Consider the following 112822-nt stretch of genomic DNA (forward strand, 5'->3'; position numbering starts at 1 on the left):
ACGCATCTGCCCAAAGCGGCCTTGCCATCCAAGATGCCGTTCACCAAGGAACAACTGCTCGATCCCGACTACCTGCCATAAAGCCGCCATCCAATAGTAAAAGCCGCTGACCCCTGTAAAAGGATCAACGGCTTTCGAATTTGGTTGCGGGGACAGGATTTGAACCTGTGACCTTCGGGTTATGAGCCCGACGAGCTGCCAGACTGCTCCACCCCGCGTCTGTGCAATCATTATAGGGCAGTTCGGCAACTTAGGCAATGTTAATCCTGAAATCGCGTGCGATAGTCCGAATAAATGCATTCCCCAGCCGCCGTAGCCAATGCCGTGCGCGGCGCAATCGGTGTAAAGTAACCAATATGAACAAAAATATCCTCCCCTGAGCACCTTCCCCTATGAAATTCTGTTCCGAATGCGCCTCCCCCGTCAGCCTGCTGATCCCAGCCGGCGACAACCGTCCCCGCTACGTTTGCGAAAGCTGCTCCACCATCCATTATCAAAACCCGAAAATGGTACTGGGCACGATCCCCGTGTGGGAACGCGATGGCGAGTTGAAACTCCTGCTGTGCAAGCGCGCGATCGAACCGCGCTACGGCTACTGGACCCTGCCCGCCGGCTTCATGGAAAACGATGAAACCACGGCCGAGGCGGCGATGCGCGAGACGCAGGAGGAAGCCGGCGCCAATGTCGAACTGGGTAAACTGTTTTCACTGTTGAACGTCTCGCGCGTGCACCAGGTCCATATGTTCTACCTGGCCACGCTGCTCGACCTCGACTTCGCGCCCGGCGAGGAAAGCCTGGACGTGCAAATGTTCAGCGAGGCGGAGATTCCGTGGGACGACCTGGCCTTCCCCACCATCCGCACGACGCTGGAACTGTTCTTCGCCGACCGCGCGCGCATGCGCAAAGACGGCAGCGCCGGCTACGGCTTCCACGCCCAGGACATCACCCGCGCGATGCGCTCGGACGCGGAACCGACGTGATCCCCTGGCTCGAACGCGACACGCCGTTCCCCGACGTCTCGCAGGCGCTGACGTCGGAGGCGCCGGGCTTGCTGGCCGCCGGCGCCGACCTGTCGCCGCAACGCTTGCTGATGGCTTACCGCCACGGCATCTTCCCGTGGTTCTCGGAAGGCCAGCCCATTCTTTGGTGGAGCACCGATCCACGGATGGTGCTGATGACCGAGCGCTTCCGCATCTCCGACAGCCTGAAGAAGACGCTGCGCAAGGTCGAACGCGAGATGGCGGCCGGCGGCCGCTGGCAGGTGCGCTTCGACAGCGCGTTCGAGGATGTCATGCGGGCCTGCGCCGCGCCGCGCCGCGACGGCCCCGGCACGTGGATTTCGGAGGACATCATCGACGGCTACACCGGCCTGCACAAGCTCGGCTACGCGCATTCGGCCGAAGTGTGGCTGGACGGCGAGCTGGTCGGTGGCGCCTACGGCGTCTCGATCGGCCGCATGTTCTACGGCGAATCGATGTTCGCCCGCGTGACCGACGGTTCCAAGATCGCGCTCGCCTATCTGGTGGGCTTCCTGCGCCGGCACGGCGTCAAGATGATCGATTGCCAACAAGAGACCGGGCACCTGGCATCGCTGGGCGCGGCGCCGATCCCGCGTGCGCAATTCCTGGCGCATCTGCGCAACAATATTGAATTGCCGCAAATCACCGTGTGGGAACCCATTGCACCGCTGGCTACGGCCAGTTAAGCTAAAGGTGACAAGCGCCATACACAACTAAGCGCTATCATAAGGAATAGAACCTCGCCATCGATAGGACGTGCATGACGCACCTGAACGATCTGCCTTTCGCGACGCTGCAGTTTTACACCACGGCGCCCTACCCTTGCAGCTATCTGGACGCGCGCCAGGCGCGCTCGCAGGTGGCTACGCCTTCCCACCTGATCAACGCCGACGTCTACTCGGAACTCGTCAAAAACGGTTTCCGGCGCAGCGGCATCTTTACATACCGGCCATATTGCGACGGCTGCCAGGCTTGCATCCCGGTGCGCGTAGTGGTCGACCAGTTCGCTCCCAACCGGGGCCAGCGCCGCGCCTGGGCCCGGCACAGCGACCTGCGCGCCGGCGTCGCCACCCTGCAATTCTCCGACGAGCACTACGAACTGTACCTGCGCTACCAGAGCAGGCGCCACGCCGGCGGCGGCATGGACCAGGACAGCCGCGACCAGTACGCGCAATTCCTGCTGCAAAGCCGCGTCAACACGCGGCTGGTCGAGTTCCGCGAGCCCGGCGGCACCTTGCGCATGGTCAGCATCATCGACGTCCTGTCGGACGGCCTGTCGTCGGTGTACACCTTCTTCGATCCGGATGTCGAGGGCGCCTCCTACGGCACCTTCAACGTGCTGTGGCAGATCGCCCAGGCGCGCGAGCTGAGCCTGCCCTACATCTACCTGGGCTACTGGATCAGGGAAAGCCCGAAAATGTCCTATAAAACCAACTTCAAACCGCTGGAAGCGCGCATCAAGGGCGTGTGGAGCGTGTTGGAGGCCTGATAAACGCTGATAAAATACCGGGGCCAACAACCAGAGCCCCCTCATGTCCGAAAAATTCCTGTATTCCCTGGCCCGTCCGATGCTGTTCTCGATGGACGCCGAAGCCGCGCACCACTTCACCCTTCCCGCGCTTAAACGCGCCGCCGCGCTGGGCTTGACCAAGCTGGTCAAGCAACCGGCGGCGGACCCGCGCACCGTGATGGGTGTCACGTTCAAGAATCCGGTCGGCCTCGCCGCCGGGCTGGACAAGGACGGCGCCTTCATCGACGCGCTGGCGGACCTGGGCTTCGGCTCGATCGAGGTGGGCACAGTGACCCCGCGCGGCCAGGCCGGCAATCCCAAGCCGCGCATGTTCCGCCTGCCGGCCGCGCACGCCATCATCAACCGCATGGGCTTTAACAACGGCGGCGTCGACGCCTTCGTCGCCAATGTGCAAGCGTCGCGCTTCTACCAGGACAAGGCCGGCGTGCTGGGCCTGAACATCGGCAAAAACGCCGACACGCCGATCGAGCGCGCGGCCGACGACTACCTGCACTGCCTGGAAAAAGTCTATCCCTACGCCAGCTATGTGACGGTCAATATTTCCTCGCCCAACACCAAGAACCTGCGCCAATTGCAAGGCGGCTCCGAGCTCGACGGCCTGCTGGCGCAGTTGAAGGACGCGCAGGCGCGTCTGGCCGACCAGCACAAGCGCTACGTGCCGCTGGCCCTGAAAATCGCGCCGGACATGGACGGCGACCAGGTCAAGAATATCGCCGACGCGCTGCTGCGCCACAAGATCGACGGCGTCATCGCCACCAACACCACCCTGAGCCGCGACGCCGTGGCCGGCATGCGCCACGGCGCCGAGGCGGGCGGACTATCGGGCGCGCCGGTGTTCGAGCTGTCCAACACCGTCATCCGCCTGCTCAAGGCCGAACTGGGCGACGCCCTGCCGATTATCGGCGTTGGCGGTATCATGCGCGGTGCGGACGCCAAGGTCAAAATGGACTGCGGCGCGCAACTGGTGCAGTTGTACAGCGGCCTGATCTACGCTGGCCCGGCACTGGTCAACGATTGCGCGCAGGCAGTGCGCGGACATTAAGGAGCGGGCATGCAAAAGGTACAACTTGGTTCCAGCGATCTGAAGGTGACGAAGATTTGCCTGGGGACGATGACGTTCGGCGAGCAAAACACCGAGGCCGACGCCCACAGCCAGCTCGACTACGCGGTCGAGCGCGGCATCAACTTCATCGACACCGCCGAGATGTATCCAGTCATGCCGCGCGCCGAAACGCAGGGCGCCACCGAGCGCTTCATCGGCACCTGGCTGAAGAAATCGGGCATGCGCGACAAGGTGGTGCTGGCGACCAAGGCCGCCGGTCCGAATCCGAACATCCACTGGGTACGCGACGGCAAGCTCAACTTCGACGCCGCCAACCTGCGCGCGGCGGTCGACACCAGCCTGCAACGCCTGCAGACCGAGCATATCGATTTATATCAATTGCACTGGCCCAGCCGCAACGTGCCGATCTTCGGCGCCAGCGTCTTCAATCCACAGCTGGAGCGCGAGTGCGTGGCCGTCGAGGAAACCTTGGCCGCGCTGGCCGAGCTGATCAAGGAAGGCAAGATCGGCGCGATCGGCGTCTCCAACGAATCGTGCTGGGGCGTGAGCGAGTTCATCAAGCAATCGGAGATGAAGGGCCTGCCGCGCATCGCCTCCATCCAGAACCTGTACAACCTGACGGCGCGCCACTACGAGACCAGTTTCCTCGACGAGACCTGCTTCCGCGAAAACGTCGGCCTGCTGGCGTACAGCCCGTTGGCCTTCGGCCAATTGACGGGCAAGTACCACGACGACCCGAACGCGCACGGCCGGCTGACGATCTTCCCGCCGACGTGGAGCCCGCGCTACCTGCGGCCGACGGTGCTGGCGGCTGTCGCGCAATACACCGAGCTCGCGCGCGACAACGGCCTGACGCCGACGCAACTGGCGCTGGCCTGGTGCTATGGCCGCTGGAACGTCGCCTCGACCATCATCGGCGCTACCAGCCTGGCGCAGCTGAAGGAAAACATCGACGCCTACGACGTCGAGCTCACGCCGGAAATCATCGCGCAAATCGACGCCATCCACGCCAGCCTGCCCAATCCCGGCCAATAACCGGGGTCAAGTCTGTCATTCGGACACGAGCTGAACCAGCAGGATGCCGTACGCCGGCACTTACCGATCGGTCCGTGTCCGAATGTCAGACTTGACCCCGGGGGATGGATATATGGTTAGACGCAATGGTTCGTTGGTGTTCAATTGTGCGGCTGCTATCCTGTGCCACTACCTTCGCACACGAGACCGCCACATGACTTCACGCCACATCGCCACACCGCTTTTGCTGAGCACGCTGATCGCCACCATCGTCATCCCCGCCTTCGCGCAGGACGCGCCCGCCGACGGCGAGTTGCAGTCGGTGGTCGTCACCGGCACCTACGCCAAGAACCGCCGCACCATCGATTCCGAATCGCCCGTCGACATCATCAGCGCGCGCGAGCTGCAGGCCAGCGGCTCGACCGAACTGGCCACCGTGCTCGGCCGTCTGGTGCCGTCGATGAACTTCCCGCGCCCGTCCGGCGCCGACACCAGCGATGCTGTGCGCCCGGCCCAGTTGCGCGGCCTGTCGCCCGACCAGACCCTGGTGCTGGTCAACGGCAAGCGCCGCTACACCTCGGCCGTGGTCAACGTCAACGGCACGCAAGGGCGCGGCTCGGCGCCGGTCGACCTGAACGCGATCCCGCTGGCGGCCATCGAACGCATCGAGGTGCTGCGCGACGGCGCGGCGGCCCAGTACGGCTCCGACGCGATCGCCGGCGTCATCAACATCATCCTCAAAAAAGGCGCGGCCGGCGGCGATGTCGAAGTCGGCTACGGCGAGTACAAGGAAGGCGACGGCAAACAGAAAACCGTGCGCGGTTCGGCCGGCTTCAGCCTCGGCGACCAAGGCTGGGTGCGCGTGGCGATCGAGGCGGCCGACCGCGATCCGACCAACCGGGCCGGCGTCGATACGCGCCCGGTCGCCGGTTCCCAGATCGGCAAGGTCAACCAGCGTTACGGCGACCCCGACAGCAAGCCGCGGACGATCTTCGCCAATAGCCAGTACCGCGTGACCGACGATATCGATTGGTACGCCTTCGCCAGCTACGGCGAGCGCAAGACGTCGGCGGCGGCCACTTGGCGCGCGCCGTCCTCGTCGCGCAAGCTCTATCCGGACGGCTTTTTGCCGCTGCAGGACAGCACCTCGACCGACCAGTCGCTGGTGACCGGCCTGCGCGGTGAACTGTCCGGCTGGCGTTGGGACGCCAGCCTGAACTACGGCAGGAACAAGTTTGAGCTCGACCTCGACAACACCATCAACTTCGACCTGCTCGACGACAGCCCGACGCATTTCTACGCCGGCAAGCTGCAGAACACGCAAGGGCTGTTCAACTTCGACATCGCCAAGGAATTCCCGGTGGCCGCCTTCAGCGGTCCGCTGACGGTCGCCTTGGGCGTCGAGGCCCGCCACGAACAATACGAGATCGGCGCCGGCGATGCGGCCTCCTACTACCGCAGCGGCGCGCAGGGATTCTCCGGCTTCCGCCCGGTCAACGCCGGCAAGAACAGCCGCAACAACAAGTCGATCTACGCCAACTTCGAGGCCGACATCACCAGGCAGTTCTCGGCGTCGGCGGCCGTGCGCCACGAGCGCTACAGCGACTTCGGCAACACCACCTCGGTCAAAGGCTCGACCCGCTACGCGTTCAATCCGCAGGTGTCGCTGCGCGCGACGGCTTCGTCGGGCTTCCGCGCGCCGTCGCTGGCGCAGCAGTTCTACACCATCACGACGACTAATTTCTCGATCATCAACAACGTCAACACCCCGATCGAGACCGGCACCTTCGCGGTCGGCAGCGCCGCCGCCGATGCGCTCGGCGCGCAGCAGCTGAAGGCTGAGAAAGCCCGCAACTACAGCGTCGGCCTGCAAGTGCAGCCGACCCGCAACTGGAGCGCCAGCGTCGATGCCTACCGCATCGATATCGACGACCGCATCGCGCTGTCGACCAGCATGACCTTGTCGCCGGCCTTGCGCAACACCCTGGCCAACCAGGGACTGCTGGTCGGCGCGGCGCGCTACTTCACCAACGCCATCGATACCCGCACCACCGGCGTCGACGTGGTCAGCACCTACCGTTGGGATCTGGCCAGCGCCGGCCGCTACGACTTCACGTTGGCGTACAACCGCAACAAGAACTCGGTACAGCACGTCAACGACAACCCGGCCATCCTGACCGCCAACGGCCTGACCCTGATCGACCGCCAGACCGTCAACCGCCTGACGGTCGGCTCGCCGAAGGACAAGTTCAGCCTGGCGACCGACTACACCTTGGGCGCCTGGAACGCGCGCGGCGTGGTGACGCGCTACGGCAGCTTCACCGTGCCGCAAAACAATCCGGCGCAGGATCAGGTATACGATCCGCAATGGGTGCTGGACCTGTCGGCCAGCGTCAAGCTGAGCAAGAACTGGCGCCTGAGCCTGGGCGTCGACAACGTGACCGACAAGTATCCGGACACCATCACGTCGGTGGCCAACCTCAACCTCAACGGCATCAACCTGTACAGCGGCTGGGCGCCGAACGGGTTCAACGGCCGCTACTACTACGCCAAGGCAGGTTACAGCTGGTGATCGCGCCCTAAGCCGATGATATCCACGGAGACACGTAGGGGGGATTAGGCGGAACGCCGTAATCCACCATCGATGAGCTGCCGTCGGAGCACGCATTGGCGGATTACGCTGCGCTAATCCGCCCTACGTGATTCAGGATTTTTCAAATGGGATTTGACCAGACAAAAAAATGGCCGCTTTTCAGCGGCCATTTTTACGTCAGGCGATGTCGCCGCCGTTTAGCGCCGCGTCGATTTCCTCGCGCGTCAGATCCGGCGCGAATTGCTGGATGAAGTGGTAGGCGTACGAGCGCAGATAAGCGCCCTTGCGCACCGCCAGCCGCGTCGTGTTCGGCGCGAACAGATGCGACGCCTCGACCGCGCGCATGCCCTTGTCGCGGCCGTGGTCGAACGCCATCGAGGCGACGATGCCCACGCCCAGGCCGAGCGCGACATATTGCTTGATGACGTCCGAATCCATCGCCGTCAAGACGATGTCGGGCTTGACGCCGGCCTGCGAAAACGCCGCGTCGATATGCCCGCGTCCGGTGAAGCCGACGTCGTAGGTGATCAACGGGAACTCAGCCAGATCCTCCAGCTTGATCGGCGAGCGGCCCAGCAACGGATGGCCGTCCGGCACGACGATCAAGTGGCTCCAGCGGTAGCAAGGGAAGGACACCAGGTCCGGGAACTGCGACAAGCCCTCGGTGGCGATGCCGATATCGGTCTTGCCCGACAAAATCCACTCGGCGATGTGCTCCGGCGCGCTCTGCTGCAAGGCGATGCGCACGTCCGGATAGGCGGTGCGGAAACTCTGCACCACTTTCGGCAGCGCATAGCGCGCCTGCGTGTGCGTGGCGGCGACGCTGAGCGTGCCGCTTTGCTGGCCGGTGTATTCCAGGCTGGCCTGCTGCAAGTTCTCCGCCTCGATCAGCAGGCGGTCGATGATCTTGAGGATGCCCTTGCCCGGCTCCGTCATGCCGGTCAGGCGCTTGCCGTTACGTTCGAAAATCACCACGCCCAGTTCGTCTTCCAGCTCGCGGATCTGGCGGCTCACGCCGGGCTGCGAGGTGAACAAGGCATTCGCCACTTCGGTCAGGTTGTAGCCGCGCCGGGCGGCTTCGCGGATCGACCGCAGTTGTTGAAAATTCATATGGAAGCTCCAGCGTCGACAAACACATGCAGGCGCTTGGGACGCACCACCAACGTCTCGCCCTCTTTCAATTGCAGGTGGCTGAAACGCTCGTTCGACATCACCGCCTCGATCAGCTCGGACGTATCGTCGCGCTCCAGGTCCAGTTGCGCCAGCGGGCCGATCGCGTGCGCGCGGCGCAGCTTGACGACGATGCCTTCGGCCCCCGGCGTGTAGCGTTCGATGTCCAGGTCGTGCGGACGAACATAGGCCGTGCCCTTGCCGTCGGCGTCCGGTTGGCCCGGCACCTGGAAGGTCGCGCCGCCACTGGCCAGCACGCCATCCTGCACGCGGCCGTGGAACATGTTGACGTTGCCCAGGAAGCCATACACGAACGGCGAGGCCGGATGGTTGTAGACTTGGTCCGGCGCGCCGATCTGCTCGACATTACCCTTGTTCATCAGCACCACCTGGTCGGCCACTTCCAGCGCCTCCTCCTGGTCGTGGGTGACGAAGATCGACGTCACATGCAGGTCGTCGTGCAGGCGACGCAGCCAGCGGCGCAATTCCTTACGGACCTTGGCGTCGAGCGCGCCGAACGGCTCGTCCAGCAGCAGCACGCGCGGCTCGACCGCCAGCGCGCGCGCCAGCGCGATACGCTGGCGCTGTCCGCCCGACAGTTGCGGCGGATAGCGGTCGGCCAGCCAATCGAGCTGCACCAGTTCCAGCAATTCCTTGACCTTGCGGCGGATCTGGTCTTCGGAAGGCCGCTCGGCGCGCGGTTTCACGCGCAGGCCGAAGGCGACGTTCTCGAACACGGTCATATGCTTGAACAGCGCGTAGTGCTGGAACACGAAGCCGACCTGGCGCTCGCGCACGTGGCGGTGCGAGGCGTCGTTGGAATCGAGCAGCACCTGGCCGGAGTCCGGATGCTCGAGGCCGGCGATGATGCGCAGCAGGGTCGTCTTGCCGCAGCCGGACGGTCCCAGCAGCGCGGTCAGCTCGCCCGCAGGGAAGTCCAGCGAGACATTGTTGAGGGCGACGAAATCGCCGAACCGCTTGTTGATGTTTTTAACTTCGATCGTCATGTCAGTGCTCCTTGGAACGTGCGTCATCGGCGATCGATTCGTTCAAGCGCCAAGAGATAAAGGATTTCAGGGCCAGCGTCACCAGCGCCAGCAAGGCCAGCAGGGACGCCACGGCGAAGGCGGCGGCGAAGTTGTATTCGTTGTACAGAATCTCGACCTGCAGCGGCACGGTGTTGGTTTCGCCACGGATGTGGCCGGACACCACCGACACCGCGCCGAACTCGCCCATCGCGCGGGCGTTGCACAGGATCACGCCGTACAGCAGGCCCCACTTAATGTTCGGCAAGGTCACGCGGCGGAAGGTGTCCCATCCCGAAGCGCCGAGCACGATGGCGGCCTCTTCTTCTTCGCTGCCCTGCGCCTGCATCAGCGGGATCAGCTCGCGCGCCACGAACGGGAAGGTGACGAAAATCGTCGCCAGCACGATGCCGGGCACCGCGAACAGGATCTTGATGTCATGCTCCTGCAGCCACGGTCCCATCCAGCCCTGCGCGCCGAACAGCAGCACGTAGATCAGGCCGGAGATCACCGGCGACACCGAGAACGGCAGGTCGATCAGGGTCAGCAAAAAGCTTTTCCCCCGGAACTCGAACTTGGCGATACACCACGACGCGGCCACGCCAAACACCAGGTTCAGCGGCACGGCGATGACGGCCGTGATCAGGGTCAGCTTGATGGCGGAGATCGCGTCTTCCTCGATGATGGCCGCCACGTAGGCTTCCCAGCCCTTGCGGAAGGCTTCGGCGAACACGGCCACCAGCGGCACGAACAGGAACACGGTCAGGAAAGTCAGCGCGATGGCGATCAGCACGCCGCGCACCCACAAAGGTTCGAGGGTTTTCGGTGCCGACGGCAGTTCGCCGCGACGCACCGGGACGGTAGGCAGTCCGCTCATATTATTTACCCGACTTTCCGCGAGCCCAGGCTTGCAACAGGTTGATAGTCAACAGCATGATGAACGACACCACCAGCATGACCACCGCGATCGCGGTGGCGCCGGCATAGTCGTACTGCTCAAGTTTGGTGATGATGAACAGCGGCGTGATCTCGGAAATCATCGGCATGTTGCCGGCGATGAAAATCACCGAGCCGAATTCGCCGGTGGCGCGGGCGAAGGCCAGCGCGAAGCCCGTCATCAAGGATGGCATGATGGTCGGGAACACCACGCGGGTGAAGGTCTGGAAGGCGTTGGCGCCCAGGCTGGCGGCAGCCTCTTCCAGCTCGCGTTCGGCGTCCTCCAGCACCGGCTGCACCGTGCGCACCACGAACGGCAGCCCGATGAAGGTCAGCGCAACGACCACGCCGAGCGGCGTGAACGCTACTTTAATGCCGAGCACGCCCTCGATGAACTGGCCGAACCAGCCGTTGGCCGAATACAGCGCCGTCAGGGTGATGCCGGCGACGGCCGTCGGCAGCGCGAACGGCAGGTCGACCAGCGCGTCGATGATGCGCTTGCCGGGAAACTCGTAGCGTACCAGCACCCAGGCAACGATGCCGCCGAAAATCACATTAATAAATGCGCCGATCAGCGAAGCGCCAAAGGTCAGCCGGTACGAGGCCATCACGCGGTCGGAGGTGACGGCGGCCCAAAAGCCTTCCCATGTCATCGTGAAGGTCTTGAGGAAGACCGCCGACAATGGAATCAGCACGATCAGCGTGAGATAGAAAATCGTGAATCCCAGCGATAGCCGGAAACCCGGCATCACGCGGAATGGCGCGCCCCTGGCGGCCACGGGGGCCGTGGCGGGCGCTGCAAGAACTGCTGACATGAATGCTCCCTTATTACAAATTCTTCTATAAGGGCTGCATAATCTCATCTGTGCTTCATATTACAAACGAAGCATTTTTCATTAAGTTAGACGAATAGGCTATATAGCTACTCACATTATGAGTTTGGCGGCGACCGCTACCAGAATGAAAGCCAGCAGGCCGCGCAGCAGCCGCTCCGGCACCGATTTGGCGAAGTAGGAACCGATGGTGATGCCCGGCACCGACCCCACCAGCAGAGTCAGCAACAGCATCCAGTTGATCGAGCCCAGCCACCAGTGGCCGACGGCGGCGATGGCCGTCAGCGGCACCGCATAGGCGATGTCGGTGCCGGCCACTTCGGCCGGGGTCAGCTTGGGATACAGCATCACCAGCACGGTCGCGCCGACGGCGCCGGCGCCGATCGACGAGATGGTGACCAGAGTGCCGAGCACGGCGCCGGCAAAAATGGTGGCGGCGGTCAACCTGCCCCCCTGCAACTGGCGGTGCGGATGCGCGTTGATCCATGCCAGCATTTTGCGGCGGAACAGCAGCGCGCAGACGGTCAGCATGACGGAGCCGGCGATGGAATAACGGATGATCTGGCCCAATTCCGGGCTGAGGGTGCCGAAGTATTTAAGGCCGACGCTGGCGAGCACGGCAGCCGGCAAGGCGCCGACGCACAGGCGCCGCACGATGTCCCAGTGGACGGTGCCGCGCAAACGGTGGGTGAAGGTGCCGACGCTCTTGGTCAGCGAGGCGAAGGCCAGGTCTGTGCCGACGGCGACCGCCGGCGAAACGCCGAACAGCAAAGTCAGCAGCGGCGTCATCAGCGAGCCGCCGCCGACACCGGTCATGCCCACCAACAGCCCCACCGCGAAACCTGAAATGACAAACGATACATCCATACAATTCCCCAAGAGTAGGCCGCAGGGTACCTACTCTAGGGAAATATCCAAACAACGCAATCCTTATTTGCTTATGCGCTTTTTGTTTCGATCACTTGTTCGGCTGTGGCGTGACGCGCAGGTAAGGTTTAGCGGCGGTGAAGCCTTTCGGATACTTTTGCTTCAGCACTTCCGGGTCCTGCACGGTCAGCGGGATGATGACGTCGTCGCCATCTTTCCAGTTGCCGGGAGTGGCCACGGTGTAGGCGTCGGTCAGTTGCAGGGCGTCGATGACGCGCAGCACTTCGTCGAAGTTGCGGCCGGTGCTCATCGGATAGGTCAGGCTCAGGCGGACTTTTTTGCTCGGATCGATGACGAACAGGGTGCGCACGGTGGCCGTGGTCGAGGCGTTCGGGTGGATCATGTCGTACAGGGTGGCGACCTTGCGGTCCTCGTCGGCGATGATCGGGAAACCGACCACGGTGTCCTGGGTCGATTCGATGTCGGCGATCCAGCCCTTGTGCGATTCGGCCGGGTCGACCGACAGCGCGATCGCCTTGACGTTGCGCTTGTCGAACTCCGGCTTCAGCTTGGCGGTCAGGCCCAGCTCGGTGGTGCAGACGGGCGTGAAGTCGGCCGGGTGCGAGAACAACACCACCCACGAATCGCCCGCCCACTCGTGGAACTTCAGCTTGCCGATGGAGGAGTCTTGTTCAAAATCGGGGGCGGTATCGCCGAGTCGTAATGTCATGGTGGTCTCCAGGAGTTGTTACAGGTTGAGTTGGCACCGGCGATCAATGCGCCGCGAGGGCCCTATTCTGCACCTGATCTATTAAAAAATACAAGATTTCCAGTCCTTCGGGCCAATCGCCCAAGCCGGACTCGGCGTTGATATGTCCCAGCGCCCCGCCGTTGATGAATTGGCTGTGCCAGCGTTCGGCCCACGAGGCCGCGCGCGGCGCCGCCATCCACGGATCGTCGGTGCTGCCGATCACGATCGATGGCACCGGCAACGCCTGCTTCGGCAACTGGTCGGCGACGTTGAACTTGTCCGGATCGGCCGGCGCCACCAGCAGCAGGCCGGCCACGCCGGACGGGTCGCGCGCCACGCTGTGCACGCTCGCCAAGCTGCCGAAACTGTGCGCGACGATCAGCAGCGGACGCGCATCGCCCTTGCCCGCCTGGCGCACCCGGTCGACCCGAGCCGACCAGCGCGCCAGATCAGGCGCCTCCCAATCGTCCTGCTCGACCCGCTCGAAGTGGGGAAACACGCGCTGCCAGCGGCTTTGCCAGTGATCCGGTCCGCTGTTATGCAAGCCCGGCGCAACCAGGACACGAAAATCCGCGATGGCAAGGCCGGACATGTCGCTTACTTCGGCTGGTAGATCTGGTCGAACACGCCGCCGTCGGCGAAGTGCGTCTTCTGCGCCTTGGCCCAGTCGCCGGAAATGTCGGCGATCGTGAACAGTTTGACGGCCGGGAACTGCGCGGCGTACTTCTTCGCCTCTTTCTCGACAGCCGGACGGTAGTAGTTCTTGGCGATGATTTCCTGCGCGGCGTCGGTGTAGAGGAAGTTCAGGTAAGCCTCGGCCACCTTGCGGGTGCCGCGCTTGTCGACCACCTTGTCGACCACGGCCACCGGCGGCTCGGCCAGGATCGACACCGATGGCGCGACGATGTCGAACTTGCTCGGTCCCAGTTCCTTGATGGCCAGCAGCGCTTCGTTTTCCCAGGCGATCAGCACGTCGCCGATGCCGCGCTCGACGAAGGTGGTGGTGGCGCCGCGCGCGCCGGAATCGAGCACCGGCACGTTCTTGTACAGTTTGCCGAGGAATTCCTTGGCGCTCGCTTCGGTGCCGCCCGGCTGGCGCAGCGCGTAGCCGTAAGCGGCCAGGTGGTTCCAGCGGGCGCCGCCGGAGGTTTTCGGATTCGGGGTGATGACGGCCACGCCAGGCTTGACCAGATCGTTCCAGTCCTTGATGCCTTTTGGGTTGCCCTTGCGGACCAGGAACACGATGGTCGAGGTGTACGGGGTGCTGTTGTGCGGCAGTTTCTTCTGCCAGTCCGGCGCCAGGATCTTGCGCTCGGCGATGGCGTCGATGTCATAGGCCAGGGCCAGCGAGACCACGTCCGCTTCCAGGCCGTCGATGACGGCGCGGCCCTGCTTGCCGGAACCGCCGTGCGATTGCTTGATCTTGACGGTATCGCCGGTCTTGGCTTTCCAGTCCTTGGCGAAGGCGGCATTGACGTCCTGGTACAGCTCGCGCGTCGGGTCGTACGACACGTTGAGCAGGGAAATTTCAGCGGCGAGGGCAAACGACGCGGAGGTAGCGGCCGTAGCGGCAAAAATGGCTGCGGCGATGATTTTTTTGGACAGCATTTGATTCCCCTAGTTATGTTAGACCAAAGAGTAATGCCGTCCCTTATAAATGAGAACTAAGCTTTTATCAGTTCCATATACCAAAATCGCATAAAGAAATCGTAGGGCGGATTAGGCGCAGCCGTAATCCGCCGTGGAGCCGCCGATAACGCATGCATGGCGGACTAGTAAAAGCGATTGAACAGTACCACGGCCCACGTCGCCGCAGCCAGCAGGCAGGCCAGCAGCACGGCCGCGCTGCCGAAGTCCTTGGCGTTTTTCGACAGCGGGTGGCGTTCCAGCGAAATCCGGTCAACCACCGCCTCGATCGCCGAGTTAATCAATTCGACGATCAGCACCAGCACCAGCACCGCGATCAGCACCAGCTTCTCGAACGCCGACACCTTGAGCACCAGCGCGACCAGGGTGCCGGCAACAAACAAGCCCAGTTCCTGGCGGAACGCATGCTCATGCTTCCAGGCGGCCTTCAAGCCGTCGATCGAGTAGAAAAAGGCGGAGAAGATCCGTTTCAGGCCGCTTTTGCTTTTGAATTCGCTGACAGGTTCCATGAACGATAAGACGAGATAAAGATGACGCATTATGCATCAATTCCCATTTTTTTCACATTATGGTATAACGTAGTTACCGAATACTGCACCGCACCAACCACATCATGAAAATCGAAACCGTTCCTGAGCAAAAGACCACTATCCAGGTGATCGAACGCATGGTGGCGTTATTAGACGCTCTTGCCAAGTACCCCGATCCTGTCAGCCTGAAGGAATTGTCCAAGGTTTCCGGGCTCCACCCTTCCACGGCGCACCGCATCCTCAACGACATGGTGCTCACGCGCTTTGTCGACCGCATCGAACCGGGCACCTATCGCCTCGGCATGCGCCTGCTCGAACTGGGCAACGTGGTCAAGAGCCGGCTGTCGGTGCGCGAGGCGGCGCTCGATTTCATGCGTGCATTGCACAAGAAGACCCAGCAGACCATCAACCTGTCGGTGCGCCAGGGCGACGAGATCGTCTACATCGACCGCGCCTTCTCGGAACGCTCGGGCATGCAGGTGGTGCGCGCAATCGGCGGACGAGGTCCGCTGCACCTGACCTCCACCGGCAAGCTGTTCCTGTCGGTGGACGAGCCCAAAGCCATCCGCGCCTACGCCACGCGCACCGGACTGGCCGGGCACAACAAGAATTCGATCACGGATTTATCCAAGCTCGAGCGCGAACTCGGCCTGGTGAAGTCGCGCGGCTACGCGCGCGATAACGAGGAATTGGAACTGGGGGTGCGTTGCATGGCTGCCGGGATCCACGACGACAGCGGCAAGCTGATTGCCGGGCTGTCGATCTCGGCGCCGGCCGACCGTCTGCAGGAAGACTGGCTGGAAGATCTGGTCACAACCGCCAACCAGATCTCCGCCACACTCGGTTACATGCCGGTCGAATAAACCGGCGAGCTGCTGTTGGTGGTCAGCGCGGCAGGCTTGAGCGCCTGCAGCCAGGTGCGCATGCGGCCGGCATCGGCGGTACGCGACTGCTTGCCCTTGGAATCCAGGAACACCATGATCACCGAACGGCCTTCGATGACCGCTTGCATCAGCAGGCAGCGGCCGGCTTCGTTGATGAAACCGGTCTTTTGCAGACCGATCGCCCAGTCGGGGCTGGCCACCAGGTGATTGGTGGTGCCGAACTGCATCGGACGGCCGTTGGCTTCGACGATGGCTTTGGAATCGGTGGAGAACTGGCGCAGCATCGGGTGCTGGTAAGCCGCCATCGCCAGCTTGGCCAGGTCGCGCGCGCTGGCCACATTCATTTTCGACAGGCCACTGGAATCGACATAATGGGTGTCGGTCATGCCCAGTTCGCGGGCCTTGGCGTTCATCGCCTCGACAAACGCCGGCTTGCCACCCGGGTAGTTGCGGCCGAGTGCCGACGCGGCGCGGTTTTCCGAGCTCATCAGGGCGATGTGCAGCATATTCGCGCGCGTCAGCTGGGCGCCGACGCGCAGGCGCGAGCTGCTGAATTTTTCGCGGTCGACGTCCTCGTCGGTCACGGTCAGCACCTCGTCCATGTCCTGGTTGGCTTCCACCACCACCAGGCCGGTCATCATCTTGGTGATCGAGGCGATCGGCAAGGCGACGTTGGAATTCTTTTCAAACAGTACTTCCGAGTTCGCCTGGTCCAACACCAGCGCGACGTTGGACTTGAGGTCCAGCGGATCGTGCGTGGAACTCAAACCGGCCAGGTCGCCCATGGTCGGCATGGCCGGCGCGGCCGTGATGAGGCGCTGGTAGACCACCTTGCGGCGGCCGTTGACCTTGGTCACACGCTTGACCATGCGGTCGCCGGAATCGACCGCGGCGAGGCGCATGGTCTGGCGGGCCTTGGCTTTTTTGACCACGGCTTTTTTCGGCGCGGCGGTGTTGGCGGTCGCAGCCTGGGCGGCAGTCATGCCGGCGGATGCAAACATCAGCGAAATGAGCGCACTTAACGCTAGTTTATACATTCGTATCCCCAAAAGAAGAAAAGCCGGATTTCACAATCGACTGTTGCAGTGTAGCAAAATGGTGAGGGAGCGCAAGCTAAATTATCCCTCGCAGCATCTTTGGTTGCGGATCTGCAATACGTATTTGGCTACCCTTTTATGCAAGCTAGTCCTTAACGACAAATTTAACAAATTCTTCGAGGCGCATGCGCTCGGTAATCAAAGAATTTTCAATTTTTGTCGTATCGGCGTAACCGAGCGCCATGCCGCACACCACGGTTTCGTTTTCGGGGATGTTCAGGACAGAACCGATCACCCGATGATACTGCGTAAAGGCGGCTTGCGGACAAGTATCTAGTCCCCGGCCGCGCGCCGCGATCATAATGCTTTGCAAGAACATCCCGTAGTCGAGCCAGGACCCCTGTTCCATGATGCGGTCGATCGTAAAGATCAGCCCGACCGGCGCGCCGAAAAATTCATAGTTGCGTCCATGCTGGGCCGCCATGCCGGCCTTGTTCTCCCGGGTGAGCCCGAGCAACGCATATAAGTCCCAGCCGACCTTGCGGCGGCGGTCGATATAGGGCGAGACCCATTCCCTCGGGTAATATGCGTACTCCTCCGTGTGCAGCTTGGCTTGCTCCGGATCGTTATGTATGGCCAGAATCGCCGAAGACAACTCCTGCTTGCGCTCGCCTTCCAGCACATACACCTTCCACGGCTGGGTATTGGTGCCGGACGGCGCCCTGCCCGCCACCTGCAGGATCTGCAAAATATCCTCGCGCGCCACGGGTTGCGGCGTATAGGCGCGGGTCGAGCGGCGCGACGTGATCGCGGCATCCACCGCTTGCTGTTCCGGAGTAGTAATCATGTGTCCTCGCTATGTGGGTTTGCGCTTGCTGACCACGAAAAACACCCCGGTGACCGCCAGCGCCATGCCCGCCACGCCGAGGAGATTGAACACTTCGCCGAACATCAGCCACGCCATGACGGCGGTGGTGGGCGGCGTCAGATACATCAGGCTGGTGACCTGGGTGGCGTCGCTGCGCCGTATCAGCGCGAACAACAGGAAGATGGCGCCGATCGACAGACCCAAAACCGACCACAACAACGCTCCGATGAACTGCGGCGTCCACTGCACCGCAGCAAACTCCGCCGTCCAGCCTTCGAATATGATAGCCAGCGGCAACACCACCACAGTGGACGCGGCGAACTGGATGACGGTGCCCGTGCGCAAGTCGAACTGTGGGCAATGGCGTTTCTGGTACATGGTGCCCACCGTGATGGACACCAGCGCCAGCACGCACAGCGCGATCGCCTCGACCGACAGGCCGGTCAACTTGATCTTGGCGGCCACCACCAGGGCGACGCCGCCGATACCGAACAGCAACCCCAGCCATTGGCGCGGCAACACCTTTTCGCCGATCAACGGCGCGGCAAAGGCGGTCAGGATCGGTTGCATGCCGACGATCAGCGCCGACAAGCCGGCCGGCATGCCCAGTTTGATGGCGCACCAAACGCCGATCAGATAACCGGCCTGGACCAACACCCCGGCCAGCGCGACCTGCCAGATCTTGCCGCGCGGCCAAGGCGCCCGCAACAGCAGGACCAACGGCACCAGCACCACCAGCACGCCGACAAAACGCATCAACAGGAAGGTCAGCGGCGGCGCATACGGCAATCCGAACTTCGCCACGATGAAGCCGCTGCTCCATAAGAGTACAAAAAACAACGGCATGGGCGACAGGAAGGTCGCGTGCGCGGCGGGTGGTTTTGCAGCGGAAAAAGCGGTCGGCGTATCGGGCATGAAAACTGACTAGCTGGCTGAAAGGAAACCGGCGACCAGAAAACGGCACCGGCACGATGCCCGCCGAGTCTATCACGGCGGGCGCTCCGGCATTGGCGTGGGCTCCGGAGCAAGCAATCACGCCATGTTTTTCAGTGCACCGCAATAAGTTTTAGCTGGGAAATGCTTCCTCAAACCGATGTTTCATGCCTTGATGCAACGCACAAAAAATCGCTTGACTTAATTTCGCAACGCCGTAAAATCGTCTTTGTTGCGTTGCACAATTTGATCGGTTCGAAACGTGCATTCTGTTTCTCGCCGACGTAGAACGGCAGTATCCAATTAATGACTATTTTTCTGGAGAGTTAAATGTTTTCAATCCCTGAGCAATTTTCCAATGCGACCAAAGCCAACTTTGAAGCACAGTTCGCTATCTTCTCGGCCCTGACCAACAAGGCGTTTGAAGGCGTGGAGAAGTTTGTCGACCTGAACCTGACCGCCGCCAAGGCATCGCTGGAAGAGTCGTCGATCACCACCAAGCAGCTGCTGTCGGCCAAAGATCCGCAAGAATTCTTCTCGCTGGCATCCGCTCAGGCCCAGCCGACCGCTGAAAAAACCATCGCTTACGGTCGTCACCTGGCGAACATCGCCCAGAGCACCAGCGCCGAGTTCAGCAAAGCCGCTGAAACCCAAATCGCCGAAACCAACCGCAAAGTCATCTCGCTGGTGGAAGAAGTGACCAAGAACGCCCCCGCCGGCAGCGAGAACGCCGTCGCCATGTTCAAATCGGCCATCGGCAACGCCAACGCCGGCTACGAGCAGTTCAGCAAGACCGCCAAGCAAGCTGCCGAGTCGATCGAAAGCAACGTTGCCCAAGCCGTGAACCAGTTCTCCGCAGCCGCCGCCAAGGTCGCTCCGGCACGCAAGTAATCAGGAATAGTGGCCGGCGCCAAGGCGCCGGTGCCCGTTCTGCGGTCTCCTCGGCATCCGTGGTGTCCTCCTGACGGATGTCCTTAAAAGCCTCGGCCTTTGCCGGGGCTTTTTTTTGGCCGCCGCTGGTCTGGCGGCTTATGGGAATACTTACTCGCCCAGATAGGCCGCCTTGACGCGCGGATCGTCCAGCATGTCGCGGGCGTTGCCGGTCATCGTGATATTTCCCGAATCCATGACATAGCCGCGGTGCGCCGCTTGCAGCGCCAGCTTGGCGTTCTGTTCGACCAGCAGGATGGTGATTCCCTCTTTCGAGACATTGCGGATCACTTCGAAAATCTTCTCGACCATGATCGGCGACAGCCCCATCGACGGCTCGTCCAGCAACAACAAATTCGGATGCGACATCAGCGCGCGCGCCATCGCCAGCATCTGCTGCTCGCCGCCCGACAAGGTGCCGGCCATCTGCGCCGCCCGCTCCTTCAGGCGCGGGAACACGTCGAACCACTTGGCGATGTCGGCCTCGATGCCGGCCTTGTCGTTGCGGGTGAAGGCGCCCATCATCAGGTTTTCCTGGATCGACATGCGGGTGAACACGCCGCGTCCTTCCGGCACCATCGCCAGCTTCTTCTGCACCAGATGGTAGGACTTGCTGCCTTTCAGCGATTCACCTTCATAGCTGATCGTGCCTTCCACCTTGCAGGCCGGCAGGGTGCCGGTGATGGCTTTCAGGGTCGTGGTCTTGCCGGCGCCGTTGGCGCCGATCAGCGCCACCAGCTCGCCCTTGTTCACTTCCAGGTCGATACCCTTGACGGCCTTGATGCCGCCGTACGCGACTTTCAGTCCCGATACTTTTAGAACGTTTGCGCTTACGTTACCGCTCATTAGTGCGATCCTCCCAGATAGGCTTCGATGACCGCCTGATTGCTCTGTATTTCCGCCGGCAGACCCTCGGCGATCGGCTTGCCGTATTCCAGCACCATCAGCCGGTCGCACAGGCCCATCATCATTTTGACGTCGTGCTCGATCAGCAACACGGTCTTGCCCTCGTTCTTGATCTTGACCAGCAACTCGCGCAGCGCCAGTTTCTCGGTCGCGTTCATGCCGGCTGCCGGTTCATCCAGCGCCAGCAACTGCGGATCGGTGGCCAGCGCGCGGGCGATTTCCAGGCGGCGCTGGTCGCCGTACGACAGGAAGCGCGACGTGCGGTTGGCGAACTGGCCGATGCCGACGAAGTCCAGCAGTTCCTGCGCGCGTTTGCGGATGCTCGCCTCCTCCTCGCGCGCCGCCTTGTGGCGGAACACGGCGCCGAACACGCCCTGGTGCGAGCGCACGTGGCGCCCGACCATGACGTTTTCCAGCGCGGTCATCTCGCCGAACAGGCGGATGTTCTGGAAGGTGCGGGCGATGCCGGCCTTGGCCACCTCATGCGGCGCGGACGGCGAATACGGCTTGCCGGCCAGCTCGAAGGTGCCCGTGTCCGGCTGATACAGCCCGGTGATGACGTTGAAGAACGTGGTTTTGCCGGCGCCGTTGGGACCGATCAGGCCGTAGATCTGGCCCTTCAGTATCTTGATGCCGACATCGGTCAGCGCCTGCAGGCCGCCGAAGCGCTTGTTGACGCCGGCGATGTTGAGAATGACTTGTTCGCTCATAGTTGTTTCCTCAAGCCGCCACGGTGCCGGACGATTGATCTTTGGTATCCGAATCGCTGTCGGGACGGTCTTCATGCTTGGGCGCGGGCCACAGGCCGGCCGGACGGTTGAGCATGATCAGCACCATGGCCAGGCCGTACAGCAACTGGCGCAGCACTTCGGCTTCGATCAGGATGTGGCCGAACAGCTTTTGCTGCAGCGGTTCGACGACGTGGCGCAATACTTCCGGCAACGCCGCCAGCAGCGCGCCGCCCATGATCACGCCGGGAATATGGCCGATACCGCCGAGCACCACCATCGCCAGCACGGCAATCGACTCGGTCAGGGAGAACGATTCCGGCGACACGAAGCCCTGGAACGAGGCGAACAGCGCGCCGGCGACGCCGCCGAACGAGGCGCCCATCGAGAACGCCAGCAGCTTGACGTTGCGGGTGTTGATGCCCATCGCCTTGGCGGCGATCTCGTCCTCGCGGATCGCGACCCAGGCGCGGCCCAGGCGCGAGTGCTGCAAGCGCGACGTGACGAACACAATGGCGATGCACAAGAACAGGAACAGGAAATAGTAGGCGTTCACGGAAGGCATCGAGAAGCCGCCGATGACGACGTTGGCGCGCGAACCGGCCTCCCCCGCCAGATTGACGCCGAACACGCGGATCGGGTCGATCAGGTTGATGCCCTGCGGACCGTTGGTGAAGTTGATCGGCTCGTTCAGGTTGTTCATGAAGATACGGATGATCTCGCCGAAGCCCAGGGTCACGATGGCCAGGTAATCGCCGCGCAACTTCAGGGTGGGAGCGCCCAGCAGCGCGCCGAACAGGCCGGCCGTGGCGGCCGCCAGCGGCACGATCACCCATACCGACAGGTGGATGCCGTTTTGCTGGATTTCAGGTCCGAAGATGGACACCAGCGACTCGCCCAGCACCGGGTACTGGTTGATGACCGATTCGAGCAGCGCCGCGAATTGCGGCGAGGCCAGCAGGCCGGTCATATAGGCGCCCACCGCGTAGAACGCGATGTAGCCCAGATCGAGCAGGCCGGCGAAGCCGACCACGATGTTCAGGCCCAGCGCCAGCATGATGTACAGCAGCGCCATGTCGATGATGCGGACCCACGAGTTGCCGAACTGCGCGGCAAAGAACGGGAAGATCAGCAAGCCGATGAAGATTACGGCCATGCTGCCGTAGGCCTTGCGCGGATTGCGGGAAACGTCGAAATTGAGAATAGCCATGAGCTCCCCCTGTTACGCGCGGTCGGCGACGCGCTCGCCCATGATGCCGGACGGACGCACCGTCAGCACAAGGATCAGCACGACGAAGGCGAAAATGTCTTGGTAGTGGCTGCCGAGGAAGCCGCCGGTCAGGTCGCCGATGTAGCCGGCGCCCAGGCTCTCGATAATGCCGAGCACGATACCGCCAATCATCGCGCCGTAGATGTTGCCGATGCCGCCCAACACCGCCGCCGAGAAAGCCTTTAGGCCCGGCACGAAGCCCATCGCGAACTGGATCGAGGCGTAGTTGGCGCCCCACATCACGCCGGCCACGGCGGCCAGCGCCGCGCCGAGCGCGAACGTGGCGACGATGACCTTGTTCGAGTCGACGCCCATCAGGCCGGCGACCCGGGGATTTTCCGCCGTGGCGCGCATGGCGCGGCCCATCTTGGTTTTTTCCACCAGCAAGACCAGGCCGGTCATCGACAGGGCGGCCAGCACCAGCAGCAGGATCTGCGTCTGCGAAATCAGCGCGCCGCCGATCACCACCGGCTCGGACGACAGCAACTGCGGGAACGGCAGCGGGTTGCGGGTCCAGATCATCATGGCAAAGGTTTGCAGCAGGATCGACACGCCGATCGCCGTGATCAGGGGCGCCAGACGCGGCGCGTTACGCAGGCGGCGATAGGCGACACGTTCGATGATGACGTTGACGATGATACAAACCGGAATGGCGCCGCCGATGGCGATGGCCAGCTTGACATAGCCGGGCAGGTCCGGCGCGTACTCGTTGAGGTATTTCAGGATGGTCAGGCCGGTCATGGCGCCGACCATCAGCACGTCGCCGTGGGCGAAGTTAATCAGGTTCAGCACGCCGTACACCATGGTGTACCCAAGTGCGACCAGTGCGTACATGCTGCCCAGCACCAGTCCATTTATGATTTGTTGGATAAAAGTATCCATTAAGAGCCTTTACTTTTGTATTGCACAGACGGTCCAAGTAACAAAAACGGCACCCGGGGTGAGGTGTCCCCGTAGTGCCGCGGTTGACTACACGATAATCATGCAAGTTTCATGCCTGAGCGGCATCAAACCCTGCGAACTGGCTGGGTGTCGATTGATCCACTTAAGGGCCTAATCGACAAGTTTTTGCGAGCGAGGCAATGATAGCGAGATTCCCGAAAAACTAACTGCGGAATAACGCCGAAAGTACTGAATTAAGTTTTGCGCGACTGTTTGGGGGCTCAGGCTGCGCCGCCGATCGCCGCCGCTTTTTGTCCGTCCAGGCCCTTCGGCAGCGGGAACGTCACCGCCTCCTGCACGCCGTCTAGCGGGCGCACGCTGCGCACGCCGCACTCTTTCAGACGATCGATGACGGCCTGCACCAGCACCTCGGGGGCAGACGCGCCGGCGGTCACGCCCACCCGCAGCTTGCCCTCCAGCCATTCCGGGTTGATCTGCGTGGCGTTGTCGACCATGTAGGCGGGCGTGCCCATCTTCTCGGCCACTTCGCGCAGGCGGTTGGAGTTGGAGCTGTTCGGGCTGCCGACCACGATCACCAGTTCCACCTGCGGCGCCATGAACTTCACGGCTTCCTGGCGGTTGGTGGTGGCGTAACAGATGTCGCCTTTTTTCGGCTCGATAATGGCCGGGAACTTGCGTTTGAGCGCCTCGATGATCTCGGCGGTGTCGTCAACCGACAACGTTGTCTGTGAGACATAGGCCAGGTGCTCCGGCTTCTTCACTTCCAGACGCTCGACGTCGGCCACGGTTTCCACCAGATACATGCCCTCTTCGGTCTGGCCCATCGTGCCTTCGACCTCGGGATGGCCGTCGTGGCCGATCATGATGATCTCGCAGCCCTGCTTGCGCATCTTGGCCACTTCCACGTGCACCTTGGTCACCAGCGGACAAGTCGCGTCGAAGATGCTCAGGCCGCGCGACTCCGCCTCGGCGCGCACCGCCTTCGAGACGCCGTGGGCCGAGAACACCAGCGTGTTGCCGGCCGGGACATCGTCCAGGTCCTCGATGAAGATCGCGCCCTTGTTGCGCAAGTCTTCCACCACATAGGCGTTGTGGACGATTTCGTGGCGCACATAGATCGGCGCGCCGAACTGCAGCAGCGCGCGTTCGACGATCTCGATTGCGCGGTCGACGCCGGCGCAAAAGCCGCGCGGCTGGGCCAACAGGAGTTCTTTATCGCTCATCAGTGCCTCACAGAACGGAAATTAAATTGACTTCGAACTTCAGCGGCTGGCCGGCCAGCGGATGGTTGAAGTCGAACAGACAGGTTTCATCGCCCAGCTCGCGCAGGATGCCGGCGAAGCGCCCGCCGCCCGGCGCGGCGAAGTCGACCAGGTCGCCGACTTTGTAGTCGGCGCCGGGCACCGAGTTCTCGTCCAAGGTGGCGCGGGTGACTTCGCGCACCAGTTCCGGGTTGCGCGGGCCGAAGCCGACGCCGGGTTCGAGCTCGAACGTCTTGTGCGTGCCTTCGGGCAAGCCGATCAGCAATTCCTCCAACACCGGCGCCAGCTGGCCCTGGCCCAGCATCAGGGTCGCGGGATTTCCACTGAAGGTAGTGACGATATCAGTACCGTCCAGGGAGGCCAGACGATAATGCAGGGTGAGATAGGCCGATTGGGTGACGACAGGTTGCGCGTTAGACATGACTGGGTTCGGTGAGCTGGCAAAGGCTATATTGTAAGCCACCTTGCCCCTCGCGCCCGCCGGCTGTGATGATTTGCGGAGGATATCGATGACGATCAATGATTGGCCGGCCGAACGCCGTCCGCGCGAGCGACTGATCCGCGAAGGCGCGAGCGCCCTGTCGGATGCGGAATTGCTGGCGGTGTTCCTGCGCATCGGCGTGCCCGGGCAGGACGCGGTACAACTGGCCCAGCACATGGTGCACCATTTTGGATCACTGCAGCGACTGTTCGGCGCCAGCCTGAAGGAGTTCTCGGCGATCCACGGCCTGGGACCGGCCAAGTTCGCCCAGCTGCAAGCGGTGATGGAACTGGCGCGCCGGGCCATGCTGGAGGAAGTGCGATGCGGCACCGCACTCGGATCGCCGCGCGCGGTGAAGGAATATCTGCTGCTTCTATTTAGCGGCAAACCCTTCGAATCGTTCCACGTGCTGTTCCTGGATGTCAAAAACCGCCTGATCGACAGCAAGGAATTGTTTCGCGGCACCTTGACCCACACCAGCGTCTATCCGCGCGAGGTGGTGAAGGAGGCGCTGGCGCGCAATGCCGCCAGCGTTATGCTCGCGCACAACCACCCTTCCGGCACGCCGGATCCTAGCGAGTCCGATCTGCTGCTGACGCGGGCGCTGGTGCAGGCGCTAGGGTTGGTGGACATCCGCATTCTCGACCACTTTGTTGTCGCTGGCCATCAGGTGCATTCGTTTGCCGAGCATGGGCAGATGTGAATTTCGCACCGGCGCCACGAGGTTTTCATAGGAGAAGTGCCCAAATGCCCCAGGAAGTCACAATTGTTAAATTTATTGAGATTATCAAGACACAATTGTTTTTCACAAGTCATTGAAAAAGCTGAGTTTTTTGGATATACTCTCGTTTTTCCAATTGTGGAATGTCTTTTAAGGAGTGCGTTATGGCACGTGTTTGCCAAGTTACTGGGAAGAAGCCGATGGTCGGCAACAATGTTTCCCACGCAAACAACAAAACCAAACGTCGTTTCCTGCCTAACCTGCAGAACCGTCGTATTTTTGTTGAATCTGAAAACCGCTGGGTTTCCCTGCGTCTGTCCAACGCTGGTCTGCGCGTCATCGACAAGGTCGGCATCGACGCCGTCCTGACCGACATGCGCGCCCGTGGCGAAAAAGTCTAATTAGGAGCTACCATGGCAAAAACTGGCCGCGACAAAATCAAACTGGAATCGACCGCAGGCACGGGTTTCTTCTACACCACCACCAAGAACAAGCGCACCACGCCTGCTAAAATGGAGATCATGAAGTTCGATCCTAAAGCACGCAAGCACGTCATGTTCAAAGAAACCAAGATCAAGTAATCGATCTTCGCTTCCGAAAAAACCGCCCCGCGCAAGCCCGGCGGTTTTTTTACGTCCCCACTCCGGGGGTCAAGTCTGACATTTGGACACGTTGTCAACCGTAGGACACGGCCCGGCGCCATTTTGTGGGTAAAACGTACATCCAACACTCCGGGGGTCAAGTCTGACATTTGGACACGTTGTCAACCGTAGGACACGGCCCGGCGCCATTTTGTGGGTAAAACGTACATCCAATGTTGGGCCCGTGTCCGAATGCCAGACTTGACCCCGAATGTTAGACTTGACCCCGAATGTTGAGTCTAGATGTAAAAAAGCCCCGGAGTTTGACGTCCGGGGCTTTGTCGCTTCTGCAGAGCTTGCTTATGCGTAGCTGCGCAGGCGGAACGAAAATTCTTGCAGCGACTTGATGCCCGACGCTTCGGCACGGTTGCACCAGTCTTGCAGCTTGTGCAGCAGCTGGTCGCGCGTGAAGTGCGAACGCTCCCAGATAACGCCCAGTTCCACGCGCATGTTGTGCATGGTTTCGAGCGCTTTGCTGTGCTGGAACAGTTCCACCAGCTGCTGCTGCTGCGGCGCTTCCAGCTTGCCCGGCTCGCGCTGCAACAGCTTGCGCGACGACTTCAGGAAACGCGATTCCAGCTCGGCCTTGGTTTTCAGGTGCTCGACCTCTTCGTGCCAGGCAGCCTTGATCGATTTGGCATATTTCGCCATCACGTCGTAACGGTTGGCGATGACCGACTGCAAGGTGTCGAAGTCGGCTTCCACTTTGCCTTTGGCAAACTTCGGCTCCGGGGCAAGTTTCTTGACCTTGGCCAGACCCATGATTTCCAGCGCGCGGATGTACGCCCAGCCGATGTCGAACTCGTACCATTTCGACGACAGCTTGGCCGACGTCGCGAACGTGTGGTGATTGTTGTGCAATTCCTCGCCGCCGATCAGGATGCCGAACGGGATGATGTTGGTGGCCGCGTCGGAGCAGTCGTAGTTGCGGTAGCCCCAGTAGTGGCCGATGCCGTTGATGATGCCGGCGGCGGTCACGGGGATCCACATCATTTGCACGGCCCACACGGAAATACCGATGACGCCGAACAGTGCGAAGTTGATGAACAGCAGCGCCACCACACCCGCCCAGCTGTAGCGGGTGTACACGTTGCGCTCCATCCAGTCGGTCGGCGTGCCATGGCCATACTTTTCCATGGTTTCCATGTTCTTCGATTCGGCGCGATACAGTTCGGCGCCTTCCCAGAACACTTTCTTGATGCCACGGGTAACCGGGCTGTGCGGATCTTCCTCGGTGTCGCATTTGGCGTGGTGCTTGCGGTGGATCGCCGCCCATTCCTTGGTGACCTGGCCGGTGGTCAGCCACAGCCAGAAACGGAAGAAGTGGCTTGGGATCGCGTGCAACTCGAGCGCGCGGTGCGCCTGGTGGCGGTGCAGATAGATGGTAACGCTGGCAATGGTGATGTGTGTAACGGCCAGGGTGTAGAAAAACACTTCCCAGGCGCTAAATCGGGTGACCCCGTTAGACAGAAAATCCAGTACCGCATTTAAACTAAAGCTCATTAATACTCCAAAGTGGGCGTGTCACGCATCGCGGTGGCTCCGCAAATATTGCGTTTTCGACAGGCGCAGGAAGTCCATTAGTCGTGCTAACAACCTGTAATTGTACGCTGAATCAAAGGTGATTTGAGGAAGGATTTCCAGCGGTCACAGGGTTTTCCTTTGGCACGGTCGTGCTTTCTTCGCCGGCCAATGCCGGTGGCAACGCGCCCAAGATGCGCATTTCCCTCTGCGGGAACGGTACCGATATGCCGTGCTCCTTTAACGCGCGCCAGATCGCACGGTTGACGTCGGAGGTGACGCCGCCGCGTCCGTTTTCGGGGTCGTCGATCCAGAAGCCGACTTGCAAATCGAGACCATCTGCACCGAAATTCAGCAGGGTGGCCGACGGCAGGCGCTCCTTGTTGACGCGCTCGACGCTCAGCGCCGCTTCTTCAAGCAATTTGAGCACCATGTCGACATCGGTGTCGTAAGCCACGGAAACCTTGGTGGAAATATTGACCAGGCTGCTGGAAAGCGACGAGTTCTGCACCGCGCCCGACACCAACATCTCGTTCGGGATGATCGACTCCATGCCATCGAGCGCCTGCAACACGGTGTAGCGCGTGTTGATTTGCGTAACCTTGCCGCTGTACTTGTCGACCGTGATCATGTCGCCGATGGTCAGACTGCGGTCGAGCAGGATGATGAAGCCGGACACATAGTTGCTGGCGATCTTCTGCAAGCCCAGACCCAGGCCGACGCCGAGCGCGCCGCCGAACACCGACAGCACCGTCAGGTCGATGCCGACCAGCGACAAGCTCACCAGCACGGCCGCCAGGATCAGCACGGCCCGGACCGTACGCGACAGCACGACGCGCAGGCTGGTGTGCATGCCCTGCAGGCGCATCAGCCATTCCTCCAGCGCGGTGCCGGCCCACAGCGCCAGCATCAGCATCACCACCACCGACACGATCGCTTGCAGCACGTCCGCGATCGACACCTTGTATTTGCCCATCGGCAGGATGGTGTTATCCATATAAAGGAAGACGTCGTCCCACAGGCCGGTGATGTAGAGCACGAACGCCAGCCACACCAGCAACTGGAAGATTTTCTCGAACGCCAGCATCGTCGGGCTGATCTCGCCGCGGCGGGCAAATACGCGCCGCAGCAGGTAGACGGTGAAGCGGATCACCGCCAGCGAGCCGAAGATCGGTATCGCCACCTTCAGCAGGTTGTTGGGATGCTTGTAGAACTCCAGCAACGCGATGCGCGACAAAGTCAGCAGGCCGACCACCAGCATCGGCGGCACCACCCGGCCGACGCTCTCCACGCCGAAGCGCATGATGTCGTTGCGGGTTTCATCGCGTCCCGTGTACTTGCGCAACAGCCGCGCCAATGTCCATCCCAGCGCCACCGACACGACGATCGCGGCGATCTGCCATAGCAGCGCCGGATCGCGCAGGTCGCCGGAAAGGTCTTCGATCAGATTGAAAAGCGGCTGTTGTTTGGGCATGTCTATTGCTGAGTGTGGCTAGAGGCCGTAGCGTAGCGTAAACGCGCGGCCCGGCCGTATGAATGTTAAAAAAGACCGGGCAAGGTCGATCTCCCGGTCTTTCACTTATTGCGTACGGCGAAGATTACTCCTCGTCGGCAGCTTCCTCTTCTTCCTTCACCGGCGCCGGTTTTTTCGGCATCGGCTTGCGTTCGAACACGGCGGCGAAAAAGCCGTCGGTCTGGTGTTTGTGTGGCAGCAGTTTGAGGTAGTCGCCCATCTCCAGGTCGATCTTTTGCTCGGCGAGCACTTTGCTCATCGGCACCAGCTCGAAATCGGCATGCGTTTCCAGGAATTGCTTGGCGATGAAGTCGTTCTCGTCTTCCAGGAAGCTGCAGGTGGCATACACCAGGCGGCCGCCGCCCTTGAGCAGGCGCGCCGCGCCGTCCAGAATCGCCGCCTGCTTGACCTGCAGTTCGCCGATCGCGCTCGGCTGCTGGCGCCATTTGACGTCCGGATTGCGGCGCAAGGTGCCCAGGCCCGAGCACGGCGCGTCGACCAGCACGCGGTCGATCTTGCCGGCCAGACGCTTGATCTTGGCGTCGCGCTCGTGTGCGATCTGCACCGGATGCACGTTCGACAGGCCGCTGCGCGCCAGGCGCGGCTTCAGCTTGGCCAAACGTTTTTCGGACACGTCGAACGCGTACAGGCGGCCGGTGTTGCGCATCGTCGCGCCCAGCGCCAAGGTCTTGCCGCCGGCGCCGGCGCAGAAGTCCACCACCATTTCGCCGCGCTTGGCGCCGACGATGGCCGACAGGATCTGGCTGCCCTCGTCCTGCACTTCGATATGGCCGCTCTTGAACAGCGGCAGGTTTTGCAGCGCCGGCTTTTGCAGCACGCGCAGGCCCTGCGGCGAATACGGCGTCGGCGTGCTGCGGATCGGCGCTTCGGCCAGCCCGGCGGCGACTTCCTCGCGCGTGCCCTTCATGGCGTTGACGCGCAGGTCCAGCGGCGCCGGCTGGTTCATGCCGTCGGCCAGCGCCAGCGTTTCCTCTTCGCCCATCTGCTCGACCAGCTTGTCGAACAGCCACTTCGGCATGTTCGAGCGGCTCGACTTGTGCATCACCTTGCGGTCGATCAGCAGGATGCGCTCGACCCACGCGATCTCGTCTTCGGTCAGCCCGCCCATCGAATCGAGGCCGACGGCGTCGGCCATGCCCAGCAAGGTCAGGCGGCGCATCGTGGCGCCACCGCCCGCTTCGGAGAAATCGGTATAGAACGATTTGTTGCGCAGCACGTTGTAGATGCACTCGGCGATGCCGCCGCGTTCGCGGCCGCCCAGGCGCGGGTGGTCTTTAAAATAGCGCGACAACGTGGTGTCGGCGGGCGCGGCAAAGCGCAAAATCTCGCGCAACACTTCTTCGGCGTTGGCGAGTATCGCTGGTGGCAATCTCATGGAATTCCTTGGTTAAATTATTTTGTGGTGGTCACATGCTCGTCCACATGGACCTGCACCGTTTCCTGCGCTATCGTCAACCCGCCCTCGACAAACCAGCGCACCGCGCGCGGGTAAATCACATGCTCCTGTTCCAGCACGCGCGCCGACAGGGTTTCCACCGTGTCGCCGGGCAGCACCGGCACTGCAGCTTGCGCCACCATCGGCCCGTGATCGAGTTCGGCCGTCACGAAATGCACCGTCGCGCCATGCTCGGCCACGCCGGCGGCCAGCGCCTGCGCATGCGTCGCCAGGCCGGGAAACAGCGGCAGCAGCGATGGATGGATATTGAGCATGCGGCCGGCGTAATGCGCGACAAAAGGCTCCGTCAAAATCCGCATGAAACCGGCCAGCACCACCAGATCGGGCGAAAAGCCGTCGATCACGGTCTGCAAAGCGGCGTCGAACTCGGCGCGGCTGGCGTAGTCTTTGTTGGCAACAACAGCCGTCTTGATTCCGTATTCAACAGCAAACGCCAGCCCGGAGGCGTCGGCGCGGTTGCTGATCACGGCGGCAATACGGGCGGGCCAGCGCTCGGCTTGCGCCGCGCGGACTATCGCTTCCATGTTGCTGCCGCGACCCGAAATAAGGATGACGATGTTTTTCATAGGCCGACATTGTACCTTGTCCACACGGGCCGGACCAGAAAATGCCGAGAATTGCTGCGGCGCAGCAGGCATCCGCCCCATGGTCGAAGCGGGATGCGGAGGGGGATTCCGGCCTACTCGAAGGAGTAAAACACCCGGAATGGAACTTTCTTTTCGGCCCAATAATCGGCAGCGTCGCGGAAGACGTCCAATAAGGTTTCCCGCGCTTCCTTGTCAAATTTCTGGGTATTGGGCAATTGCTCCAGCACCACCAGGAAACCCTCCTGGGTGCCGGCATTGAACATGGTTGCGGTCAGCGTCTCGCGCAGCCCGTCAAAATTCTTGCCTATACCTTTGGGAAACAGAAACGATTCCGCGATGATGCCCAGCACTTGCTGCTTGGTCGCGCCGGCATTGCAGTGCGCGTACAGGAAGTGGTGGCCCAGGCGGGCCGCTTCCTCCTGCAACTCGACCACGCGGAAGGCGCGGATCGACTGCACGAGGTTGGGCGGCACGGTCATCAGCAGCGTCTCGTTTTCCCCCATTTGACCTGGTATGTACGGTGTGTCCACTTTGCTGTCGTGAGTGCCTAACTTGTTGATTAATGAGTAAATAATTTGAGCACCTGTCCACTTTACACGGCCCGCTGGTCTAAGCTTGCCGTGGCTGATTCAACATCTTTCTCGAATCCCATACGCATATTAGGGTAACGTGTTGTTCCTTCCAGATCAACACGAATGTGATTGCCCACGCAATATTTGTCAGAAACAGAACAATTTTGGACTGTTTTGGCCCGAATCCGCACAATTTCATCGCGGAATGACTATGGCCCCGCTCCCGGCACGCCGGCGGGAAGCCTTGGCCGCTGTTACAATTTGTTGCCACAGATACCGATTGGCCACTGGTTCCGGGGCGCTAACGGGAATACCATAGGAAGCATGCAATATCAGAATCCCTGATAAGACACCCCTGACAGACAACGAGGTACCAAATGAACTTGCAAGCCAAATTGATCGCATCCGTACTTTGCGTGAGCGCACTGCCTTTCGCCCAGGCTGCCGATTTCGAGGATTTCGGCCGGGTCGTGCGCGTCACCCCGCAAGTGGAGCAAATCAACCGTCCGCGCCAGGAATGCCGCACCGAATACGTGCAAGTCCAACAGCCGGCGCCGCAGCGCGGCGTGGGCGGCGCCATCATCGGCGGCCTGATCGGCGGTCTGGCCGGTAACCAGGTCGGCGGCGGCAGCGGCCGCTCGGTGGCCACCGCCGCCGGCGCCATCGCCGGCGCCGTGGTCGGCGACCGCGTCGACAACCAGAATCTGCCCAACAGCGGCGGCGTACAGGAACAGCAAGTCAAGCAGTGCCGCACCGTCGACCATTGGGAATCGCGCACCTCGGGCTACGAGGTCACCTACGACTATCGCGGCCGCAACTACACCAGCGTCATGTCGTACGACCCGGGCGAGCGCGTGCGCCTGCGCGTGGTGGTCGAGCCGATGCAGCGTTGATCGCCCGAATTCCGCGCAATCCCGTTCAATGCCGGTCCATCGACCGGCATTGCCGTTTTTGGCTTGCCTAGAGGTAAGGCATCGCGGGATAATGCGCACTGACCTCCCGCTCCCCTCCCCCAAGCCCGCCCCATGCTGATCAAACGTAAATCCATCGAAAAGAAGAATCCTCCCGTCCGGCGCGCAAGGCAAAATATGCGCCGGTAACCTTGTCGGAACAGGATGGCGTGCGCTATCTGCACTTCGGCACGGAGTGGGTGCAGGGCGCGATGCGCATCCGCAAGCCCAACTGGCCGGAGCTCGAGTACGCGCAGCAGATGATGGCGTGGATGCTGTGGCTCAAGGAGCCGGCGGCCATCGCCCAGTTGGGCCTGGGCACGGCCACCTTGACCAAGTGTTGTTACGCGACCTTCCCGTCGGCGTCGGTCACGGCGGTGGAGCTGAATCCGTCGGTGATCGCCATCTGCGACTCGATGTTCAAGCTGCCGCCGAACGACGCCCGGCTGCGCGTGGTGGAAATGGATGCGCTCGATTACGTCAACGACGAAGCCAACGCCGGCGCGCTCGACGTGTTGCAGGTCGACCTGTACGACGCCACCGCGCGCGGCCCGGTGCTCGACAGCGCCGAGTTCTACCAGTCCTGCAACGCCTGCTTGAAAGACGACGGCATCATGACGGTCAACCTGTTCGGCGACCACCCGAGCTACGCGCGCAACATCAAGGCGATCAAGTTCGCGTTCGAGCAGGTGGTGTGCCTGCCGGAAGTCCATGACGGCAACGTCGTCGCCATCGCCTTCAAACGAAAGCGCGCGATCGATGTCGTGGCGCTGGCCGAGCGCGCCGCGCAAATCGTCGCCGAGACCAAACTTCCGGCGAAGTCATGGGTCAAAGGATTAGCGCAAAGCCTGGCCACAGTGTGAGAATTGTCTAAAACACGTAGGGCGGATTAGCGCAGCGTAATCCGCCAGGCGCCGCCAACATCCTCACCATTGCCGTCGAAGTTGCATCACCGTTCCGCCCAACTTTGAAAGTGACCGCAACGATGCCTTCCGCCCAGCCAGCAACCAAGCCAGCCCCGCTCGATCTGCAGCAAATCTACACCTGGCTGCTGGCCGACGGCATGATCCGCAAGACCGAGGTCAAGGAACTGTACGCGCAAAGCCAGGCCATCCTCAAGAACACGGTCGGCCCGATGCACCCTCTCTGCGCGGTGGCCCACGCCAAGCTGCTGTCGGCGCAACCGCCGCACAAGATGCTCACCCTCGATGCCTTATGCGAATGGCTGGCCCAGCGCGCCGGCCTGCAATTCATCCGCATCGACCCGCTCAAGATCGACTTCACCAAAGTGGCCGACGTCATGTCGGCCAGCTACGCGGCGCGCTTCAACATCCTGCCGGTCGAGCTCACGCACGACACGCTGGTGGTGGCCACCGCCGATCCCAGCTCGATCGAATGGGAGGCGGAAATATCCAAGGTGTCGCGCCGCGCGATCCGCCGCGTGATGGCCAACCCGCTCGACATCGCCCAGTACACCGCCCAATTCTTCAGCCTGGCCAAATCGATCAAGAAGGCCAACAAATCCAACGGCAACGACCTCTCGCTGCGCAACAACTTCGAGCAACTGGTCGAGCTGGGCAAGATCAACAAACAGGTCGACGCCAACGACCAGCACGTCATCAACATCGTCGACTGGCTGTGGCAATACGCGTTCGAGCAACGGGCCTCCGACATCCACCTGGAACCGAAACGCGAGATGGCGGCGATCCGCTTCCGCATCGACGGCGTGCTGCACCAGGTGTATCAGGTGCCGGCGGTGGTGATGATCGCCATGACCGCGCGCATCAAGCTGCTCGGGCGCATGGACGTGATCGAAAAGCGCCGCCCGCAGGACGGCCGCATCAAGACCCGCACCGCCGGCGGCCAGGAGGTCGAGCTGCGCCTGTCGACCCTGCCCACCGCCTTCGGCGAAAAGCTGGTCATGCGCATCTTCGATCCGGACGTGGTGGTCAAGACGCTGCCGGAACTGGGCTTTCCGCTCGACGACGCCGAGCGCTGGGACGCGCTGACCAAGCGTCCGCACGGCATCATCCTGGTGACGGGGCCGACCGGCTCGGGCAAGACCACCACCTTGTACACCACCTTGAAAGCGCTGGCGACGTCGGAGGTCAACGTCTGCACGGTGGAAGACCCGATCGAGATGGTCGAGGCGGCCTTCAACCAGATGCAGGTGCAGCCGGGCATCGACCTGTCGTTTGCCGACGGCGTGCGCGCGCTGATGCGGCAGGATCCGGACATCATCATGGTCGGCGAGATCCGCGACCTGGCCACGGCCGAGATGGCGATCCAGGCCGCGCTGACCGGCCACCTGGTGCTGTCGACCCTGCACACCAACGACGCGCCGTCGGCCGTGATGCGGCTGCTGGAGCTGGGCGTGCCCTACTACCTGCTGGAGGCGACCCTGATCGGCATCATGGCGCAGCGCCTGGTGCGCACCTTGTGCGCCGACTGCAAGGCCGCCGATGGCGAGCTGGGCGACGAGATCTGGCACAGCATCGTCGGCGACTGGGACTTGCCGAAGCCGGCGACGGTCTACCGCCCGGTCGGCTGCCCGGAATGCCGCCAGACCGGCTACCGGGGCCGCACCGGCCTCTACGAGTTGCTGACGGTGACGCAGGCGTTCAGCGAGCAGGTGCGCGAGGAGACCGACATCCACGCGCTGCGGCGCCAGAGCGTGGCCGACGGCATGAAGCCGCTGCGCATCGCCGGCGCGCTGAAAATCCAGGAAGGCGCGACCACCGCCGACGAGGTGCTCAAGGTCACGGCCGCGCTGGGAATGAAGGAAACAATAAAATGATTTCAGAAAACCCTTTGCACTTCGCCCAGGGCTGTATATAATACGGCCTCTTTCGGGGGTCGTTAGCTCAGCTGGTAGAGCAGCGGACTTTTAATCCGTTGGTCGCAGGTTCGAATCCCGCACGGCCTACCACCGAATTCGCAGTATCAGATGAAGCAGCTACGAGCAATCGCAGCTGCTTTTTTTGTTTGGGCGATCCGGCTATCGGGAGCGGGAGCGGGAGCGGCCACGCTATACTGGCCCCATGAGCGCCAAGGCAGAACATCTCTTCGTCAAAACCCGCCACGCCAAGCCGATGGCCCGCGCCGACAGCCTGACGCTGGTCGAAGGACTCGGCATCCAGGACGACATCAACGCCCACCGACTCAGTCCGCGCCACATCCTGGTGACCAGTGCGTCCGAGCTTGAGGCCTTGTCGCTGCCTGCCGGCGCGCTGCGCGAGAACCTGGTGATCTCCACCGACAGGCCCGGGGACTTCCAGCCCGGCAGCGCGCTCACCAGCGCCAGCGGTATCGAGATCCGCCTGACGATGCACTGCGAACCCTGCAAGCAACTGCTGCCGCTGGTCGACGATCTGGCCGGCATGATCGGCCGGCGCGGCATCCTCGGCGTGGTCGTCGCCGGCGGTCAACTCCAGCGCGGCGACACGCTCGAGCTGATCCCCGGCCGCTATCCCGCGCTGCCCGAATCGGTCTACCAAAGATTCCTCGACTTCGTGCCGACGATCCCGCGCGGAAGGGTCGTGCGTTACAGCGATGTCGCGCTGGCGATCGGCGCCGACCCTGGTTTTGTCCGCGCCATTCCGGGTTACATCAAACGCAGCCTCGCCACCGGCGTGCCGCTGCATCGCATCGTCAACGCGCGCGGCCACTTGCCCGCCACCATCCCCGACCACGCGCAGAGGCTGATGGCGGAAGGCGTGCTGGCAACCGGCGCCATCGAGCTCGATACCTTTCTTTGGCAAGGCGAACCAGTCTAGCCAACCATATGCGCGGCAGGCACACTGTTATACTTTCCGATAGTTAAAAAATTAAGTCCTTCAGCAATATCGGAATGGCAATAAATATGCGTGCAATTCATCGAGAGAAGACATGAGACGGCTGAAAGTGCCGCTGATGGCGTGCTGGCTGCTGCTCGCGGCCGCCCCGGCCATGCATGCGGCGGCCGCCGCACCGGTCGTCGCCTTGCGGGTGGCGGCGCAGGCCGGCACCGACCCCAAGTTCATCGACGCCGGCGATGGCCGCGTGATCGGCGTGTGCATCGACATTTTCCGCACCATCGAGCGCATCGATCCGGGCCTGGTCTTCATCGGCGACCAGCAGTGGCTGCCGCTGGTGCGGGCCCACGCCGAAGTGGCCAACCACCAGCACGACGCGCTGTGCGCGATCCAGCGCACGCCCGAACGCGAAGTGCAATACAACTATATCGACCTGCCGCTGCTGCCGCTGCGCTTCCAGTTGCTCGCCCGCGCCGACGACCCCGTCGTCATCCACAGCTGGGATGACGTGCGCAAACTGGGGGCCGACGGCGTGATCCTGACCAATCGCGGTTTCGGCACCACCGAGGCGCTGGAGCGCATCGGCAACCTGCAATTCAGCGCCAGCGCGGCCGACCCGATGAACAATCTGCAAAAGCTGGTGGCGCGCCGGGGCCGTTTCTTCCTGCACCGGGGGCCGGGGCTGAAAGGTTTCGTGCAGCGTTCCGGCTACGGCGCCAAGGTCAGGATTCTGCCCCAGGTGATGTACCAGACCGAAACCTACATGGCGCTGGGCACGCACGTCGATCCGGCGGTGACGGCGCGCGTGCGGCGCGCCGTCGAACAGATGGAACGAACCGGCGAGCTGGCGCGCCTGCTGAAGAAATGGGATTGACGGATCGCCCGCCAGCGCAGCCGGCAGAAACTTGATTGACAGCAACCGCAGTTTTGGCGACTATCGTCGTTTTGTCTTTTTAACGACCACGCCATGAAACCACCGCGCCTTTCCCTGCTCGCCCTGCTCCTTTCCGCCGCGCTCGGCGGCCACGCCCTGGCGGCCGACGCGCCCGCCAAACGCGCGATCACCCATGAGGACGTTTGGCTGATGAAACGGGTCGGCGCCCCGACCGCCAGCCCGGACGGCAAGTGGGCCGTGTTCGCCGTCACCGACCCCGCCTACGACAGCAAGGAGCAATGGTCGGACCTGTGGATCAAATCGCTAACCGACGACACCCCGGCGCGCCGCCTGACCTTCAGCAAGGGCGGCGAAGGCGCGCTGAACTGGTCGCCGGACAGCCGCCAGCTGGTCTTCGTGGCCAAGCGCGACGGCGACGACGCCGGCCAAATCTACCGCATCGACGTCGCCGGCGGCGGCGAAGCCCAGCGCCTGACCACCCTCACCCTGGGCGCGCGCCAGCCGAAATTCAGTCCGGACGGCAAGCAGCTGCTGTTCGTCAGCGAAACCTTCCCGGGCGCGGCCGGCGAGGACGACATCAAGAAAATCGCCAAGGAACGCAAGGACCGCAAATACAACGTGCGCGCCTACGAGAGCTTCCCGCCGCGCTTCTTCGACAAGTGGCTCGACGACAAGCAGGTGCGCCTGTTCGTGATGGAGGCGGCGGTCGGCGCCAAGCCGCGCGACCTGCTGTCGGGCACCAAACTGGCGGCGCTGCCGGGCTTTGGCGGCGGCCAGGGCGACGAGGGCCAGTCGCTCGACGCGATCTGGTCGCAGGACGGCAAAGAGGTCGTGTTCCCGGCGTCGACCAACCGCGACGAGGCGGCGCGCGCGGCCGGCTACACGCAAATCTTCTCGGTGCCGGCCGCCGGCGGCGAGACGCAGCAGCTGACGCGCGACAAGCACAGCTACCGCGCGCTCAAGTTCAGCAAGGACGGCAAGACCTTGTTCAGCCTGACCGACGCGGAGGAGCCGGGCAAGGTCTACGACGTCAGCCGCATTGCCAGCTTCGCCTGGCCGATCGCCGATCCGGCGCCGAAGATACTCACGGCGTCGCTTGACCGTTCGGTCTCGCGCTTCGTGCTGCCGGATGGCAGCAACCGCGTGGTGTTCAGTTTCGAGCACGCCGGCCTTGAGCAGCTGCATTCGATCAACTACGCGGGCCGCGACTTGCGCGCCGAGCCATCGCTGCCGACCGGTGCCATCGGTTCGCTCAGCGCCGGCGGCAAGGCCATGGTCGGCGTGTGGGAATCGGCGATCAACCCGCCCGAGGTGTACGCCTTCGGCAACGGCGCGCCCAAGCGCCTGACCTCGTTCAACACCGAGCGCGCGGCGGCCATCGACTGGCAGGCGCCGGAACACTTCTGGTTCAAGGCCAGCGACGGACGCATGATCCACAACATGATCGTCAAGCCGGCCGGCTTCGATCCGGCGAAAAAATATCCGCTGTTCGCCGTCATCCACGGCGGCGCGGCCAATATGTGGCGCGACCAGTTCGTGCTGCGCTGGAACTACCACCTGCTGGCGCAGCCCGGCTACGTGGTGCTGCTGACCGACTACAAGGGCTCGACCGGCTACGGCGAGGAATTCGCCCGCGCGATCCAGGGCGATCCGCTCAAGGGTCCGGGCGACGAGGTCAACGAGGCGGTCGACGAGGCGGTGCGCAAGTACAGCTTCGTCGATGGCAGCAAGCTGGCGGCGGGCGGCGCCAGCTACGGCGGCCACTTGGCGAACTGGCTGCAGGCGACCACCACGCGCTACAAGGCGATCGTGTCGCACGCGGGCGAGATGGATTTGGTGATGCAGTGGGGCACCAGCGACAGCATCTTTGGGCGCGAGGTCAACAGTGGCGGACCGGTGTGGGGCAATCTGCCGGTGTGGCGCGAGCAAAGCCCGGTGATGCAGGCGGGGAACCATGAAAAGGGCACGGGATTCAAGACGCCGATTTTGATCTCGGTGGGCGAGCTGGATTATCGCGTGCCGGCCAACAATGCGTTGATGAATTTCGCGACGCAACAGCGCTTGAATGTGCCGAGCAAGCTGCTGGTGTTCCCGGACGAGAACCACTGGATTTTGAAGGGGGACAACAGCCGCTATTTCTACAGCGAAGTACACGGCTGGCTGGCGAAGTATCTGAAGTGACGGCCGCCGGCTGAGCCGGCATTGGCGGATTACGCTACGCTAATCCGCCCTACGTATTTCCTCGTCAATTCAAATCCCGTGGCCAGGGTCCTCGCCTGACCACGGAGGCACCTAGGGCGGATTAGGCGGCACGCCGTAATCCGCCACGAGCCGCCAACACCCCTCGTTCTAGTTGAAACTCAACCCCGTGGCACTGGTGTTGGTCAACGTCTTGGCCTTCAGGTCGATACGGAAGCTGTCGCTCGGCTTGCCCGAACCCAGCCCCTTCAGAATCCCGAACACCTGCTTGAACTGATACTGGAACAGCACGTTGACCGAGTTCTGATCCGACGGCAAATCGCCGATCTTCACGATGGCCGCCGGCGATGCCGGAAACGCCGCCATCAGCACCTTGTACTGCGCCACCCGTTGCGCGCCCATGTCGCGCAACGCCAGCTCGCCGGCATACACCGTCCGGTGGAAATCGCCATAAAACTCGTACGCGCTGATCTTGGCAAAATCATCCAGCTTCAAGTTCGCCGCCGACGCCAGTTGCTCCGCCTTGGCCGTCGCCGCCGCCCAGTCCGCCGTCAACTGGCTTGCCGCCACGCCACCCTCGGCGACGGTCCCCTTGGCGGCACACGCGGCCGTCAACGGCACCACAGACGGATTGTCCTTCAACTGCGCCAAGGTCACCCTGGTCTGCAACTGCGACAGGATCAGCATCTGGCGCGCGTCGAGCGAGATCGCCGCCTGCTTCATTTCGCACGGCCAGTACTCGTCCATGAAACGCAGGCGCGACAGCTCGCCGAAGTACGTGCGGGTGAATTCGCCATACGAGCGGGTATCGAGGATATTGCGGTTCCAGCGCTTGGCGACGTCGCCGGTCAGCACGCTGCCCTGCAGGTAGTCGTACTCGGTCTGATACAACGGGAACAGTTCGTTATAGCGCGCCACATTGTTGAGGCCAACCGTCTGCACATCGACCAGGTCCTTGCTCTGATAGCTGACGATCTTGTACGCCGCGCCGAACACGGCCAGCGACGGCGACTGCACGTTGACCAGGTAGTTGCCGGCGGCGTCCTGGTAATCGTTGGTGCCGTTGAAGTGCATGTGGCCGCCCATGTGCAGCGGCAGGCCGGTCGCGGCCAGCGCCTTGGTGGTGGCCGCCTCCGGCACGCGCGCCGTCTGGAAGGCGCCCGGCTTGAACACCGCCTTCATCGCGTCGGTCTGGTTGGCGTAGAAGTCCATCGTCGGATAGTGCGAGAACGCCATCAACTGCTTGCCCTGCGCCTTGGCGCGCGCGGCCACCGACTTGATCCATTCCATTTGATGGATCTTGTGCGTGGTCACCTTGTTCCAGCCGGCGTTGCCGGCGTTGTCGAAGCCGGCGAAGGCGGTCGGATTGGCCGGATCGAACTTGCCGTTGGGGACGTGGACGTTGGCGTCGACCGCCAGCAGCCACAGGCCCTTGACCGGTTCCACCAGGTAGCTGGCGTCGATGATGTTGGTGCAGCGCGTGTAGGATTTACCCAGCTTGGTTTCGCCGGCGGCCTTGTAGCTGCCGCCCTCGCCTTCCGCGCAGATCTCGAACTGGCGCTTGTTCAGCGCGGACGAGGCCGACGCGGCGTCGAAGCTGTATTTGCCGTCCGCGTACTTGGTGAACGGCGTCTCCCAATAAACGTCCGACTTGTTCGGCATGTAGCCGAAGTCGCCGAGCTTGGTGAGCAGGCGCTCGTAGCCCTGCTCGGTCAGCTGGGCGGTGCAGACCACGGTCGGATCCTTGGCCTTGCAGGCGGCGTTGTTGGGCGCGTAGATCTTTTGTTCCTTGCCGTCGCGCGTGAGGAAGTCGTTTTTGCCGGCCTCATCGTCGTCGTAAGGCTCGTTCGGGTCGTGGTTGCCCGGGGCGATGAAGAAGCGCATGCCTTTGGCCTGGTATTCGCGCAGGATGTCGGCCAGGCCGTCGATGTTGATCGGCTGGGCGTCGTCGGAAATGTCGCCGGGCAGCGCCACCAGGCGGATGTTCTTGCCGTAGGCATCGTCGAGCGCGGCGCGGAAGGCGAAATAGTTTTCGTTGAACAGACGGGTCGACGTCAGCTGCGCGTACATCGTGCGGATGGTGGCGTTCCTGCCGTCCTTGGTGGGGATGCCTGAGAACTGGCTGCTTTTGAAGTCGCCGTAGATGTTCTCGAAGTGCACGTCGCTCATGAAGGCGACCGGGGTGGACGTGTAGCCGTCGGCCGGAATCGGATCGGTGGTCGGGACGCTGTCGCTGCCGCATGCGGATAGCAGCGACATCATGGCGGCGGCCGCGATCAGCGGCCGCCGGGCGTTCAAGGCATTGCGCATGCAATCTGCATCTGTCTGTTTTCGGTGGTGCGCATTGTGGCACCCCGGTGTGACAGGCTGATTACATGGCAACCAGACGAAAACGGACAGCGGCAGTCGCCGCCGCCCGTGTGTCGTCAGGCCTGCGACGTCAACTTGCGGCGGCGCGCCACGCCCACCATCGCCAGGCCGGCCAGCAGCATGGCGTAGGTTTCCGGTTCCGGCACCGCCGTCACCGCCTTGATCCAGCCCACGTGCGAGTAGATGGCGGTGGAACCCGACAGGTCGCCATAGCTCGAGCCGTTTTTAGGCGCGTTGTCGCAGCCGCTCAGGCCGAGATCGCCGCAAGCGCTGTCGCCGCCCCAGCCCCACGAGTGCACGCCCGACAACAGCCATTCCGAGCCGTTCCAGACAAAATCTCCGCCGCCGGAATCGCCACCGGCGATCATCGACTCGATGGTGCCCAGGCCGGTGCCGCTGGTCCAGGCGCCGCCAATGGCATCGCCCATGCGACCGATGGTGTTCAGCGCGGCGGTGCCGTTGTCGAAATCGCTCATGTAGGTGGCGCCCGGTGCATAGTAGCTGGGATCGTCGGGGCCGTAGCCGGCGGCCGGGTAGTAGGCCGCGTTGAACTCCTGGCTGGTGACGTCGAAGGTGTTGTAACCGTAGTGGCCCCAGGCGGCATCGTTCCAGTTGGTGGGCGTGTTGACGTCGGCGCGGTTGGTCGTTCCGTAGCCAGCCATCAGGTAATCCTTGCCGACGTCGTTGGTGGTGCTCAGGTTGTAGCCCTTGATGCCGGTGACCACGCTGTCGAGCTTCAAGATGGCGATGTCGGCGCCGGTGTCGAGCGAGCCGTTCCACGCTTTGTGGACGGTGGCGTTGCCGACCGAAACATTGCGGGTGACGGCCGCGCTACCGTTGGCATAGCCGAACTGTACGGTCATCTTGCTGAAGTCGTCGGCGCAATGGGCGGCGGTGATCACGTACTGGCCGCCGGCCAGCAGCGATCCGGAGCAGGCGTAGTTGCCCTGCGGCGTGGTGAAGCTCAGTTTTGCAACGCCGTCCAGCGCGCCGGCCACGCCATTGAAGCTCATGCCGGGGGTGAAACGCCAATTGCTGGGATCCGAAGTATTACCGGTCTGCGGTGTTGGCGCGGCTTGGACGGCCCCTGCGGCCAACATGGCGGCGACGGCCACCAACTTGAAGTGTTTGGACTGAATGAAATTCATATTGTTCCTTGCGCAATAGGTATTTTAAAAGTGCCTCTCCCTGTATTCACCTTTCGGGAACCGCCTGGCGTACGGCGCGCCCCGGCAAACATGGCACAAATGACAATATCATGATGAACTATTGCGGCGCAACATAGTTATGAAAATATTTACGTTCCGGCTGGACGCGGCACCGCGCGCCGGATCAGCAAAATGACGCCGGCGGCCAGCAGGCAGGCTGCCCCCGCCGCGAACAGGGCCGGGTTATACGTCAGCATCATGGTGCGCACCCTGCCCGCGCCCCAGGCCGCCACCGCCGCACCCAGCTGGTGGCCGGCGAACACCCAGCCGAACACCATGCCCGCGCGCTCCTTGCCGAAGGTCGACGCCACCAGCCGCACCGTCGGCGGCACGGTGGCGATCCAGTCCAGGCCATAAAACATGGCGAACAACGACAGCCCGTAAAACGTGAATTCGGAATACGGCAACCAGAACAACGACAAGCCGCGCAGGCCGTAATACATGAACAGCAGCTTGCGGTTGTCGTAGCGGTCCGATAGCCAGCCCGAGCCGATGGTGCCGACCAGGTCGAAGGCCCCCATCATCGCCAGCACCGACGCGGCCGGCACGGCGGCCAATCCGGCGTCGCCGCACAGCGAAATGAAATGCGTCTGGATCAGACCATTGGTGCTGAGCCCGCAAATGAAGAAGGTGCCGAACAATATCCAGAACACCCGGTTGCCGGCGACGCTGGCAAGCACCTTGAACGGCGTGGCGAACGTGATGTGCATAGGCGGCACCGGCGGTGCGACTTCCGTTCCCGGGGCCGCGCCGTAGGGCGTCAGGCCAAGTTCGTTGGGCCGGTTGCGCATCAGCAGCAGCACCAGCACGGCGACCACGGCGCAGGCGGCGAACACGGGAATGACGGCCATGCGCCAGCCGAAGCGTTCGATCAGCCAGGCGCCGACCGGCAGGAACACCAACTGGCCGGTGGCAGAACTGGCGGTGAGCATGCCCACCACCAAGCCCCGGCGACTGTCGAACCAGCGGTTGGAGACGATGGCGCTGAGCACCAGCGCGGTCATGCCCGAGCCGATACCGAGCATGATTCCCCAGAACAGCACCAGATGCCAGAACTGCGTCATTTGCGTGGCCAGCGCCATGCCGGCCGCCACCAGCGTCAGCGCGGTGACGACCACATGGCGCAGGCCGAAACGCTCCATCAGGATGGCGGCGAACGGCCCCATCAAACCGAACAGCACGAAGCGCACCGCCAGCGCGGATGAAATCTGTTCGACGTCCCAGCCGAACTCGGTGGACAGCGGCTGCAACAGCGCCCCCGGCAGGCCGAGCGCCGCCGACGAGGTCAGGCCCGTCAGGAAGGTGACAGCGACGATCACCCAAGAATAGTGCAAGCCGCGCCGCCGCAGCCAGTTGGAAAGCGATAGTGCGAACATGATGCTCCTTGCAATGACGATGGCTGCGGCGATGTGCGGACGCGGGCGTGGACGAAGCCGCGCTGCCCGGCCATTTTAAATTATGATCATAATGAATGCAAGGAAAAGAAAGGGGCCTCGGCGGAGGCCCCGATCGGGGGAGTTACAGCCAACTACCGCTTATTTGATGCGCAGCGAGCTCTTCACGTCGGTGACGCCTTTGACATTGCGGGCAACGTCAACCGCTTTGTCAGCTTCGGCCTGCGACGGCACGAAGCCGCTCAGCACCACGCCGCCGTTGGTGGTTTCAACTTTAACATCCAGCGATTTGAGCGCTGGCTCAGCCATCAGTTCGGTTTTGACCTTGGTGGTGATCACGGTGTCGGCGACCGCATCCTTGGCCAGCTCGGTTTTCGATTTGGCTTCGCACGACGCCTTGTCGGTGCCGGTCAGGCCGCTGCAGTCGATGCCGGTCTGGGCGACGTCGGCGGCATCCTTGCCGGCCTTGGCGGCGTTGATGGCGGCGGTCTGCTGGGATTTCGCGGTGCTCAGGCAGCTATCCTTGGCGTTGCCGTCCAGGGTGTCGCACTTTTCCTTGGCCAGGCCGTACTGGGCATCGGCCAGTTCGGTGCGGGCTTTTTCGATCGATTTCTTATCGTTCTTGTACTGCATCGTGGCGTTGGCCTCGGCCGTCGCGCGGGCCACTTTGGCCTGCTCTTCGCACACGTCCTTGGCGTTGCCGGACTGCGCATCGCAGGCGGACTTGGCGGTCTTGTAATCGTTGGCAGCTTTGTTGGTGGCTGCCTTGTAGGCCACAGTGTCGTTGGCTGGGGTGGCGGCGAAACTGGCGCTGGCTGCACCGGCCAAAAGCAGGAAGAGGAGCTTGTTCATGATGTGTCCCTTTATTGTGGTGGTTGGTGGACACATTAAACGCCGACAGCAGAGAAACCTCTGTGCGCGAACGAACAGAGTTGGGGAATTGCATTTTCTGCGCTATGAGCGGCGACAGCCTGACTTCGATGTCGCTAGCGCTGCAGCGAGGCCTGGCGCAGGCCCTGGCGGGTATCCTCGCGCGCCTCCTGGTTCAGCAAGCCCTTTTGCCACAGGTCGCTCGCCTGCTCGAACAAGGGCAGCCCGGCGGCGAAGGCGTCGCCGGTCGGCGCCAGTTGCAGCCATTCCATGGTGGTGTGCGAACCGGCCACCGGGCCGGACGACGACGGTTGGCGCACCTGGCGCATCCACGCGGCGACGGCGCCGTATTGTTCGGGATGGCGCTGTTGTATCCATGCCAGCGCGGCCAGATCGGCAAAGCCTTCCTCGCGGCGGGTCTGCTCCAGTTCCTGCGCTTGCGCTTGGCTGTGTGCCGTGTCGTCGGTGTGGTCGTGTTCCTCGAAACCGGCCGGCATCTCGTGCCACTGGCCCTGCACGTAGCGCCAGCAGTGGCCCACTTCGTGTGCGAACATCGCCTCGATCATCAGCGCCCGCTGTTCCGCCGGCACGGTCGACAGGACGTCTTCGACGTTGGTCCGGTTGCGCATCGTCAGCACCAGCTTGCAACGTCCATCTTGAAAGCCCAGCGCCAGCGGCACGTCGGTCGGCTTGCCGGTGGGCTGTACGATGATGTCGATCGGCAGTTTGAGTTCTTTTTTAGCGTACTTCAGCATGGCCGATCCGGCGGTGAGCCAGCGGGTTTCCATGTCGGTCAACTCCGCTGCGGAAGCGAAGTTGGAGCACAACAGCAGCAGGGAGATAAGTAGGCGCGTGATCATGGTTTGGTTTCCTCAAACCAACTTTATCACGATCACGGAAACTTTTATTGCCGTAAGGAAGTATTTTTCTACGTAGGCAAAGTTGAACTATTTAGTCGAAAGGCTACTCTGTATGCGGAATGATAACGGGGACCTGACGGTCCCCGTTGGAGGAAGGTGAGGACTTACTTCGCCAGCAGGCTTTGCGCCGTCTTGAATTCCGGACGTATATCGTTCGGCACCGAGGCCATTTTATCCAGCGCCTTTTGCACGTCGGGACGGATGACGACATATTTGGCCATCATCTCCTTGGCGCGCGCATAGTCGCCGGTGGCCTCGATCGTCAGAAACTCGCGGTCGAGATCTGTGACAGCCGATTTAACCTTTTTAAAGTCGACCGAGAACGTTCCATCGCCGTGCGACACGAATCCACCCTTATCGAGAAGATAATTAACCTGGATCGCCATGCCGCGCGCGTGCGAATCGGTCAGACCGAAATGCAGCGTGCGGAACGCCGACGCCAGGAACGTCGTGTACAGCTTGCGCTCGGCCGCCTCGCCCTGCCCCAGGGTACCGGCCAGCTGGCCCTTGTCCATCATGTAGGCCAGCACGTACAGGCCAGTGATGTCGGCCTTGGCTTCCTCGATGGTCGAATAGGCTTCCTTCAGGTCCTGGCGCGGGGTCGATTCCTTGCCGTCCACCTTGGTCACGTGCGGTCCCAGGCCGTGGGTGATTTCATGCGCGAGGATGTGCGTGAAGAACGAGTCGAAATCGACATCCTTCTGGTCGGCCGGCTTGAGCACCAGCTTGGAGATCGGCGTCAACGTCGACTTGAACTTGGCTTGCTGCACGTTCTTGAGCATCACGCGCTTGGAGCCGCGCTGGCTGATGATGCGCTCGTCGTTGGGCAGGTTGTAGGCGGCCGTCTGCACGCCCATGTTGCCGTCGCCGGCCCCGTAGACCTGGTTGACCACCACCATCGGCGCGATGGCGCCGACCTTGGGATTGCGGTACTGCGCATCGAGCGGCAGGTTGTCTTCCAGCTCCTGCATGTGCTTGGCGAAGAAGTCGAGCTTTTGCGTCTCCTTCTGGTCGCGGATGTTGACGTACGCCTCGAACGCGGCCTTGTAGCCGAACAGCTCGTCGTTGTAGGTCTCGTACGGGCCGATGGTGACGTCGACCGGCGCGTCCAGATCCATCCAGGCGAAGTCGGAAGCCAGGTAGTCGTTGCTCAGGAAAGCGTCGGCGCGCAGCTCGAGGAACTTCTTCAGCGAAGCGTTGTCGGTCGCGGCTGCGGCTTGCTTGAGCAGCGCGGCCGCTTGCTGCAGTTCGGCCTTGTATTCGTCCGAATATTTGACGGTGGTGAACTGGCCGTCGGCGTTGCGGCGTACCGTCGTGAAGAACCACTGCGCCTGTTCCTTGTCGATGGCCGGCAAGGCGTTCATCCAGGTTTCCAGCTGCGCCTTGCTGGCGTCGGCCGGATAGAAGTTGCCGCCTTCAGGCTTCTTGGCGGGAATTTTGATGCCGTCGATCTCTGCCGGCAGGAACGATTCGTGGCTGTCGAGGATCGACCACGGCCCCTTGTTGAGCCAGAAGTAGCCCAGGCGCGCCTGGCCCAACGGCGTCTTGTCCTTCTTCAGCGCGGCCCACAGCGCCTCGTTGCCGGCCCAGCGCTGTCGCAGTTGCAGCACGTCGATGATCTTGGCCGCTTCGATCAGCTTGACGATGGCCTTCTTGTCGCCGGCGGAGAGTTTGCTGGTGTCGGCGGTCAGCGCGATCGGCGCATAGCGCTTGCTCATTTTGTTCAGGTCGGCAACGTCGGCCGGGGCAGCGTAAGCGGCGGCGCAGGCGAGCGCCATCGCCAATGGAAGCAGGATTTTTTTCATTCGAACCTCGGGTGGAGTCAGGCCCGTATTGTAATCCAGCCCGCTGCCGCACCGCGCTACTTCGAGGCCTTGTCGGCGCCGGCGGGTTGCGCGGCGGGCGTGGCCGCGCCAGCCACCCGCGTGGCGCGCATCGAGCGCCCGTCCTGATGCAGTACCAACGCCGCCGCTGCGCCGTCGGCGTCGGGCTCGAACTGCAATTCGGCCGCCACCACATCCCATGCGAAGCGGCCGGCCTTGCCCGGCACCGGAAACACCGGCAGCAGCGGCTGTTGGTCCAAACGGGCCCACAGCTGCCCGTCGATGGCGCGCACGTCGAAGTCGAGCTTGGGCGCACCATCACCGCCGGTCAGATAATGTCCCGTGTAGCGTTGCGGCGTGATGGCGGCGTCGGTGGCGACGGCCGGCGCAGGCTCGTCCGTGCGGCGCGCGGGGATCTCGCCGCCGCGCTGGCGCAGCAGCATGCTCGCCACTTTGCCGTTCTCGCGTCCGAAAGCGAACTCGGCGCCAAATTGCGGCAGCGTGAAAACGTCCGGCGCCGCCGCCGTCATCGCGGTGTAGGGCTGCCCGGTCATGCGGCCATACAGCTTGCCGTCCTGGACCACGAAGGTGAAGGCGATTTTGGCGTCCGCGCGGAACACGCCAACGTATTGCGGCAGCGCCGCCGCGTCCAGCGCGATACTGGTGTCGCCGACCTTGTAGCGTGCGGCCAGCACATCGGCGCCGAACGAATCGGCCTGCGCCTCGGCGTTGCTGACCATGACGATCGCCGCCTGTCCGACATCAGGCATCATCAGCAACTGGGTGCGAAAACCGCCGGTGCCGCCGCTGTGGAAATAAGTGCGCCGCTCCGGCGGGCCGCGCATGATCAGCGCGTAGCCGATCTGCGCGCCGTTCATCGACGCCAGCGGTTGCAGCACCCGCTCGGCGGCAGCGCCCAGCGGCCCGCCGCGCCCCGCCATCAACGCGCGGCCGAACGCCAGCATATCCGGCGCCGTGGAGCGCAGCGAGCCGGCGCCGGCGAAGGCGTCGAAGTCCCACAGCGAAGCGGCCTTGTCACCGCTGAACGGCGGCGCCATGCGTCCCAGCCCGTCCGCCTTCCGCTGCGGCAGATGCTGGAAGGTGCTGGCCATGCCCAACGGCGCGGTGATGCGATCGCCGACCAGCTTTTCCCATGTGCTGCCATAGCGCAGCGACAGCACTTCGCCCAGCACGGCGAAACCGAAATTGCTGTACTCGGCCTCGCACGGCGCCGGCTTCGGCTTGAGCGCCGACAGCTCCGCCAGCATCATCTGGCGGGTGTAGCCGGGATAGGGATTGGCCGCGTTCAGGTCGGGGAAATTGGCGGGCATCCTCGGCAGGCAGGAAGTATGCGTGACGAGCTGGCGCAGCGTGATCGCCGCCACTTCCGGCTTCAGCTTGAGCGCGCGGGCCTTCGCCGCGTCCAGCGACGCCGGCAGCAGCTTGCCGAGCGTATCCGCGAGTGCCAGGTCGCCGCGTTCGACCGCCTGCGCCAGCAGCAGGCCGGTGAACACCTTGGAGATCGACCCTATTTCAAACAGTTGGGACACGCCTTCCGGCTGGCGCTCGGCGGCCCCGCCGACGGCCGTGCGGCGCACCTCGGCGTAGAACCCCTTGTCATCGTGCCACAGCCCCACGGCGGCGGCGCCGGGACGTTCGCCCAGCACCGAGCGGGCGACGGCCTCGGGCTGGCTCTCCATGCTCAAGGGCGCCGAAGCGGCAAGTGCGTGCACCGGTACGCAGAAAACCAGCAGACCAAGCAAGGTTTTGAACACGGAGGCTTCTCCTATCAGTGAAGCCGCAGCATACGCTTTTTACAATGTCCGAATACTCACGGATTGTCACTACCAGGCCCGGTACACCTGCCCCGTTTGCGCGCCGTCGACGCTGCGCGCGTAGGCCAGCGCGGCGCGCTTGCCCGGCGCCGGCTCGAAGCCGATGAAGAACGGACCGTAGCTGTCCATCGATTCCTCCAGCACCGTGGGGCTGACGGCGTTGATGCGCAAGCCGCGCGGCAGCTCGATGGCGGCGGCGCGCACGAAGCCTTCCACCGCCGCGTTGACCATGGTCGCGCTGGCGCCGTTGCGGATCGGCTGCTCGGCCACGATGCCGCTGGTAAGCGTGATCGAACCGCCGTCGTTCAGATACTCGCGCGCCACCAGCGCCACGTTCACCTGCCCCATCAACTTGCTGTTCAAGCCAACGTGGAACTGCTCCGGCGTGAAATCGGCCAGCGGGCCGAAATGCAGCGAGCCGGCGGCCACCACCACCGCGTCGATCTTGCCGATCTGTTCGAACGCCGCCCGCACCTGCGCGATGTCGGTGAAGTCGGCCCTATACTGGCCGCTGCCTGAGCCCGCCGTCACGATCTCGTGACGCTTGCCCAATTCTTCCACCACCGATTTGCCCACCGTGCCCGAGGCACCGATAACGACGATTTTCATGATCCACTCCCTGTCTGGTTAAGTGAGACCAGTATCGCGGCGATCACGCCATGAATAAATGAGCTAAGATTAAGTTCATTACAAACGTACGGTTAGCAATCATGGACAAACTGCGCAGCATGGAGATTTTTGTCGCGGTGGTCGATGCCGGCAATTTCACGGCCGCCGCCGACAACTTCAAGATCTCCCCGGTCATGGTCGGCAAGCACATCGCGCAGCTGGAAGCGACGCTGGGCGCGCGCCTGCTGACCCGCACCACGCGCCGCCAGAGCTTGACCGAGATCGGCGCGCAGTATGTCGAGCGATGCCGGGCCATTCTGGCGCAGATCACCGCCGCCGAAACCGGCGCCGAGGCGATGCGCAGCGTGCCGCGCGGACGGCTAAAAATCACCGCGCCGGTTTCCTTCGGCACCGAATGGATCGCGCCGGCGATGACGGACTACCTGCGCCGGCATCCCGAGGTGAGCCTGGATTTGAGCCTGAGCGACCGCACCGTCGATCTGGTGGAGGAAGGGTATGACGCCGCCATCCGCATCGGCCGGCTGGAGGATTCGACGATGGTGGCGCGGCCGCTGTTCGACTATGCGATGGCCATTTGCGCCAGCCCCGCCTACCTGGACAAGCACGGGACGCCGAAAACCCCGGACGACCTGGCGCGGCACGAATGCCTGGACTTCATGGCGTGGTCGCTCAACATGCGCTGGCGGCTGCAGGGGCAGACCGGCAACCGCAACATCGAGGCCAGCCGCTTCCGCGCCAACAATGGCCAGGCATTGCGCATGGCCGCGCTACAGGATTTTGGATTGGTGATGCAGGCGGAGGTGCTGCTGGCGCAGGACATTGCCGCCGGCCGGCTGGTGCCGGTATTGTGCGACTACATGCCGACAGCGCGTCCGATGAATTTGGTCTATCCGCGCGACCGGCAAGCCACGCCGAAGCTGACGACATTCGTGGATTTCATTGTGGAGCGATTCGGACCCGCATGGGTACCGGGCCACGAAGACAAAACGCTCAGGACCAGCGGCGCACCGCCGCTGGCCTCATCGCGTAATCGTAAAACTCAATTGCGTAAAACTTAATTCGCTACCGCCGCCAGGCGCTCCGACGGCTGCCAGCCGGCGCCCAGCGCGCGCGCCACCGACACCGCCGCCAGCAGGCGCTGGGTGTTGATCTGCACCGCCGCCCGATCGGCCGTCAGCGCGCTGCGCTGCGCATCCGTCACATCCAGATAGGTCGACACGCCACGCTCGTAGCGCGCACGCGCCACCAGATAACCGCGCGCCGCCGCCACCTGCGAGGCCGACTGCGCCTCGCCCTGCAACTGGCGCTGCTGCACGTCCGACAGCGCATCCTCGACTTCGCGCAATGCCGTCAGCAACTTGGTCTCGTGATTGGCGATAGCCTCTTCATAGCGCGACTTGGCGATCGCCAGGTTGGCCTTGTTGCGGCCACCATCGAAGATCGGCAGCGACAGCGCCAGCGGACCGGCGCTGAACTGGCGCGAGCTGCCCTCGCCCAGCTTGCGCAGGCTCTCCGACGCCCAACCGAAGTTACCGGTCAACGTCAGGGAGGGATAAAACGCGCCCTCGGCAACGCCGATCTGCGCGTTGGCCGCGCGCAGGTTCGCCACGCTGCCCGCCAGATCCGGACGCTGCGCCAGCAGGCTGGCCGGCAGGCCGACCGGAATCGCCGGCGGCTGCGGCAGCACCACGGCATCCGTGTTGGCCGCCGTCAGCATCGCCGACGGCGAAGCGCCAACCAAGGTGGCAAGGCTATGTTCGAGCAAATTGCGCTGACGCTGCACTTCCTGCAAATCGGCCTTGGCGTTGGCATACTCGATGCGCGCGCGCGATACATCCAGCTCGTTCGACAGTCCGGCGTCGAAGCGCGCCGTCACCAGCTCCTCGCTTTCGCGGCGGGTATCGAGCGCGCCCTTCAGGATCGCGATCTCGGCATCCAGCCCGCGCAGTTGCCAGTAGGTCGTCGCCAGCTGCGACGACAACACCAGCAGCACGCCGTCGCGGTCCGCTTCGGCCACCAGCGCCTGCGCGTCGGACGCCTCCACCAAACGGCGCACGCGGCCCAGCAGATCGAGCTCGTACGACATCGATGCGCCGACCGTGTAGTTGTTACCCTTGATCGAACGGCCGCCCAGCGCCAGCCCCTGCGACGTCTCCGCCGAGGTGCGCGAGTTGGCGACCGAGGTATTCACGCTCAGCGACGGCTGCTGGCTGGCGCGGCTCACGCCGGCCTGCTCCAGCGCCTGCACCAACCGCTGCGCCGCCGCCTTCACACTCGGATTGTCGCGCAGCGCGGTCTGTTCCAGATTGTTCAAGGTCTGGTCGTTGAACACCGTCCACCACTGCGCCGGCAGATGCGCCTCGCTGGCGCCGGCCTGCGGCAAATGGCGGAACGAAGCGTCGGCGACGTTTTTCGGCGCGGTGAAATCGCTGCCGACGGTGGCGCAGCCGCTGACGGCCAGGGTGATGGAGACAGCGAGCGTCAGGCGCTTCAAAGCTGAATTGAACATGGTGTTACCTCACAAATTAGTTAGTGTTAGCGCGCGCATCGATTTAGTGCGCACCGCCGCCGCCACCGCCCGAAGGGGCTTTGACTTTATCCGAGAACCAAAGCACGCCGATGCAGGCGAACAGCACCATCGCCACCAGGAAGAAGCCGTCGTTGTAGGCCATCACGAAGGACTCGCGCCGCACGATGCCGTCGACCGCCTTGAGCGCCATGTCCGACGCCGTGCTGGCGTCCATGCCCTGGCCGATGAACGATTGCGTCAACGCCGCCAGGCGATCCTGCGTGGCCAGTGCGAAGTTGCTAACCGATTCCCCGATGCGCTGCGAGTGGAAGTGCTCGCGCGTCGTCAGCGCCGTCGCCAGCAGGGCGATGCCGATCGAGCCGCCCAGGTTGCGGGTCATGTTGATCAGGCTCGATGCCGACGGCATATCCTTCGGCTGGATGCCGTTCATGGCGAAGTTCGACAGCGTCAGCATCACGAAAGGCTGGCCCAGCGCGCGCACCACCTGCGACCACAATAACTGGTCGTAGCCCGTACTGGCGTCCATGTAGGCGTTCATCATGCACGAGCCGCCGAACAACAGCAGCCCGAAACTGCACAGGATGCGGTTGTCGATCTTGGACGACAGCTTGGCCACGAACGGCATGATGAACAGCTGCGGCAAGCCTGACCACATGATCACTTCACCGATCTGCATCGGCGAATAGCCGGCGATTTGGCCGAGGTACAGCGGCAGCAAAAACGACGAACCATACAAGCCCATACCCATCGCCATCGACAGCGCGGTGGCGGCGGCGAAGTTACGCTGGCCGTACAGCCCCAGGTTGACGAAGGGCTGCCGGCGCATTGTGCTGTTGACCACCCAGCCAAGCAGGCCGACGATGGACATCGCCGCGAAGGTGATGATGAAGGACGAATCGAACCAGTCCTTGCTGTTACCCTCTTCCAGGAAGATCGTCAGGCTGCCCAGGCCCACCGCCATGAAGGCGATGCCCAGCCAGTCGGCGGTCAGCAACAGCGACGGTTGCGACTTTTGCTTTTCCAGGCCGATCCCGATGCCGAAGATCAGCAGCAGGCCGGGCACCCAGTTGATGAAGAAGATCGACGGCCAGCCGTAGATTTCGCTCAGGTAGCCGCCCAGGGTCGGGCCCATCGACGGCGCCAGGGTCGCGGTCAGGCCGAAGATGGCCATGCCGGTGGCGCGCTTCGACGGCGGCAGCAATGTCATCACGATGGTCATCGCCATCGGGATCAGCGCGCCGCCGGTGAAGCCCTGCAGCATGCGGAAGGCGATCATGCTCTCGAGGTTCCACGCGAACCCGCACAAGGTGGAGAACACCAGGAACAGCGCGGTGGTGCCCATCATGTAGTTGCGCAGGCCGAAAACGCGCGTCAGCAGGCCGGTCATCGGGATGATGATGATCTCCGCCACCAGGTAGGCGGTGGCGATCCACGAACCCTCTTCCTGCGTGGCCGACAGCGCGCCGAGAATATCCTTGAGCGACGAGTTGGTGATCTGGATGTCGAGCACCGCCATGAAGGCGCCCATCATGCCGGCGGCGACGGCCATCCAGGTGCGGGCGGAGACCTTCTCGCTCGGCATGATCGGTGCTTGCGGTGGGGCGGCCTTACTCCCGCCGCCCGGCGTATCGATCGTGGTGCTGGCCATGGAGTGGCTCCTTAGTGCGCCGCGACTTTGGACGGTGCCGCGGCGTGCTTGGCCTCATCCTTCTGCTTCAACGACACCTCCGCGATCGCCGACATGCCCGGCACCAGTCGGCCGTTCAAGGCCTTGATGTCCTCCGGCTTGAACACGATCTTGACCGGCACGCGCTGGACGATCTTGGTGAAGTTGCCGGTCGCGTTATCGGCCGGCAGCAGCGCGAACTGCGCGCCAGACGCCGGCGCGAAGCTCTCGACGGTGCCGATCAACTCCTTGCCCGGCATCGCGTCGATGCTCACGTTGACTTCCTGGCCCTTTTGCAGCTCGGCCAACTGGGTTTCCTTGAAGTTCGCGGTCAGCCACACGTTGTCCTGCACGATGGCGGTGATTTGCTGGCCGGGCTGCAGGCGCTGGCCCACTTCGATGGTGCGCTTGCCGATACGGCCGCCGACCGGCGCCAGGATCTGGTTATAGGCCAGCTGCTGCTGCGCGTCCTTGAGCTGCACGCGCAGCACGTCGACCTGCGCCTTGAGCACGTCGCGCGCCGAACGGGCGGCCGCGATCTGCGCCTTGGCGGCCGAGGCGCTGTCCTTGCGTGCATTCAGGTCGGCGATGGCGCTGGCGCGGCCGGCGACGGCGGTGTCCAGCTCCGATTTGGAGACGGCCTTCATCTGGCTGTTATACAGCTGGCCGTAACGCTCGGCGTCCTGGTTCGCGCGCACCAACTGGGCCTGCGACTGCGCCACCTGCGCGGCCGAAGCGCTGGCCTGGGCCTGGGTCTGGGCGATCTGCGCCTCGGACTGCACCACCTGCTGCTCGGCGCTGGCGATCTGCGCCTGGATCTGCTCCACTTTCACGCGCTGGTCGAACGGATCGAGTTCGGCGATCACATCGCCCTCGCGGACGATCTGGTTATCGTCGATCAGCACCTTGGTGACCACGCCGGAAATGCGCGACGACACCGGCGTGACGTGGCCGGCCACATAGGCGTTTTCCGTCTCGACGAAATAATGGCTGCGGTACCACATGCGTCCACCGGCTGCCAGGGCGGCGATGGCGATCAGGCCGGCGATGACCAGCACCTTGCGGTTCGGCTTGGCCGGACCGGCGGGCGCCGCCGCCGTGGCGGCCGGGCCGCCGGGAGCGCCAGCGGCCTGTGCGGGTGGCACGGCGCTGAGCACTTTTTGTTGTTCTTGTGGATTCGACATGTGTTGCTCCGCATAAATGAAATGGAATAGGGTCATTATTCGCCTGTTCAAATCCAAAGTCAAGAAATGAAACGATTGCATTTCATTTTTATTTGGACTAGCATGACCGCATTCGTTATCATTAACCGCCATGAAAATTTCCGACCTACAAACCACCGCGACCGCCGCGCCGGAGGAGCTGGACTGCCCCGACGAGGCCGTCTCCGATCCCACCTCGCCCTGCTTCGGCAAGGCCGCCGGCCGCCCGCGCGAGGCCGACAAGGAAGCACGCCACCTGGCGCTGTTGCACACGGCGAAGCAGTTGTTCCTGGAAAAGGGTTATAGCAAGGTCAGTCTTGAAATGATCGCCCGCGAGGCCCATGTGGCGGTACGGACGATCTACGTCAAGTTCGGCGGCAAAGCCGGGCTGATGGGCGCCGTCATCAGTCAGGGCCGCGCCAGCGTATTCGCCAACACCACCAGCATGGAGACGGACCCGCGCCCGCTAGAGGAGATCCTCAACGACTTCGCGCTGCGGTTCCTGGAATTGGTCTCGATGCCGGCGTTCATCAAACTGTTTCACATGGTGGTGGCCGAGGCCAGGACCACGCCCGAGCTGGCCGCGATTTTTTACGAGACCGGGCCGCAACAATCGCGCGAGCAGCTGGGACGGCTGTTCGCGCGGCCGGAGATCCGGGCCCGGCTGCGGCCCGAGCTGGCGCTTGAGCCGTTAGCGGTGCATCTGGTCAACTGTATTCTGGGCGACATCATGTCCGGACTGTTGTTCCCGTCGGAGGAGCCGCCCACTCAAGAGCAGCTGCGGGCCAAGGCCACGGCTGGGCTCGATCTGTTCCTGCGCAGCGTGCTACGTTAGAAGCTGTGCAACTTTGCAGTTTGTTCTATACTTGATTTTTAAATTGGAGCACACATGAGCAAATTGAATCGACTGGACTGGAGCAAACAAGTAACGCTCATGAATGAGCGCATCAAGAACTTCCAGGCCAACCCTGGACAGGAGCAGCTGGACGCCTTGATCCAGGAATTGAAGGCCTACGCCGAAGCCGCGCGCACGGGCGGCATCGAAATCCCGACCCGCTTCACGGTCAACTAAGCCAGCGACAGATTCGGCGCTGGCGCCCGGTCCTTATTTACGCGACATCGCCACCAGCGCGTCCAGCACCTGCAAGGTGGCCTGGCTCAACTGCTGACGTGGGATCTGGCCAGGATTGCTGCTATCGACCATGGTCGGATTGGTCAGGTAGCGGCCATTGACGATCATGGTCGGCGTGCTGTTGACTTCATACGTGGCGGCGACGCGGCCGGCGTTCTTCAAGCGCGTGATGATCGCGAACGAGTTATACACGGCCAGGAACTTCTGCTTGTCGATGCCGTTTTTGACGGCCCAATTGATGTTGTCGTCGTCGCTCTTCAAACGCTGGCGGTCGACGTGCCAGGTGCTCAGCACCTTGGCGTGCATCGATTCTTCCAGCTTCATCGCCTCCAAGGTCAGGAACAGATGCGCCTCCGGATCGTTGGCGCCCGTCAGCGGCAGGTGGATGCGGCGGAACACGATGTTGTCACCTTGCTTCTTCACCCAATCCAGCATGGCCGGTTCCAGCGCGTAGCACGCCGGGCAGTGGTACATGAAGAACTCGATGACCTCGACTTTTTTGCCTTCGGCCTGCACCGGCTGCGGCGCCTTCAAGGTAATGTACTCGGCGCCGTTCTTCGGCGCGGTTGGCGAGGCAAAGGCGGCGCCTGCCATCAGGGCGGCGGCGGCAACGACGAATTTCAAGCGAAACATGGTTATCCTTTAAAAAAATCTGCAATGGGAATATACCAGCTTCCCGCGCCGCGCGGCGACCATGGCCGCCCAAAACCGCCGTCGGCTACAATTGCTAACAACTGATACCGATCGCGCCACCCGGAACCCCGATGAAAACGACACCGCCCGCCCTCGCCGCATTGACCTTGTCGCTGGCCGTTTGGGGTCCCGCCCATGCCGCCGCGCTCTCCGCCACCGAGCAGAAAATCGTCGCCGAGGTCAAGGCGCACGCGCCGCAAGGGCTGCAACTGCTGGAGCGCTCGGTCAACATCAACAGCGGCACGATGAACCATGACGGCGTGCGCGAAGTGGGCAAGCTGTTTCGCGAACAGTTCGACCAGCTGGGCTTTGCCACGCGCTGGATCGACATGCCGCCGGCCGTGCGGCGCGCCGGCCACTTGGTTGCCACGCGCGAGGGCAAGCGGGGCAAGCGCCTGCTGCTGATCGGCCATCTCGACACGGTGTTCGAAAAAGACAGCCCGGTGCAGCTGTGGAAGCGCGAAGGAGACCGCGTGCGCGGCCAGGGCGTCAACGACATGAAGGGCGGCGACGTCGTCATCATCGAAGCGCTGCGGGCGCTGCACAAGGTCGGCGCGCTGGACGACACCACCATCACCGTCATGTTCACCGGCGACGAGGAAGACGCGGGCGAGCCGATCGACGTCTCGCGCGCGGACATGGTGGCCGCCGCCAAACGCAGCGACATCGCACTCGCCTTCGAAGGCACGGTGCGCGACAAGGATGGCAAGGACACCGGCACCATCGGCCGCCGCGCCTCGTCGTCGTGGGAGCTGGAGGTCAAGGGCAAGCAAGGCCACACCAGCGGCATCTTCAGCGAGAAAGCCGGTTACGGCGCGGTGTACGAGGCCGCGCGCATCCTCGACGGCTTCCGCCAGCGGGTGATCGAGCCGGATCTGACCTTCAGCCCGGGATTGATATTGGGCGGCACCGATGTCGACGTCGATGCTGTCGGCGACAAGGGCCAGGCCGCAGGCAAGACCAACGTGATTTCGCGGGTAGCCACCGTCAAGGGCGACCTGCGCTACCTGAGCTACGAGCAGCGCGACCGCGCGCGCGCCAGGATGCGCGACATCGTCGGCCAGAACCTGCCGGGCACCAGCGCCAGCATCGTCTTCCACGACGCCTACCCGCCGATGACGCCGACGGCCGGCAACATCGCGGTTTTGAAGACATACTCGCAAGCCAGCGCCGATGCTGGCCTGGGCGAGATCCCCGCCTTGCCGCCGGGCCAGCGCGGCGCCGGCGATATCCAGTTCATCGCCCCGCTGATCGACAGCCTCGATGGCCTGGGGGTGGCCGGCAATGGCGCCCACTCGCCGGATGAGGATCTGGAGATCGCCTCGGTCGAGCGCGCCACGATCCGCACGGCGATCCTTCTATATCGGCTAACGCGGTAACCTCACATCTAGAACTCGTCTAAAACATGTCTAAAACACGTAGGGCGGATTAGCGCAGCGTAATCCGCCAATGCATGCGTCTCGACTGCTCACGCATTGGCGGATTACGGCGTTCCGCCTAATCCTCCCTACGTGTTTTAGACATGCCCCGGCCGCGCCTCCAGCCCCTCGATATCCTTCATCAGCGCGATCAGGCGCTTAGCGCCAAGTCCCAGCGGCCGGTCGTTCAGCCACACCACATCCACCCACAAGCGCAGCTGATTGCTCATGGTCGCGAAGTCGATGCCAATCAACTCCCCATCCTCCAACATTGGCGTCACCAACCGCCTGGGCAGAAAAGCCCACCCCAAACCCGCCTGCACCATCCCCAGCATGGCCAGATGACTATCGGTGCGCCACAACTTACGCGAGACCAGCACGCGCATGTCCTCCTCGTGCGCTTCGCGGCTGACGATCGCGATCTGACGAATATCGACCAGATCCTCAAGCCGGAAGTGCCCATTGCGCTCACGCGCCAGCGGATGACGCGGCGAGATCACCGCCACCAACACCTCGCTGCCCAACTCCTGGAAGCTCTCATGCTCATCGACCTGCGGACGCTCATAGAGCAGCGCCAACTGGGCCGAGCCGTCATGCAGCATGCGCCGCGCGTCGGCCTGCGGCGCCGACAGCACCTCCACTTCCAGTGACGGGAATTCGTCGGCCAGCCGCGCCAGAGGAACGCTCCACGCGGCCGACAGCAGCTCGGGCGCGATGGCGAGCGTCAGGCGCCGCTCCAGTCCCTGATGCAGCGACAGCGCGTGCGCCTTCAGCCGGCGTAGCTGGCCGGCCATCTGCCGCGCCTCCGCTTCCAGCGCGCGCGCCATCTCGGTGGGACGCACGTCGCGCGAAGTGCGGTCGAACAGCTGCAGATCGAGTTCCGCCTCCAGATGCGCGATTGCCATGCTGACGGCCGACGGCACCCGTCCCAGCGCACGCGCGGCTGCGGAAAATGAACCGTGATCGATCACGGCCAAGAAGATCAAAACGTTGTCACTGGAGAAGGCCATGCGCCATGCTGTCAGAAAATCTGATAGCTGTCGACTTTTTCGATCAGAAATACTCAACTACCATGCATGCAATAGTTTTTAGAGGAAATAACATGCAAGGTTTAAAACGAAAAGTTGTCTACGTCTCACTGTTCGAGTTGTTCGCTGTGGCGCTCACCAGCAGCTTCCTGATGCTGCTTGCCGGGCATGACGCGACCCACTCCGGCGTCGCCGCCATCGCCTCGTCCACCATCGCGGTGGTGTGGAATTTCATTTACAACGGCATGTTCGAGGCGTGGGAAGCTCGTCAGGCAACCCGCGGGCGCAGCGTCGCGCGCCGGGTGGCGCACGCCGTCGGTTTTGAAGGTGGACTGGTAGTGATACTGGTGCCGCTGTTCGCATGGTGGTTGAACATCACGCTGTGGGAAGCACTGGTGCTGGACGTGGGCCTGGTGGTGTTCTTCATGATCTACACCTTCCTTTTCAGCCTGGCCTTCGATCGCGTGTTCGGCCTGCCCGCCTCCGCGCAGGCAGCAGCTTGATCAGCTATTCAAATTATTCATCGCCAGTCCAGCCAACAGGGCCACGCCGCCCATCAACGCATAGGCGATCACCGCCAGCACGGCCCCGCCCCTGCTGCCCAACGGCGCACCGGCGGCGGTACGCGCGCGCGGCGCCAGGAACCAGGCGCCGATGCCGGCCTGTATCACCAGACCGGCGACCACCAGCACCGCTATCGGCGCCACATTACCGGACAGACGATTAAGCAGCGTGGCCGTGCCCAGCACCATCAATAAAATCAAACTAAAAATACAGGCGTCGCGCCAGCTCAGGCGCGCGCGTTTGTACAGGAAAGCGGCCAACTTGTTAATGCTCGTGTAGAGCGCGACCGACAGCAGCAGCGGGACAATGGAGGGAAAAGAAGACATGCGGAACCTGACAATAAAAAAACCGGGAACGAGTCCCGGTTTTGTGATGATGCGATAACTTAGCGCTTGCGCGGCGGCGGCAGGTCGGTGCAGACGCCTTCGTACACTTCGGCGGCCATGCCGATCGACTCGCCCAGGGTCGGGTGAGGATGGATCGTCTTGCCGATGTCGGTGCCGTCGCAGCCCATCTCGATCGCCAGGGCGATCTCGCCGATCATGTCGCCGGCATGCGTGCCGACCATGGTGCCGCCGATGATGCGGTGCGTTTCAGCGTCGAACAGCAGCTTGGTGAAGCCCTCTGCGCGGCCGTTGGCCACTGCGCGGCCGCTGGCGGCCCAAGGGAAGTGGCCCTTCTCGACCTTGATGCCCTTGGCTTTGGCTTCGTCCTCGGTGATGCCGGCCCATGCCACTTCCGGATCGGTGTAGGCCACCGATGGAATCACCTTCACGTCGAAGTGCGACTTCTGGCCGGCGGCGGCTTCCGCCGCGACGTGGCCTTCGTGCACCGCCTTGTGCGCCAGCATCGGCTGGCCCACCAGGTCGCCGATGGCGAAGATGTTCGGCACGTTGGTGCGCATCTGGCTGTCGACCGGGATGAAACCACGGTCGCTGACAACCACGCCGGCTTTTTCGGCGGCGATCTTCTTGCCGTTCGGGCTGCGGCCGACGGCGACCAGCACCAGATCGTAGATCTGCGGCGCTGGCGCGGTGGCGCCGGCTTCAGCGGCTTCGAAGGTGACTTTGATCCCTTCCGGCAGCGCTTCAACACCGACCGTTTTGGTCTTGGTCATGATGTTGTCGAAGCGTTTCTCGTTGAACTTCTGCCAGACCTTGACCGCGTCGCGGTCGGCGCCCTGCATCAAGCCGTCCATCATTTCGACGACGTCGATACGCGCGCCGAAGGTCGAGTACACGGTGGCCATTTCCAGGCCGATGATGCCGCCGCCGATGACCAGCATGCGTTTCGGGATCTGGCGCAGTTCCAGCGCGCCGGTCGAATCGACGATGCGTGGATCTTCAGGCACGAACGGCAGCTTCACAACCGCCGAACCGGCGGCGATGATGGCCTGCTTGAACTGCACGACCTTCTTGCTGCCGTCGCCGGCGGTCACTTCGATGTGGTTCGCGCTCAGGAACTGGCCGACACCGGTGACGATTTGCGTCTTGCGGGCCTTGGCCATGCCGGCCAGACCGCCGGTCATATTCTTGATGACGCCTTCCTTGTACTTGCGTACCTGGTCGATGTCGATGGTCGGCTTGGCGAAGGTAACGCCGGTGTTGGACATGTGTGCGGTTTCGTCGATCACCGATGCCACGTGCAGCAACGCTTTCGACGGAATGCAACCGACGTTCAGGCACACGCCGCCCAGCGTTTCGTAACGCTCGACGATCACCGTGTTCAGGCCCAGATCGGCGGCACGGAACGCGGCGGAGTAACCGCCAGGACCGCCACCCAGCACCATCATGTCGCAGTCGATGTCGACCTGGCCGGTGTAGCTGCTACCGGCTGGCGCGGCGATCGGCGCGGCGGCTGCCGGAGCAGGCGCTGGCGCCGCTGCGGCAGCAGATACTGCAGGTGCTGCCGTAGCAGGTGCCGGGGCCGCAGCCGCCGGCGCCGCAGCGGCGGCGCCAGCCGCCTCCTCGACCACCAGCAGCAACACGCCTTCCTTGACCTTGTCGCCAACCTTGACTTTGACTTCCTTCACCACACCTGCGTGCGACGAAGGGACTTCCATGCTCGCCTTGTCCGATTCGACGGTCACCAGCGACTGATCGACCTTGATCGTGTCGCCAACCTTGACCATCACCTCGATCACTTCAACTTCTGCGAAGTCGCCGATGTTCGGCACTTTCACTTCTGTGGTCATAGTCGCTCCTTACAGCAGAATTTTGCGCATGTCGCCGAGCACTTCGCTCAGGTACACGGAGAAGCGAGCACCCATCGCGCCGTCGACCACGCGGTGGTCGTAGGACAGCGAGGTACCCATCATCAGGCGAGGCTGGAAGGCCTTGCCGTCCCACACTGGCTTGATCGACGCCTTGGACAGGCCAAGGATCGCCACTTCCGGCGCGTTGACGATAGGCGTGAAGTGCGTGCCGCCGATGCCGCCCAGCGACGAGATGGTGAAGCTGGCGCCTTGCATATCGGTCGGTTTCAGCTTGCCTTCGCGCGCTTGCAGCGACAGGTCGGTCATCTCTTTGGCGATCTGCGAGACCGACTTCTGGTCCGCGTTCTTGATCACCGGGACCACCAGGCCGTTCGGCGTATCGGCCGCGAAGCCGACGTTGTAGTACTGCTTGAGGATCAGGTTTTCACCCTTCTCGTCGAGCGAGGCGTTAAACGACGGGAATTTCTTCAGCGCGGCGACCGATGCCTTGATGACGAAGGCCAGCATGGTCAGCTTGGCCGCATCCTTGTTCTTGGCATTGGCGTTGTTGGTCTCGACGCGGAATGCTTCCAGATCGGTGATGTCGGCTTCGTCGAACTGTGTGACGTGCGGGATCTGCACCCAGTTGCGGTGCAGGTTCGGGCCACTGATCTTCTTGATGCGCGACAGCGGCAGCAGTTCGGTCGGACCGAATTTGCTGAAGTCCAGCGACGGCCATGGCAGCACGCTGAAGTTGCCGCCACCACCAACACCGGAACCACCGCTGGCGGCGCCCGAAGGAGCAGCCACGGTACCGGCGATTACACCCTTGACGTAATTCTGCACGTCGATCTGGGTGATGCGGCCTTTAGGACCGGAGCCCGGCACCTTGAGCAGGTCGACACCGAGTTCGCGGGCGAACTTGCGGATCGACGGCGACGCGTGCGCCAGCTTGCCGGTTTGGACCGAGCCTTGCGACGCTGCCGGCGCGGCGGCTGCCGCAGCAGGAGCGGCCGCAGGCGCAGGCGCCGCGGCTGGAGCGGCTGCGGCAGCTGGAGCAGCCGAAGGTGCGGCAGCGGCAGGAGCGGCAGCGCCGCCAGTGGCTTCAACCACCAGCACGATCGAACCCATGGCGACCTTGTCGCCGACCTTGATCTTCACTTCCTTCACCACACCTGCGTGCGACGAAGGGATTTCCATGCTGGCCTTGTCCGATTCGACGGTCAGCAGCGACTGATCGACCTTGATCGTGTCGCCGACTTTGACCATCACTTCAATGACTTCCACTTCCTTGAAGTCGCCGATGTCCGGCACTTTGACTTCGACCGGACCGGCCGAAGCGGCTGGCGCGGCGGCTGGTGCGGGGGCCGCAGCTGGAGCGGCGGCAGCGGCGGCAGGCGCCGGCGCAGGAGCAGCGGCGGCAGCCGGCGCGGCTGCGGCGCCTTCAGCTTCCAACAACAGCAGCAGCGAACCCTCGGCGACCTTGTCGCCGACCTTGACCTTGATTTCCTTGACCACGCCGGCGGCGGACGAAGGAATCTCCATGCTGGCCTTATCCGATTCAACGGTGATCAGCGACTGATCGACCTTGATCGTATCGCCGACCTTGATCATCAACTCAATGATTTCAACTTCCTTGAAATCGCCGATATCCGGGACTTTAACTTCCACAATGCTCATAGCGTTTGCTCCGTATTCTATTTATTGGGTCACCGGATTTGGCTTGTTCGGATTCAGGCCGTACTTGACGACTGCTTCCTCAACCACCTTGACGTCGATCTTGCCTTCTTCGGCCAGCGATTTCAGCGCGGCGACCGTGATGTAGTAACGGTTCACCTCGAAGAACTCGCGCAGCGCGGCGCGGGTGTCCGAACGGCCGAAACCATCGGTGCCGAGCACGCGGTAGGTGCGGTCCTTCGGAATGAAGGCACGGATCTGTTCAGCAAAGGCGCGCATGTAGTCGGTCGTCGCAACGATAGGACCGGAGGTCTTCGACATCAACTGGGTCACGTAAGGAACACGGGCTTCCTTGGTCGGGTTGACCAGGTTCCAGCGCTCGGCGTCCTGGCCATCGCGTGCCACGAGGGTCAGCGACGGAGCGGACCACACGTCGGCGGCGATGTTCCAGTCGTTCTTCAGCAGTTCGGCGGCGAAGATCGATTCGCGCAGGATGGTGCCGGAGCCGATCAGTTGCACGCGCTGCTTGGCGTCTTTGTCGCCTTCCTGGAGCAGGTACATGCCCTTCAGGATGCCCTCTTCCTGGCCTGGCTTGATGCCTGGGTGCGGGTAGTTCTCGTTCATGATGGTGATGTAGTAGAACACGTCTTCCTGTTCTTCCACCATGCGGCGCATACCGTCCTGGATGATCACGGCGACTTCGTGGCCGAAGGTCGGATCGTACGGCATGCAGTTCGGTACGGCCGCCGCGAACAGGTGGCTATGGCCGTCTTCGTGCTGCAGGCCTTCGCCGTTCAGGGTCGTACGGCCGGCGGTGCCGCCCATCAGGAAGCCGCGCGAACGCATGTCGGCCGCTGCCCAGACCAGATCGCCGATACGCTGCATACCGAACATCGAGTAGTAGGTGTAGAACGGGATCATCACGCGATTGTTGGTCGAGTACGACGTCGCAGCGGCGATCCACGAGCTCATACCACCGGCTTCGTTGATACCCTCTTGCAGGATCTGGCCGGCCTTGTCTTCGCGGTAGTACATGACCTGGTCTTTGTCGACCGGCTCGTACAACTGGCCTTGCTGGTTGAAGATACCGACTTGACGGAACAGGCCTTCCATACCGAAGGTGCGCGACTCGTCGACCAGGATCGGGACGATGCGCGAACCAACGCTCGGGTCCTTCAGCAGCGTGGTCAGGATACGCACGAAGGTCTGGGTGCTCGACACTTCACGGCCTTCGGCGGTTGCATCCAGCACGTTCTGGAACGCGCTCAGTGGCGGCACGGTCAGTTTTTCGTCGGCTTGCTGGCGGCGGGCCGGCAGGTAGCCGCCCAGCGCGGCGCGGCGCTCGTGCAGGTACTTGATTTCCGGCGCGTCGTCGGCAGGCTTGTAGAACGGGATGTCGGCCAGCTTGTCGTCCGGGATCGGGATCGAGTAGCGGTCGCGCATTTCGCGCACGGCTTCGTCGGTCAGCTTCTTGGTGTTGTGCGCGGTGTTGCGCGCTTCGCCGTGCTTGCCCATGCCGAAGCCCTTGATGGTTTTCACCAGCAGGACGGTCGGCTGACCTTTGTGCTCTTGCGCGACCTTGAAGGCGGCGTAGATCTTGTGCGGATCGTGGCCGCCGCGGGTCAGGCGCCAGATGTCGTCGTCGGTCATGTTGGCGACCATTTCCAGCAGCTTCGGATGCTTGCCGAAGAAGTGCTTGCGCACGTAGGCGCCGTCCTTGGCTTTGTAGTTCTGGTATTCGCCGTCCAGCGTTTCCATCATCACTTTGCGCAGGATGCCTTCTTTATCCTGCTGCAGCAGCGCGTCCCAACCCGGGCCCCAGATGACTTTGACGACGTTCCAGCCGGCGCCGCGGAAGTCCGCTTCCAGCTCTTGAATGATCTTGCCGTTGCCGCGCACCGGGCCGTCCAGACGCTGCAGGTTGCAGTTGACGACGATGACCAGGTTATCGAGCTTCTCGCGCGCGGCCATGCCGATCGCGCCCAGCGATTCCGGTTCGTCCATCTCGCCGTCGCCGCAGAAGGCCCAAACCTTGCGGTCGGTGGTGTCGGCGATCGAGCGCGCGTGCAGGTACTTCAGGAAGCGCGCCTGATAAATCGCCATCAACGGCCCCAGGCCCATCGACACGGTCGGGAACTGCCAGAAGTCCGGCATCAGTTTCGGGTGCGGATACGACGACAGACCCTTGCCGTCGACTTCGCGGCGGTAATGGGTCAGTTGTTCTTCGGTCAAACGACCTTCCAGGAAGGCGCGGGCGTAGACGCCTGGCGACGAGTGGCCCTGGATGTAGAGCAGGTCGCCGCCGTGGCTTTCGCTTGGCGCCTTCCAGAAGTGGTTGAAGCCGATGCCCAGCATGTTGGCCAGCGAGGCGAACGAGGACAAGTGGCCGCCGAGGTCGCCATCGACGCGGTTGGCCTTGACGACCATTGCCATGGCGTTCCAGCGCATCCACGAGCGCAGCTTTTCTTCGTATTCCAGATTGCCCGGGCAGTGGACTTCCATGCTGGTCGGGATGGTGTTGACGTAGGCCGTATTGGCAGAGAACGGGATGTCCGAGCCGCTTTGGCGGGCCAGGTCGATCAGGCGTTCCATCAGGTAATGAGCACGTTCAGGCCCTTCTTGTTCCAGCACCGCGGCCAGAGCATCCAACCATTCTTTGGTTTCTTGCGAATCAGGGTCGGTGTTTGCCGTTACCTGGTCAAGTTGAGCTGACATGTATTAAGTCTCCTGAGTTAAGTGCCCGTTTTAGTCCGTTCTGGGCCAATGGAACGCTGTCTTTAATGAATTATTTACTATTACTTTAATGACGTGTGGGGATTCTAACAGTGATTTTTTGCTTTTTCAAACTATGATACGACATTTCGTATCGTGAAATTTCCCTATGTAAATCTTGTGCGCCGCAGCATGTCAAACTGCTTGGAAACGCGGCGCGGCGCGCCCCGGCGCTTTATAATCCTGCTTTCCCCTCCCACCTGGTTAAATCATGCCTGCTCAACTGATCGACGGAATCGCCCTCTCCCAAAAACTGCGCGCGGAAATTGCTGCACGTGCTGCCGCCCTCACCGCCAAAGGCAAAAAGCCCGGCCTGGCCGTGATCCTGGTCGGCGACGACCCTGCCAGTCACGTGTACGTGCGCAACAAGGTCAAGGGTTGCGAGGACGCCGGTTTTTACTCGTTGAAGGAGCAATACCCGGCCGACCTGACCGAGGCCGCCCTGCTCGAGCGCATCGCCGCCCTGAACGCCGATCCGGCCATCCACGGCATCCTGGTGCAAATGCCGCTGCCTAAACATATCAACCCGCACAAGGTCATCGAAGCGATCTCGACCACCAAGGACGTCGACGGCTACTCGGTGCTCAGCGCCGGCGAACTGATGACGGGCCTGGAAGGCTTCCGCCCTTGCACCCCGTACGGCTGCATGAAACTGATTGAAAGCACCGGCGTCGACCTGCGCGGCAAGCATGCGGTCGTCATCGGCCGCAGCAACACCGTCGGCAAACCGATGGCGCTGCTGCTCTTGCAAGCCAACGCCACCGTCACCATCTGCCATAGTGCGACGCCGGATCTGGGCCTGTACACCCGCCAGGCCGATGTCGTGGTCGCCGCCGTCGGCCGCCGCAACACGCTGACGGCCGACATGGTCAAGCCGGGCGCCATCGTCATCGACGTCGGCATGAACCGCGACGACGCCGGCAAGCTGTGCGGCGACGTGGATTTTGCCGGTGTTAAGGAAGTGGCGTCGCACATCACGCCGGTGCCGGGCGGCGTCGGTCCGATGACGATCACGATGCTGTTGATGAATACCGTAGAGGCGGCGGAACGCAGCTAACCGCGCACTTAAATACAACTTTTTGGAAGCTGACATGACCACAGACGCACAGAACCCCCTTCTCGATTTTTCCGGCCTGGCGCGTTTCGACGCGATCAAGCCCGAGCATGTCACCCCGGCCATCGACGACCTGCTGGCCAAGAGCCGCGCCGTCGTCGAGCAGTTGCAAACGCCATCGGAACAAGTAACATGGGAGAACTTCGTCACGCCGCTGGAGAACGCCACCGAGCTGCTGGGGCGCGCCTGGGGCATCGTCAGCCATCTGAACAACGTCGTCGACACGCCCGAGCTGCGCGCGACCTTCAACGAGAACCAGCCCAAGGTCACCGAATTCTGGACCGCGCTGGCGCAAAACGAGGCGCTGTTCGACAAATACAAGGCGCTGCGTGCCTCGCCCGAGTTCGCGACCCTGTCGCCGGCGCGCAAGCGCATCGTCGACAACGCCATCCGCGATTTCCGCATGGGCGGCGCCGAACTGCCTGCCGATAAGAAGGAACGCTTCGCCGCGATCCAGGAAGAGCACGCGTCGGTGTCGACCCGCTTTTCCGAAAACGTGCTCGACGCCACCAACGATTACAAGCTGCTGGTGACCGAGGAGGCCGACCTGGCCGGCCTGCCGGACGACGTCAAGGCTGCCGCCCGCGCCGCCGCAGAAAAGGACGGCAAGCAAGGCTTCCAGTTCTCGCTGCACTTCCCGTCCTATTACCCGATCCTGCAATTCGCCCACAAGCGCGAACTGCGCGAGACCGTCTACCGCGCCAACGCCACCAAGGCGTCCGAGCAAGGCGGGGTCTTCAGCAAAAAGGAAGAGTGGGACAACACGCAAAACATCGTCACCCTGCTCAAGCTGCGCGACGAGGAAGCCAAGCTGCTCGGCTACCAGAACTTCGCCGAAGTGTCGCTGGTGCCGAAGATGGCCAAGTCGCCTGAAGAGGTCGTCAACTTCCTCGAAGACCTGGCCAAGCGCGCGCGTCCGTTCGCCGAGAAGGATCTGGAAGAACTGCGCCAGTTCGCCAAGGCTGAGCTGGGCATCGACGAATTGAAGGCCTGGGATATTCCTTACGCGTCCGAGAAATTGCAGGAGCAGCGCTACGCGTTTTCCGCCCAGGAAGTGAAGCAGTACTTTCCCGAACATAAAGTTGTCGACGGCCTGTTCCGTTTGATCCAGAACCTGTTCACGGTCGAGATCAAACCGGACGACGCGCCTGTTTGGCACAAGGACGTGCGCTTCTTCCGCATCGAACGCGACGGCAAGCTGATCGGACAGTTCTACCTGGACCTGTACGCGCGCGCCGGCAAGAGCGGCGGCGCCTGGATGGACGACGCCCGTGGCCGCCGCGCAGACAAGCAGGCCGTGCAAACGCCGATCGCCTACCTGACCTGCAACTTCACCGAACCGGCAGTGGTCGACGGCAAGGTGCAGCCGTCGCTGTTCACGCACGATGAAGTGATCACGCTGTTCCACGAGTTCGGCCACGGCCTGCACCACATGCTGACGGCGGTCGACGAGCTGGGCGTGTCGGGCATCTCCGGCGTCGAGTGGGACGCGGTGGAACTGCCGTCGCAGTTCATGGAAAACTTCTGCTGGGAATGGGAAGTGCTGGAGCATATGACGGCCCACGCCGTCACCGGCGAACCTTTGCCGCGCGCGCTGTATGACAAGATGCTGGCGGCCAAGAATTTCCAGTCCGGTTTGCAGACCCTCCGCCAGGTCGAGTTCTCGCTGCTGGACATGCACTTGCACTACGACTACGACGCCAGTACCGGCAAGACCGTGCAGCAACTGATCGACGAAGTGCGCGCCAAGTTCGCGCTGATCATTCCGCCGGCGTTCAACCGCTTCCAGAATTCCTTCGGCCACATTTTCGCAGGCGGTTACGCGGCCGGCTACTACAGCTACAAGTGGGCCGAGGTGCTGTCCGCCGACGCCTACGCGGCCTTCGAGGAAGCCAAGGCGCTGGGCCCGTCGGCCACCACGGAAACGGGCAAGCGCTATCTGCAGGAAATCCTTTCGGTCGGCGGTTCGCGTCCGGCGCTCGAATCGTTCACCGCCTTCCGCGGCCGCGAGCCGAGCATCGACGCGCTGTTGCGTCACAGCGGTATGGCTGCCTGAATAAACGTCGTCTAAAAGATATACCGCCGCGCGCATCGGATGCCGATGTCGCGCGGCATTTTCATTTTCGGCGGCGTCGATAGCAACATCGATGCCAGCGCCAAAAACGGTTTTCGCATAAACTGGAATCACGCGGCCCGCGCCGCGCGCCATTCCCCTCTACAGAACAGAACAACAGCTATGACACGCATCGATTTCCACACCAACGTGCCGGACAAGATCGCCTACGCCTGCCGCTTGGTGCGCAAGGCCTGGGCGGCCAACCATCGCGTGGTGCTGATGGCGGAAGATGAGGCACAACTGGCTGCACTTAACGCGGCGATGTGGACATTTTCGGCGACCGACTTCCTGCCGCACGTGCTGGCCAGCGATCCGCTCGCGCCGCATACGCCGATCGTGCTCACCGACAACGATGAGGCGGAATTACCACACACCGAATTATTAGTGAATTTGTCGCGCCGCTCCTCGGCCAGGGTTGCCGAGTTCGAGCGCATGATCGAAGTGATTTCCTCCGACGAGGATGATGCGGCTGCCGGCCGCAAGCGCTATGTCGCCTACAAGCAGCAAGACTATCCACTTACCCACTTTGTCACAGGAAAATCATGAGCCAAGCCCAATCGTTTGACGCCAGTATCCCTGTATTGACGGAAGTCCTCAAAGCCGAGCCGCTGGGCGGGGACCTGCTGCCCGGCGAAACGGCCAACGCGCCGCTGACCACCTCCACCCGCGCCGAAATGGCCGCCCAGCTCGAAGCGGACGCCGTCGACGGCTGGAGCGACGCCGAATGGGTGATGCTGGAACACCGCCTGTCCGAGCGCATCATGGGCAAGCTGCAATCGCGCGTCGACTTCGTGCTCGAGCAGCGCATCAAGGACAGCATGGCCGAGGTCCTGACGCACGCGCTGCACGGCCTGACCAACGAGATCCGTATCGGCCTGCACGACACCATCGAGAAAATCGTCGCCCGCGCCGTATCGCAGGAGCTGACGCACCTGCAAGCGCAAAAGAAATAATCCTCACTCTCCTCCCGATCCGCGCCCGGACGGTGCGCGGATCGCCCCGTTTGCGCGCACCGCCGCACCAATTTTGGTAATGCATCATAGATCGCCGTACCAATTCTGGATCTGCATCAGAAAAGCGCAAAACTTTCGCGGTTCTTTCGTGTTTCCTCCTTTGCGCGGGCAATTATTTGTTGTACCTTTTGGCCTTGCAGAAAAAACTGCGGCGTTCACAAGACAGCCGTCGACTATTCAACCATTGGAGAATGTATATGCTGTTCAAATCTAAATTCATTCCACTCGCCATCGCCCTGGCTTTCGCCGGCAGCGCCAGTGCGCAAGAAGTGATCAAGATCGGCCACGTCGGCCCGGTCTCGGGTCCGTCGGCTCACCTCGGCAAGGACAATGAAAACGGCGCCAAGATGGCAGTCGAGGAATTGAACGCCAAAGGCTTCAAGATCGACGGCAAGCCGGTCAAATTCGTTCTGCAACTGGAAGACGACGCCAGCGATCCGAAACAAGGCACGGCGGTCGCGCAGAAGCTGGTCGACGCCAAGGTCAACGGCGTGATCGGCCACTTGAACTCGGGCACCAGCATCCCGGCCTCGAAGATCTACTACGACGCCGGCATTCCACAGATTTCCCCCGCCACCACGCAAACCAAATACACGCAGCAAGGCTTCAACTCGACGTTCCGCGTGGTCGCCAACGATGCCAAGCTGGGCAGCACGCTGGGCGCCTACGCGGTCGGCAAGATGGGCGCCAAGAAGATCGCCGTCATCGACGACCGCACCGCCTACGGCCAGGGCGTCGCCGACGAATTCATCAAGGGCGCCAAGAAAGCGCTGCCGGGCGTGCAAATCGTCGGCAAGGAATTCACCAACGACAAGGCCACCGACTTCAACGCCATCCTGACCACCATCAAGGGCAAGAATCCGGACCTGGTGTTCTTCGGCGGCATGGACTCGGTCGGCGGCCCGCTGCTGCGCCAGATGAAGGCGCTGGGCATCAAGGCCAAATACATGGGCGGCGACGGCATCTGCACCGAGCCGTTCGCCAAGCTGGCCGGCGATGCCGCCACCAACGGCACCGTGATCTGCGCCGAAGCGGGCGGTGTGTCGCCGGAGCAGCAAAAGAACATGGACGACTTCGTCGCCCGCTACAAGAAGAAATACAACGCCGACGTGCAGATCTACGCGCCGTACGTGTACGACGCCATCATGACGATGGCCACCGCGATGGCCGACGCCAAATCGTCGCAGCCGGCCAAGTACCTGCCGTTCCTGCACAAGATCAAGTACCAGGGCGTGACCGGTCTGATCTCGTTCGACCCGAAAGGCGACATCAAGGACGGCGCGCTGACCTTGTACACCTACACCGACGGCAAGAAAACCAAAGTCGAAGTTGTCAAATAAAAATGAGAAACGCACCCGTAGGTGCGTTTTTTTTGGCCGGCCAGAAGTGGACTACTTCTGCGCCAATACCCATTTGACCAGGGTCTTGGCTTCCGCCTCGCTCACCTGCGGGTTGGCCGGCATCGGGATCGCGCCCCAGGTGCCCGAACCGCCCTTGATCACTTTGGTGACCAGCTTGCCTTCGGCGTCCTTCTGGCCGGCGTATTTTGCCGCCACATCTTTATAGGCAGGGCCGACCAGCTTGGTCGCGACCGCGTGGCACGCCATGCAGTTCTTCGCCTTCGCCAGATCCAGGCCGGCATCCGCCATCGCCGCCGACGACGCGAACGCCATCGCCACTACCATCCCTACCATCATCAAATTGCGTTTCATTGTGCTCTCCAGTGTTAGTGCCCATGCGTTCCATCAACGCGTTCCATCAATGCGTGCTATCAATTCCGTGCTTTCGATCCGCCGATCATTCTACCGTGTTTTACTATTGTGCATTTAACGCATAAGCCGCCCAAGGGTTGACCCAGAATTAGAATATTGCTCCCAGTAAAGCTAGAATCTTTGTAAGATGAGGGCAGGAGGAAAACCAACATGCCTATCATTCTGCTGGTCGTGGCGCTATCCGCGCTGCGCTATTTTGAAGTGTGGAAGTTCGCCCAGCTCTCCTGGTGGTGGATCGTGGCGTTAAGCGTATTCGCCTTCGTCTGGTTCGAATTCCTGGAACCCCTGTTTGGCCTGGACAAACGAAAAGCGCATAACGAAGACGAACGCCGCCGCAAGGCCCGCGTTAAAGATAACTTCGACAACAAGTCGTAAGACCGCAACAGTGGCCGCAAAGCCCGCCACCTTCTTCTTTTGTTGCAGCATGCAAGTCGCCCGCCCGCGCCGCTAGTGCCGAACTCGCCCGCTTGCCCGTCGGCGCGTCATAACTAAGCCTTCTCTTACCCTACGTCAATACCGGCGCGCATTGTTGCGTCTCGACCAAAAGTGACTATTGGAGACTTTTTAAAGCAGAGCACTCACTAAGATGAATCGTCCGATATGCGGAATTCTCATTTGCATATGCGGATCATGACGGATCTCAGGAGGAAGTATGAAAGCGCGTAACATGACTATTGCGAAACGGCTGGGCATGGGATTTGGCCTCGTTTCGGTGTTTCTCATTGTAGTAATAGCGCTCGGATTGGTCAGCATGCGCCAGATCCAGAGCCGCATGGACGAGATTATCAACGTCAACGGCGTCGAAACCCGCCTGGCCCAAACCATGGATTTGACCGTCACCGAGCGCGCGCTGGCGATGCGCAATCTGATTTTGTTAAAAGAAGATAAAGAAATCCAGATCGAGATCAAACGCATTGCCGAGCAGGAGAAAAAATACGCCGCTGCCCAGGACAAAATGTCCGACATGTTCGGCAAGCTGGAAGAAACCTCGGCCGAGGAAAAGCAACTGCTGGACCAGATCAAGAAGCAGGCCGTGGTGGCCGCTCCGTTCATCCAGCGCGCCGCCGCGTTGGCGCTGGAGCAAAAACAGGACGAGGCGTACAAATTGCTGCGCTACGAATTCCGCCCGGTGCAAAAGGCTTGGTGGGAAATGCTACGCAAGCTGATCGCCGTCGAGGAGAAACAGAACCTGGAGGCCACCGAGGCGGCCGCCGCGGCTTATGACCGCGCGCGCACGGTGATGCTGATCATCGGCTCGCTGGCCCTGCTGACCAGCCTGGTCGCCGCCGTGCTGATCACGCGCGGCGTGGTGCGCGAACTGGGCTGCGAGCCGGAGCACGCCGCCGAGATCGCCGGCCAGATCGCCGCCGGCAACCTGGCCGTGCAGATCGACACCAGGCCGGGCGACAACCACAGCCTGCTGTTCGCGATGCGCTCCATGCGCGACAGCCTGGCGCAGATCGTCACCCAGGTGCACGCCAGCACCGAGACCATTTCCACCGCCGCGAGCCAGATCGCCTCCGGCAACCTCGACCTGTCCTCGCGCACCGAGCAGCAGGCCAGCACCCTGGAGGAAACCGCCTCGTCGATGGAGGAATTGACCAGCACCGTGCGCCTGAACACGGACCACGCGCGCCAGGCCAACGGCTTGGCCGAATCGGCTTCCAGCGTCGCCGTCAAGGGCGGCGCCGTGGTGGCGCAGGTGGTCGACACCATGGCCGCCATCAATATCTCGGCGCGCAAGATCGTCGACATCATCGGCGTCATCGACGGCATCGCCTTCCAGACCAACATCCTGGCGCTCAACGCGGCCGTCGAGGCGGCGCGCGCGGGCGAACAGGGACGCGGCTTCGCCGTCGTGGCCACCGAGGTGCGCAACCTGGCGCAGCGCTCGGCGGCGGCGGCCAAGGAGATCAAGGACTTGATCGGCGATTCGGTCGACAAGGTCGAAGCGGGCAACCGCCTGGTCGAACAGGCCGGAACGACGATGCACGAGGTGGTCGCCAGCGTCAAGCGCGTGACCGACATCATGTCCGAGATCATGTCGGCCAGCCAGGAGCAGTCGAACGGCATCGAGCAAATCAACACCGCCGTCACCCAGATGGACGACGTGACGCAGCAGAACGCCGCGCTGGTCGAGGAGGCCGCCGCCGCCGCGCAGGCGATGCAGGACCAGGTCAACAGCCTCAATCAGGTGGTCGGCATCTTCCGCGTCGAGGCGCAGGCGGGCGCGCTGCGCCAGCCCATGAAGGCGCTGGCCAAGGCCGCGCCGGTGCAGCGGCTGGCACATGCGCCAGCGCGCCCGCCGGTCAAGGCCAAGGTCGAGGCCAAGGTCGAGGCCAAGGTCGAGGCCAAGGCCGAGGCCAAAGCCAAGGCGCCGGCGCTGGCATCGGATAGCTGGGAACAATTTTAAGTCGCCGCGTCACTCGCCAACGGAGAAACGATCATGGGCAAACTGGATAAACTCGCACCCACCGGCGCGGCCGGCAACGTACCCCATCTTTTCTGGCACGCGAGCCAGGTGACGGCGCAGGCGCGCACGCACCAGGCGGGCCAGCAGGCGGCCACCGTGTGGCTCACCGGCTTGAGCGGCGCCGGCAAATCCACCCTGGCCTGCGCGCTGGAGAAAAGGCTGATGGCCGCCGGCCACATGGCCTACGTCCTCGATGGCGACAACCTGCGCCATCACCTGAACCGCGACCTGGGCTTCTCCCCTGCCGATCGCCGCGAGAACATCCGCCGCAGCGCGGAAGTGGCGCGGCTGATGAACGACGCCGGCCTGATCGTGATCTGCGCCTTCATCTCGCCCCTGCGCAGCGACCGCGAAATCGCCCGCGACATCATCGGCGGCGGCAATTTTGTCGAGACCTACGTCAGCACGCCGTGCGCCGTGTGCGAGGAGCGCGACCCCAAGGGCCTGTACGCCAAGGCGCGCGCCGGCCTGATACCGGAGTTCACCGGCGTCTCGGCGCCGTACGAGGTGCCGCTCGATCCGGCGATGTCGCTCGACACCGGCGAACTGTCGCTGGAGCAGTCCTGCGAACAGCTGCTCGAGCACCTGTCGTACCGCTTCCTCTGATCCCTATGAAATACGACGTCTTCAACGGCGACGCCGATGGCATCTGCGCGCTGCACCAGCTACGCCTGCACGCGCCGGCCGAGGCCACGCTGATCACCGGCGTCAAGCGCGATATCGAACTGCTGCGGCGCGTGCCGCAAGGCGCGGCCGAGGTGGTGGTGCTCGACATCTCGCTCGACGCCAACGCTGGCGAGCTGCGACGCCTGCTGGACGGCGGCGCGCGGATCGACTACTACGACCACCACTCGGCCGATTGCGCCTTCGAGCATCCCGGTCTGCGCCTGCATTGCGACGGCTCGGCCGACGTCTGCACCAGCATCCTGGTCGACCGCCAGATCGGTGGCCGCCATCGCCTGTGGGCCGTGACGGCGGCCTTCGGCGACAACCTGGAACAAGTCGGACAGACGATGGCGAAGGAGATGGGCCTGCGCGATGACGCCATCGCCGACCTGGCGCAGCTGGGCCAGACCATCAACTACAACGCCTACGGCGAATCCACGGAAGACCTGCACATCGCTCCCGAGGCGCTGTACCGCGAATTGAGCGGCTACGAAAATCCGTTCGACTTCATCGCCGCCAGCACCGTCTACCGCGACCTGCGCGAAGGCTACCGCGAAGACTGCGCCCGGCTGCACCAGCTGCAACCCTACCTGGAGCAGCCGGGCGGCGCCATCTACCTGCTGCCGGCGACGCCATGGTCGCGCCGAATCAGCGGCGTGCTGGCCAACCGGCTGGCGGCACGGCGCGACGGCGCATCCTTCGCCGTGCTCAATGAACGGGCCGACGGTTCGTATCTGGTCAGCGTGCGCTCCGGCGCCCCGTCGCTGCGCAGCGCCTGTGGACTATGCCGGCAATTCGACGGCGGCGGCGGCAGGGTCGCCGCCGCCGGCATCAACCATTTGCCGCGCCAGGAACTGGCCAGCTTCATGAAACGCTTTTGCGAGTACTTCGAATTGAAAGGAACATGGAATGACTACCGCCCCCAAAACTCCTGACCTCCCGGCTGCCCAGGGCGCCCGCCCGCGCCCCGTGATGATGATACCGCTGCGCCGCTGCGGCAGCCACGCGCTGCGCCTGCGCCTGAACATGTCGCCGCAATTCTATTCGCCCTACCCGCTGCACATCGTCGATCTGATGCCGCTGGTGCCGCTGTACGGCGACCTGCGCGACGACCGCAGCTACTTCCGCATGGTCACCGACGTGGTCGGGCTGCAGGCGGTGAGCATGGTCAAGTGGCCGGGCGCGGTGTTCGATCCGGTCGAGATCTTCGAAACCATCCGCAACCAGCCGCGCAACATCCACCGCGTGGTGTGGGAACTGCTGCTGCGCGCCGGCGAGCGCCAGCACGCCAGCGTGGTGATGGACAAGTCGCTCGACAGCGTGCACTACGCCGACCAGCAGATGGAGCTGTATCCGGATATGTTGTTCGTCAACGTGGTGCGCGATCCGCGCGCGCAGGTGGCGTCGATGAACCGGGCCATCATCCACGATTTCGACAGCCTGCTCAACGCGCAGACCTGGCTGGCCGCGCACCGCGCCGCCGACCATGTGCGACTGTGCTGGCCGGACCGGGTGCTGACGATACGCTATGAGGATTTCCTGTCGCAGCAGGAGGTCACGCTGCGAAAGGTGTGCGTTTTCCTCGGCATCGACTTTTTGCCGCAGATGCTGGACGTGGCGGGCTCGCAGGAGGCAAAGCAGCTCTCGCAATTGTCGGCGCTATGGTCGTCGAACTGCTATCCGCCGATCGCCGCCAATATCGACAAGTTCAAGCAGCAGCTGACGACTCCGGAGATCGATGTCATCGAAACGGTGACGGGCGAGTTCATGGACCGCTATGGCTACACGCGCTTGACGGCGGGGGATGCCGAGATCACGCCGGAATCGCGCGCGCAGGCGCGCGTGCGCTCGGACGAGGGCCGCGAGCGCGCGTGGCGCGATCTGGAACTGGATAATTTCAGGGATTATGTGCTGCGCCGCTGCCGCGCCGACTACCTGGCGCAGCTGGGGGCCAGGTTGACGCAGCAGGCGGCGCAACCGGGACGCAATACCATCGTCACGCTGGACGAGTTGGACCCGGCGGCGTTCGAGGTGACTGATTGAAGTCAGTCACCTTCAAAAGATAGCTTATCGCTTCAACTGCGACAAATCGCGCACGGCGCCACGGTCGGCGGAGGTGGTCAAGGCCGCATACGCCTGCAACGCCTGCGACACATAACGCTCGCGGTTGACCGGCTGCCAGGCGTCGCCGCCCTTCGCTTCCATCACCTGGCGGCGCGCGGCCAAATCGGCGTCGCTGATGCGCAGGTTGATGCTGCGGTTAGGGATGTCGATGTCGATCAAGTCGCCCTCTTCCACCAAACCGATGGCGCCACCCTCGGCCGCCTCCGGCGACGCGTGGCCGATCACCAGTCCCGACGAACCGCCCGAGAAGCGGCCATCGGTAAACAGCGCGCACGCCTTGCCCAAGCCCTTGGACTTGATGTACGAGGTCGGATACAGCATCTCCTGCATGCCAGGACCGCCTTTAGGTCCTTCGTAGCGGATGACGACGACATCGCCCTCGTGCACCGTATCGCCCAGGATCGCCTCGACCGCCGCATCCTGGCTCTCGAACACGCGCGCCTTGCCGCTGAATTTTAAAATGCTCTCGTCGACGCCGGCCGTCTTGACGATGCAGCCCTTCTCCGCCAGGTTACCGTACAACACAGCCAGGCCGCCATCCTGCGAATAGGCGTGCGCCTTGTCGCGGATGCAGCCGGTGCTGCGGTCCAGGTCCAGCGTCGCGAAACGTTCCGACTGCGAAAACGCCGTCTGCGTCGGCACGCCGCCAGGCGCGGCGCGGAACAGCTGGTGCACCGCCGGATCGTCGCTGCGTTTGACGTCGTTGCGTTCGATCGCCTCGGCCATGGTCGGCGCGTGGATGGTCGGCAGCGACGTGTCGAGCAGGCCGCCGCGCGCCAGTTCGCCCAGGATGCCGATGATGCCGCCGGCGCGGTGCACGTCTTCGATGTGGTACTTGTCCGTCATCGGCGCGACCTTGCACAGGCATGGGACCTTGCGCGAGATGCGGTCGATGTCGGCCATGTTGAAGTCGACGCCCGCCTCGTGCGCGGCAGCCAGCAGGTGCAGCACGGTGTTGGTGGAGCCGCCCATCGAAACGTCGAGCGCCATGGCGTTTTCAAACGCGGCCTTGGTGGCGATGGAGCGCGGCAGCACCGAGTAGTCGTCCTGCTCGTAGTGGCGCTTGGCAAGTTCCACCACCAGGCGGCCGGCGCGCAGGAACAGCTGCTCGCGGTCCGAGTGCGTGGCGAGGATCGTGCCGTTGCCCGGCAGGGCCAGGCCCAGCGCTTCGGTCAGGCAGTTCATCGAGTTCGCGGTGAACATGCCCGAGCACGAACCGCAGGTCGGACAGGCCGAACGCTCGATCTCTGCGACGTCGGCATCGCTGACGGTTTGATCGCCGGCCTTGATCATGGCGTCGACCAGATCGAGCTTGATGATCTTCTGCGTGCCATTGACGACCTTGACCACCTTGCCGGCCTCCATCGGGCCGCCCGAGATGAACACCACCGGAATATTGATGCGCATGGCCGCCATCAGCATGCCCGGCGTGATCTTGTCGCAGTTGGAGATGCAGACCATCGCGTCGGCGCAGTGGGCGTTGACCATGTACTCGACCGAGTCGGCGATCAGGTCGCGCGACGGCAGCGAATACAGCATGCCGCCGTGGCCCATGGCGATGCCGTCGTCGACGGCGATGGTGTTGAATTCCTTGGCGACGCCGCCGGCCTTTTCGATCTCGCGCGCCACCAGCTGTCCCAGGTCCTTCAGGTGCACGTGGCCGGGCACGAACTGCGTGAAGGAGTTGACCACGGCGACGATCGGCTTGTCGAAATCGCCATCCTTCATGCCGGTGGCGCGCCACAGGGCGCGCGCGCCGGCCATGTTGCGGCCGTGGGTGGTGGTGCGGGAACGATATACAGGCATGATGTTTCTCCAATGATAAGGCGGCTCTAAGGCTTTGAGCGTAGCCTGACAGATTGCCTTGCCCCTGTACCGGTGTCAAATATATGATTTTCGACTCTGTGAGTCGTATAAAATATCACCAGATTGAATTTCAATACAAACACATATGAATCTGGAACTGAGGCAGCTGCGCTATTTCGTCACCGTGGCCGAGGAACTCCACTTCGGCAAGGCCGCACTGCGCCTGCACATGACGCAGCCGCCGCTGTCGCAGACCATCCAGGCGCTGGAGCAGCTATTGGGCGCGGCGCTGTTCGAGCGTAGCCGCCGTGGCGTGGCGCTGACGCCGGCCGGTATCGCACTGCTGCCGGAGGCCAGGCGGATGCTGGCGCAGGCGCAGGAACTGCCGCAGCTGGTACAGCGAGCCGCCGCCGGCGAGATTGGGCGCCTGACCCTGGCCTTCGTCTCCTCGGCCGACTACAGCGTGCTGCCGCCCTTCCTGCGCGCCTACCGCGCCGCCTATCCGCAAGTGCAGATCACGCTGCAGGAAGCGACCTCCGACCTGCAGCTCGACGACCTGCTGCACAACCGCATCGACGCCGGCCTGCTGATCCCCCCGCTGCCCGACAAGGCCAAACTGGAACTGGACTACCTGCCGGTGCTGAACGAGCCGCTGGTGCTGGCCGTGCCGGCCGGCCTGCTGGCGAAAAAGGGCAAGGTGGCGCTGGCCGCCCTGCCACGGTTGCCGCTGATCGTGTTCCCGCGCGCGATCTCGCCGGCGCTGTACGACGCCATCCTCTCGGTGTTCCGCGACGCCGGCATCACGCCGGAGATCGGCCAGCAGGCGATCCAGATGCAGACCATCGTCAGCCTGGTCTCGGCCGGCATGGGCATGGCGCTGGTGCCGCAGTCGGTCTCCAACCTGATGCGGCCCGGGGTAGAATACCGGGCCTTGGCCGACACCGGCCCGCTGGTCGAAACAGGCCTGGCCTGGCGCCGCGACAATGCGTCGCCGGTGCTGCGCGGCTTTTTGGAACTACTGAATAAGAACTTAGGAAAGAACGCCTTATGCTGATACATCCGATGCCCGACCCGGTCGCCATTCATCTGGGACCGGTCGCGATCCACTGGTATGGCCTGATGTACGTGCTGGCCTTCGCCCTGTTCATCACCCTGGGCCGGGTGCGCATCAAGCAGCCGCACATCGCCGCGCAGGGCTGGCGCAAGGAGGACCTGGACGACATGCTGTTCTACGGGATGCTCGGCGTCGTCATCGGCGGCCGCCTGGGCGAGGTGCTGTTTTACGAGCCGGTCAAATACTTCTCCAACCCGATCGAGATCTTCAAGATCTGGCATGGCGGGATGTCGTTCCACGGCGGCTTCCTCGGCGTGCTGATCGCGATGGCGGTGTGGGCGCGCCGCGCGGGCCGCAACCTGCTCGACGTCTACGACTTCATCGCGCCGCTGGTGCCGCTGGGTTATGCGGCCGGGCGCCTGGGTAACTTCATCAACTCCGAGCTGCCGGGCCGCGTGGTGTCCGATCCGTCGCTGCCATGGGCGATGATGTGGCCGGACATTTCGTATCCGCTGTTCCCCAATCCGGTGTTCCTGCAAGGGCCGCGCCACCCGTCGCCGATCTACCAGATGCTGATCGACGGCCTGCTGGTGTTCGTGATCCTGTGGCTGTATGCGCGCAAGGAGCGTCCGCGCCTGGCGGTGGGCGCCTTCTACACCTTGCTGTACGGGTGCGCGCGCTTCTTCACCGAGTACTTCCGCACGCCCGACTGGGAGACCACCGTCCTGGGCATGCCGATCACCTCCGGCCAGGTGCTGTCGCTGCCGATGATCGTCGGCGCCATCGCCATGCTGGTGTGGGCCTACAAGGTCAAACAGAAAGGCCGCGCGCCGATCATTTCTTCAAAAGCTTGACGATCGCCTTCCATTGCGCCGCGGTGACGGGCGTGATGGACAGGCGGCTGCCCTTCTGCAGCACCACCATATCCTCCAGCGCCGTGATGGTCCGCATCTCGGCCAGCGACAGCAGACGGGTTTTCTCCGTCCCCTTCACATCGACCGAAATCCAGCGCGGCTGCTCCGGCGTCGCCTTGGCGTCGTAGTACTTGCTCTTCTTGTCGAACTGCGTGGCGTCGGGATACGGCCCCCCCACCACCACCGCCAGGCCGGCGATGCCAGGCTCCGGGCAGCTCGAATGATAAAACAGCACGCCGTCGCCGTCCTGCATCTGGTCGCGCATGAAATTGCGCGCCTGGTAGTTGCGCACGCCGAACCACGGCGTGGTGTGATCCTTCGACGCCATCACGTCGTCGATGCTGACTTCATCGGGCTCGGACTTCATCAACCAGTATTGCATCGCTTTTCTCCAGACGAAAAAAAGCGGCTGCGCATTCACATGCTAACAACCGCTTTCTAGGATTAGGCCCCGCCTGTGCCGTCTTTGCCGGCATCCCGAACCAAACGGTTCAAGGTGGTCACAGTTAGTTCAATTTCGGGTTCATCGGTCTAGCGACGCTCACGCCCATCGAACAAAATTCCGCAACCGGTGCACATAAATGGTTCAAGGAATATATGGCAATCGCGAACACCGCAGGGTACGAAGAAGTTTACTCTTTTGTCCGCCGCAAAGGAAGGAGTTTAGCGAATTAAAACAGGGTTTCTTGTGGAGTCAGTGCGCTATCGAGCACTTTGTGCATGGCGCTGATCTTGGTTTGCACTTCCAGGATCGACATGTCGGACAACGGCCCCTGCGGCGATTTCACCGACAGGAATTCCGCCGCCATGCCCAGCGCGGCCATCACGGCGATGCGGTCGTTGCCCTTGATCTTGCCACCGTCGCGGATGCTGGTCATCTTCTTGTCCAGCAAAGCGGCCGCTTCGCGCAGCGCGCGCTCTTCCTCGGGCTTGCACACCAGACGGTATGGTTGTCCCATGATGGACACATCCAGCTGAATCATCGTACATCCTCTTTTTCAGGCAGATGGTCGGCTGCGGGTTGCTCAACATCGTCCTGGTCGGACTCGGACGTCGACTCGTCCTCCAGCGCGGGCACTTTTTCCAGCAACGCCACGATCCTGCCGGACGCTTCGCTGAGGCGGCGCTGATAGCCCATGTTCTCAACCACGAGTGCGGCATTGGCTTGGCGCAACTGAGCATTCTCGCGGCGCAAGGCGTTGGTCATCTCGGCCAACTGGTCGATCTTGTCGGATAGTTCTTCGAATTCGGAAATCATCCCGCCACTATAGGCAGCGCGCGGGGCGCCGTCAACCGAATCAGGCGACGGCAGCCCCATTTTGGTGCTGCCGTCCCACGATTTAATTAATAGCTAAGAATGCAAGACACAATCTTATTACTTTACCAGCCTCATTACTTTACCTGCGGCTCGATTGTCACGTGGCCTTCGATGCCGCTGCCCTGACCGGGCTCGGCTTCGACGATCACATTGATCTCACGTTTGCCAGTGCCCGCCGGCAATAGCAAGTCCAGCGGCGCGGGTGCATAAGTGTCCTTCTTCCCGACCAGCGCGCCGTCGATCCACACCTCGGCCTTGCCGCGGATGCCGCCGAAGCGGATCAAGCCGTTGCCGTTGGCGAGGTTCTTGCGCGGCGTGAAGCTGGAGCGGTACAGGTGGTACCTGGCGCCCGCGTCGGCCCACAGCGGCGGCGAACCCCAGCCCCAGGTGTTCATATCGAAGCCGGCCAGTTTCTGGTTCGGGTCCGGACGCTGGTCGCTGACCGGCGCCACGCGCCAGCTGCGCACGAAGGTGGTCGGCGCGTCGGCGCTGGTGACGAACGGCTCTGGCACCACCGCCTTGACCGGAATCGAGATCTTCGCCGCGCTCAGGCCGGGCGCCGTGGCGACCACGTTGACGGCCTCCTTGCTGTCCCAGTTGGTCTGCACGATCAATTGCGCCAGGCCGTTGAACAGGCGGCGCGTGGCGCCCTTCTCATCCTCGTGCGAGGTCGGATCGCCGTTGCCGTGACCGATCGAACGGCCGCCGCCCGTCACCGCGAAGGTGACGTTGGCATCGGCCAGCGGCACCGCGCGGCCTTGCGCGTCAAGTGCGCGCACGGTGATCGGCATGGCGTCGCGGCCATCGCCGGCCAGCTGCGCGCGGTCCGGCACCAGCTCCAGCGCGACGGCAGCGCCGGTGGTTTCCACCGACGTGCGCGCGACTTCCTTGCCGCCGCGATAACCGACCGCCTCCAGCTTGCCCGGCGCGTAGGCGACGTTGAAGAAGTTCATGCGGAACGGATCGACCTGCTGCTCGCCAAGCGCTTTGCCGTTCAACAGCAGCTGCACCTTTTCGACATTGGCCATCACCATCACGCGGATGTCCTTGCCCTCGCTGCCGCTCCAGTTCCAGTGCGGCGCGATGTGGATCAGCGGACGGTCCTTGATCCACTGGACCTGGTGGATGTAGTAGGCGTTCTTCGGGAAGCCGTTCAAATCCATGATGCCGAATACCGAGCTGACGGCCGGCCAGTCGTTCGGCGTCGGTTCGCCGCGATAATCGAAGCCGGTCCAGACAAAGCCGCCGGCGACGTAAGGACGGGTGGCGATCGCCTCCCAGGCGTCGCGGTGGGTGTTGCCCCACTGGGCCGCGTCGGCCAGGTCGTCGTAGCTGGCGATGATGCCCTTTTCCTTGATGGTCTTGAACTCGCCGCGCGTCATGAAGGCCGACGTGTCCTCGGAGCTGGTGAACGGCTTGTTCGGGAAGGCCTTGTGATAGCGGTCGTAATCAGGTACCTGGTAGTTGGCGCCGACCACGTCGACCGCGTGCGACACATTCAGGTCGCTGAAGAAGCCGCCGTTCATCGCCGCCGTCACGGGACGCGTGTCGTCCAGCGATTTGACCACGGCCGCCATGCGGCGCACCATCTCGTAGCCCACTTCCGAGCCCTGCACCGGCTCCTCGTTAAACACCGACCACAGGACGATGCCCGGATGGTGGCGGTCGCGCTTGACCATCCACTCCAGCTGCTTCATGTAGTCCGGCGACGGATTGAAGTTGCGGTTTTCGTCCATGACGACAAAGCCCATGCGGTCGACCATGTCCAGCACTTCGGCCGCCGGCGCGTTGTGCGAGAAGCGGATCGCGTTCACGCCCAGCTCCTTCAGACGGCGCAGGCGGTATTCCCACACCGAATCCGGAATCGCCACGCCGACGCCGGCGTGGTCCTGGTGGATGCACACGCCCTGCAGTTTGAGGTGCTGGCCGTTCAGGAAGAAGCCTTGCTGGGCGTCGAAGCGGATGGTGCGGAAGCCGGTGTGCAGCGACACTTCATCCTGCGCCGTGCCGTCCTGGATCACCCGCGTGGTGACGCGATACAGATTGGTTTTCTCGATCGACCACAGGGCCGGATCGTTGATGGAGAACGGCAGCTTGACGACGGCGTCCTTCAAGACACCGATGGAGGCTTTGGCGGTCTGGCGGCCGACCTGTTTGCCGGCCGGGTCGAACAGCGTGACTTCGACGGTGACATCGGAGACCTTCTTGCCGCTGTTGTTGACGGTGACTTCCACCGGCAAAGTCCAGAGCTGACGATTGCCAATGCGTTTGCCCGCGCGCGGCACGGCGTACACGCCGTCGGTCGCCACGTGCACCGGCGCGCGCTTGACCAGCCACGCGTGGCGGTACATGCCGGCGCCCTCGTACCACCAGCCTTCCATCGCCTCGGCGTCGGCGCGGATCGAGATGGTGTTGAGCGAGTCGCCGTAGTTCAGATACGGCGTGATGTCGATGTTGGACGCGTTGTAGCCGGACCAGTTGCGGTTGACCACATTGCCGTTGACCCAAACCGTGGCGTGGGTGGCGATGGCGTCGAACTGCAGCTCGAAATGACGGCCGCGATCGGCCGGGTCGACCTTCAGGTAGCGGCGATACCAGCCGATGCCGCGCGGGCGATATCCTTGCGAGATATTGGCCTTCTGGTCGAACGGACCTTCGACGGCCCAATCGTGCGGCAGGTCGAGGCGGCGCCAGTCGGAGTCGTCGAATTCGGTGCCGGCCGCGCCGGGCGCGTTGCCGGCCTTGGCGTTGCTATACGATTCCTCGTGGCCGACGATGGGCGGCTGGACGACGTCGCCCAGATGGAACAGCCAGCCGCGATCGAGCGACAGGCGCTCGCGCCCCGCTTTGACGTCGGGCTTGGCGGAAGTGTTGGAGGTGGTGGCCGCATCGGCGGAAACGCAGGCCGCGAGCAGCATAACGGCGGCGCCAAAGCGCCGCCAATTGAAGATGTTGGAATTCAAATTGGACTCCCGGTAGGCGAAACCCGCAAACCTGGGGTCGTACCCGATGGGTACGACCCCGCCTGGCCGTGCGGGTTAAAAAAAACGGAGCAGCGCTCTCACGCACCGCTCCGTAAAACCACGATAAAAAAGTTACAGCAAACTACGACATTACAGCTTGAACGACAGGCCCAGGTTGAAGCGGCGACCGAACTCGGTCACTTCCTGCTGCACCGGGATGTTCGCGCTGGTGTAGACGGCCTTCTGGTTGGTCAGGTTGTCGATACCGAAGCGCAGCTGGATGTTAGGCGTCAGTTGCTTGGCCAGGTTCAAGGTCAGATAGGTCTCGGCTTCGTTTTCGATCAACTGACCCGCATTCCAGGTCGGATTGCGCACGAAGGCGCTCTTGTAGTTGGCCGACAGACGCGCTTCGTAACCGGCTTTTTCGTACCACAGGGTCACGCCGCCGTTGTGCTTCATCAGGCCTTCGATCGGGAACGGATTGACCGATGGCGTGGCTTCGCGGATGTTACTGGTCGTGTAAGCGTAGTTGCTGGCGACGCCCAGGCCGTCGAATGGCGCCGGCAGGCCGGTGAACGCTTGCTGATACACCAGCTCGATGCCGCGAATATCGCCGCCGTCGCCGTTGATCGAACGCGTCACGGTCGCAGGACGGCCGTTGATGATGGTCGTGTCGCTGGTCAGGGCGATGTAGCGCTGGACCTTCTTGTAGAACGCGCCGGCCGACAGCAGCGAACCTTTCGAGAAGTACCACTGGTAAGCCAGATCGACCTGGTTTGCCATCATCGGCTTCAGCTCGGGGTTACCTGCGCTGCCGGTGGTCGGCTGGGTCGAATCGGCAACCACGTTCAGGTTGCGCGAGGCGCGCATTTCATCCATCGGCGCGCGCGACATGGCGCGGGCCAGGCTGAAACGGATCTGGTGTTCCTGCTTCTCGTCCAGGTTGAAGATGGTGTTCAGGCTAGGCAGGATCTCGGTGTACGAGGTGCCGCCTTCGACGTCGGTAGGCGCCGCGCCGTTGACCGACTGCATGCCGTAGCCGGTCTGCTTGGTGTGCACCACGCGCACGCCGACGTTGCCGCGATAGGTCTTGCCGAAGGCTTCGCCATCGAGGTCGCCCTGGATAAAGGCCGAGGTGCTGCGCTCCTTGACCTTCCAGCCCGACAGCAGATCGTTCTGGGTCTGCGGACGGCCGTCCGGATTGAAGGCGTTGGGACCGAAGGCCGCGGCGGTGCTGGCGCCGAAGTCCTTCAGCACGACATACGACGGGAAGCCGGCGACGGTGACGGTCTCGTAGGCCGAAGCGGGAATCGCCGAGGTCTGCGACAGCTGCCACGTGGTCTGGCGATAGCTCTTCTCGCGATCGGTGGCGCGCACGCCGACCTTGATGCGGTTGATGATGCTGTTTTCGATCGAACGTGCGGCGGTGACCGACGCCGCGTTCAGCAGATCCTTGATATGGCCGTCGGTGTCGACGTACAAGGTCGGCGCGTCGAAGTTGGCCGGGTTGCCGGTGTCGATGCCGCCGAAGTTGTAGCTCTGGCGCTCATCGCCGGTGAACGACCAGTTGATCGACACGGGAATGCTGCCCAGCGAATTCTGACGCAGGTCGCGCCACTGGCTGCTGCGCAGCGCGTGGGAGGTCGACAGGTCGGTTTCGACTTTCCAGTCGCCGAGGTTGACCTTGGCGTTCAAGCCGCTGGCCGACACGCTGCTGTCCTGGATCCAGTGGGCGTCGTTGTTGATCACGCGCGACCAGTTCAAGGTGCCGCCGGCAACGTAGCCGTTGCGGATATCGAGGTTGCTGAAGTTACCCGAATTGCCGCCGTCCCAGTTGCCCATGTCGCCGGTCCAGTGCTGCATCTGGGCTTCGTCGATGGCGGTCTTGGCGTAGTAGGTGTCGGCGGTGATCAGGACGTCGTTGTTCGGTTTCCATTCGACCTTGCCCAGCACGCTGCTGCGCTTGTTGCTGCCACGGCGCACGTCGTCCTGGAAGCCCCATGGGGTTTTGTCGATTTTGCCGTCGCCGTTGATGTCGGCCGAATTGTTCTCGTTGAAGCCCCAGTGGCGCACGTTCTTCTGCACCGACGGCTGGTCCTGGTAGCTGAAGGCGATGGCCGCGCCCAGGGTCTTGTTCAGGAATTGGTCGACGTAGATGCCGCCGATGCGTGGCGCGACCTTGTCGGCGCCGGCGATGTCCTTGGCCAGCGCGTAGTACAGCGCATCGGTTTTGAACGACAGCTGGCGGCCTGCGTACTTCAGCGGCGAGACGGTTTGCAGATCGATGGTGGTGGCGATGCCGCCTTCGGCGATTTCGGCGTTCTGCGTTTTGTAGACGGTGGCGCCGGTCACGGACTCCGACGGGAACTGCTCGAAACGCACGGCGCGGTTAGGCTCCGACGATGCCAGTTCGCGACCGTTCAACGTGGCGCCGATGAAGCGTGGGCCCATGCCGCGCGCGACGATCTGCGATGCGTTGCCGCGGTCGAGGCCGGACGACAGGCCTGGCAGGCGCGCCAGCGATTCGGCGATGGTGGTGTCCGGCAGCTTGCCGATGTCTTCCGACGATACGACTTCCACCATGCTGTTGCTGGCTTCCTTGGCCGCCAGCGCGTTGCGCACGGAGGCGCGGATGCCGGTCACGTTCACTTGCTGGATCTCGCCGGCGGCCGGTGCGGCCGGTGCTGCGGCTGCCGGTGCAGGGGTGGCAACGGCGTCTTGCGCCAACGCCTGCTGCGCCATCAACGGGGTCGTGAAAAGCGCGGCGATGAGCAAGCTCATTTTCTTGTGTTTCATGTGCATCTCCAGTGTTTGTATGAGTTCCGTCTCTGATACAGAGCGGACGGATAGACTGGATGCTAAGCGAAACACTAGTTCAGATGCCAATAGCTAATTGCATTCTGTCCATATCAAGTTCGTATATCAGACATACACAATGACGAAAAGAGCAATAGCTCAGCTATGACAACAGGAATAGAAAGAAGATTAAGCCGGAGGATGATAATGCGGGTACATGCTGGCGGCGGCGTCGCGCAAAGCCAACAACATTGCATCCGCGCCAGGCGAGAGTTGGTGCCGTTTGCGCGTCACGATGCCGAACGAATCCATGCTCACGCCCAGATCGAACGGCAGCACCGTCATCAATCCGGCTTGCAGATACGCTTGCACGGCGTCCGCCGGAAGCGCTACCACCATGTCGCTGCTCATCAAAAGACTGGCGACCACGGGCAGGTCTTGCGTCTCCACCGTCTCGCCGGGTTGCTCCAGGCCGTGCGATAAAAACAACGCGGTCAGGCGGTCGCGCAGGATGCTGCCGGCCGGCGGCAACACCCAGCACTGATGCATCAGCTCTTCCAGTTGCAGGTCGGTGCGGCTGGCGAGCGGATGGCCGCTGCGCGCGATCAGCAGATGCGGCTCGTCGGTCAGCGGTTCGAAATTGAGTTCGTCGGCGGCGGCCGTGTCGAGGATGCGGCCGACCACCAGATCGAGCTCGCCACTGCGCAGGCGCTCCACCAGCACTTTGCTGGTCGACATCTTGACCGCGACATGCACGCGCGCGTGGCGCGACTTGAGCAGGTTGATCGCCTTCGGCACCAGGCTGGTGGCCGGCGCCAGTACGGTGCCGATGCCCACGCGTCCGCGCAGGCCGGACAGCAGTTCCATCACCTCCTGGTGGGCCGCGTCCATCTCGGCCAGCGCCGCGCCGGCGCGCCGGATCAGTACTTTCCCGTACCAGGTCGGCGAGACGCCGCGCGAGAGCCGTTCGAACAGCTGAACGCCGAGCGCGTGTTCAAGCTCGCCCAGTAATTTGGACGCACCTGGTTGAGTCAGGTTGGCGGCTTGCGCCGCGTGGGCGATGGAGCCATGACGGCCCAGTTCTACCAGCAAGACCAGATGGCGGGTTTTCAGGTGGGAACGAACAAAGCGGTCTGAGCGGGAATCGGTCATAAGGGTGATTATTTTGAGCGCCCATCATATATGGCGGGCTGGTGCAGCGTCAATCACCGATGACGGGTACTGGCAGAACGGCGAAGCGGGCGGCGCCGCCGTCGTCGAACGGCACGTCCGGCACGCCCCTGGGCGGCCGGCGCGCCAGGTCCGCCGGCAAATCGGGCGCCAGATCGGGCGGCAGACCGTACAGGCCGCCGTTCGCGCCCAGCACCAGCAACTGGCGCAGGCCCTCGCCGCCGAAGGCCACACCGGCGGCCGCCTCGCGCGCCATGCCGATGCGGCGCAGCGCGTCGCCGTGCGGCGCATATTCGACCAGGGCGCCGCCCTGAACGCTCCACAAGCGGTCGCCGCTGTCGACCACGGCCGCGCCCGCGCCCGGCGCCAGCACCGGTGCAAACGTTTTCACGTTCGATACCTTGGCACGTTCGGAATCATACTCGCATTGCATGATGGCGCCTTGGGCCGTGTCGGCGAAGTACATCCGGCGGCCGTCGGTGCTGAAGGCGATGCCGCCGGCCTTGACCACGACCGGCAACGCCAGCCGGCGCAGGCCGTGCTGTTGCGAATACTGGTAAAAACTGCCGATGGCACGCTGGTCGCTTGCCGTGTTGGCGGTGCCGAAGACGAAATTGCCACCCCGGTCGGTGCAGCCGTCGCTGATGCTGGTGCGCGGCTCGGCCGCGTCGACGGTGAGCAGGACCTGGCTTTGCAGCGGACGGCTGGCCTGGCCCGGCAGTGGCAGATCGACCATGCCGAGGCGCTTGCCCTGCCCCAGCAGCACGCGGCCGGAGGTGCAGCACGCCATCACGCAGGCGTTTTCCTGCAGGCGCAGGCCGCTGGGCATCCCGGCCGGGGCCGGCCAGGCGTACAACTGGCCGCCTTGCGGATCGGGCCAGCGCCAGCAGCGGCCGGCGGGGTCCCAGCGCAGGGCGCTGCCGGCCTGGCCGACGCGCAGCAGCATGATGCCGGGGGTCGACGCGACATGCGTACTGGAATCAATCATGCTGGCCGTGCTCCGGAGGATAGAATTCCGCCAGTCTAAAGGGACAAGGTTTACAATTGATATGAATTTACCACTATCAGCTATGCTGATATCAGATAGCTGCCTGGCTTATTTCTGCTATTCGATAATGATATGGCTTGTGTTGAATTAATCATATTTCCTGTCTAGGCGGGACGCTTAGACTGAAGGCTGTTCCCTGAACTTATTCTCCTTCTCCTATGAAAATCACCAAACTGACGACCTACCGTGTTCCACCGCGCTGGATGCTGCTGAAAATCGAGACCGATGAAGGCGTGGTCGGCTGGGGCGAACCGGTCATCGAAGGCCGCGCGCGCACCGTGGAGACCGCCGTCCAGGAAATGGAACCGTATCTGATCGGCGCCGACCCGGCCCGCATCAACGACCTGTGGCAAACCATGTACCGCGCCGGCTTCTACCGTGGTGGCGCCATCCTGATGAGCGCGATCGCCGGCATCGACCAGGCGCTGTGGGACATCAAGGGCAAAGTGATGGGCAAGCCTGTGTACGAACTGCTGGGCGGCCTGGTGCGCGACCGCATGAAGATGTACAGCTGGGTGGGCGGCGATCGTCCGTCCGACATCATCGAACAGATCACCAAATTGAAAGCCGGCGGCTTCGACACCTTCAAGATGAATGGTACCGAAGAACTGGGCATGCTCGACACCTCGGCGGCCGTCGACAAGGCCGTGCAGCGCGTGGCGGAAATCCGCGAAGCGTTCGGCAACACCATCGAATTCGGCCTGGACTTCCACGGCCGCGTGGCCGCGCCGATGGCCAAAACTCTCTTGCGCGAACTGGAGCAGTTCCGTCCATTGTTCGTCGAAGAGCCGGTGCTGGCCGAGCAGGCCGAGTACTACGCCCGCCTGGCCGAAATGACGGCGATTCCGCTGGCGGCCGGCGAGCGCATGTACTCACGCTTCGAATTCAAGAACGTGTTCGCGGCCGGCGGCCTGGCTATCGTGCAGCCGGACCTGTCGCACGCCGGCGGCATCACCGAGTGCCTGAAGATCGCCTCGATGGCCGAAGCCTACGACATCACGCTGGCGCCGCACTGCCCTCTGGGTCCGGTCGCGCTGGCCTCGTGCCTGGCGGTCGACTTCGTGTCGTACAACGCCGTGCTGCAAGAGCAAAGCATGGGCATCCACTACAACAAGGGCGGCGAGCTGCTCGACTACGTGATCAACAAGGAAGACTTCACGATCACCGACGGCTACTGCAAGCCGCTGCCTAAACCAGGTTTGGGCGTGGAAGTGGACGAGGAACGCGTGATCGCCGCGAGCAAAAACGCACCCGACTGGCGCAACCCTGTATGGCGCCATGCGGATGGCAGCGTCGCCGAATGGTGATGCGGTAGTGAACGAGCCGGCGCTTCGACGCCGGCTTTTTTCTGCCTGAAGAAAAATAAACGCAAGACAAAACGAATGCGCAAACATATGCGGCATCGTAAAACGCTTTAAAACAAAATCAACGGAGACTTACCATGAAACGTAGCTTGCTCGCCGCAGCATCGCTGTGCCTGATCGCCGCGACCCAATTCACCAGCGTCGCCCACGCCGCCGATCCGGTCAAGATCGGCTTCCTCGTCAAACAGGCCGAGGAGCCGTGGTTCCAGGACGAATGGCGCTACGCCGAGCAGGCGGCCAAGGACAAAGGCTTCACCCTGGTCAAGATCGGCATCCCCAACGGCGAAAAAATGATCGCCGCGATCGACAACCTGGCCGCGCAAAAAGCCCAGGGCTTCGTCATCTGCGCGCCGGACGTCAAGCTGGGCAAGGCCATCGAACGTTCGGCCAAGCGCAACAACCTCAAAGTGATCGCGGTCGACGACCGCCTGGTCGACGGCACCGGCAAACCGATCGAATCGATTCCGTACATGGGCATCTCCGGCTACGCCATCGGCAAGCAGGTCGGCGAAGGCATCGCCGCCGAAGTCAAGAACCGCAAATGGAACGTCGCCGAAGTGGGCGTGATCCGCGTCGCCTACGACCAGCTGCCGACGGCCAAGGAACGCACCAGCGGCGCCATCGACGCACTCAAGGCCGCCGGCTTCCCGGTCGCGAATATCGTCGATGCGCCGCAGGCGAAGACCGACACCGAAAGCGCCTTCAACGCCGCCAATATCGCGCTGACCAAGAACGCGCGCTTCAAACACTGGGTCGCCGTGGGTCTGAACGATGAAGCGGTGCTGGGCGCCGTGCGCGCCGCCGAAGGACGCGGCATCAAGGCCGACTCCATGGTGGGCGTCGGCATCGGCGGCGCCAAGGCCGCCGAGAATGAGCTGAACAAACCCGCGCCGACCGGCTTCTACGGCTCGGTGATGATCAGCGCCAAACAGCACGGCTACGAAACCTCGGTCAACATGTACAACTGGATCACCGGGAAAGGCACCCCGCCGGCCGAAGTGCTGACCAAGGGGATGCTGATGACGCGCGCCAACCAGGCCGACGTCCGCAAGCAAATGGGCATGTAAGCCATGGCGGCTTACCTCCAATTCGACGAGGTCTGCAAATTCTTCCCCGGCGTGAAAGCCCTGAACGGCGTGAGCTTCGAAGCGCACGCCGGCCAGGTGCATGGCCTGCTGGGCGAGAACGGTGCGGGCAAGTCGACCCTGCTCAAGATACTGGGTGGCCAATATAAGCCCGACGGCGGCCGCCTGATGGTCAACGGCGCCGAGTGCCGCTTCACCAGCGCCAAGGACGCCATCGGCGCCGGCATCGCCGTGATCCACCAGGAGCTGCAATACGTGCCCGAACTGACGGTGGCGGAGAACGTGCTGCTGGGCCGCATGCCCACCCGCTTTGGGCTGCTGGACAAGTCCAAGGCCTACCGCATGGTGTCGGAGAAGCTGGCCGCCATCGGCGTCGACCTGGCGCCGGACGCCAAGTTGGCCGACCTGTCGATCGCGCAGCGCCAGATGGTCGAGATCTGCAAGGCCATCATGCAAGATGCGCAAGTCATCGCCTTCGACGAACCGACCAGCAGCCTGTCGCACCGCGAGACCGAAATCCTGTTCCGCCTCGTGCGCGAACTGCGCGCCGACGGCCGCACCCTGATCTACATCTCGCACCGGCTGGAGGAACTGTACGCGCTGTGCGACGCCTGCACCATCTTCCGCGACGGCCGCAAGATCGTCACGCACCACGTCATGGCCGAAGTGCCGCGCGACCGCCTGATCAGCGACATGGTCGGCCGTGAACTGAGCGACATCTACGACTACCGTCCGCGCGCGCTCGGCGAGGAACGGCTGAAGATACAGGGCCTGAACGGCCGCCATATGAAAGGCCCGCAAAGCTTTTCCGTGCGCGGCGGCGAGGTGCTGGGCTTTTTCGGCCTGGTGGGCGCTGGCCGCAGCGAGTTGATGCGATTGCTGTACAACGCGGATCCACGCAGCGCCGGCCAGGTGCTGCTTGACGGCGCGACCGTGCCGACCGGCGCGCCGACCGACGCCATCGCCGCCGGCATCGTGCTCTGTCCCGAGGACCGCAAGGAGCAAGGTATCCTGGCCACGGCCTCGGTGGCGGAGAACATCAACATCAGCGTGCGCCGCATCGACCTGCGCGCCGGCCTGTTCTTGCGGCATAAGAAGGAGGCGGCGCTGGCCGACGAATTCATTGCGCGGCTGCGCATCAAGACGCCCAACCGCCAGCAGGAGATCCGCCTGCTTTCCGGTGGCAACCAGCAGAAGGTGATCTTGGCGCGCTGGCTGGCCGAACCCGGGCTGAAGGTGCTGATCCTCGACGAGCCGACACGCGGCATCGACGTCGGCGCCAAGAACGACATCTACCGCATCATCCACGAGGTGGCCGAACGCGGTTGCTGCGTGATCGTCGTCTCGAGCGAACTGCCGGAGGTGCTGGGCATCTCGGACCGCGTGATCGTCATGCGCGAAGGCGCCATCTGCGGCGAACTGTCACGCGCCGACGCCAGCGAAACCGAGGTGCTGCGCCTGGCGCTGCCCGATGCCACCGCTGGCGTACCTACCCCCGCCCCTATTGAAACGCCTGCCCTTCATACCCGGAGCATCGCATGAACGTCTCATCCATCAATCCCGCCGCCAAACCGGCGGCTCCCCTGGTCTCGCGTCAATGGCTGATCGAATACAGCATGCCGCTGGCGTATGTCGTGCTGTTCGCAGTGCTGGCCGTCACCGTCGAGAACTTCTTCTCGGTGACCAACGTCGTCGGCCTGATGTTGTCGGTGGCGCAGATCGGCATGGTCGCCTGCACCATGATGCTGTGCCTCGCCTCGCGCGACTTCGATTTGTCGGTCGGCTCGACCATCGCCTTCGCCGGCGTGCTGGGCGCGATCGTGCTGGAACATAGTGGCAGCGTGGCGCTGGCCGTCGGCGCGGGCCTCGCGGCCGGCGCCCTGATCGGCGCGCTCAATGGGGTCTTGATCGCCTACCTGCGCGTGAACGCCTTGATCGCCACCCTGGCGACGATGCTGATGGTGCGCGGGCTGGCCTTCATCGTCTCGCAGGGCCAGGCGGTCGGCATCAACAACGACGCGTTCATCGACTTCGGCGACACCCGCATCTTCGGCATGCCGCTGCCGGTGCTGATCTGCGCCTGCTGCTTCGTGGTGTTCGGCATTCTGCTGAACCAGACGGTCTTCGGCCGCAACACGCTGGCCATCGGCGGCAACCCGGAAGCGGCGCGGCTGGCCGGCGTGCGCGTCGAGCGGCTGCGCGTGTGGATCTTCCTGCTGCAAGGCCTGGTGACCGCGATGGCGGGCCTGATCCTGGCCTCGCGCATCACCAGCGGCCAGCCGAACGCCGCGCAGGGTTTCGAGCTGGATGTGATCTCGGCGTGCGTGCTGGGTGGCGTCTCGCTCCAGGGCGGCAAGGCGCGCATCTTCGGCGTGCTGATCGGCGTGCTGATCATGGGCACGGTCGAAAACGTCATGAACCTGATGGATGTCGACGCGTTCTATCAGTATCTGATGCGCGGCGTGATCCTGCTGGTCGCGGTGCTGCTGGACCAATTGAAAACGCGCGGCGACCGGCATTGAGCCACGTGGGGCGGATCAGGCGGAACGCCGTAATCCGCCATCGTCGAGCCGCCGACAACGCATCCAGCAGGAGCAAAATATGGCCAACCGCTTATCGAACAAAGTCGCCATCGTCACAGGATCGACACAAGGTATCGGCGCAGCCATCGCCCGCCGTTTTGTCGCCGAAGGCGCGATGGTCACCCTCAACAGCCACCGCGACGACGACGACGCCCGCGCCATCGCCGAAGAACTCGGCCCTGACCGCGCCATCTTCATCGAAGCCGACGTCTCCGACCGCGCCGCGATGGAAGCACTGGTCGCGCGCACCGTGCAGCGCTTCGGCAAAATCGACATCCTGATCAACAACGCCGGCATGAACGTCTTCGACGATCCGCTGGCCCTGAGCGACGACGACTGGAAGCGCTGCTTCGCCGTCGACCTGGAGGGCGCCTGGAACGCCGCGCGCGCCGTGCTGCCGGCGATGCTGGCGCAAGGCGGCGGCAGCATCGTCAACATCGCCTCGGTCCACGGCCACAAGATCATCCCCGGCTGCTTCCCCTACCCGGTCGCCAAGCACGCGCTGATCGGCCTCACGCGCGCGCTCGGCCTGGAATACGCCGCGCGCGGCATCCGCGTCAACTCGATCTCGCCGGGGCTGATCGTCACGGACATGATCGAACGCCACTTCGCCAGCTTCCCGGACCCGGAAGCCGAACGCACCCGCCAGGCCGCGCTGCTGCCCTGCAGGCGCCTGGGCACACCCGAGGAAGTCGCCGCCACGGCGCTGTTCCTCGCCAGTGACGAAGCGCCCTTCATCAACGCCACCGACATCCTGATCGACGGCGGCCGCTCGCAGCTGTACCACGAATAAATGCGCGACGCCGCCGTCATCACGTGGCTGGCGGCCCGATGTCGCCTGGGTGGCGGCAAACTGTCGTAGTGTTTCAGGCATAATTGGCCCATTCTCCAGTTTCATTCCTGACAACTGGAGCCACAATGGACGACGATATGAAAGTAAGCGCGAAAACCATCAAACGCATGCGCACCGAACGCGCATGGTCGCAAGAGCAACTGGCGCAGATCGCCGACGTCAGCCTGCGCACGATCCAGCGGGTCGAGGCCGACGGCAGCGCCTCGCGCGAAACCAGGATGGCCCTCGCCGCCGCCTTCGAGATCGATATCCGCGATCTGGCCGAACCGCAGGCCGCCCTGTCCGAACCGCCATCGCCGGCGACTTCGACTCTCCCCGCAACGCACAAGCAGTATCGCTTGGTTGGCATGATCGCCCTGCTGGCGGCAATACTATCGGCGGGGGCCTCGTACTTTTCGTTGGAACAGATGCCTTGGGCCCTAACTACCCTGGCGCCCATGACCGCCATCGCCGGCGGCTTGTATGCTGGCTTCGGCTGGTACTTCTCGGGACGAACGCAGCTATCCACGCGGGCTCGCAGGACGGTGCAATTCGGCTTCATCACCTGCGCGCTGGTGCTGCTGTTTTCCAGCTTCAGCGCCTCGCCAAGGGCTACGACGAGCGCTTACCTGCAAATGATGTTGTTCGCGTGCGCCATCCGCCATGCCTTCGACTGGTATTTTTCGCGCGTCCGTCAGGCGCGCCGCCGGCTTTCAGAACGACTGCGGCTGACCTCCAAGCGCTTTGCCGACGGCGGCCCGCTCGATCCCTGACAGGCGGCAGGCGGTTCAAGACGCCCGGCAAGCGCCGCCGAACCAGTGTGCGGCAGCTTGCCGGATGTCGCCGTCGGTCGCGTCGTCGCCCGACTTCCAGGCGACGACGCCGTCCGGGCGTATCAGCAACGCGCTGAAGCCGAGCCGCTCTTTCGCGCTGCGGAAAACATACTTGATGCCAGCCTCGTTCGCCCAAGCTTCCAGCGCGGCGCTGGCGTCGAAATCCAGCAGCATTCCCCGGCCGTCGTGCATCAGATCGCCCAGCGTCGTGCCGTCCTCAAACGCGAAGTTCGGCGCGCTGTTGGTGGAAATCCCCCATACTCTTCCGGCGACATAGGTGGCCCCGTCGCGCGTTTTCATCAGATCGCTCAAAATCGCATGCAGCGCTCGCGCCTCCGGGTTGGGCCGCATGATGGCGACCTGCGCGCGCGACCAGTCCAGCACCTTTTCTCCAACCGGATGCCGCTCGGCGTGATAGCTGTCCAGCAGACGATCCGGCGCCTGGCCGTGTATCGTCGCAGCCAGCTTCCAGCCAAGGTTCATGGCGTCGCCCAGTCCAAGGTTCAACCCCTGCCCGCCCAGCGGCGAGTGAATGTGCGCGGCATCGCCGGCTAGCAGAAGGCGTCCCTGCCGATAGCTGGTGGCCTGCCGCGCACGGTCGGTCCACGTCGTGCCGACATGCAGCTTGCTGATCGTCACGTCGGTGTCCGAGATGCGGCGCAAGACATGCTGCACGCGTTCGGGCGTGACCGGTTCGCCGTTTTGATGGAACGCTCCGCCATCAAAATCCTGCATGGCCAGATAACCCGGCTGGGACTGGAAGTACATGCCTTCCGGAGTGACGTTGCGGCCCGCCTTGAGCTTGCTGGGATCGGCGATATCGACCTTCACCGTGTAGCCGGTAAATTCCGGCTCGGTGCCGGCGAATTCAAAACCGCCGGCCTTGCGCACCACGCTGCGACTACCATCGCAGCCCACCAGCCACAGTCCATGGAACGCCTGCTCGCCGGCGCTCACCGTTACGCCATGATCTGTCTGATCGACGCCGGTGACCGCATGTCCGCGCCTGATTTCCACACCGAGCATTTCGGCACGCCGCGTCAGCACCGATTCGGTCTCCGCCATTTCGGACAGCAGGCTGGTCGGCGGCGAGCTTGGCAAGCGGTTCGGCCACTGCGACATGTCGATGTTGTGTTGGAAAAATGGAATGCCGGCGAAGTGTCCGGCCTGGACCGCAGCGACATGGCCAAACGCATTCTTGACGCGCTTGGGCACCTCAAGCTGCTCGAGCAAGCCACGGCGGTGCAGCGCTTCAACGCTGGGCGCCGACAGGCCGCGTATGCCGAAAGGCATCTGCTTCAACGGCGAATTCGGACTCTCCGCCTTCTCCAACATGAGGACGGAACATTTGGCCAAGGCCAGTTCAGACGCGAGGAACAGGCCTACCGGACCCGCGCCTGAAATAATGACATCGTAAGTTTTCATGACCGGCAGTGTAGATTTCGCGGCGCCGGCCCGGCTTGTATAAACGCGACAAAAACTGGCGATTCCTACCGCTTGCGCTTGCGCGCGAAAGCCGATGGCGTCACGCCGCAGTAACGCTTGAATTCGCGGCTCAGGTGGGACTGGTCAGTGTAGCCTAGCGCCTGCGCCAGCGCGGCGAGGCTGACGTCCGGCTCGGTCCACAGACGGTTGCGCGCTTGCTCGAAACGCATCAGGCCGGATACATCCTTCACCGTATGGCCGGACGAATGCTTGAACTTGCGTTCGAGCGTGCGCACCGTCGCGTGGGCGGCGGCGGCGACCTCGCTGACCGGCATCGCTCCGTTGGCTTCCAGCATGGCGGCGCCCGCCTTGAACAGCGTCGCGTCGACGGGCTTGGGCGGCCGGGCGGCCAGAAAGTAGACGGCCAGCGCAGCCACCGCATGGTCGACGCGACCGGCCGTCATGAAGACATCCAGCGTGGACTGAAGCTGGGCGACAGGATGCTCGAAGACGCGCAAGCCGTCCTTGCCGGGCGGCAGGCCGAGCAAGTCGAACACCGTCCATGGATAGCATCTGACGCCGATGACTTGCAACCGGCTTTGCGTGCTGAACACCACCGGCTGATTGAGCAACCCCATCAGGAAGGGCGAAGGCAAGGCACGCACGAGGCCGTTACAAGAAACGCCACAATCACCGCCGAAGGTGAAAATAATCTCCGCGTAGCCGTCGGGGACGACCTCGAAGCTGGGCCCGTCGAATTCCCGCACGTTGTGCCAAAAGCACTTGATGGCGTCGCGCAGCGCTTCCGGCGGTTCAAATTCCTGATGCATGGCCTTCATTGTAGTCATATTTGCAGCTTTTCTTAGCTTTTTGATGATTCGCAAGCTTCCACGCCTTGAAAAGCGACATGGTCGTCCCTATAATTGGCACTCGTTCCGAGAGAGTGCTAACAGCGCCCTCGACAACTTTCCGTTGTGGCAATCTAGTTATTTAGGCAAGTTTGGCACAACAACAAACTGTACCAATGCTAATTAAGGAGTTTTGTATGAACCTTCGCCCTTTGAACGATCGCGTAATCGTCAAACGCCTCGACCAGGAAACCAAAACTGCGTCCGGCCTGATCATCCCTGATGCGGCCGCTGAAAAACCGGATCAAGGCGAAGTGCTCGCCGTCGGCAATGGCAAGATTCTCGAAGATGGCAAAGTCCGTCCGCTGGATGTCAAAGTAGGCGACCGCGTTCTGTTCGGCAAGTACGCCGGCCAGACCGTCAAAGTTGACGGTCAAGAACTGATGGTCATGCGCGAAGAAGACATCATGGCAATCGTCGTCAAGTAAATTCACTTGGCACGCGGTTCCACTCATCACCTAATTCTGGAGAAACAACATGGCAGCTAAAGAAGTAATCTTCGGCGACGCAGCGCGCGCCAAAATGGTCGAAGGCGTCAACATCCTGGCCAACGCCGTTAAAGTCACCCTGGGCCCTAAAGGCCGCAACGTCGTGCTGGAACGTTCGTTCGGCGCCCCTACCGTCACCAAGGACGGCGTGTCGGTCGCTAAAGAAATCGAACTGAAAGACAAGCTGCAGAACATGGGCGCGCAAATGGTCAAGGAAGTTGCTTCCCGCACCAGCGACAACGCCGGCGACGGCACCACCACCGCCACCGTGCTGGCCCAGGCCATCGTCCGTGAAGGCATGAAGTTCGTTGCCGCCGGCATGAACCCAATGGACCTGAAGCGCGGCATCGACAAGGCCGTCGCCGCCACCGTCGAGCAGATCGCCGCGATCGCCCGTCCATGCACCACCACCAAGGAAATCGCCCAAGTCGGTTCGATCTCGGCCAACTCGGACGCGTCGATCGGCGAGCGCATCGCTGAAGCGATGGAAAAAGTCGGCAAGGAAGGCGTCATCACCGTCGAAGACGGCAAGTCGCTGAACGACGAGCTCGACATCGTTGAAGGTATGCAGTTCGACCGCGGCTACCTGTCGCCATACTTCATCAACAACCCAGAGAAGCAAGTCGCGATCCTGGACAATCCATTCGTCCTGCTGTGCGACAAGAAAATCTCGAACATCCGCGATCTGCTGCCGGTACTGGAACAAGTCGCCAAAGCCGGCCGTCCACTGCTGATCATCGCCGAAGACATCGAAGGCGAAGCACTGGCGACCCTGGTTGTGAACAACATCCGCGGCATCCTGAAAACCTGCGCCGTCAAGGCCCCGGGCTTCGGCGACCGTCGCAAGGCCATGCTGGAAGACATCGCGATCCTGACCGGCGGTCAAGTGGTTGCTGAAGAAGTCGGCCTGACCCTGGAAAAAATCACGCTGGACGAGCTGGGTCAAGCCAAGCGTATCGAAGTCGGCAAGGAAAACACCATCGTTATCGACGGTGCTGGCCAGGCTGAAGGCATCGAAGGCCGCGTCAAGCAAATCCGCGTGCAGATCGAAGAAGCGACTTCGGACTACGACCGTGAAAAACTGCAAGAGCGCGTGGCCAAGCTGGCCGGCGGCGTTGCCGTGATCAAAGTCGGTGCCGCCACCGAAGTTGAAATGAAAGAAAAGAAAGCCCGCGTTGAAGATGCATTGCACGCTACCCGCGCCGCAGTGGAAGAAGGCATCGTGCCAGGCGGCGGCGTAGCCCTGCTGCGCGCCCGCGCTTCGATCACCATCAAAGGCGACAACCCGGACCAGGACGCAGGTATCAAGATCGTTCTGCGCGCCATGGAAGAGCCACTGCGCATGATCGTGCAAAACGCCGGCGAAGAAGCTTCGGTCGTCGTTGCCGCGGTTCTGGCCGGCACGGGTAACTACGGTTACAACGCCGCCAACGGCACCTATGGCGACATGGTTGAAATGGGCGTGCTGGATCCAGCCAAGGTCACCCGTTCGGCACTGCAAAACGCAGCGTCGATCGCCGGCCTGATGCTGACCACCGATTGCATGGTTGCCGAAGTCACCGAAGACAAGGCAGCCGGCGGCGGCATGGGCGGTATGGGTGGCATGGGCGGCATGGGTGGTATGGACGGCATGATGTAATTGCCGGCCGGCTCGGCCCAGGCCGAGCCGCCTCGCTGCATGGAAAAGCCAGCTTCTTCGGAAGCTGGCTTTTTTTATGCGCGCGCAGGGTGCTACACTCGCCGCTGATTCCTTTTCCTCGATACCTATGAAGCCATTTGCCCTGCTGCTCGCCGCCCTGCCCGTCCTCGCCTCGGCGCAGACGCCGCCCCCCGTTATCGATCCGGACAGTCTGCCGGTCATCACAGCCGCGCCCGGCGTCACCTTGCGCGAATTGAGCGGCAGGACAGCGCCCGCCGGCGCCCGCAGCGACAAGGTCAGCGTCGCGCTGTTTCATCTGGAGCCGGGCAAGGCCAGCCCGTGGAGCCACAACAAGGAAGGCGAGGAATCGTTCTTCGTGCTCAGCGGAACGGGCGAGATCTGGACCGACGGCCACGTGCAAACGATCGGGCCGGGCTCGTACATCGTCATCCAGCCGAGCACCGTGCGCTCGATCCGGGCCAGCAAGGGCGTGCCGCTGGACTTCTACGCGATCACGTCGCCAGCCTGGAGCAAGGACGACGATGTGCTGACCACCGCGCCGCCCGGGGCACCGAAGTAACTGCGGCCGACCGCTACGGCCGCCAGACCTGTGATAGAGTTAGCAATTCCTCAACAAAATCCCAAACGCATGCAGACGATACGCGCCCGGATGACCTATTTGCGCAACGGCGAAGGATTCGCCGCGCTGGCCTTGCCCATCGTCTTTTCGATGGTATGGGAAACGTCGGACGATCCCGTCGCATGGGGACTGCGGGGCGCTGCCATGGCGATGGTGGTCTACATCCTGTTACAGGGGATGCTGTACTGGCAGCTGAAGTTGCAGTCGACCGTCACGCGTCAGGCCTTGCCTGCGTATTTCCAGCCGCTGTACCACTTCTTTAAATATTCGAACGTCGTGGCGATCGCCGGCGTGGCGGTGTTTATCGCGTTGGCGGATGGCGCGTCTGCGGACCTTTGGTGGTCGTGCGGCTTGCTGACATTCGCGGTGCTGGAGCACATCAACTATTACCACTATCAGCTGATGTACGACACGCGCGGCGCTTTCGACTACGTACGCCGCAACGGCCGCCTGCGCAAGGCTGCGTTGGGGTTGGACATGAGACGAAACAAGCCCGTGTGAGCGCCGAAGTTACTGTTCGCTGTGTAGCCGTCGAAGCAACTCGTCACCGCGCTCCCGACTCAAGCCTTCCACACGGCTTGTGATTCATGATGCCGGCCTCCGTCGCAGCGGGAACGCAGGCCTCGATGATATGCCAGCGCCGCGCCGCCCTTTTGCCAGGTACGCTCAGCGTTTGATCGCCATCATGAAGGAGCCTGAGACTCAGGCGTCGCGGAACTCCGCTTCGATCTCGTCGCGGCGCGGTTCGCCGGCAATGTGCAGGATCAGCGTCTCGGACAGTTCCAGCGCGGGATGCGAGGCGCGGTGTTTGGCGAACCAGAAGACCTCGCTCAAATCCTCGTCCTCATGCGCGGTGGCCAGCAATTGCTGGTCTTCCGGCACGTCCTCGTAGTCGGTCGCCTCCAGGCTGGCGTCGTCGATCGATTCGCGCCATGCCTCGCATTGATCGCCCCACGCGAGCGCATATCTACAGCCGGACTCAACAAGCCAGCGGCTGACGTCCCAGCGCGTCATCTCGGGCACTTCCGCCTCGACCATGACGATGGCTTTGAAGGCGGCCAAGCCTTCCAGCACCGGCAAGTCATTTTCCGGAGCGAGGTGTAAATATCTGATCGATGGTTTCTGCATGATAGCGCCGCTGTAATGTTCAAGCGACGCATTCTCACCCGATTTCGCCGATACCGCAAATGCATCGGCGCGCGTGCCGGTAGTGGCGGCGGGAAGACGTCGACTCCTGACAGAAACTGTCGGAGGCGCTCGCTAGAATGAGCTTCCTTTTTTCAACCGGAGTTCAACATGAAACCAGCAACCGTCAGCGCCGTTATCCACTTGAATTTCCGCGGCCAGGCGCGCGAGGCGCTCGACTTCTATCAATCCGTGTTCGGCGGACAGGTCAATGCCATGACGTATAAAGACTTCAATCAGGTGACCAACGCAGCCGAAGCGGACCAGCTGATGTGGGGCCAGGTGGCGGCCGAGACCGGCTTCCGCGTGATGGCCTACGACGTGCCGTCGCACGCGCCATGGAACCAGGGCGAGAACGCCTTCCTGGTCGCCGTGGAGGCAACAACCCAGGACGAGATCCGCGCCTATTGGGACAAGTTGTCCGCCGGCGCCACCATCACGGCCGAGCTGCAGTCGGCGCAATGGACGCCGCTGTTCGGCATGCTGAAGGACCGCTTCGGCGTCAACTGGACATTGAGTGTCGCGGCCCGGTAAGCCGCGACGTCATGTGCGGAACGATACGGCTTAGAACGGGTCCAGCGCGATGGTGAACTTGCCGCTGGCGTCGATCGCGCCCATGGTGTAGCCCTGCCAGCCAGGGTAACCCTGCGGCTCCCAGTAGAACACGCCCAGGCCGTTCGAACCGAGCGCCTTGGTCTTGCTCAGCAGATCGGCGATCATCGCCTTGGAGGTCGCCGCCTGGGTCCAGTCCATGCCGACTTCGGTCACCATCACCGGTTTGGCGTAACGCGACACCATATCCCACATATTGGTGGAGATCTTGTTGTTGTAGCTGGTCCAGTCCGAAGCCGGCGGATAGTGCGACATGCCGATCACGTCCCACTTGGCGCCGGCGCCCTTGACGCCGTCGAAGAACCAGCGGAACACGGCGTTGTCGTGGCCGTTGGCCAGGTGCAGAATCACCTTGGCGTTCGGATAGACGGCCTTGGTGGCGTTGTAGCCGCTGTTGATCAGGCCGGCCAGATTGCCGAAGCTGGTGGTCTTACCTTCCGGCCACAGCATGCCGCTGTTGATCTCGTTGCCGACCTGAACCCATTCGACGTTGATGCCGTTGGTCTTCAGATAGTTCAGGATGCCCTGGGTGTGGCTGTAGACGTCGTTGTTCAGCTGGGCCAGCGTATGGTTGGCCCAGGCGGCAGGCTTGGTCTGCTTGCCCGGATCGGCCCAGCTGTCGCTGTAGTGGAAGTCGATCATGATGCGCTGGCCTTGCGCGGCGGCGCGCTTGGCTTTGTAGAGCACGTCGGCGCCGTCGTTCCAGCCGCCGCTCGGATTGACCCACACGCGCAGGCGGATCGAATTGATTTGGAGATTCTTCAACAGCACGAAGGGGTCGGTCTTGACGCCGCTGCTGTTATAGAACGAATAGCCGCTCGACTCCTGCTGGCTGACCCAGCCGACATCGGCGCCATTGGCGAACGTTTGTGCGGAACCGACGGACGCAGCAAGGCCCATCGCCACGCCGCAGATGGCGGCGAGCAAATTCTTGAATGTCATTGTGTCTCCAGTGTCTTATTGATTTTTATAGTTGTACTACGCTGTGCTGCCTGCCACCTGTGCGCACCTCCCCCTGCCGCGTCGCGCGGCACATTTTACATTCGGGATACCGCGCCGGCACGGGCCGGCGCTGCTATTGCTGAGCCGCTGATTAACCGAAGCGCGCGGCGGGAACGCCGGCCACTTCCACGCGCACCGAGAACAACGAACCCGTCAGCGGGAACTTCGCCAGCTCCTCGGGCGTGTTGTCCTCGCTGGCGGTGGTGATGAACAAGGTTTTCAGGTCCGGGCCGCCGAAGGTGCACGAGGCGGGATTGCGCACCGGCACGCTGATGGTTTCCAGCAGTTCGCCTTGCGGCGAGTAGCGGCAGACGCGCGAACCGCCCCACTGCGCGACCCAGACGCAGCCTTCGCTGTCGACCGTCATGCCGTCCGGCGCGCCTTCTTTGTCGAACTCGAACTGGCGCCACACGCGCGGGTCGCCCAGGGTACCGTCGGCCGCCAGCGGATAGGCGTAGGTGCGGCCCTCGAAGCTGTCGGTGTGGTACATCGTGGCGCCGTCGTTGCTGAATGCCGGGCCGTTGCAGATGTGATATTCGTTGTCGGCCACGGTCAAGGTCAAGTCCTTGTCGAGGCGGAACAACATGCCGATCGCCTGGGCGTAATCGGTGTTGTGCATCGAACCGGCCCAGATGCGGCCGGCGCCGTCGACCTTGGCGTCGTTCATGCGCAGGCCGCTGCCTTCGGGGAACGGACGCGCCAGGTATTCGATGCGCAGCTCCGGCTCGAGCCAGACGCGGGCGATGCCGTCGCGCAAGCCGGCCATGAAGCCGTCGCCGTCCTTGCGGGCGATCAGCCAGCAGATGTAATCCGGCATGGTCCAGCTATGGCGCTCGCCGCTGGCGGTGCCCAGCGCGTGCAGTTGTTGATTTTTCAGGTCGACGAAATACAGGCGGTTTTGCTCCGCCACCCACAACGGGCCCTCGCCCAGTTGCGCGCCCACTTCCCACAGACATTGCACGTCATGCTTGCTCATTCGTTTTATCCCAGGATGAAAGGAATCAGGCGGCCAAGCCGCGCCAGGTGTTGACGAACGCGGCCGCGCGCTCGCCGAGCTGCTCGATGGTCACGCCGGGCGTGTAGAGCGCGCCGCCGATGCCGAAGCCGGTGGCGCCAGCCTTGACCCAGCCCGGCATCGTCTCTGGCGTGACGCCGCCCACCGGCCACATCGGGGTGCCGGCCGGCACCACGCTGAGCATGGCCTTCAGGCCGCCGTGGCCGATCATCTCGGCCGGGAACAGTTTGAGCGCGTGGGCGCCGGCGTCGAGCGCGGCGAACGCCTCGGTCGGCGTGGCCACGCCGGGGGCGCAGTACATGCCCAGGTCGGCGGCGCGGCGGATCGCGGCCGGATTGCAATTCGGCGACACCAGCAGGCGGCCGCCCGCTTCGTAGACGGCTTCGACGTGCTCGACGCTGAGCATGGTGCCGCCGCCGACCATGGTACCGGGCAGATTCAGCGCGACCATCGCGGCGATGCACTCGAGCGCGCCCGGACGGTTCAGCGGCACTTCCAGCGCACGGAAGCCGGCGTCATACAGCGTTTGGGCGACGGCGACAGCCTCGCTCGGTTGCAGGCCGCGCAAAATGGCGACCAGCGGCGTGGTTGGATGGGAAATAGTCATGATCAGCCCTGCTTGATGAATTGGGAAATCGCCGTGCAATACACGTGATGTGGGTCGAGCACTTCGCATTTCAAGCCGAAGTGGGCGGCGGCGGCGGCGTAGCGGGCGGCCAGCGCCGGCGAGCCGATAACGGTGATGCCGGCGCCGCTGCCGTCGGCCGGCACCTCGCGCGCCGCTGCGGCGAACTCGGCGCCGATCAGCAAACCGCTGACGACGGCGGCGGCCTGCTGCTGCGGCCAGGTGCGCGAGACGACGCCGGCGCGCACGCGGAACAAGGTGTTCGACAGCGGCTCGTTGCGCGCGGCCTGGTTCAACCCGGTGGCGAAGCCTTCGGCGTCGCTGGTGTCGCCGGCCATCATCGACGACAGTGTGCCGCCGGCCGACAACATGGCGAACAGCTCGCCGGTCATGTAGGTGGCGAACGACTGGATCACGCCGTCGCGCAGCAGCACCCATTTGCTATGGGTGCCGGGCAACACCAGCCAGCCGTCGCGCTTGCCCAGCGCCACGGCGCCGAGCAGTTGGGTTTCTTCGCCGCGCATCACATCGACGGCGGCGCCGTTGCGGTAGCAATAGCCTGGAACGATATGGGAGCGGCCGGCCCAGGCCGGATCGGTGACGGGCGCCAGATGTTGCGGCAGCTCGGTCAGCGGCACCGAGGCGTCCAGATAGTTGACTTCCTGCCAGCCGGAGGCGCTGCCGACCATGCCGGACATGATCACCGGCACGTCGCTATCGAGGTGCATGGCATCGAGCAAGCCGTCGAGCGAGGCGCTGAAACGCTCGCGTCCGCCGACCGCCAGCATGCCCTGGCCGTCTTCGTGTTCCGCCAGGCAGTTGCCTTGTTGATCGATCAGATAGGCGCGCCGGTTGCTGGTGCCCCAGTCGACGCCCAGAATTGTCTTATCCACTAGTCAGAGTCCTTTTCTTATACTGCGAAGATGGTACAAAAATGGCTATAGTGCCGCCAATGAATTATCTCGCGCAACTGATACCAAAATAATATAGACACCCCAACGAAAGTTTAAACCTTCTCCGGAAATACGTAGCGCAGCGTAATCCGCCATGCATGCGTTTCGGCGGCGTCTGCATGGCAACCGGCCCGTTTGCGCTACGACAAGCAGTCCCGGCAACGAGCCTCCTATAGTTGAGACGCATTCACTTTCAGGAGGTTCCATGGACTGCGCCCCCACGCAACATACCAAACAGCAAGATTTCGACACCCTGGCGGGCCAGCTCGGGCTCAAGCCGCGCGACCCCTGGGTCGGCGGCAAGGTCGATTATGAATGGGATCAGCTACGCATGGTACTGGACGTGATGCCGCTGCGCCTGCCGGACATGCAGATCCTCGAATTCGGCTGCAACATCGGCGCCTCGGCCATTCTGTTTTCGTACCTGGGCGCCAAGGTCAGCGCCACCGACGATTCGGCCGACTGGGTCGCGCTGGCGCGCCTCAACGCCGCGCGCTACGGCATCGACAACATCGATTTCTCCCACGTCGCCGACTCGCGCCGGCTACCTTTCGCCGACGGCCAGTTCAACCTGATCGCCTGCAACAGCGTGCTCGAATACGTGGCGCCGGCCGAGTTGCCGGCCGTGCAGCGCGAGCTCGACCGGGTGCTGGCGCCGGGCGGGCTGATCTTGCTGACCGGTTCCAGCAACCGGCTCTGGCCACGCGAGGCGCACAGCGGGCGCTGGCTGGTCAATTACCTGCCGCGCTGGATCGACCGTGTGCTCGGCAAGTCGCTGCCACGCGGCGTCTGGCCGTGGGCGATGCGGCGCGGCTTCGGCCCCCACTACGACAATCTGGACACCGCCCACCCCGATAATTTCCTGCTGCGCTCGCGGTTGCGCGGCGGCGCCGACGTCCGCAGCCTGCAACCGGTGCTATGGCTGGCGCGCCGGCTGGGCATCGCACCGGGCATGTTGACGCCCAATATCTGCTGTTTCCTGCAAAAACACGCCCTTTCATAGGCGAACTGGAGGGTTGAAGTTGCCCGATGGATGCCTTTGGTTTAGTATGGCCGTCAACAAAATAGTCCAGGCTATCCCTTATGGCATCTCGCTCTCCGTCCCCCCGTACCCTGGCCATCGCCGGCGCCGCCGCCGTCGCGCTGGCCGTCGGCGTGGGTGTCTATCTCAACAACACGACGCCGGTGGCGGTGCCGCCGGCGCCGGTCAAGCCGGCTGAGCCGGTCGTCGCCAGCAAGGCGCCGCCGGCCAGCAAGGCGCCGCGCGCCGCCGCGCCGCGTCCGGCCGCCAGCGAACCGGCCGCCCAGGCCGAACCCAAGGCCACCCGCACCAAGGAACAAGCGTCGGCAGCGCTGATGGCGCTGCCGGAACTGCAACAATGGTCGTCGATGCTGGAGAAAAGCTCCGGCGGAAAAGTGCGCGGCGCGCTGATCGAATACGATCCGACGCCGCGCAAGCTCAACGGCAAAAGCTACTGGCAGTTCAGCTTTGTCGAAAACAGCGCCGAATCGGCGCAGCGCTGGGAAAGCTTCCTGGTCTCGTCGAGCGACGACGAGATCCTGGTCGAAGACGCCACCAACGACGAAGTCATCAGCCTGGCACGCTGGCGCCGGGAAAAGCATCCGGAAAAGCGCATCAACATCGACGGCTAGCGCTTAGGCGACCTTCTGCTCTTGCGGCGCCGGTTTCGCCGGGGTCGCCTCCACTGCGCTCGCCACCTTCCCCACCCACAGCACCGAGAACACCGTCAGCCCGGCGGCGATCCAGCCGTTCCAGCCATAGCCGAGGATGTGGCCGGCCGCGTCCGTATGCAGGGTCAGGCCGCCCAGCAAGGCGCCCACGCCGCTGCCGAGCTGCTGGATCGCCGAGTTCGCGCTGAGGAAGGCGCCGCGTTTGGACGGGTCCGGCACGGTGGTCATCAGTGCCTGCAGCGGAATGGTGCGTCCGGACACAGCCGTCATAAAGAACGGAAAGAACAGGATCACCGCGACCAGCGGCATGGCCGGCATGTGCGTCATGGACATCATCGGCAACACCGACAGCAGCGCCAGATAGCGGTACACCTTTTGCGCGCCGGCGCGGTCCGACCATTTGCCCACCATGCGCGCGCTGACCAGCGTGGCCAACCCGCCGGCAAGATACACATAGGTGATCTCGGCCGGCTTCACACCCAGGTTATTCACCAGCACCGGCGAGATGAACGGAATCACCAGCATGCCCGTCATCATGTTGACGAACGACAGCGCGAACGCCTTCAGGTGGTTGGGTACACGGTACAGGCCGATCAGATTCGGCAGCACGGCCGACAGCGGCACGCGCCGCGTCAGATGGCCCGTAATGGACGGCAAGGTCCGCGCCCCAAGGCCCCAGATCACCAGCGAGAACAGCACCAGCAGGTAGAACGGCGACGCCCAGCCGAAGTGCGCCGCCAGCATCACGCCGGTCGGCACGCCGACCACCGCCGCCAGGCTGAACGACGTCATCACGACGCCGGTGGCCGCGCCGCGCCGGTGGGCAGGAATCAGGTCGCCGATGATGGCCATGACCATCGCGCCCAACACCCCGCCGGTCACGCCGGCGAAGGCCCGCGACAGCACCAACACATGGAAATTGGGGGCGATGGCGCACGCCAGGTTGGACAAGGTGAACAGCGCGAACATCCACAGCAGCAGCTGTTTGCGGTCGAAGCGGTCGATATACATCGCCGCCAGCAGGCCGGACAGGCCGGCGCACCAAGCGTAGGCCGACACCGCGCCGGAGACGGCGGCCGGCGTGATCGTGAACGCCTGCATCAGCTGCGGCGCCAGTGGCATCATCACCATGAAATCCATGATGACGGTGAATTGGATCAGCGCCAGCAGCCACAGGACCAGGCGCTCGCGCGCCGGGGCCAGGGTGAGCGCGGCAGGAGTGGTCATGCTCACTCCAGCGCCAGGATCTCGGCCGTCGTGCGGCGCAGGATCGCCCGGATGTGCTCCAGTTTGGCGGCACTCGGATGGTTTTCCTGTCCCTGGGCGATGACAGCGTGCTTGAGCTCGTGCATGATCGTGCGCAAGTCGTCGCGCGACTCGGCCGGATCGCTCATGCGGGCCACGATGGCATCGACGAACTGGCGGTTCTCGGCCAGGAAGGCCTCGCCTTCCGGCGTGATCGCGTGCAGCTTCTTGTTGCCGTCGGGCGTGGCGGCGACATGGCCCATATCGAGCAGCATCGACAGCAGCGGATAGATGGCGCCCGGGCTGGGCGTATAGCCGCCGCCGGAACGCTGCTCCAGCTCCTTGATGATCTCGTAGCCGTGGCGCGGCTTTT

The 112822-nt window shown here is 63.0% G+C and carries 105 protein-coding genes, 2 tRNA genes, 1 other RNA gene and 1 pseudogene (2 of these 109 cut by a window edge); 49 read left to right on the forward strand and 60 right to left on the reverse strand.

Annotated elements, in window-relative coordinates:
* Positions 1–81 carry the 3' end of a DUF29 domain-containing protein gene (locus AC0IYS_RS24605; RefSeq protein WP_471707629.1) on the forward strand. 360 nt of this gene lie to the left of the window's left edge, so the window shows 81 of its 441 coding nt (coding positions 361–441); its start codon lies beyond the left edge, outside the window; the stop codon is at positions 79–81.
* Positions 82–141: 60 nt separating this feature from the next.
* Here AC0IYS_RS24605 and AC0IYS_RS24610 read toward each other — a convergent pair.
* Positions 142–218 (reverse strand) — tRNA-Met (locus tag AC0IYS_RS24610).
* Between the two features lie 174 nt (positions 219–392).
* Here AC0IYS_RS24610 and AC0IYS_RS24615 point away from each other — a divergent pair.
* The 6 genes from AC0IYS_RS24615 (at position 393) to AC0IYS_RS24640 (ending at position 7199) form a co-directional block, all read left to right on the forward strand.
* Complete coding sequence (locus tag AC0IYS_RS24615) at positions 393–980, forward strand: NUDIX hydrolase (protein ID WP_471707630.1); 588 nt, start codon at positions 393–395, stop codon at positions 978–980.
* Positions 977–1705, forward strand: coding sequence for a leucyl/phenylalanyl-tRNA--protein transferase (aat, locus tag AC0IYS_RS24620; RefSeq protein WP_471707631.1), 729 nt, complete (start codon positions 977–979; stop codon positions 1703–1705). The genes AC0IYS_RS24615 and aat overlap by 4 nt, the downstream gene beginning before the upstream one ends.
* A gap of 74 nt (positions 1706–1779) precedes the next feature.
* Complete coding sequence (locus AC0IYS_RS24625) at positions 1780–2508, forward strand: arginyltransferase (RefSeq protein WP_471707632.1); 729 nt, start codon at positions 1780–1782, stop codon at positions 2506–2508.
* Positions 2509–2551: 43 nt separating this feature from the next.
* Entirely contained in the window at positions 2552–3592 is a 1041-nt protein-coding gene (locus AC0IYS_RS24630) for a quinone-dependent dihydroorotate dehydrogenase (protein ID WP_471707633.1), read from the forward strand.
* A 9-nt stretch (positions 3593–3601) separates the two neighbouring features.
* Complete coding sequence (locus AC0IYS_RS24635; protein WP_471707634.1) at positions 3602–4648, forward strand: aldo/keto reductase; 1047 nt, start codon at positions 3602–3604, stop codon at positions 4646–4648.
* A 193-nt stretch (positions 4649–4841) separates the two neighbouring features.
* The gene (locus AC0IYS_RS24640) at positions 4842–7199 is read left to right on the forward strand and encodes a TonB-dependent receptor plug domain-containing protein (RefSeq protein ID WP_471707635.1); all 2358 of its coding nucleotides are present in this window, start codon (positions 4842–4844) and stop codon (positions 7197–7199) included.
* A 198-nt stretch (positions 7200–7397) separates the two neighbouring features.
* Here AC0IYS_RS24640 and AC0IYS_RS24645 read toward each other — a convergent pair whose 3' ends face one another.
* The 9 genes from AC0IYS_RS24645 to AC0IYS_RS24685 form a co-directional block, all read right to left on the reverse strand.
* Complete coding sequence (locus AC0IYS_RS24645) at positions 7398–8330, reverse strand: CysB family HTH-type transcriptional regulator (RefSeq protein ID WP_471707636.1); 933 nt, start codon at positions 8328–8330, stop codon at positions 7398–7400.
* Positions 8327–9397 carry a sulfate/molybdate ABC transporter ATP-binding protein gene (locus tag AC0IYS_RS24650; RefSeq protein WP_471707637.1) on the reverse strand — a complete coding sequence of 357 codons (1071 nt, stop codon included), beginning with the start codon at positions 9395–9397 and terminating at the stop codon, positions 8327–8329. The genes AC0IYS_RS24645 and AC0IYS_RS24650 overlap by 4 nt, the downstream gene beginning before the upstream one ends.
* 1 nt (position 9398) lies before the next feature.
* Positions 9399–10292: a sulfate ABC transporter permease subunit CysW gene (cysW, locus tag AC0IYS_RS24655; RefSeq protein WP_471707638.1), complete on the reverse strand. Its 894-nt coding sequence runs from the start codon at positions 10290–10292 to the stop codon at positions 9399–9401.
* Between the two features lies 1 nt (position 10293).
* The gene (cysT, locus tag AC0IYS_RS24660; RefSeq protein WP_471708933.1) at positions 10294–11100 is read right to left on the reverse strand and encodes a sulfate ABC transporter permease subunit CysT; all 807 of its coding nucleotides are present in this window, start codon (positions 11098–11100) and stop codon (positions 10294–10296) included.
* A 177-nt stretch (positions 11101–11277) separates the two neighbouring features.
* Positions 11278–12051 (reverse strand): sulfite exporter TauE/SafE family protein, encoded by a 774-nt coding sequence (locus tag AC0IYS_RS24665; RefSeq protein ID WP_471707639.1) that lies wholly within the window; start codon positions 12049–12051, stop codon positions 11278–11280.
* Positions 12052–12142: 91 nt separating this feature from the next.
* Positions 12143–12781 (reverse strand): peroxiredoxin, encoded by a 639-nt coding sequence (locus tag AC0IYS_RS24670; protein WP_471707640.1) that lies wholly within the window; start codon positions 12779–12781, stop codon positions 12143–12145.
* Between the two features lie 43 nt (positions 12782–12824).
* On the reverse strand, positions 12825–13394 hold the full coding sequence (locus AC0IYS_RS24675) for an RBBP9/YdeN family alpha/beta hydrolase (protein ID WP_471707641.1): 570 nt from the start codon (positions 13392–13394) through the stop codon (positions 12825–12827).
* A 5-nt stretch (positions 13395–13399) separates the two neighbouring features.
* The gene (locus AC0IYS_RS24680) at positions 13400–14410 is read right to left on the reverse strand and encodes a sulfate ABC transporter substrate-binding protein (RefSeq protein WP_471707642.1); all 1011 of its coding nucleotides are present in this window, start codon (positions 14408–14410) and stop codon (positions 13400–13402) included.
* Positions 14411–14574: 164 nt separating this feature from the next.
* A complete protein-coding gene (locus AC0IYS_RS24685; RefSeq protein ID WP_471707643.1) occupies positions 14575–14958 on the reverse strand; it encodes a diacylglycerol kinase in 384 nt (127 codons plus the stop codon).
* A 104-nt stretch (positions 14959–15062) separates the two neighbouring features.
* Here AC0IYS_RS24685 and AC0IYS_RS24690 point away from each other — a divergent pair, with 104 nt between their 5' ends.
* On the forward strand, positions 15063–15842 hold the full coding sequence (locus AC0IYS_RS24690) for an IclR family transcriptional regulator (protein ID WP_471707644.1): 780 nt from the start codon (positions 15063–15065) through the stop codon (positions 15840–15842).
* Here AC0IYS_RS24690 and pbpG read toward each other — a convergent pair.
* The 3 genes from pbpG to AC0IYS_RS24705 form a co-directional block, all read right to left on the reverse strand.
* Positions 15824–16900 (reverse strand): D-alanyl-D-alanine endopeptidase, encoded by a 1077-nt coding sequence (gene pbpG, locus AC0IYS_RS24695; RefSeq protein WP_471707645.1) that lies wholly within the window; start codon positions 16898–16900, stop codon positions 15824–15826. The two genes, AC0IYS_RS24690 and pbpG, sit on opposite strands and share 19 nt — an antisense overlap.
* Before the next feature lie 145 nt (positions 16901–17045).
* A complete protein-coding gene (locus AC0IYS_RS24700) occupies positions 17046–17747 on the reverse strand; it encodes a nitroreductase (protein WP_471707646.1) in 702 nt (233 codons plus the stop codon).
* 9 nt (positions 17748–17756) lie between these two features.
* Positions 17757–18683 carry a DMT family transporter gene (locus AC0IYS_RS24705; protein ID WP_471707647.1) on the reverse strand — a complete coding sequence of 309 codons (927 nt, stop codon included), beginning with the start codon at positions 18681–18683 and terminating at the stop codon, positions 17757–17759.
* 348 nt (positions 18684–19031) lie between these two features.
* Here AC0IYS_RS24705 and AC0IYS_RS24710 point away from each other — a divergent pair, with 348 nt between their 5' ends.
* Positions 19032–19592 (forward strand): phasin family protein, encoded by a 561-nt coding sequence (locus tag AC0IYS_RS24710; protein ID WP_471707648.1) that lies wholly within the window; start codon positions 19032–19034, stop codon positions 19590–19592.
* Between the two features lie 150 nt (positions 19593–19742).
* Here the strand turns inward: AC0IYS_RS24710 and AC0IYS_RS24715 are convergent, their stop codons facing one another.
* From AC0IYS_RS24715 to AC0IYS_RS24740, 6 genes are all read right to left on the reverse strand, one after another.
* A complete protein-coding gene (locus AC0IYS_RS24715; RefSeq protein ID WP_471707649.1) occupies positions 19743–20477 on the reverse strand; it encodes an ABC transporter ATP-binding protein in 735 nt (244 codons plus the stop codon).
* On the reverse strand, positions 20477–21247 hold the full coding sequence (locus AC0IYS_RS24720; RefSeq protein ID WP_471707650.1) for an ABC transporter ATP-binding protein: 771 nt from the start codon (positions 21245–21247) through the stop codon (positions 20477–20479). The genes AC0IYS_RS24715 and AC0IYS_RS24720 overlap by 1 nt, the downstream gene beginning before the upstream one ends.
* A 10-nt stretch (positions 21248–21257) precedes the next feature.
* The gene (locus AC0IYS_RS24725) at positions 21258–22475 is read right to left on the reverse strand and encodes an ABC transporter permease subunit (RefSeq protein ID WP_471707651.1); all 1218 of its coding nucleotides are present in this window, start codon (positions 22473–22475) and stop codon (positions 21258–21260) included.
* Positions 22476–22487: 12 nt separating this feature from the next.
* Positions 22488–23417, reverse strand: a complete 930-nt coding sequence (locus AC0IYS_RS24730; protein WP_471707652.1) for a branched-chain amino acid ABC transporter permease — start codon at positions 23415–23417, stop codon at positions 22488–22490.
* 281 nt (positions 23418–23698) lie between these two features.
* Positions 23699–24661 (reverse strand): 4-hydroxy-3-methylbut-2-enyl diphosphate reductase, encoded by a 963-nt coding sequence (gene ispH / locus AC0IYS_RS24735; protein WP_471707653.1) that lies wholly within the window; start codon positions 24659–24661, stop codon positions 23699–23701.
* Positions 24662–24668: 7 nt separating this feature from the next.
* Complete coding sequence (locus AC0IYS_RS24740; RefSeq protein ID WP_471707654.1) at positions 24669–25121, reverse strand: FKBP-type peptidyl-prolyl cis-trans isomerase; 453 nt, start codon at positions 25119–25121, stop codon at positions 24669–24671.
* An 88-nt stretch (positions 25122–25209) separates the two neighbouring features.
* On the opposite strand from AC0IYS_RS24740, the gene radC reads away from it, so the two are divergent.
* The 3 genes from radC to rpmG all read left to right on the forward strand — a co-directional run bounded on the left by radC (position 25210) and on the right by rpmG (position 26483).
* Positions 25210–25884, forward strand: a complete 675-nt coding sequence (gene radC / locus AC0IYS_RS24745) for a RadC family protein (protein WP_471707655.1) — start codon at positions 25210–25212, stop codon at positions 25882–25884.
* A 182-nt stretch (positions 25885–26066) separates the two neighbouring features.
* The gene (gene rpmB, locus AC0IYS_RS24750; protein WP_026637479.1) at positions 26067–26303 is read left to right on the forward strand and encodes a 50S ribosomal protein L28; all 237 of its coding nucleotides are present in this window, start codon (positions 26067–26069) and stop codon (positions 26301–26303) included.
* A 12-nt stretch (positions 26304–26315) separates the two neighbouring features.
* A complete protein-coding gene (gene rpmG, locus AC0IYS_RS24755) occupies positions 26316–26483 on the forward strand; it encodes a 50S ribosomal protein L33 (RefSeq protein WP_008451489.1) in 168 nt (55 codons plus the stop codon).
* A gap of 360 nt (positions 26484–26843) precedes the next feature.
* Here the strand turns inward: rpmG and AC0IYS_RS24760 are convergent, their stop codons facing one another.
* From AC0IYS_RS24760 to AC0IYS_RS24780, 5 genes are all read right to left on the reverse strand, one after another.
* Positions 26844–28046, reverse strand: coding sequence for a DesA family fatty acid desaturase (locus tag AC0IYS_RS24760; RefSeq protein ID WP_471707656.1), 1203 nt, complete (start codon positions 28044–28046; stop codon positions 26844–26846).
* A 112-nt stretch (positions 28047–28158) separates the two neighbouring features.
* On the reverse strand, positions 28159–29538 hold the full coding sequence (locus AC0IYS_RS24765; protein ID WP_471707657.1) for a mechanosensitive ion channel family protein: 1380 nt from the start codon (positions 29536–29538) through the stop codon (positions 28159–28161).
* Between the two features lie 124 nt (positions 29539–29662).
* The gene (locus tag AC0IYS_RS24770; RefSeq protein ID WP_471707658.1) at positions 29663–30973 is read right to left on the reverse strand and encodes an RsmB/NOP family class I SAM-dependent RNA methyltransferase; all 1311 of its coding nucleotides are present in this window, start codon (positions 30971–30973) and stop codon (positions 29663–29665) included.
* Between the two features lie 17 nt (positions 30974–30990).
* Complete coding sequence (purN, locus tag AC0IYS_RS24775; protein ID WP_471707659.1) at positions 30991–31620, reverse strand: phosphoribosylglycinamide formyltransferase; 630 nt, start codon at positions 31618–31620, stop codon at positions 30991–30993.
* Positions 31621–31733: 113 nt separating this feature from the next.
* Entirely contained in the window at positions 31734–32120 is a 387-nt protein-coding gene (locus tag AC0IYS_RS24780; RefSeq protein WP_471708934.1) for a barstar family protein, read from the reverse strand.
* Between the two features lie 470 nt (positions 32121–32590).
* Here AC0IYS_RS24780 and AC0IYS_RS24785 point away from each other — a divergent pair, with 470 nt between their 5' ends.
* The 7 genes and pseudogenes from AC0IYS_RS24785 (at position 32591) to AC0IYS_RS24815 (ending at position 40033) form a co-directional block, all read left to right on the forward strand.
* A complete protein-coding gene (locus tag AC0IYS_RS24785; RefSeq protein ID WP_209726695.1) occupies positions 32591–33106 on the forward strand; it encodes a glycine zipper 2TM domain-containing protein in 516 nt (171 codons plus the stop codon).
* Positions 33107–33238: 132 nt separating this feature from the next.
* Positions 33239–34026, forward strand: a pseudogene (locus tag AC0IYS_RS24790) (spermine/spermidine synthase domain-containing protein).
* Between the two features lie 122 nt (positions 34027–34148).
* Positions 34149–35960 (forward strand): type IV pilus assembly ATPase TfpB, encoded by a 1812-nt coding sequence (gene tfpB / locus AC0IYS_RS24795; protein WP_471707660.1) that lies wholly within the window; start codon positions 34149–34151, stop codon positions 35958–35960.
* Positions 35961–36016: 56 nt separating this feature from the next.
* A tRNA-Lys gene (locus tag AC0IYS_RS24800) sits at positions 36017–36092 on the forward strand.
* 112 nt (positions 36093–36204) lie between these two features.
* Complete coding sequence (locus tag AC0IYS_RS24805) at positions 36205–36939, forward strand: MGMT family protein (protein ID WP_471707661.1); 735 nt, start codon at positions 36205–36207, stop codon at positions 36937–36939.
* 112 nt (positions 36940–37051) lie between these two features.
* Positions 37052–37831: a substrate-binding periplasmic protein gene (locus AC0IYS_RS24810; RefSeq protein WP_471707662.1), complete on the forward strand. Its 780-nt coding sequence runs from the start codon at positions 37052–37054 to the stop codon at positions 37829–37831.
* Positions 37832–37924: 93 nt separating this feature from the next.
* A complete protein-coding gene (locus tag AC0IYS_RS24815; RefSeq protein WP_471707663.1) occupies positions 37925–40033 on the forward strand; it encodes a dipeptidyl-peptidase 5 in 2109 nt (702 codons plus the stop codon).
* Positions 40034–40201: 168 nt separating this feature from the next.
* Here the strand turns inward: AC0IYS_RS24815 and AC0IYS_RS24820 are convergent, their stop codons facing one another.
* The 8 genes from AC0IYS_RS24820 to AC0IYS_RS24855 all read right to left on the reverse strand — a co-directional run bounded on the left by AC0IYS_RS24820 (position 40202) and on the right by AC0IYS_RS24855 (position 51080).
* Positions 40202–42361 (reverse strand): metallophosphoesterase, encoded by a 2160-nt coding sequence (locus AC0IYS_RS24820; RefSeq protein ID WP_471707664.1) that lies wholly within the window; start codon positions 42359–42361, stop codon positions 40202–40204.
* Positions 42362–42477: 116 nt separating this feature from the next.
* Positions 42478–43569 (reverse strand): trypsin-like serine protease, encoded by a 1092-nt coding sequence (locus tag AC0IYS_RS24825; protein WP_471707665.1) that lies wholly within the window; start codon positions 43567–43569, stop codon positions 42478–42480.
* Positions 43570–43718: 149 nt separating this feature from the next.
* Positions 43719–45005 carry an MFS transporter gene (locus tag AC0IYS_RS24830; RefSeq protein ID WP_471707666.1) on the reverse strand — a complete coding sequence of 429 codons (1287 nt, stop codon included), beginning with the start codon at positions 45003–45005 and terminating at the stop codon, positions 43719–43721.
* A 159-nt stretch (positions 45006–45164) separates the two neighbouring features.
* Positions 45165–45875, reverse strand: a complete 711-nt coding sequence (locus AC0IYS_RS24835) for a BON domain-containing protein (protein WP_471707667.1) — start codon at positions 45873–45875, stop codon at positions 45165–45167.
* 134 nt (positions 45876–46009) lie between these two features.
* Entirely contained in the window at positions 46010–46753 is a 744-nt protein-coding gene (locus AC0IYS_RS24840) for a hypothetical protein (RefSeq protein WP_471707668.1), read from the reverse strand.
* A gap of 164 nt (positions 46754–46917) precedes the next feature.
* Positions 46918–48618, reverse strand: coding sequence for a dipeptidyl-peptidase 3 family protein (locus tag AC0IYS_RS24845; protein ID WP_471707669.1), 1701 nt, complete (start codon positions 48616–48618; stop codon positions 46918–46920).
* Between the two features lie 56 nt (positions 48619–48674).
* Positions 48675–50411 carry a serine hydrolase domain-containing protein gene (locus AC0IYS_RS24850; protein ID WP_471707670.1) on the reverse strand — a complete coding sequence of 579 codons (1737 nt, stop codon included), beginning with the start codon at positions 50409–50411 and terminating at the stop codon, positions 48675–48677.
* A 69-nt stretch (positions 50412–50480) separates the two neighbouring features.
* Positions 50481–51080 carry a short chain dehydrogenase gene (locus AC0IYS_RS24855; RefSeq protein ID WP_471707671.1) on the reverse strand — a complete coding sequence of 200 codons (600 nt, stop codon included), beginning with the start codon at positions 51078–51080 and terminating at the stop codon, positions 50481–50483.
* Between the two features lie 101 nt (positions 51081–51181).
* On the opposite strand from AC0IYS_RS24855, the gene AC0IYS_RS24860 reads away from it, so the two are divergent.
* A complete protein-coding gene (locus AC0IYS_RS24860) occupies positions 51182–52159 on the forward strand; it encodes a LysR family transcriptional regulator (protein ID WP_471707672.1) in 978 nt (325 codons plus the stop codon).
* Here AC0IYS_RS24860 and AC0IYS_RS24865 read toward each other — a convergent pair.
* From AC0IYS_RS24865 to AC0IYS_RS24875, 3 genes are read right to left on the reverse strand one after another with little or no spacing between them, the layout of a single operon-like run.
* A complete protein-coding gene (locus AC0IYS_RS24865) occupies positions 52156–53610 on the reverse strand; it encodes an efflux transporter outer membrane subunit (protein WP_471707673.1) in 1455 nt (484 codons plus the stop codon). The two genes, AC0IYS_RS24860 and AC0IYS_RS24865, sit on opposite strands and share 4 nt — an antisense overlap.
* A 43-nt stretch (positions 53611–53653) precedes the next feature.
* Positions 53654–55279, reverse strand: coding sequence for a DHA2 family efflux MFS transporter permease subunit (locus tag AC0IYS_RS24870; RefSeq protein ID WP_471707674.1), 1626 nt, complete (start codon positions 55277–55279; stop codon positions 53654–53656).
* An 11-nt stretch (positions 55280–55290) separates the two neighbouring features.
* Positions 55291–56481 carry an HlyD family secretion protein gene (locus AC0IYS_RS24875; protein WP_471707675.1) on the reverse strand — a complete coding sequence of 397 codons (1191 nt, stop codon included), beginning with the start codon at positions 56479–56481 and terminating at the stop codon, positions 55291–55293.
* A gap of 130 nt (positions 56482–56611) precedes the next feature.
* On the opposite strand from AC0IYS_RS24875, the gene AC0IYS_RS24880 reads away from it, so the two are divergent.
* On the forward strand, positions 56612–57334 hold the full coding sequence (locus AC0IYS_RS24880) for a TetR/AcrR family transcriptional regulator (protein WP_471707676.1): 723 nt from the start codon (positions 56612–56614) through the stop codon (positions 57332–57334).
* 54 nt (positions 57335–57388) lie between these two features.
* On the forward strand, positions 57389–57571 hold the full coding sequence (locus AC0IYS_RS24885) for a hypothetical protein (RefSeq protein ID WP_471707677.1): 183 nt from the start codon (positions 57389–57391) through the stop codon (positions 57569–57571).
* A gap of 33 nt (positions 57572–57604) precedes the next feature.
* On the opposite strand, the gene AC0IYS_RS24890 is transcribed toward AC0IYS_RS24885, so the two are convergent.
* On the reverse strand, positions 57605–58264 hold the full coding sequence (locus tag AC0IYS_RS24890; protein ID WP_471707678.1) for a thiol:disulfide interchange protein DsbA/DsbL: 660 nt from the start codon (positions 58262–58264) through the stop codon (positions 57605–57607).
* A gap of 131 nt (positions 58265–58395) precedes the next feature.
* On the opposite strand from AC0IYS_RS24890, the gene AC0IYS_RS24895 reads away from it, so the two are divergent.
* Positions 58396–59703 carry a M20/M25/M40 family metallo-hydrolase gene (locus AC0IYS_RS24895; RefSeq protein WP_471707679.1) on the forward strand — a complete coding sequence of 436 codons (1308 nt, stop codon included), beginning with the start codon at positions 58396–58398 and terminating at the stop codon, positions 59701–59703.
* A gap of 137 nt (positions 59704–59840) precedes the next feature.
* Here AC0IYS_RS24895 and AC0IYS_RS24900 read toward each other — a convergent pair whose 3' ends face one another.
* Positions 59841–60752 carry a LysR family transcriptional regulator gene (locus tag AC0IYS_RS24900; protein WP_471707680.1) on the reverse strand — a complete coding sequence of 304 codons (912 nt, stop codon included), beginning with the start codon at positions 60750–60752 and terminating at the stop codon, positions 59841–59843.
* A 92-nt stretch (positions 60753–60844) separates the two neighbouring features.
* On the opposite strand from AC0IYS_RS24900, the gene AC0IYS_RS24905 reads away from it, so the two are divergent.
* Positions 60845–61273 carry a PACE efflux transporter gene (locus AC0IYS_RS24905; RefSeq protein WP_471707681.1) on the forward strand — a complete coding sequence of 143 codons (429 nt, stop codon included), beginning with the start codon at positions 60845–60847 and terminating at the stop codon, positions 61271–61273.
* On the opposite strand, the gene AC0IYS_RS24910 is transcribed toward AC0IYS_RS24905, so the two are convergent.
* The 4 genes from AC0IYS_RS24910 to aceE are packed head-to-tail and all read right to left on the reverse strand — an operon-like array spanning position 61274 to position 67920.
* The gene (locus AC0IYS_RS24910; protein WP_471707682.1) at positions 61274–61660 is read right to left on the reverse strand and encodes a hypothetical protein; all 387 of its coding nucleotides are present in this window, start codon (positions 61658–61660) and stop codon (positions 61274–61276) included.
* A 59-nt stretch (positions 61661–61719) separates the two neighbouring features.
* On the reverse strand, positions 61720–63528 hold the full coding sequence (gene lpdA, locus AC0IYS_RS24915; protein ID WP_471707683.1) for a dihydrolipoyl dehydrogenase: 1809 nt from the start codon (positions 63526–63528) through the stop codon (positions 61720–61722).
* Positions 63529–63537: 9 nt separating this feature from the next.
* Entirely contained in the window at positions 63538–65208 is a 1671-nt protein-coding gene (gene aceF, locus AC0IYS_RS24920; protein WP_471707684.1) for a dihydrolipoyllysine-residue acetyltransferase, read from the reverse strand.
* 21 nt (positions 65209–65229) lie between these two features.
* A complete protein-coding gene (gene aceE, locus AC0IYS_RS24925) occupies positions 65230–67920 on the reverse strand; it encodes a pyruvate dehydrogenase (acetyl-transferring), homodimeric type (RefSeq protein ID WP_471707685.1) in 2691 nt (896 codons plus the stop codon).
* A gap of 268 nt (positions 67921–68188) precedes the next feature.
* Between aceE and folD the strand changes: the two genes are divergently transcribed.
* The 5 genes from folD to AC0IYS_RS24950 all read left to right on the forward strand — a co-directional run bounded on the left by folD (position 68189) and on the right by AC0IYS_RS24950 (position 73560).
* On the forward strand, positions 68189–69034 hold the full coding sequence (folD, locus tag AC0IYS_RS24930) for a bifunctional methylenetetrahydrofolate dehydrogenase/methenyltetrahydrofolate cyclohydrolase FolD (RefSeq protein WP_315222831.1): 846 nt from the start codon (positions 68189–68191) through the stop codon (positions 69032–69034).
* A gap of 34 nt (positions 69035–69068) precedes the next feature.
* The gene (locus AC0IYS_RS24935; RefSeq protein ID WP_471707686.1) at positions 69069–71147 is read left to right on the forward strand and encodes a M3 family metallopeptidase; all 2079 of its coding nucleotides are present in this window, start codon (positions 69069–69071) and stop codon (positions 71145–71147) included.
* Positions 71148–71327: 180 nt separating this feature from the next.
* Positions 71328–71753: a DNA polymerase III subunit chi gene (locus tag AC0IYS_RS24940; protein ID WP_471708935.1), complete on the forward strand. Its 426-nt coding sequence runs from the start codon at positions 71328–71330 to the stop codon at positions 71751–71753.
* Entirely contained in the window at positions 71750–72160 is a 411-nt protein-coding gene (locus AC0IYS_RS24945; RefSeq protein WP_471707687.1) for a hypothetical protein, read from the forward strand. Before AC0IYS_RS24940 ends, AC0IYS_RS24945 begins: the two co-directional genes overlap by 4 nt.
* A 257-nt stretch (positions 72161–72417) precedes the next feature.
* Positions 72418–73560 (forward strand): branched-chain amino acid ABC transporter substrate-binding protein, encoded by a 1143-nt coding sequence (locus tag AC0IYS_RS24950; protein WP_471707688.1) that lies wholly within the window; start codon positions 72418–72420, stop codon positions 73558–73560.
* Between the two features lie 51 nt (positions 73561–73611).
* On the opposite strand, the gene AC0IYS_RS24955 is transcribed toward AC0IYS_RS24950, so the two are convergent.
* A complete protein-coding gene (locus tag AC0IYS_RS24955; RefSeq protein WP_471707689.1) occupies positions 73612–73932 on the reverse strand; it encodes a c-type cytochrome in 321 nt (106 codons plus the stop codon).
* A 210-nt stretch (positions 73933–74142) separates the two neighbouring features.
* Here AC0IYS_RS24955 and AC0IYS_RS24960 point away from each other — a divergent pair, with 210 nt between their 5' ends.
* From AC0IYS_RS24960 to AC0IYS_RS24980, 5 genes are all read left to right on the forward strand, one after another.
* A complete protein-coding gene (locus tag AC0IYS_RS24960) occupies positions 74143–74367 on the forward strand; it encodes a TIGR04438 family Trp-rich protein (protein ID WP_471707690.1) in 225 nt (74 codons plus the stop codon).
* 292 nt (positions 74368–74659) lie between these two features.
* Positions 74660–76405 carry a methyl-accepting chemotaxis protein gene (locus AC0IYS_RS24965; RefSeq protein ID WP_471707691.1) on the forward strand — a complete coding sequence of 582 codons (1746 nt, stop codon included), beginning with the start codon at positions 74660–74662 and terminating at the stop codon, positions 76403–76405.
* A 33-nt stretch (positions 76406–76438) separates the two neighbouring features.
* Positions 76439–77071 (forward strand): adenylyl-sulfate kinase, encoded by a 633-nt coding sequence (gene cysC, locus AC0IYS_RS24970; protein ID WP_471707692.1) that lies wholly within the window; start codon positions 76439–76441, stop codon positions 77069–77071.
* Between the two features lie 5 nt (positions 77072–77076).
* Entirely contained in the window at positions 77077–78066 is a 990-nt protein-coding gene (locus AC0IYS_RS24975; protein ID WP_471707693.1) for a hypothetical protein, read from the forward strand.
* On the forward strand, positions 78041–79174 hold the full coding sequence (locus tag AC0IYS_RS24980) for a sulfotransferase family protein (RefSeq protein WP_471707694.1): 1134 nt from the start codon (positions 78041–78043) through the stop codon (positions 79172–79174). Before AC0IYS_RS24975 ends, AC0IYS_RS24980 begins: the two co-directional genes overlap by 26 nt.
* A gap of 24 nt (positions 79175–79198) precedes the next feature.
* Here the strand turns inward: AC0IYS_RS24980 and ilvD are convergent, their stop codons facing one another.
* The gene (gene ilvD / locus AC0IYS_RS24985; protein ID WP_471707695.1) at positions 79199–81061 is read right to left on the reverse strand and encodes a dihydroxy-acid dehydratase; all 1863 of its coding nucleotides are present in this window, start codon (positions 81059–81061) and stop codon (positions 79199–79201) included.
* A 145-nt stretch (positions 81062–81206) separates the two neighbouring features.
* Here ilvD and AC0IYS_RS24990 point away from each other — a divergent pair, with 145 nt between their 5' ends.
* Together AC0IYS_RS24990 and lgt are read left to right on the forward strand one after the other, a co-directional pair.
* Positions 81207–82115, forward strand: a complete 909-nt coding sequence (locus tag AC0IYS_RS24990) for a LysR family transcriptional regulator (RefSeq protein WP_471707696.1) — start codon at positions 81207–81209, stop codon at positions 82113–82115.
* Positions 82109–82969, forward strand: a complete 861-nt coding sequence (gene lgt, locus AC0IYS_RS24995; protein WP_471707697.1) for a prolipoprotein diacylglyceryl transferase — start codon at positions 82109–82111, stop codon at positions 82967–82969. The genes AC0IYS_RS24990 and lgt overlap by 7 nt, the downstream gene beginning before the upstream one ends.
* Here lgt and AC0IYS_RS25000 read toward each other — a convergent pair.
* The 8 genes from AC0IYS_RS25000 to AC0IYS_RS25035 all read right to left on the reverse strand — a co-directional run bounded on the left by AC0IYS_RS25000 (position 82950) and on the right by AC0IYS_RS25035 (position 92264).
* On the reverse strand, positions 82950–83411 hold the full coding sequence (locus tag AC0IYS_RS25000) for an EVE domain-containing protein (protein WP_471707698.1): 462 nt from the start codon (positions 83409–83411) through the stop codon (positions 82950–82952). The genes lgt and AC0IYS_RS25000 overlap by 20 nt on opposite strands.
* Positions 83412–83473: 62 nt before the next feature.
* A non-coding RNA gene (ssrS, locus tag AC0IYS_RS25005) (6S RNA) lies at positions 83474–83654 on the reverse strand.
* Between the two features lie 46 nt (positions 83655–83700).
* Positions 83701–84012, reverse strand: a complete 312-nt coding sequence (locus AC0IYS_RS25010) for a cell division protein ZapA (RefSeq protein WP_463454516.1) — start codon at positions 84010–84012, stop codon at positions 83701–83703.
* Positions 84009–84347, reverse strand: a complete 339-nt coding sequence (locus tag AC0IYS_RS25015) for a hypothetical protein (RefSeq protein ID WP_471707699.1) — start codon at positions 84345–84347, stop codon at positions 84009–84011. Before AC0IYS_RS25015 ends, AC0IYS_RS25010 begins: the two co-directional genes overlap by 4 nt.
* A gap of 74 nt (positions 84348–84421) precedes the next feature.
* On the reverse strand, positions 84422–87310 hold the full coding sequence (galA, locus tag AC0IYS_RS25020) for a beta-galactosidase GalA (RefSeq protein ID WP_471707700.1): 2889 nt from the start codon (positions 87308–87310) through the stop codon (positions 84422–84424).
* 150 nt (positions 87311–87460) lie between these two features.
* Positions 87461–90106 (reverse strand): TonB-dependent receptor, encoded by a 2646-nt coding sequence (locus AC0IYS_RS25025; protein ID WP_471707701.1) that lies wholly within the window; start codon positions 90104–90106, stop codon positions 87461–87463.
* Positions 90107–90295: 189 nt separating this feature from the next.
* On the reverse strand, positions 90296–91258 hold the full coding sequence (locus AC0IYS_RS25030) for a LysR substrate-binding domain-containing protein (RefSeq protein WP_471707702.1): 963 nt from the start codon (positions 91256–91258) through the stop codon (positions 90296–90298).
* 49 nt (positions 91259–91307) lie between these two features.
* The gene (locus tag AC0IYS_RS25035) at positions 91308–92264 is read right to left on the reverse strand and encodes an SMP-30/gluconolactonase/LRE family protein (protein WP_471707703.1); all 957 of its coding nucleotides are present in this window, start codon (positions 92262–92264) and stop codon (positions 91308–91310) included.
* 218 nt (positions 92265–92482) lie between these two features.
* Between AC0IYS_RS25035 and dgoD the strand changes: the two genes are divergently transcribed.
* The 6 genes from dgoD (at position 92483) to AC0IYS_RS25065 (ending at position 98960) form a co-directional block, all read left to right on the forward strand.
* Complete coding sequence (gene dgoD, locus AC0IYS_RS25040) at positions 92483–93631, forward strand: galactonate dehydratase (RefSeq protein ID WP_471707704.1); 1149 nt, start codon at positions 92483–92485, stop codon at positions 93629–93631.
* Between the two features lie 134 nt (positions 93632–93765).
* Entirely contained in the window at positions 93766–94755 is a 990-nt protein-coding gene (locus AC0IYS_RS25045; RefSeq protein ID WP_471707705.1) for an arabinose ABC transporter substrate-binding protein, read from the forward strand.
* 3 nt (positions 94756–94758) lie between these two features.
* Positions 94759–96315 carry an L-arabinose ABC transporter ATP-binding protein AraG gene (gene araG, locus AC0IYS_RS25050; RefSeq protein ID WP_471707706.1) on the forward strand — a complete coding sequence of 519 codons (1557 nt, stop codon included), beginning with the start codon at positions 94759–94761 and terminating at the stop codon, positions 96313–96315.
* Positions 96312–97295 carry an L-arabinose ABC transporter permease AraH gene (gene araH / locus AC0IYS_RS25055; protein WP_471707707.1) on the forward strand — a complete coding sequence of 328 codons (984 nt, stop codon included), beginning with the start codon at positions 96312–96314 and terminating at the stop codon, positions 97293–97295. Before araG ends, araH begins: the two co-directional genes overlap by 4 nt.
* 79 nt (positions 97296–97374) lie before the next feature.
* Entirely contained in the window at positions 97375–98148 is a 774-nt protein-coding gene (locus AC0IYS_RS25060; protein WP_471707708.1) for an SDR family oxidoreductase, read from the forward strand.
* Between the two features lie 125 nt (positions 98149–98273).
* The gene (locus tag AC0IYS_RS25065) at positions 98274–98960 is read left to right on the forward strand and encodes a helix-turn-helix domain-containing protein (protein WP_471707709.1); all 687 of its coding nucleotides are present in this window, start codon (positions 98274–98276) and stop codon (positions 98958–98960) included.
* A gap of 15 nt (positions 98961–98975) precedes the next feature.
* Here AC0IYS_RS25065 and AC0IYS_RS25070 read toward each other — a convergent pair whose 3' ends face one another.
* Positions 98976–100445, reverse strand: coding sequence for an FAD-dependent monooxygenase (locus AC0IYS_RS25070; RefSeq protein WP_471707710.1), 1470 nt, complete (start codon positions 100443–100445; stop codon positions 98976–98978).
* A 65-nt stretch (positions 100446–100510) separates the two neighbouring features.
* Entirely contained in the window at positions 100511–101293 is a 783-nt protein-coding gene (locus tag AC0IYS_RS25075) for a helix-turn-helix domain-containing protein (RefSeq protein ID WP_471707711.1), read from the reverse strand.
* 197 nt (positions 101294–101490) lie between these two features.
* Between AC0IYS_RS25075 and groES the strand changes: the two genes are divergently transcribed.
* The 4 genes from groES to AC0IYS_RS25095 all read left to right on the forward strand — a co-directional run bounded on the left by groES (position 101491) and on the right by AC0IYS_RS25095 (position 104621).
* Positions 101491–101781, forward strand: coding sequence for a co-chaperone GroES (groES, locus tag AC0IYS_RS25080; protein WP_008451606.1), 291 nt, complete (start codon positions 101491–101493; stop codon positions 101779–101781).
* A 49-nt stretch (positions 101782–101830) separates the two neighbouring features.
* The gene (groL, locus tag AC0IYS_RS25085; RefSeq protein ID WP_471707712.1) at positions 101831–103480 is read left to right on the forward strand and encodes a chaperonin GroEL; all 1650 of its coding nucleotides are present in this window, start codon (positions 101831–101833) and stop codon (positions 103478–103480) included.
* A 127-nt stretch (positions 103481–103607) separates the two neighbouring features.
* Positions 103608–104060, forward strand: a complete 453-nt coding sequence (locus AC0IYS_RS25090) for a cupin domain-containing protein (protein ID WP_471707713.1) — start codon at positions 103608–103610, stop codon at positions 104058–104060.
* Between the two features lie 69 nt (positions 104061–104129).
* Positions 104130–104621: a hypothetical protein gene (locus AC0IYS_RS25095; RefSeq protein WP_471707714.1), complete on the forward strand. Its 492-nt coding sequence runs from the start codon at positions 104130–104132 to the stop codon at positions 104619–104621.
* A gap of 201 nt (positions 104622–104822) precedes the next feature.
* Here the strand turns inward: AC0IYS_RS25095 and AC0IYS_RS25100 are convergent, their stop codons facing one another.
* Entirely contained in the window at positions 104823–105248 is a 426-nt protein-coding gene (locus AC0IYS_RS25100) for a DUF7684 family protein (RefSeq protein ID WP_471707715.1), read from the reverse strand.
* Positions 105249–105416: 168 nt separating this feature from the next.
* Between AC0IYS_RS25100 and AC0IYS_RS25105 the strand changes: the two genes are divergently transcribed.
* Positions 105417–105839, forward strand: a complete 423-nt coding sequence (locus tag AC0IYS_RS25105; RefSeq protein WP_471707716.1) for a VOC family protein — start codon at positions 105417–105419, stop codon at positions 105837–105839.
* A gap of 30 nt (positions 105840–105869) precedes the next feature.
* Here AC0IYS_RS25105 and AC0IYS_RS25110 read toward each other — a convergent pair whose 3' ends face one another.
* From AC0IYS_RS25110 to AC0IYS_RS25125, 4 genes are all read right to left on the reverse strand, one after another.
* The gene (locus AC0IYS_RS25110) at positions 105870–106859 is read right to left on the reverse strand and encodes a glycoside hydrolase family 53 protein (protein ID WP_471707717.1); all 990 of its coding nucleotides are present in this window, start codon (positions 106857–106859) and stop codon (positions 105870–105872) included.
* Between the two features lie 151 nt (positions 106860–107010).
* Complete coding sequence (locus tag AC0IYS_RS25115) at positions 107011–107895, reverse strand: SMP-30/gluconolactonase/LRE family protein (RefSeq protein ID WP_471707718.1); 885 nt, start codon at positions 107893–107895, stop codon at positions 107011–107013.
* A 25-nt stretch (positions 107896–107920) separates the two neighbouring features.
* Positions 107921–108541 (reverse strand): 2-dehydro-3-deoxy-6-phosphogalactonate aldolase, encoded by a 621-nt coding sequence (locus tag AC0IYS_RS25120; RefSeq protein ID WP_471707719.1) that lies wholly within the window; start codon positions 108539–108541, stop codon positions 107921–107923.
* A 2-nt stretch (positions 108542–108543) separates the two neighbouring features.
* Entirely contained in the window at positions 108544–109452 is a 909-nt protein-coding gene (locus AC0IYS_RS25125; protein ID WP_471707720.1) for a 2-dehydro-3-deoxygalactonokinase, read from the reverse strand.
* Positions 109453–109717: 265 nt separating this feature from the next.
* On the opposite strand from AC0IYS_RS25125, the gene AC0IYS_RS25130 reads away from it, so the two are divergent.
* Both AC0IYS_RS25130 and AC0IYS_RS25135 read left to right on the forward strand, forming a co-directional pair.
* The gene (locus AC0IYS_RS25130; protein WP_471707721.1) at positions 109718–110515 is read left to right on the forward strand and encodes a class I SAM-dependent methyltransferase; all 798 of its coding nucleotides are present in this window, start codon (positions 109718–109720) and stop codon (positions 110513–110515) included.
* An 80-nt stretch (positions 110516–110595) separates the two neighbouring features.
* Positions 110596–111165, forward strand: a complete 570-nt coding sequence (locus AC0IYS_RS25135; protein ID WP_471707722.1) for a hypothetical protein — start codon at positions 110596–110598, stop codon at positions 111163–111165.
* A 3-nt stretch (positions 111166–111168) separates the two neighbouring features.
* Here AC0IYS_RS25135 and AC0IYS_RS25140 read toward each other — a convergent pair whose 3' ends face one another.
* Positions 111169–112431, reverse strand: a complete 1263-nt coding sequence (locus AC0IYS_RS25140) for an MFS transporter (protein ID WP_471707723.1) — start codon at positions 112429–112431, stop codon at positions 111169–111171.
* A 2-nt stretch (positions 112432–112433) separates the two neighbouring features.
* Positions 112434–112822, reverse strand: the 3' portion of a protein-coding gene (locus tag AC0IYS_RS25145; RefSeq protein WP_471707724.1) for a PadR family transcriptional regulator. The gene runs 49 nt beyond the window's last position; 389 of the gene's 438 nt are visible here — the last part of the coding sequence; the start codon falls outside the window, past its right edge; it ends in the stop codon at positions 112434–112436.

The organism is Duganella sp. AC237 (assembly GCF_979254035.1).

Coding starts and splice junctions, on each gene's coding strand:
- AC0IYS_RS24615 (WP_471707630.1), top strand. CDS start 393: ATGAAATTCTGTTCCGAATGCGCCTCCCCCGTCAGCCTGCTGATCCCA.
- AC0IYS_RS24625 (WP_471707632.1), top strand. CDS start 1,780: ATGACGCACCTGAACGATCTGCCTTTCGCGACGCTGCAGTTTTACACC.
- AC0IYS_RS24630 (WP_471707633.1), top strand. CDS start 2,552: ATGTCCGAAAAATTCCTGTATTCCCTGGCCCGTCCGATGCTGTTCTCG.
- AC0IYS_RS24635 (WP_471707634.1), top strand. CDS start 3,602: ATGCAAAAGGTACAACTTGGTTCCAGCGATCTGAAGGTGACGAAGATT.
- AC0IYS_RS24640 (WP_471707635.1), top strand. CDS start 4,842: ATGACTTCACGCCACATCGCCACACCGCTTTTGCTGAGCACGCTGATC.
- AC0IYS_RS24645 (WP_471707636.1), bottom strand. CDS start 8,330: ATGAATTTTCAACAACTGCGGTCGATCCGCGAAGCCGCCCGGCGCGGC.
- AC0IYS_RS24650 (WP_471707637.1), bottom strand. CDS start 9,397: ATGACGATCGAAGTTAAAAACATCAACAAGCGGTTCGGCGATTTCGTC.
- cysW (WP_471707638.1), bottom strand. CDS start 10,292: ATGAGCGGACTGCCTACCGTCCCGGTGCGTCGCGGCGAACTGCCGTCG.
- cysT (WP_471708933.1), bottom strand. CDS start 11,100: ATGCCGGGTTTCCGGCTATCGCTGGGATTCACGATTTTCTATCTCACG.
- AC0IYS_RS24665 (WP_471707639.1), bottom strand. CDS start 12,051: ATGGATGTATCGTTTGTCATTTCAGGTTTCGCGGTGGGGCTGTTGGTG.
- AC0IYS_RS24670 (WP_471707640.1), bottom strand. CDS start 12,781: ATGACATTACGACTCGGCGATACCGCCCCCGATTTTGAACAAGACTCC.
- AC0IYS_RS24675 (WP_471707641.1), bottom strand. CDS start 13,394: ATGTCCGGCCTTGCCATCGCGGATTTTCGTGTCCTGGTTGCGCCGGGC.
- AC0IYS_RS24680 (WP_471707642.1), bottom strand. CDS start 14,410: ATGCTGTCCAAAAAAATCATCGCCGCAGCCATTTTTGCCGCTACGGCC.
- AC0IYS_RS24685 (WP_471707643.1), bottom strand. CDS start 14,958: ATGGAACCTGTCAGCGAATTCAAAAGCAAAAGCGGCCTGAAACGGATC.
- AC0IYS_RS24690 (WP_471707644.1), top strand. CDS start 15,063: ATGAAAATCGAAACCGTTCCTGAGCAAAAGACCACTATCCAGGTGATC.
- pbpG (WP_471707645.1), bottom strand. CDS start 16,900: ATGTATAAACTAGCGTTAAGTGCGCTCATTTCGCTGATGTTTGCATCC.
- AC0IYS_RS24700 (WP_471707646.1), bottom strand. CDS start 17,747: ATGATTACTACTCCGGAACAGCAAGCGGTGGATGCCGCGATCACGTCG.
- AC0IYS_RS24705 (WP_471707647.1), bottom strand. CDS start 18,683: ATGCCCGATACGCCGACCGCTTTTTCCGCTGCAAAACCACCCGCCGCG.
- AC0IYS_RS24710 (WP_471707648.1), top strand. CDS start 19,032: ATGTTTTCAATCCCTGAGCAATTTTCCAATGCGACCAAAGCCAACTTT.
- AC0IYS_RS24715 (WP_471707649.1), bottom strand. CDS start 20,477: ATGAGCGGTAACGTAAGCGCAAACGTTCTAAAAGTATCGGGACTGAAA.
- AC0IYS_RS24720 (WP_471707650.1), bottom strand. CDS start 21,247: ATGAGCGAACAAGTCATTCTCAACATCGCCGGCGTCAACAAGCGCTTC.
- AC0IYS_RS24725 (WP_471707651.1), bottom strand. CDS start 22,475: ATGGCTATTCTCAATTTCGACGTTTCCCGCAATCCGCGCAAGGCCTAC.
- AC0IYS_RS24730 (WP_471707652.1), bottom strand. CDS start 23,417: ATGGATACTTTTATCCAACAAATCATAAATGGACTGGTGCTGGGCAGC.
- ispH (WP_471707653.1), bottom strand. CDS start 24,661: ATGAGCGATAAAGAACTCCTGTTGGCCCAGCCGCGCGGCTTTTGCGCC.
- AC0IYS_RS24740 (WP_471707654.1), bottom strand. CDS start 25,121: ATGTCTAACGCGCAACCTGTCGTCACCCAATCGGCCTATCTCACCCTG.
- radC (WP_471707655.1), top strand. CDS start 25,210: ATGACGATCAATGATTGGCCGGCCGAACGCCGTCCGCGCGAGCGACTG.
- rpmB (WP_026637479.1), top strand. CDS start 26,067: ATGGCACGTGTTTGCCAAGTTACTGGGAAGAAGCCGATGGTCGGCAAC.
- rpmG (WP_008451489.1), top strand. CDS start 26,316: ATGGCAAAAACTGGCCGCGACAAAATCAAACTGGAATCGACCGCAGGC.
- AC0IYS_RS24760 (WP_471707656.1), bottom strand. CDS start 28,046: ATGAGCTTTAGTTTAAATGCGGTACTGGATTTTCTGTCTAACGGGGTC.
- AC0IYS_RS24765 (WP_471707657.1), bottom strand. CDS start 29,538: ATGCCCAAACAACAGCCGCTTTTCAATCTGATCGAAGACCTTTCCGGC.
- AC0IYS_RS24770 (WP_471707658.1), bottom strand. CDS start 30,973: ATGAGATTGCCACCAGCGATACTCGCCAACGCCGAAGAAGTGTTGCGC.
- purN (WP_471707659.1), bottom strand. CDS start 31,620: ATGAAAAACATCGTCATCCTTATTTCGGGTCGCGGCAGCAACATGGAA.
- AC0IYS_RS24780 (WP_471708934.1), bottom strand. CDS start 32,120: ATGACCGTGCCGCCCAACCTCGTGCAGTCGATCCGCGCCTTCCGCGTG.
- AC0IYS_RS24785 (WP_209726695.1), top strand. CDS start 32,591: ATGAACTTGCAAGCCAAATTGATCGCATCCGTACTTTGCGTGAGCGCA.
- tfpB (WP_471707660.1), top strand. CDS start 34,149: ATGCCTTCCGCCCAGCCAGCAACCAAGCCAGCCCCGCTCGATCTGCAG.
- AC0IYS_RS24805 (WP_471707661.1), top strand. CDS start 36,205: ATGAGCGCCAAGGCAGAACATCTCTTCGTCAAAACCCGCCACGCCAAG.
- AC0IYS_RS24810 (WP_471707662.1), top strand. CDS start 37,052: ATGAGACGGCTGAAAGTGCCGCTGATGGCGTGCTGGCTGCTGCTCGCG.
- AC0IYS_RS24815 (WP_471707663.1), top strand. CDS start 37,925: ATGAAACCACCGCGCCTTTCCCTGCTCGCCCTGCTCCTTTCCGCCGCG.
- AC0IYS_RS24820 (WP_471707664.1), bottom strand. CDS start 42,361: ATGCGCAATGCCTTGAACGCCCGGCGGCCGCTGATCGCGGCCGCCGCC.
- AC0IYS_RS24825 (WP_471707665.1), bottom strand. CDS start 43,569: ATGAATTTCATTCAGTCCAAACACTTCAAGTTGGTGGCCGTCGCCGCC.
- AC0IYS_RS24830 (WP_471707666.1), bottom strand. CDS start 45,005: ATGTTCGCACTATCGCTTTCCAACTGGCTGCGGCGGCGCGGCTTGCAC.
- AC0IYS_RS24835 (WP_471707667.1), bottom strand. CDS start 45,875: ATGAACAAGCTCCTCTTCCTGCTTTTGGCCGGTGCAGCCAGCGCCAGT.
- AC0IYS_RS24840 (WP_471707668.1), bottom strand. CDS start 46,753: ATGATCACGCGCCTACTTATCTCCCTGCTGCTGTTGTGCTCCAACTTC.
- AC0IYS_RS24845 (WP_471707669.1), bottom strand. CDS start 48,618: ATGAAAAAAATCCTGCTTCCATTGGCGATGGCGCTCGCCTGCGCCGCC.
- AC0IYS_RS24855 (WP_471707671.1), bottom strand. CDS start 51,080: ATGAAAATCGTCGTTATCGGTGCCTCGGGCACGGTGGGCAAATCGGTG.
- AC0IYS_RS24860 (WP_471707672.1), top strand. CDS start 51,182: ATGGACAAACTGCGCAGCATGGAGATTTTTGTCGCGGTGGTCGATGCC.
- AC0IYS_RS24865 (WP_471707673.1), bottom strand. CDS start 53,610: ATGTTCAATTCAGCTTTGAAGCGCCTGACGCTCGCTGTCTCCATCACC.
- AC0IYS_RS24870 (WP_471707674.1), bottom strand. CDS start 55,279: ATGGCCAGCACCACGATCGATACGCCGGGCGGCGGGAGTAAGGCCGCC.
- AC0IYS_RS24875 (WP_471707675.1), bottom strand. CDS start 56,481: ATGTCGAATCCACAAGAACAACAAAAAGTGCTCAGCGCCGTGCCACCC.
- AC0IYS_RS24880 (WP_471707676.1), top strand. CDS start 56,612: ATGAAAATTTCCGACCTACAAACCACCGCGACCGCCGCGCCGGAGGAG.
- AC0IYS_RS24885 (WP_471707677.1), top strand. CDS start 57,389: ATGAGCAAATTGAATCGACTGGACTGGAGCAAACAAGTAACGCTCATG.
- AC0IYS_RS24890 (WP_471707678.1), bottom strand. CDS start 58,264: ATGTTTCGCTTGAAATTCGTCGTTGCCGCCGCCGCCCTGATGGCAGGC.
- AC0IYS_RS24895 (WP_471707679.1), top strand. CDS start 58,396: ATGAAAACGACACCGCCCGCCCTCGCCGCATTGACCTTGTCGCTGGCC.
- AC0IYS_RS24900 (WP_471707680.1), bottom strand. CDS start 60,752: ATGGCCTTCTCCAGTGACAACGTTTTGATCTTCTTGGCCGTGATCGAT.
- AC0IYS_RS24905 (WP_471707681.1), top strand. CDS start 60,845: ATGCAAGGTTTAAAACGAAAAGTTGTCTACGTCTCACTGTTCGAGTTG.
- AC0IYS_RS24910 (WP_471707682.1), bottom strand. CDS start 61,660: ATGTCTTCTTTTCCCTCCATTGTCCCGCTGCTGCTGTCGGTCGCGCTC.
- lpdA (WP_471707683.1), bottom strand. CDS start 63,528: ATGACCACAGAAGTGAAAGTGCCGAACATCGGCGACTTCGCAGAAGTT.
- aceF (WP_471707684.1), bottom strand. CDS start 65,208: ATGAGCATTGTGGAAGTTAAAGTCCCGGATATCGGCGATTTCAAGGAA.
- aceE (WP_471707685.1), bottom strand. CDS start 67,920: ATGTCAGCTCAACTTGACCAGGTAACGGCAAACACCGACCCTGATTCG.
- folD (WP_315222831.1), top strand. CDS start 68,189: ATGCCTGCTCAACTGATCGACGGAATCGCCCTCTCCCAAAAACTGCGC.
- AC0IYS_RS24935 (WP_471707686.1), top strand. CDS start 69,069: ATGACCACAGACGCACAGAACCCCCTTCTCGATTTTTCCGGCCTGGCG.
- AC0IYS_RS24940 (WP_471708935.1), top strand. CDS start 71,328: ATGACACGCATCGATTTCCACACCAACGTGCCGGACAAGATCGCCTAC.
- AC0IYS_RS24945 (WP_471707687.1), top strand. CDS start 71,750: ATGAGCCAAGCCCAATCGTTTGACGCCAGTATCCCTGTATTGACGGAA.
- AC0IYS_RS24950 (WP_471707688.1), top strand. CDS start 72,418: ATGCTGTTCAAATCTAAATTCATTCCACTCGCCATCGCCCTGGCTTTC.
- AC0IYS_RS24955 (WP_471707689.1), bottom strand. CDS start 73,932: ATGAAACGCAATTTGATGATGGTAGGGATGGTAGTGGCGATGGCGTTC.
- AC0IYS_RS24960 (WP_471707690.1), top strand. CDS start 74,143: ATGCCTATCATTCTGCTGGTCGTGGCGCTATCCGCGCTGCGCTATTTT.
- AC0IYS_RS24965 (WP_471707691.1), top strand. CDS start 74,660: ATGACTATTGCGAAACGGCTGGGCATGGGATTTGGCCTCGTTTCGGTG.
- cysC (WP_471707692.1), top strand. CDS start 76,439: ATGGGCAAACTGGATAAACTCGCACCCACCGGCGCGGCCGGCAACGTA.
- AC0IYS_RS24975 (WP_471707693.1), top strand. CDS start 77,077: ATGAAATACGACGTCTTCAACGGCGACGCCGATGGCATCTGCGCGCTG.
- AC0IYS_RS24980 (WP_471707694.1), top strand. CDS start 78,041: ATGACTACCGCCCCCAAAACTCCTGACCTCCCGGCTGCCCAGGGCGCC.
- ilvD (WP_471707695.1), bottom strand. CDS start 81,061: ATGCCTGTATATCGTTCCCGCACCACCACCCACGGCCGCAACATGGCC.
- AC0IYS_RS24990 (WP_471707696.1), top strand. CDS start 81,207: ATGAATCTGGAACTGAGGCAGCTGCGCTATTTCGTCACCGTGGCCGAG.
- lgt (WP_471707697.1), top strand. CDS start 82,109: ATGCTGATACATCCGATGCCCGACCCGGTCGCCATTCATCTGGGACCG.
- AC0IYS_RS25000 (WP_471707698.1), bottom strand. CDS start 83,411: ATGCAATACTGGTTGATGAAGTCCGAGCCCGATGAAGTCAGCATCGAC.
- AC0IYS_RS25010 (WP_463454516.1), bottom strand. CDS start 84,012: ATGATTCAGCTGGATGTGTCCATCATGGGACAACCATACCGTCTGGTG.
- AC0IYS_RS25015 (WP_471707699.1), bottom strand. CDS start 84,347: ATGGGGCTGCCGTCGCCTGATTCGGTTGACGGCGCCCCGCGCGCTGCC.
- AC0IYS_RS25025 (WP_471707701.1), bottom strand. CDS start 90,106: ATGAAACACAAGAAAATGAGCTTGCTCATCGCCGCGCTTTTCACGACC.
- AC0IYS_RS25030 (WP_471707702.1), bottom strand. CDS start 91,258: ATGACCGATTCCCGCTCAGACCGCTTTGTTCGTTCCCACCTGAAAACC.
- AC0IYS_RS25035 (WP_471707703.1), bottom strand. CDS start 92,264: ATGATTGATTCCAGTACGCATGTCGCGTCGACCCCCGGCATCATGCTG.
- dgoD (WP_471707704.1), top strand. CDS start 92,483: ATGAAAATCACCAAACTGACGACCTACCGTGTTCCACCGCGCTGGATG.
- AC0IYS_RS25045 (WP_471707705.1), top strand. CDS start 93,766: ATGAAACGTAGCTTGCTCGCCGCAGCATCGCTGTGCCTGATCGCCGCG.
- araG (WP_471707706.1), top strand. CDS start 94,759: ATGGCGGCTTACCTCCAATTCGACGAGGTCTGCAAATTCTTCCCCGGC.
- araH (WP_471707707.1), top strand. CDS start 96,312: ATGAACGTCTCATCCATCAATCCCGCCGCCAAACCGGCGGCTCCCCTG.
- AC0IYS_RS25060 (WP_471707708.1), top strand. CDS start 97,375: ATGGCCAACCGCTTATCGAACAAAGTCGCCATCGTCACAGGATCGACA.
- AC0IYS_RS25065 (WP_471707709.1), top strand. CDS start 98,274: ATGGACGACGATATGAAAGTAAGCGCGAAAACCATCAAACGCATGCGC.
- AC0IYS_RS25070 (WP_471707710.1), bottom strand. CDS start 100,445: ATGAAAACTTACGATGTCATTATTTCAGGCGCGGGTCCGGTAGGCCTG.
- AC0IYS_RS25075 (WP_471707711.1), bottom strand. CDS start 101,293: ATGACTACAATGAAGGCCATGCATCAGGAATTTGAACCGCCGGAAGCG.
- groES (WP_008451606.1), top strand. CDS start 101,491: ATGAACCTTCGCCCTTTGAACGATCGCGTAATCGTCAAACGCCTCGAC.
- groL (WP_471707712.1), top strand. CDS start 101,831: ATGGCAGCTAAAGAAGTAATCTTCGGCGACGCAGCGCGCGCCAAAATG.
- AC0IYS_RS25090 (WP_471707713.1), top strand. CDS start 103,608: ATGAAGCCATTTGCCCTGCTGCTCGCCGCCCTGCCCGTCCTCGCCTCG.
- AC0IYS_RS25095 (WP_471707714.1), top strand. CDS start 104,130: ATGCAGACGATACGCGCCCGGATGACCTATTTGCGCAACGGCGAAGGA.
- AC0IYS_RS25100 (WP_471707715.1), bottom strand. CDS start 105,248: ATGCAGAAACCATCGATCAGATATTTACACCTCGCTCCGGAAAATGAC.
- AC0IYS_RS25105 (WP_471707716.1), top strand. CDS start 105,417: ATGAAACCAGCAACCGTCAGCGCCGTTATCCACTTGAATTTCCGCGGC.
- AC0IYS_RS25110 (WP_471707717.1), bottom strand. CDS start 106,859: ATGACATTCAAGAATTTGCTCGCCGCCATCTGCGGCGTGGCGATGGGC.
- AC0IYS_RS25115 (WP_471707718.1), bottom strand. CDS start 107,895: ATGAGCAAGCATGACGTGCAATGTCTGTGGGAAGTGGGCGCGCAACTG.
- AC0IYS_RS25120 (WP_471707719.1), bottom strand. CDS start 108,541: ATGACTATTTCCCATCCAACCACGCCGCTGGTCGCCATTTTGCGCGGC.
- AC0IYS_RS25130 (WP_471707721.1), top strand. CDS start 109,718: ATGGACTGCGCCCCCACGCAACATACCAAACAGCAAGATTTCGACACC.
- AC0IYS_RS25135 (WP_471707722.1), top strand. CDS start 110,596: ATGGCATCTCGCTCTCCGTCCCCCCGTACCCTGGCCATCGCCGGCGCC.
- AC0IYS_RS25140 (WP_471707723.1), bottom strand. CDS start 112,431: ATGACCACTCCTGCCGCGCTCACCCTGGCCCCGGCGCGCGAGCGCCTG.